General features: G+C 42.1%; 108 protein-coding genes, 2 tRNA genes, 4 pseudogenes, 1 riboswitch and 3 other annotated features (2 of these 118 running past the window's edge). Of the genes and pseudogenes, 98 read left to right on the top strand and 16 right to left on the bottom strand.

The genetic code is table 11. The features are described 5' to 3' along the window. Together ACFX4X_RS02520 and argH are read left to right on the top strand one after the other, a co-directional pair. Nucleotides 1-347, top strand: partial view of an argininosuccinate synthase gene (locus ACFX4X_RS02520; RefSeq protein WP_061464377.1) — the final stretch only. The gene continues 862 nt to the left of window position 1, outside the view; 347 of the gene's 1209 nt are visible here — the last part of the coding sequence; the start codon falls outside the window, past its left edge; its stop codon occupies nucleotides 345-347. Beyond that, on the top strand, nucleotides 344-1723 hold the full coding sequence (gene argH / locus ACFX4X_RS02515) for an argininosuccinate lyase (RefSeq protein WP_089361747.1): 1380 nt from the start codon (nucleotides 344-346) through the stop codon (nucleotides 1721-1723). Before ACFX4X_RS02520 ends, argH begins: the two co-directional genes overlap by 4 nt. A 47-nt stretch (nucleotides 1724-1770) precedes the next feature. Here argH and ACFX4X_RS02510 read toward each other — a convergent pair whose 3' ends face one another. After that, on the bottom strand, nucleotides 1771-2217 hold the full coding sequence (locus ACFX4X_RS02510; protein WP_377381403.1) for a universal stress protein: 447 nt from the start codon (nucleotides 2215-2217) through the stop codon (nucleotides 1771-1773). 541 nt (nucleotides 2218-2758) lie between these two features. On the opposite strand from ACFX4X_RS02510, the gene bamE reads away from it, so the two are divergent. Continuing rightward, nucleotides 2759-3007, top strand: coding sequence for an outer membrane protein assembly factor BamE domain-containing protein (gene bamE / locus ACFX4X_RS02505; protein WP_284470026.1), 249 nt, complete (start codon nucleotides 2759-2761; stop codon nucleotides 3005-3007). Nucleotides 3008-3095: 88 nt separating this feature from the next. Here bamE and ACFX4X_RS02500 read toward each other — a convergent pair whose 3' ends face one another. Continuing rightward, entirely contained in the window at nucleotides 3096-4193 is a 1098-nt protein-coding gene (locus ACFX4X_RS02500) for a M24 family metallopeptidase (RefSeq protein WP_089361745.1), read from the bottom strand. 116 nt (nucleotides 4194-4309) lie between these two features. On the opposite strand from ACFX4X_RS02500, the gene ACFX4X_RS02495 reads away from it, so the two are divergent. From ACFX4X_RS02495 to ACFX4X_RS02485, 3 genes are all read left to right on the top strand, one after another. Continuing rightward, nucleotides 4310-4990 carry a metal-dependent hydrolase gene (locus tag ACFX4X_RS02495; RefSeq protein ID WP_377381299.1) on the top strand — a complete coding sequence of 227 codons (681 nt, stop codon included), beginning with the start codon at nucleotides 4310-4312 and terminating at the stop codon, nucleotides 4988-4990. 217 nt (nucleotides 4991-5207) lie between these two features. Then, nucleotides 5208-5432 (top strand): hypothetical protein, encoded by a 225-nt coding sequence (locus ACFX4X_RS02490; protein WP_284470028.1) that lies wholly within the window; start codon nucleotides 5208-5210, stop codon nucleotides 5430-5432. A gap of 71 nt (nucleotides 5433-5503) precedes the next feature. Next, the gene (locus ACFX4X_RS02485; protein WP_061466161.1) at nucleotides 5504-6823 is read left to right on the top strand and encodes a DRTGG domain-containing protein; all 1320 of its coding nucleotides are present in this window, start codon (nucleotides 5504-5506) and stop codon (nucleotides 6821-6823) included. Nucleotides 6824-6855: 32 nt separating this feature from the next. Here ACFX4X_RS02485 and ACFX4X_RS02480 read toward each other — a convergent pair whose 3' ends face one another. Next, the gene (locus ACFX4X_RS02480) at nucleotides 6856-7158 is read right to left on the bottom strand and encodes a YtpI family protein (RefSeq protein WP_125160151.1); all 303 of its coding nucleotides are present in this window, start codon (nucleotides 7156-7158) and stop codon (nucleotides 6856-6858) included. A 171-nt stretch (nucleotides 7159-7329) separates the two neighbouring features. On the opposite strand from ACFX4X_RS02480, the gene ACFX4X_RS02475 reads away from it, so the two are divergent. Further along, a complete protein-coding gene (locus ACFX4X_RS02475; protein ID WP_061464370.1) occupies nucleotides 7330-8268 on the top strand; it encodes a DHH family phosphoesterase in 939 nt (312 codons plus the stop codon). A 100-nt stretch (nucleotides 8269-8368) separates the two neighbouring features. Here the strand turns inward: ACFX4X_RS02475 and ytrI are convergent, their stop codons facing one another. Continuing rightward, on the bottom strand, nucleotides 8369-8872 hold the full coding sequence (gene ytrI, locus ACFX4X_RS02470; RefSeq protein WP_089361740.1) for a sporulation membrane protein YtrI: 504 nt from the start codon (nucleotides 8870-8872) through the stop codon (nucleotides 8369-8371). Beyond that, on the bottom strand, nucleotides 8869-9204 hold the full coding sequence (gene ytrH, locus ACFX4X_RS02465) for a sporulation membrane protein YtrH (protein WP_061464368.1): 336 nt from the start codon (nucleotides 9202-9204) through the stop codon (nucleotides 8869-8871). Before ytrH ends, ytrI begins: the two co-directional genes overlap by 4 nt. 182 nt (nucleotides 9205-9386) lie before the next feature. Between ytrH and dnaE the strand changes: the two genes are divergently transcribed. From dnaE to aceA, 10 genes are all read left to right on the top strand, one after another. After that, on the top strand, nucleotides 9387-12746 hold the full coding sequence (gene dnaE / locus ACFX4X_RS02460; RefSeq protein ID WP_377381292.1) for a DNA polymerase III subunit alpha: 3360 nt from the start codon (nucleotides 9387-9389) through the stop codon (nucleotides 12744-12746). Between the two features lie 112 nt (nucleotides 12747-12858). Beyond that, nucleotides 12859-14100 carry an NADP-dependent malic enzyme gene (gene ystJ / locus ACFX4X_RS02455; RefSeq protein ID WP_284470031.1) on the top strand — a complete coding sequence of 414 codons (1242 nt, stop codon included), beginning with the start codon at nucleotides 12859-12861 and terminating at the stop codon, nucleotides 14098-14100. A 5-nt stretch (nucleotides 14101-14105) separates the two neighbouring features. Continuing rightward, nucleotides 14106-14735, top strand: coding sequence for a FadR/GntR family transcriptional regulator (locus ACFX4X_RS02450; protein ID WP_089361739.1), 630 nt, complete (start codon nucleotides 14106-14108; stop codon nucleotides 14733-14735). 90 nt (nucleotides 14736-14825) lie between these two features. Beyond that, nucleotides 14826-15689, top strand: coding sequence for an acetyl-CoA carboxylase, carboxyltransferase subunit beta (accD, locus tag ACFX4X_RS02445; protein ID WP_061464366.1), 864 nt, complete (start codon nucleotides 14826-14828; stop codon nucleotides 15687-15689). Continuing rightward, nucleotides 15686-16684, top strand: a complete 999-nt coding sequence (gene accA, locus ACFX4X_RS02440) for an acetyl-CoA carboxylase carboxyl transferase subunit alpha (protein WP_061464365.1) — start codon at nucleotides 15686-15688, stop codon at nucleotides 16682-16684. The genes accD and accA overlap by 4 nt, the downstream gene beginning before the upstream one ends. A gap of 279 nt (nucleotides 16685-16963) precedes the next feature. Then, nucleotides 16964-17923, top strand: a complete 960-nt coding sequence (gene pfkA, locus ACFX4X_RS02435; protein ID WP_061464364.1) for a 6-phosphofructokinase — start codon at nucleotides 16964-16966, stop codon at nucleotides 17921-17923. Nucleotides 17924-18041: 118 nt separating this feature from the next. Then, nucleotides 18042-19802 carry a pyruvate kinase gene (pyk, locus tag ACFX4X_RS02430; RefSeq protein WP_377381286.1) on the top strand — a complete coding sequence of 587 codons (1761 nt, stop codon included), beginning with the start codon at nucleotides 18042-18044 and terminating at the stop codon, nucleotides 19800-19802. Nucleotides 19803-19883: 81 nt separating this feature from the next. Then, nucleotides 19884-20276: an FxsA family protein gene (locus ACFX4X_RS02425; RefSeq protein WP_089361736.1), complete on the top strand. Its 393-nt coding sequence runs from the start codon at nucleotides 19884-19886 to the stop codon at nucleotides 20274-20276. A 400-nt stretch (nucleotides 20277-20676) separates the two neighbouring features. Further along, on the top strand, nucleotides 20677-22269 hold the full coding sequence (aceB, locus tag ACFX4X_RS02420) for a malate synthase A (RefSeq protein ID WP_377381282.1): 1593 nt from the start codon (nucleotides 20677-20679) through the stop codon (nucleotides 22267-22269). A gap of 38 nt (nucleotides 22270-22307) precedes the next feature. Beyond that, nucleotides 22308-23591, top strand: coding sequence for an isocitrate lyase (gene aceA, locus ACFX4X_RS02415; RefSeq protein ID WP_061464360.1), 1284 nt, complete (start codon nucleotides 22308-22310; stop codon nucleotides 23589-23591). 92 nt (nucleotides 23592-23683) lie between these two features. Here aceA and ytvI read toward each other — a convergent pair whose 3' ends face one another. Then, complete coding sequence (gene ytvI / locus ACFX4X_RS02410) at nucleotides 23684-24811, bottom strand: sporulation integral membrane protein YtvI (RefSeq protein ID WP_377381279.1); 1128 nt, start codon at nucleotides 24809-24811, stop codon at nucleotides 23684-23686. A 194-nt stretch (nucleotides 24812-25005) separates the two neighbouring features. Here ytvI and ACFX4X_RS02405 point away from each other — a divergent pair, with 194 nt between their 5' ends. From ACFX4X_RS02405 to ACFX4X_RS02345, 13 genes are all read left to right on the top strand, one after another. Further along, nucleotides 25006-25467, top strand: coding sequence for a DUF441 domain-containing protein (locus tag ACFX4X_RS02405; RefSeq protein ID WP_089361733.1), 462 nt, complete (start codon nucleotides 25006-25008; stop codon nucleotides 25465-25467). A 541-nt stretch (nucleotides 25468-26008) separates the two neighbouring features. Then, on the top strand, nucleotides 26009-27124 hold the full coding sequence (gene citZ / locus ACFX4X_RS02400) for a citrate synthase (protein ID WP_061464357.1): 1116 nt from the start codon (nucleotides 26009-26011) through the stop codon (nucleotides 27122-27124). 93 nt (nucleotides 27125-27217) lie between these two features. Continuing rightward, nucleotides 27218-28534, top strand: a complete 1317-nt coding sequence (icd, locus tag ACFX4X_RS02395) for an NADP-dependent isocitrate dehydrogenase (protein WP_284470036.1) — start codon at nucleotides 27218-27220, stop codon at nucleotides 28532-28534. A 123-nt stretch (nucleotides 28535-28657) separates the two neighbouring features. Further along, entirely contained in the window at nucleotides 28658-29593 is a 936-nt protein-coding gene (mdh, locus tag ACFX4X_RS02390; RefSeq protein ID WP_061464355.1) for a malate dehydrogenase, read from the top strand. A gap of 254 nt (nucleotides 29594-29847) precedes the next feature. Beyond that, the gene (locus tag ACFX4X_RS02385; protein WP_061464354.1) at nucleotides 29848-30567 is read left to right on the top strand and encodes a response regulator transcription factor; all 720 of its coding nucleotides are present in this window, start codon (nucleotides 29848-29850) and stop codon (nucleotides 30565-30567) included. Beyond that, nucleotides 30564-32342 (top strand): two-component system histidine kinase PnpS, encoded by a 1779-nt coding sequence (pnpS, locus tag ACFX4X_RS02380; RefSeq protein ID WP_377381274.1) that lies wholly within the window; start codon nucleotides 30564-30566, stop codon nucleotides 32340-32342. Before ACFX4X_RS02385 ends, pnpS begins: the two co-directional genes overlap by 4 nt. A gap of 255 nt (nucleotides 32343-32597) precedes the next feature. Beyond that, nucleotides 32598-33632, top strand: coding sequence for an FtsH protease activity modulator HflK (gene hflK / locus ACFX4X_RS02375; protein WP_377381399.1), 1035 nt, complete (start codon nucleotides 32598-32600; stop codon nucleotides 33630-33632). After that, nucleotides 33629-34561, top strand: a complete 933-nt coding sequence (gene hflC / locus ACFX4X_RS02370) for a protease modulator HflC (protein WP_377381271.1) — start codon at nucleotides 33629-33631, stop codon at nucleotides 34559-34561. The genes hflK and hflC overlap by 4 nt, the downstream gene beginning before the upstream one ends. A 128-nt stretch (nucleotides 34562-34689) precedes the next feature. Next, nucleotides 34690-37314 carry a DNA polymerase I gene (polA, locus tag ACFX4X_RS02365; RefSeq protein ID WP_284470039.1) on the top strand — a complete coding sequence of 875 codons (2625 nt, stop codon included), beginning with the start codon at nucleotides 34690-34692 and terminating at the stop codon, nucleotides 37312-37314. A 19-nt stretch (nucleotides 37315-37333) separates the two neighbouring features. After that, complete coding sequence (mutM, locus tag ACFX4X_RS02360) at nucleotides 37334-38164, top strand: DNA-formamidopyrimidine glycosylase (RefSeq protein WP_377381268.1); 831 nt, start codon at nucleotides 37334-37336, stop codon at nucleotides 38162-38164. Between the two features lie 80 nt (nucleotides 38165-38244). Continuing rightward, nucleotides 38245-38877, top strand: a complete 633-nt coding sequence (ytaF, locus tag ACFX4X_RS02355; RefSeq protein WP_061464349.1) for a sporulation membrane protein YtaF — start codon at nucleotides 38245-38247, stop codon at nucleotides 38875-38877. A gap of 24 nt (nucleotides 38878-38901) precedes the next feature. After that, nucleotides 38902-39501: a dephospho-CoA kinase gene (coaE, locus tag ACFX4X_RS02350; RefSeq protein WP_377381265.1), complete on the top strand. Its 600-nt coding sequence runs from the start codon at nucleotides 38902-38904 to the stop codon at nucleotides 39499-39501. A 158-nt stretch (nucleotides 39502-39659) separates the two neighbouring features. Then, entirely contained in the window at nucleotides 39660-40697 is a 1038-nt protein-coding gene (locus ACFX4X_RS02345; RefSeq protein ID WP_377381262.1) for a glyceraldehyde-3-phosphate dehydrogenase, read from the top strand. A gap of 194 nt (nucleotides 40698-40891) precedes the next feature. On the opposite strand, the pseudogene ACFX4X_RS02340 reads toward ACFX4X_RS02345, so the two are convergent. Next, nucleotides 40892-41093: pseudogene (locus tag ACFX4X_RS02340) on the bottom strand (IS5/IS1182 family transposase); the annotation flags it as partial. A gap of 534 nt (nucleotides 41094-41627) precedes the next feature. Here ACFX4X_RS02340 and speD point away from each other — a divergent pair. The 13 genes from speD (at nucleotide 41628) to ACFX4X_RS02275 (ending at nucleotide 51731) form a co-directional block, all read left to right on the top strand. Beyond that, entirely contained in the window at nucleotides 41628-42008 is a 381-nt protein-coding gene (gene speD / locus ACFX4X_RS02335; protein ID WP_034311443.1) for an adenosylmethionine decarboxylase, read from the top strand. Nucleotides 42009-42276: 268 nt separating this feature from the next. Further along, nucleotides 42277-42738, top strand: a complete 462-nt coding sequence (nrdR, locus tag ACFX4X_RS02330; RefSeq protein WP_034309080.1) for a transcriptional regulator NrdR — start codon at nucleotides 42277-42279, stop codon at nucleotides 42736-42738. A gap of 64 nt (nucleotides 42739-42802) precedes the next feature. Further along, the gene (locus tag ACFX4X_RS02325) at nucleotides 42803-44215 is read left to right on the top strand and encodes a replication initiation and membrane attachment family protein (RefSeq protein ID WP_377381259.1); all 1413 of its coding nucleotides are present in this window, start codon (nucleotides 42803-42805) and stop codon (nucleotides 44213-44215) included. After that, on the top strand, nucleotides 44202-45140 hold the full coding sequence (gene dnaI / locus ACFX4X_RS02320; protein WP_061464344.1) for a primosomal protein DnaI: 939 nt from the start codon (nucleotides 44202-44204) through the stop codon (nucleotides 45138-45140). Before ACFX4X_RS02325 ends, dnaI begins: the two co-directional genes overlap by 14 nt. A 121-nt stretch (nucleotides 45141-45261) precedes the next feature. Then, complete coding sequence (ytxC, locus tag ACFX4X_RS02315; protein ID WP_061464343.1) at nucleotides 45262-46098, top strand: sporulation protein YtxC; 837 nt, start codon at nucleotides 45262-45264, stop codon at nucleotides 46096-46098. Nucleotides 46099-46511: 413 nt separating this feature from the next. Beyond that, nucleotides 46512-48443, top strand: coding sequence for a threonine--tRNA ligase (thrS, locus tag ACFX4X_RS02310; RefSeq protein ID WP_061464342.1), 1932 nt, complete (start codon nucleotides 46512-46514; stop codon nucleotides 48441-48443). Between the two features lie 105 nt (nucleotides 48444-48548). After that, a complete protein-coding gene (locus ACFX4X_RS02305; protein ID WP_155727366.1) occupies nucleotides 48549-48719 on the top strand; it encodes a hypothetical protein in 171 nt (56 codons plus the stop codon). A gap of 51 nt (nucleotides 48720-48770) precedes the next feature. Next, nucleotides 48771-49265, top strand: a complete 495-nt coding sequence (locus ACFX4X_RS02300; RefSeq protein ID WP_377381254.1) for a GNAT family N-acetyltransferase — start codon at nucleotides 48771-48773, stop codon at nucleotides 49263-49265. A gap of 125 nt (nucleotides 49266-49390) precedes the next feature. After that, nucleotides 49391-49527 (top strand) — a sequence feature (ribosomal protein L20 leader region). Between the two features lie 98 nt (nucleotides 49528-49625). Beyond that, nucleotides 49626-50126, top strand: a complete 501-nt coding sequence (infC, locus tag ACFX4X_RS02295) for a translation initiation factor IF-3 (protein ID WP_057911473.1) — start codon at nucleotides 49626-49628, stop codon at nucleotides 50124-50126. A gap of 34 nt (nucleotides 50127-50160) precedes the next feature. Further along, nucleotides 50161-50361: a 50S ribosomal protein L35 gene (gene rpmI, locus ACFX4X_RS02290; RefSeq protein ID WP_034309070.1), complete on the top strand. Its 201-nt coding sequence runs from the start codon at nucleotides 50161-50163 to the stop codon at nucleotides 50359-50361. A gap of 35 nt (nucleotides 50362-50396) precedes the next feature. Next, entirely contained in the window at nucleotides 50397-50756 is a 360-nt protein-coding gene (rplT, locus tag ACFX4X_RS02285) for a 50S ribosomal protein L20 (RefSeq protein WP_034309067.1), read from the top strand. A gap of 69 nt (nucleotides 50757-50825) precedes the next feature. Further along, nucleotides 50826-51101, top strand: coding sequence for a DUF1294 domain-containing protein (locus tag ACFX4X_RS02280; RefSeq protein ID WP_377381251.1), 276 nt, complete (start codon nucleotides 50826-50828; stop codon nucleotides 51099-51101). A 60-nt stretch (nucleotides 51102-51161) separates the two neighbouring features. Beyond that, on the top strand, nucleotides 51162-51731 hold the full coding sequence (locus ACFX4X_RS02275; RefSeq protein ID WP_061464339.1) for a TVP38/TMEM64 family protein: 570 nt from the start codon (nucleotides 51162-51164) through the stop codon (nucleotides 51729-51731). A gap of 54 nt (nucleotides 51732-51785) precedes the next feature. Here the strand turns inward: ACFX4X_RS02275 and ACFX4X_RS02270 are convergent, their stop codons facing one another. After that, the gene (locus tag ACFX4X_RS02270) at nucleotides 51786-52163 is read right to left on the bottom strand and encodes a hypothetical protein (protein ID WP_061464338.1); all 378 of its coding nucleotides are present in this window, start codon (nucleotides 52161-52163) and stop codon (nucleotides 51786-51788) included. A gap of 109 nt (nucleotides 52164-52272) precedes the next feature. Between ACFX4X_RS02270 and ACFX4X_RS02265 the strand changes: the two genes are divergently transcribed. Beyond that, nucleotides 52273-52761: a dUTP diphosphatase gene (locus tag ACFX4X_RS02265; protein ID WP_061466158.1), complete on the top strand. Its 489-nt coding sequence runs from the start codon at nucleotides 52273-52275 to the stop codon at nucleotides 52759-52761. 64 nt (nucleotides 52762-52825) lie between these two features. Then, a complete protein-coding gene (locus ACFX4X_RS02260) occupies nucleotides 52826-53911 on the top strand; it encodes a M42 family metallopeptidase (RefSeq protein ID WP_377381247.1) in 1086 nt (361 codons plus the stop codon). A 60-nt stretch (nucleotides 53912-53971) separates the two neighbouring features. Here the strand turns inward: ACFX4X_RS02260 and ACFX4X_RS02255 are convergent, their stop codons facing one another. The 4 genes from ACFX4X_RS02255 to ACFX4X_RS02240 form a co-directional block, all read right to left on the bottom strand. Continuing rightward, nucleotides 53972-54676 (bottom strand): LutC/YkgG family protein, encoded by a 705-nt coding sequence (locus ACFX4X_RS02255; RefSeq protein ID WP_317776950.1) that lies wholly within the window; start codon nucleotides 54674-54676, stop codon nucleotides 53972-53974. Then, nucleotides 54670-56100, bottom strand: a complete 1431-nt coding sequence (locus ACFX4X_RS02250; protein ID WP_289319919.1) for a LutB/LldF family L-lactate oxidation iron-sulfur protein — start codon at nucleotides 56098-56100, stop codon at nucleotides 54670-54672. The genes ACFX4X_RS02255 and ACFX4X_RS02250 overlap by 7 nt, the downstream gene beginning before the upstream one ends. A gap of 22 nt (nucleotides 56101-56122) precedes the next feature. Next, nucleotides 56123-56839, bottom strand: coding sequence for a (Fe-S)-binding protein (locus tag ACFX4X_RS02245; RefSeq protein WP_125160119.1), 717 nt, complete (start codon nucleotides 56837-56839; stop codon nucleotides 56123-56125). Nucleotides 56840-57016: 177 nt separating this feature from the next. Then, entirely contained in the window at nucleotides 57017-57748 is a 732-nt protein-coding gene (locus ACFX4X_RS02240; protein WP_089361717.1) for a FadR/GntR family transcriptional regulator, read from the bottom strand. Nucleotides 57749-58001: 253 nt separating this feature from the next. Here ACFX4X_RS02240 and ACFX4X_RS02235 point away from each other — a divergent pair, with 253 nt between their 5' ends. From ACFX4X_RS02235 to ACFX4X_RS02205, 7 genes are all read left to right on the top strand, one after another. Then, nucleotides 58002-59693 (top strand): L-lactate permease, encoded by a 1692-nt coding sequence (locus ACFX4X_RS02235; protein ID WP_089361716.1) that lies wholly within the window; start codon nucleotides 58002-58004, stop codon nucleotides 59691-59693. Between the two features lie 67 nt (nucleotides 59694-59760). Beyond that, complete coding sequence (locus ACFX4X_RS02230; protein WP_377381243.1) at nucleotides 59761-60873, top strand: PucR family transcriptional regulator; 1113 nt, start codon at nucleotides 59761-59763, stop codon at nucleotides 60871-60873. Nucleotides 60874-60989: 116 nt separating this feature from the next. Further along, nucleotides 60990-62402 carry a glycolate oxidase subunit GlcD gene (gene glcD / locus ACFX4X_RS02225; protein WP_377381240.1) on the top strand — a complete coding sequence of 471 codons (1413 nt, stop codon included), beginning with the start codon at nucleotides 60990-60992 and terminating at the stop codon, nucleotides 62400-62402. Continuing rightward, a complete protein-coding gene (locus ACFX4X_RS02220; protein WP_377381238.1) occupies nucleotides 62399-63724 on the top strand; it encodes a (Fe-S)-binding protein in 1326 nt (441 codons plus the stop codon). Before glcD ends, ACFX4X_RS02220 begins: the two co-directional genes overlap by 4 nt. Nucleotides 63725-63980: 256 nt before the next feature. Then, nucleotides 63981-64910 (top strand): YsnF/AvaK domain-containing protein, encoded by a 930-nt coding sequence (locus ACFX4X_RS02215; RefSeq protein ID WP_377381235.1) that lies wholly within the window; start codon nucleotides 63981-63983, stop codon nucleotides 64908-64910. 182 nt (nucleotides 64911-65092) lie between these two features. Next, nucleotides 65093-65863 (top strand): general stress protein, encoded by a 771-nt coding sequence (locus tag ACFX4X_RS02210; RefSeq protein WP_377381232.1) that lies wholly within the window; start codon nucleotides 65093-65095, stop codon nucleotides 65861-65863. A 324-nt stretch (nucleotides 65864-66187) separates the two neighbouring features. Beyond that, nucleotides 66188-66571, top strand: coding sequence for a general stress protein (locus ACFX4X_RS02205; protein ID WP_089361711.1), 384 nt, complete (start codon nucleotides 66188-66190; stop codon nucleotides 66569-66571). Between the two features lie 16 nt (nucleotides 66572-66587). Here the strand turns inward: ACFX4X_RS02205 and sspI are convergent, their stop codons facing one another. After that, nucleotides 66588-66797: a small acid-soluble spore protein SspI gene (sspI, locus tag ACFX4X_RS02200; RefSeq protein ID WP_061464325.1), complete on the bottom strand. Its 210-nt coding sequence runs from the start codon at nucleotides 66795-66797 to the stop codon at nucleotides 66588-66590. Nucleotides 66798-66919: 122 nt separating this feature from the next. On the opposite strand from sspI, the gene ACFX4X_RS02195 reads away from it, so the two are divergent. From ACFX4X_RS02195 to pheT, 3 genes are all read left to right on the top strand, one after another. Next, complete coding sequence (locus ACFX4X_RS02195) at nucleotides 66920-67678, top strand: TrmH family RNA methyltransferase (protein WP_377381229.1); 759 nt, start codon at nucleotides 66920-66922, stop codon at nucleotides 67676-67678. Nucleotides 67679-67721: 43 nt separating this feature from the next. Next, nucleotides 67722-67961, top strand: a binding site (T-box leader). Nucleotides 67962-68019: 58 nt separating this feature from the next. After that, the gene (pheS, locus tag ACFX4X_RS02190; protein WP_061464323.1) at nucleotides 68020-69060 is read left to right on the top strand and encodes a phenylalanine--tRNA ligase subunit alpha; all 1041 of its coding nucleotides are present in this window, start codon (nucleotides 68020-68022) and stop codon (nucleotides 69058-69060) included. Nucleotides 69061-69088: 28 nt separating this feature from the next. Further along, nucleotides 69089-71503, top strand: a complete 2415-nt coding sequence (gene pheT, locus ACFX4X_RS02185; RefSeq protein WP_061464322.1) for a phenylalanine--tRNA ligase subunit beta — start codon at nucleotides 69089-69091, stop codon at nucleotides 71501-71503. 240 nt (nucleotides 71504-71743) lie between these two features. Here the strand turns inward: pheT and rnhC are convergent, their stop codons facing one another. Continuing rightward, entirely contained in the window at nucleotides 71744-72703 is a 960-nt protein-coding gene (gene rnhC, locus ACFX4X_RS02180) for a ribonuclease HIII (RefSeq protein ID WP_377381225.1), read from the bottom strand. A 172-nt stretch (nucleotides 72704-72875) separates the two neighbouring features. Here rnhC and zapA point away from each other — a divergent pair, with 172 nt between their 5' ends. The 14 genes from zapA to ACFX4X_RS02110 all read left to right on the top strand — a co-directional run bounded on the left by zapA (nucleotide 72876) and on the right by ACFX4X_RS02110 (nucleotide 88931). Then, the gene (gene zapA, locus ACFX4X_RS02175; RefSeq protein WP_048678967.1) at nucleotides 72876-73136 is read left to right on the top strand and encodes a cell division protein ZapA; all 261 of its coding nucleotides are present in this window, start codon (nucleotides 72876-72878) and stop codon (nucleotides 73134-73136) included. Between the two features lie 4 nt (nucleotides 73137-73140). After that, on the top strand, nucleotides 73141-73686 hold the full coding sequence (locus ACFX4X_RS02170) for a CvpA family protein (RefSeq protein ID WP_377381222.1): 546 nt from the start codon (nucleotides 73141-73143) through the stop codon (nucleotides 73684-73686). Between the two features lie 211 nt (nucleotides 73687-73897). Next, nucleotides 73898-75616, top strand: coding sequence for a DNA polymerase/3'-5' exonuclease PolX (gene polX / locus ACFX4X_RS02165; RefSeq protein ID WP_377381220.1), 1719 nt, complete (start codon nucleotides 73898-73900; stop codon nucleotides 75614-75616). Nucleotides 75617-75651: 35 nt separating this feature from the next. Next, on the top strand, nucleotides 75652-78006 hold the full coding sequence (locus tag ACFX4X_RS02160) for an endonuclease MutS2 (protein ID WP_377381218.1): 2355 nt from the start codon (nucleotides 75652-75654) through the stop codon (nucleotides 78004-78006). Between the two features lie 64 nt (nucleotides 78007-78070). Further along, a complete protein-coding gene (locus ACFX4X_RS02155) occupies nucleotides 78071-78478 on the top strand; it encodes a DUF350 domain-containing protein (RefSeq protein ID WP_061464317.1) in 408 nt (135 codons plus the stop codon). A 211-nt stretch (nucleotides 78479-78689) separates the two neighbouring features. Then, nucleotides 78690-79448 carry a GNAT family N-acetyltransferase gene (locus ACFX4X_RS02150; protein ID WP_284470058.1) on the top strand — a complete coding sequence of 253 codons (759 nt, stop codon included), beginning with the start codon at nucleotides 78690-78692 and terminating at the stop codon, nucleotides 79446-79448. A 194-nt stretch (nucleotides 79449-79642) separates the two neighbouring features. Further along, nucleotides 79643-81340 (top strand): long-chain-fatty-acid--CoA ligase, encoded by a 1698-nt coding sequence (locus tag ACFX4X_RS02145; RefSeq protein ID WP_377381214.1) that lies wholly within the window; start codon nucleotides 79643-79645, stop codon nucleotides 81338-81340. Nucleotides 81341-81539: 199 nt separating this feature from the next. Continuing rightward, nucleotides 81540-82127 (top strand): fatty acid metabolism transcriptional regulator FadR, encoded by a 588-nt coding sequence (locus ACFX4X_RS02140; protein WP_284470060.1) that lies wholly within the window; start codon nucleotides 81540-81542, stop codon nucleotides 82125-82127. A 124-nt stretch (nucleotides 82128-82251) separates the two neighbouring features. Next, complete coding sequence (locus tag ACFX4X_RS02135; RefSeq protein ID WP_377381211.1) at nucleotides 82252-83025, top strand: enoyl-CoA hydratase; 774 nt, start codon at nucleotides 82252-82254, stop codon at nucleotides 83023-83025. 128 nt (nucleotides 83026-83153) lie between these two features. Then, entirely contained in the window at nucleotides 83154-83927 is a 774-nt protein-coding gene (locus ACFX4X_RS02130; protein ID WP_125160098.1) for an electron transfer flavoprotein subunit beta/FixA family protein, read from the top strand. A 70-nt stretch (nucleotides 83928-83997) separates the two neighbouring features. Beyond that, nucleotides 83998-84975, top strand: a complete 978-nt coding sequence (locus ACFX4X_RS02125) for an electron transfer flavoprotein subunit alpha/FixB family protein (protein ID WP_377381209.1) — start codon at nucleotides 83998-84000, stop codon at nucleotides 84973-84975. Nucleotides 84976-85181: 206 nt separating this feature from the next. Beyond that, entirely contained in the window at nucleotides 85182-85496 is a 315-nt protein-coding gene (trxA, locus tag ACFX4X_RS02120) for a thioredoxin (RefSeq protein WP_061464310.1), read from the top strand. A gap of 102 nt (nucleotides 85497-85598) precedes the next feature. Further along, on the top strand, nucleotides 85599-87371 hold the full coding sequence (gene uvrC, locus ACFX4X_RS02115; protein ID WP_377381207.1) for an excinuclease ABC subunit UvrC: 1773 nt from the start codon (nucleotides 85599-85601) through the stop codon (nucleotides 87369-87371). A 61-nt stretch (nucleotides 87372-87432) separates the two neighbouring features. Then, nucleotides 87433-87609: riboswitch (Lysine riboswitch) on the top strand. Nucleotides 87610-87698: 89 nt separating this feature from the next. Then, nucleotides 87699-88931 carry an aspartate kinase gene (locus tag ACFX4X_RS02110; protein WP_061464308.1) on the top strand — a complete coding sequence of 411 codons (1233 nt, stop codon included), beginning with the start codon at nucleotides 87699-87701 and terminating at the stop codon, nucleotides 88929-88931. 63 nt (nucleotides 88932-88994) lie between these two features. Here the strand turns inward: ACFX4X_RS02110 and ACFX4X_RS02105 are convergent, their stop codons facing one another. Beyond that, entirely contained in the window at nucleotides 88995-89465 is a 471-nt protein-coding gene (locus ACFX4X_RS02105) for a YslB family protein (protein ID WP_061464307.1), read from the bottom strand. A gap of 384 nt (nucleotides 89466-89849) precedes the next feature. On the opposite strand from ACFX4X_RS02105, the gene ACFX4X_RS02100 reads away from it, so the two are divergent. The 23 genes and pseudogenes from ACFX4X_RS02100 (at nucleotide 89850) to ACFX4X_RS01990 (ending at nucleotide 109322) form a co-directional block, all read left to right on the top strand. Further along, complete coding sequence (locus ACFX4X_RS02100) at nucleotides 89850-90458, top strand: succinate dehydrogenase cytochrome b558 subunit (RefSeq protein ID WP_089361699.1); 609 nt, start codon at nucleotides 89850-89852, stop codon at nucleotides 90456-90458. Between the two features lie 70 nt (nucleotides 90459-90528). Continuing rightward, entirely contained in the window at nucleotides 90529-92280 is a 1752-nt protein-coding gene (gene sdhA / locus ACFX4X_RS02095) for a succinate dehydrogenase flavoprotein subunit (protein ID WP_089361698.1), read from the top strand. Nucleotides 92281-92297: 17 nt separating this feature from the next. After that, on the top strand, nucleotides 92298-93071 hold the full coding sequence (gene sdhB, locus ACFX4X_RS02090) for a succinate dehydrogenase iron-sulfur subunit (protein WP_061464304.1): 774 nt from the start codon (nucleotides 92298-92300) through the stop codon (nucleotides 93069-93071). A 355-nt stretch (nucleotides 93072-93426) separates the two neighbouring features. Beyond that, the gene (locus tag ACFX4X_RS02085; protein WP_377381203.1) at nucleotides 93427-93891 is read left to right on the top strand and encodes an acyl-CoA thioesterase; all 465 of its coding nucleotides are present in this window, start codon (nucleotides 93427-93429) and stop codon (nucleotides 93889-93891) included. A 122-nt stretch (nucleotides 93892-94013) separates the two neighbouring features. Beyond that, nucleotides 94014-94238, top strand: a complete 225-nt coding sequence (locus tag ACFX4X_RS02080) for a helix-turn-helix domain-containing protein (protein ID WP_028392149.1) — start codon at nucleotides 94014-94016, stop codon at nucleotides 94236-94238. Nucleotides 94239-94437: 199 nt separating this feature from the next. Further along, a complete protein-coding gene (locus ACFX4X_RS02075) occupies nucleotides 94438-94902 on the top strand; it encodes a MarR family winged helix-turn-helix transcriptional regulator (protein WP_284470067.1) in 465 nt (154 codons plus the stop codon). Nucleotides 94903-94912: 10 nt separating this feature from the next. Beyond that, nucleotides 94913-95716 (top strand): glutamate racemase, encoded by an 804-nt coding sequence (racE, locus tag ACFX4X_RS02070; RefSeq protein WP_061464301.1) that lies wholly within the window; start codon nucleotides 94913-94915, stop codon nucleotides 95714-95716. Nucleotides 95717-96061: 345 nt separating this feature from the next. Next, nucleotides 96062-97141: a GerMN domain-containing protein gene (locus tag ACFX4X_RS02065; protein ID WP_377381200.1), complete on the top strand. Its 1080-nt coding sequence runs from the start codon at nucleotides 96062-96064 to the stop codon at nucleotides 97139-97141. Nucleotides 97142-97340: 199 nt separating this feature from the next. Continuing rightward, on the top strand, nucleotides 97341-98423 hold the full coding sequence (locus tag ACFX4X_RS02060) for a GerAB/ArcD/ProY family transporter (RefSeq protein ID WP_377381198.1): 1083 nt from the start codon (nucleotides 97341-97343) through the stop codon (nucleotides 98421-98423). Next, on the top strand, nucleotides 98420-99895 hold the full coding sequence (locus ACFX4X_RS02055) for a spore germination protein (RefSeq protein ID WP_284470070.1): 1476 nt from the start codon (nucleotides 98420-98422) through the stop codon (nucleotides 99893-99895). Before ACFX4X_RS02060 ends, ACFX4X_RS02055 begins: the two co-directional genes overlap by 4 nt. After that, complete coding sequence (locus tag ACFX4X_RS02050) at nucleotides 99892-101013, top strand: Ger(x)C family spore germination protein (RefSeq protein ID WP_377381196.1); 1122 nt, start codon at nucleotides 99892-99894, stop codon at nucleotides 101011-101013. The genes ACFX4X_RS02055 and ACFX4X_RS02050 overlap by 4 nt, the downstream gene beginning before the upstream one ends. A gap of 215 nt (nucleotides 101014-101228) precedes the next feature. Continuing rightward, nucleotides 101229-101840: an XTP/dITP diphosphatase gene (locus ACFX4X_RS02045; RefSeq protein ID WP_061464296.1), complete on the top strand. Its 612-nt coding sequence runs from the start codon at nucleotides 101229-101231 to the stop codon at nucleotides 101838-101840. A gap of 2 nt (nucleotides 101841-101842) precedes the next feature. Next, nucleotides 101843-102355 (top strand): metallophosphoesterase family protein, encoded by a 513-nt coding sequence (locus ACFX4X_RS02040; RefSeq protein WP_284470072.1) that lies wholly within the window; start codon nucleotides 101843-101845, stop codon nucleotides 102353-102355. A 174-nt stretch (nucleotides 102356-102529) separates the two neighbouring features. Further along, nucleotides 102530-102603: transfer RNA gene (locus ACFX4X_RS02035), tRNA-Arg, on the top strand. A 670-nt stretch (nucleotides 102604-103273) separates the two neighbouring features. Next, a pseudogene (locus tag ACFX4X_RS02030) lies at nucleotides 103274-103372 on the top strand (recombinase family protein); the annotation flags it as partial. 367 nt (nucleotides 103373-103739) lie between these two features. Beyond that, nucleotides 103740-104813, top strand: coding sequence for a hypothetical protein (locus tag ACFX4X_RS02025; RefSeq protein ID WP_377381193.1), 1074 nt, complete (start codon nucleotides 103740-103742; stop codon nucleotides 104811-104813). A 584-nt stretch (nucleotides 104814-105397) separates the two neighbouring features. Next, a tRNA-Arg gene (locus tag ACFX4X_RS02020) sits at nucleotides 105398-105471 on the top strand. Nucleotides 105472-105696: 225 nt separating this feature from the next. After that, complete coding sequence (locus ACFX4X_RS02015; protein ID WP_061464291.1) at nucleotides 105697-105897, top strand: hypothetical protein; 201 nt, start codon at nucleotides 105697-105699, stop codon at nucleotides 105895-105897. Nucleotides 105898-106995: 1098 nt separating this feature from the next. Next, complete coding sequence (locus ACFX4X_RS02010) at nucleotides 106996-107751, top strand: DUF2087 domain-containing protein (RefSeq protein ID WP_061464290.1); 756 nt, start codon at nucleotides 106996-106998, stop codon at nucleotides 107749-107751. 18 nt (nucleotides 107752-107769) lie between these two features. Then, on the top strand, nucleotides 107770-108126 hold the full coding sequence (locus tag ACFX4X_RS02005) for a GIY-YIG nuclease family protein (protein ID WP_061464289.1): 357 nt from the start codon (nucleotides 107770-107772) through the stop codon (nucleotides 108124-108126). A 125-nt stretch (nucleotides 108127-108251) separates the two neighbouring features. Beyond that, nucleotides 108252-108498: pseudogene (locus ACFX4X_RS02000) on the top strand (2TM domain-containing protein). A gap of 181 nt (nucleotides 108499-108679) precedes the next feature. After that, nucleotides 108680-108853, top strand: coding sequence for a hypothetical protein (locus ACFX4X_RS01995; protein WP_167555994.1), 174 nt, complete (start codon nucleotides 108680-108682; stop codon nucleotides 108851-108853). A 109-nt stretch (nucleotides 108854-108962) separates the two neighbouring features. Continuing rightward, nucleotides 108963-109322, top strand: a complete 360-nt coding sequence (locus ACFX4X_RS01990; RefSeq protein ID WP_061464288.1) for a YidH family protein — start codon at nucleotides 108963-108965, stop codon at nucleotides 109320-109322. A 136-nt stretch (nucleotides 109323-109458) separates the two neighbouring features. Here the strand turns inward: ACFX4X_RS01990 and ACFX4X_RS01985 are convergent. After that, nucleotides 109459-109869 (bottom strand): annotated as a pseudogene (locus tag ACFX4X_RS01985) (transposase); the annotation flags it as partial. A gap of 649 nt (nucleotides 109870-110518) precedes the next feature. Between ACFX4X_RS01985 and ACFX4X_RS01980 the strand changes: the two are divergent. From ACFX4X_RS01980 to ilvC, 6 genes are all read left to right on the top strand, one after another. Further along, on the top strand, nucleotides 110519-110794 hold the full coding sequence (locus tag ACFX4X_RS01980; protein WP_089361687.1) for a GNAT family N-acetyltransferase: 276 nt from the start codon (nucleotides 110519-110521) through the stop codon (nucleotides 110792-110794). A 160-nt stretch (nucleotides 110795-110954) separates the two neighbouring features. Further along, on the top strand, nucleotides 110955-111149 hold the full coding sequence (locus tag ACFX4X_RS01975; RefSeq protein ID WP_284470077.1) for a M15 family metallopeptidase domain-containing protein: 195 nt from the start codon (nucleotides 110955-110957) through the stop codon (nucleotides 111147-111149). Between the two features lie 23 nt (nucleotides 111150-111172). Continuing rightward, nucleotides 111173-111298 carry a M15 family metallopeptidase domain-containing protein gene (locus tag ACFX4X_RS01970; RefSeq protein WP_284470078.1) on the top strand — a complete coding sequence of 42 codons (126 nt, stop codon included), beginning with the start codon at nucleotides 111173-111175 and terminating at the stop codon, nucleotides 111296-111298. A 469-nt stretch (nucleotides 111299-111767) separates the two neighbouring features. Further along, nucleotides 111768-112026: a binding site (T-box leader), on the top strand. A gap of 115 nt (nucleotides 112027-112141) precedes the next feature. Continuing rightward, nucleotides 112142-113857: an acetolactate synthase large subunit gene (ilvB, locus tag ACFX4X_RS01965; protein WP_317776880.1), complete on the top strand. Its 1716-nt coding sequence runs from the start codon at nucleotides 112142-112144 to the stop codon at nucleotides 113855-113857. 3 nt (nucleotides 113858-113860) lie between these two features. Further along, entirely contained in the window at nucleotides 113861-114373 is a 513-nt protein-coding gene (gene ilvN, locus ACFX4X_RS01960) for an acetolactate synthase small subunit (RefSeq protein WP_061464284.1), read from the top strand. A gap of 45 nt (nucleotides 114374-114418) precedes the next feature. After that, nucleotides 114419-115343, top strand: the 5' portion of a protein-coding gene (gene ilvC, locus ACFX4X_RS01955) for a ketol-acid reductoisomerase (RefSeq protein ID WP_061464283.1). Its footprint extends 104 nt past the window's final position; only the first 925 of its 1029 coding nucleotides appear in the window; it begins with the start codon at nucleotides 114419-114421; its stop codon lies off the right edge, out of view.

The raw sequence follows: 115343 nt of genomic DNA, 5'->3' as shown, positions 1-115343 counted from the left end.
AAGATATCACGCTTGTAAAAGAATTGGCTCACTTCAAACCCGTGATCGAGAAGAAAATGACTGAATTGATTTATGAAGGCCTTTGGTTCTCTCCGCTTCAAAAAGCATTGGCCGCTTTCCTTAAAGAAACACAAGTAAATGTAACGGGTACGGTCCGTGTGAAGCTTTTCAAAGGTCATGCGATTGTTGAAGGAAGAAAATCCGAGTACTCTCTATATGATGAAAAACTGGCTACTTATACAAAAGCGGACGAATTCGATCATGATGCAGCAGTTGGTTTCATTAAGTTATGGGGACTTCCAACGAAAGTGAACAGCATGGTCAATAACAAGAAGGTGACAGTGTGAGCAGCAAGCTTTGGGGAGGGAGATTCACCAAGTCTGCCGAAGAATGGGTAGATGAGTTTGGAGCTTCCATCTCCTTTGACCAGGAACTTGTCCTTGAAGATATTCAAGGCAGCTTAGCCCATGTAACCATGTTAAAGCAATGCAGCATTTTACCTGAAGAAGATGCGGACCAGATCATTGCAGGACTGAAAAGTTTACAGGAAAAAGCTGAAAAGGGTGAATTGACTTTTAAGGTTGAGATGGAGGATATCCATCTTAACCTGGAAAGTATGCTAATAAGCGAAATTGGTCCAGTGGGCGGAAAGCTTCATACAGGCAGAAGCCGTAATGACCAAGTTGCAACAGATCTTCATCTGTATATGCGGAACCAAACAAAAGTGATCCTGGAACTCATCAATGATCTGCAAAAAGCGATTTTGGGACAGGCCAAAAAAAATGTGGAAACACTAATTCCAGGTTATACACATTTACAGCGGGCACAGCCCATTTCATTTGCCCACCATTTAATGGCTTATTTTTGGATGCTTGAGCGTGATAAGCAGCGTTTCACCGAGAGCTTCAAAAGAATTAATGTTTCTCCATTGGGTGCTGGGGCGCTAGCTGGGACGACTTTCCCGATTGACCGTGCCCTCAGTGCCGAACTATTGGGGTTTGAGGGGATTTATGAAAACAGCCTTGATGCGGTAAGTGATCGTGACTTTGCCATTGAATTCATGAGCAACAGTGCGACGATGATGATGCATTTATCCCGTTTCAGCGAAGAAATCATTCTATGGTCAAGCCAGGAGTTCCAATTCGTTGAATTGGATGATGCGTTTTCAACGGGAAGCAGCATTATGCCGCAAAAGAAAAACCCTGATATGGCAGAATTGATTCGTGGTAAAACAGGAAGGGTTTATGGGAATTTAACGGGGTTATTGACTGTATTGAAAGGATTGCCGCTTGCTTATAATAAAGATATGCAAGAAGATAAAGAAGGCGTTTTCGATACGGTCAAGACCATTGTTGGTTCACTTAAAATATTTGCTGGCATGATTTCAACAATGAAAGTGAAAACGGACGTCATGGAAAAAGCAACAAGAAATGACTTCTCGAATGCGACGGAATTAGCTGATTACCTAGCTTCAAAGGGAATGCCTTTCCGTAAGGCACACGAGGTGGTCGGGAAACTTGTATTGTTCTGTGTCCAGAATGGCTGCTATTTAGTAGACCTAAGCATTGAACAATTCCAGGAAGCCTCCGATTTGTTTGGACATGATATTTACGATGCATTAAATCCTTACGAAGCCGTTAAACGCCGTAACAGTGCGGGCGGTACAGGTTTTGCCCAAGTGTTGCTGGCGATTGAAAAAGCGGAAAAACTGGTAAGTGAATAACAGTGAAAAAGCTCGTTCACCAATTTGGCGAATGAGCTTTTTTATGATCATCTTTTATCACTATTCGTACGAACGACAATTACATCACAGTTTGAACGTCGAACGATACCTTCCGACACGCTGCCGATCAGGAAACGTTCGACGGCATTAAGGCCTGTTGCACCGCACACAATTAAATCGATTGAATGTTTTTTGGCAATATCCCTTGGAATTTGAACTTTAGGAGAACCATATGCCACTTCTGTTTGGACTTTTGCAATCCCGGATGCAATGGCTTCCATTTTATACTTTTCCAATAGCTCATTGGCAAAGGTTTCAGAGTGTTCACGGATAGTCATATCATATGCTTCGATAGTAGGGAAATTCCTTGTGTCAACGATATGTGCAAGACATAGGGTCGCATCACTGAGTTTTGCTAAATAGATAGCCTTTTTTAAAGCCCACTCTGCTTCTTCCGAACCGTCCACTGCTACTAGAATATTTTTATAATCTATACTATTCAAGTGAATCTCCTCCTTCTATTTCATTCCTATTATACTATTATTTACCTGATTGTCTTATTTCAATTGTAACAAATTAGCGAATGTTTTAGCCAGTGCCCAAGAAATCGCAACATGAAACAATATGGGTTCTAGAAAAGTTGAACTTGTTATTGCGAATAAGAAGCTTTGCTTTAACCAAACCCCTTATGTCTTTTATTTACTTGATTTGTTTATTTATGGTAAGGCCGGGCGTGAGAGGGGAGTTTTTTCTTTGAGTGTTTCAAGAATATTAAACTATGCATTATATTTATACGTACTTTTGTATGCGTTGATCTATTTCTTTTTTATTTTATTCATTAATGTTGTACATGCTTCTATCAGTATAATGAGTAGATCAGCACTGCTGTTCCATTTGTTCTTTTGCTATTTTTTCAATGGATTTCATATACCGATTCACATAATAAAAGGAAAATTAAAATTAGATGTATTGCCATTTCAAGCCTTGGCTTTCTTCTGCTGCTTTATTGTGTGGTCATTTTAGGGGTAAATGAATATGAATCAAGGTTCACCACCGAAAGATGGTTACATGATGATGAAGGAAGAGCATGAATTGATAGGAAAGACAAAAGAAGAAGTGATTACGCTTTTAGGTTCTCCAACAGAAACGGAATATTTCAAAGAGGAAGATAATGTTTATTACCTTGGTGCCGAGAGGGGAATAATAAGTATAGATAGTGAATGGCTTGTCATTTGGTTTGACGGCAATGAACAAGCTGTTAAGTTTGAACTGCGGACCGATTAGTTGAAATGAAATTCGATTAATAGTTACCCCCGTCTTAAATGAGGACGGGGGTATCCGGGTTTCGTTACATTAAACGGTCAATGCATGATCATTTTATGATTTGCAGGCTCTTCGGATATTTGGTCAAAACCTCACAGCCGGTATCGGTGATTAATAGATCATCTTCAATCCTGACGCCTGCAACATTTGGAACATATATACCCGGTTCGATGGTATAAACCATTCCGGATTGAAGTTCAAGGGTATTCGTTTCGGTTAAGGATGGGTATTCATGGACGCTGATCCCAAGTCCGTGGCCGAGCCTGTGCGGGAAGAATTCACCGTATCCTTTATTCCTGATGATGTTTCTGGCAATCAGGTCAATCTCGGAACAGGATACACCCGGTTTACTGGCTGTAACGGCAGCTTCTTGTGCATTTAGTACCGTTTCATATATCTCTGCCTGTTTATCATTAATATCTCCGTAAGCAACAGTTCTAGTGATGTCAGAGCAGTACCCTTCATGAACGACCCCCAGGTCAAAGAGGACAAGATCGCCACGCTGAACCTTCGTATTCCCAGGTGTGCCATGTGGGGAAGCACCATTTTTACCGGTCAGGACCATTGTGGAGAATGACATTTGGCTTACTCCGGCCTTTTTCAGTTCGAATTCTATCGCTGCAAGGATTTCCATTTCCGTTTTACCTTCATGAATTTCGCTGACACCCACTTCGATCGCAAAGTCGGCAAGGCGGCATGCTTCACGGATTTTGACCATTTCCTCTTCCGACTTGATCATTCGCATCCTTTGGAGTTTTTCTTCTGCTGAAACGAGCTTTGGTGCTCCGAAGTGATGTTGGACCTTTTCATAGCGTTCTACATTCATATGCTCTTTTTCAATGGCCATTTTCTTTATGGTTAACCCGCGATTCACCACTGCTTGCTTAACTTTTTCCCATGGATTTTCAATGTCGGTATAACCAATGATATCCCCATTCCATCCAGCATGTTTAGCATCCGGAACTTCCATCTGCGGGCAGACCAGGAATGGGTCGGCATTTGCAAAAATGGCAAGTGCAAGCAGTCTTTCATGAGGATCACTAAAGAACCCGCTTAAATAGAAGATGCTTTCTGTGGATGTAAGTAATGCGGCTTCAACCTCATTGGCCTGAAGCCAATTTTGTAGTTCTGTCAAACGTTCATTCATGACGATACCTCCATTTATAAGATATAATTACCTTAGCAATATTTAAAAGTATAGTAAATGGGTAAGGCCTAATAAGGCTATTTAAAAATTAGTGGTATGGGAAGGGAGCATCAGAATTGAAAGTATCTTTTCATGGACATGCAGTTGTAAAAGTCGAAACGAATGGTCAAACGATTTTATTCGATCCGTTCATCAATGGAAATGAATTGACCGATTTGAAGGTAGAAGATGTGAAACCGGATGTGATCATCTTGACACATGGTCATAATGACCACGTTGGTGACACGGTCGAATTGGCCAAAAAGCATGATGCTCTTGTCATTGGCATTGCAGAAATTGCCGACTATCTTGGTGCTCAAGGGGTTAGGACTCACGGGATGAGCATCGGCGGAGCTTTCGAGTTCGAATTTGGAAAAGTGAAACTGACGCCTGCTTTCCATGGAACGGGATTCAATAACGGAGATGGGCAAATCATTTATTTAGGAATGCCTGCTGGCGTATTACTTATGATAGAAGGGAAAACGATCTATCATGCAGGGGATACAGCCGTATATTCCGATATGAAACTGATCGGGGAGCGACATCCGATTGACTTGGCATTTTTGCCAATCGGCGACAATTACACCATGGGGCCGGAAGATGCCGCACTTGCAGCGAAATTCCTTCAAGCCAAACAGGTCGTGCCGATTCATTACAATACTTTCCCTGTCATCAAACAGGATCCTAACAAATTCATTGACCTGCTTGAAGAGGAGAATGGACTGATCATGGAAGCCGGGGATGAAATTGAACTATAAAAGGAGCGGGAGCCACATGGCCTCCCGTTTTTGTTTGGGTCGTTCGGGAAGTATCAGGAGCGGATGGAGGATTGAAATGAAAGGAAATCCTTGTAGCATTGCCTTTTACGAATCTGGATTTTTATAGAGGTGTCGTAAAGTAAATCTCCTTCATTCAGCCAAGTCTTTTTTCCTTTCGCAGGCATAAAATGAATAGATGGTAAAAAGGGGGGATTGGATGAAACAGAGGTTATTTCTATGTTTGCTTTTATGCGGTGTGATGCTGTATTATGCCGTGCCGCGCTTGTCGTTGGAAAGTGGCGGTTTGGAGAGCCTGTTTGCCGGAACCTGGTTGTTGTTTGCCTTGTTGGCGGTAGCGGGGAACTTGACGGGAATACTATATTCTCCTAAAAAACAAAAGGTAAAACGCCTGCTGGAATACAAAAGGTTGCGCCAATACTAGTAGTTGTTTGATAAACTAGGCTCTTTGACCTTATAATGGAGAATAGGAATACCGTGAAAAGGGTGAAGCGCTTGGCTACAAAGCATGAACAAATATTAAAACATATCGATGGGCTCCCTGTTGGTGAAAAGATTTCCGTCCGTCAAATTGCGAAAGCATTGAATGTTAGTGAAGGTACGGCATATCGGGCAATTAAAGAGGCGGAGAACCAGGGCTACGTGAGCTCGATTGAGCGGGTAGGCACGATCCGTATCGAGAAAAAGAAAAAAGAGAATATTGAAAAGCTCACTTTTGCCGAGGTAGTTAATATTGTGGACGGACAAGTTCTGGGTGGAAAAACGGGACTTCATAAGACATTAAATAAATTCGTCATCGGGGCGATGAAGCTGGATGCCATGATGAGATATACAGGTGCAGGAAATCTGCTGATCGTCGGGAACCGTACCCAGGCCCATGAGCACGCGTTAAATGCGGGTGCAGCGGTGCTGATCACCGGGGGATTCGATACGGAAGAGCCCGTTAAAAGGTTGGCCGATGAATTGGAGATGCCAGTCATTTCTACAAGTTACGATACCTTTACCGTTGCAACGATGATCAATCGGGCAATCTATGACCAATTGATCAAAAAGGAAATATTGCTGGTGGAGGATATTTTGACGCCCGTACAGGAAACGACCTTTTTAACGGTTGGTGACCGGGTTCAGACTTGGCATGAACTGAATCAGGAATCAGGGCATAGCCGTTTCCCTGTTGTCGATTACAATATGAAGGTTCAAGGAATGGTCACATCAAAAGATATCATGGGTCAGGAAGAGTTGACGCTCATTGATAAGGTGATGACGAAAAACCCGATGACCGTAGGCGATAAAATGAGTGTAGCATCTTCTGCACATATGATGGTTTGGGAAGGCATTGAGTTAATCCCGGTCGTGAATGACAGTCATATCCTGAAGGGAATCGTGAGCAGGCAGGATGTACTGAAGGCACTGCAAATGAGTCAAAGGCAGCCACAGGTCGGCGAAACGATCGACGATACGATCACAAGTCAGCTTGTGATGACTTCGAATCGCGGCAAGGGTGAGGAAGTGTATAACTATGGCGTCACTCCGCAGATGACCAATTATCTTGGGACCATTTCAAGCGGTGTGTTTACGACATTGGTTACGGATTCAGCAAACCGGGCACTTCGAAGCTATAAGCGCGGTGACTTGGTCGTGGAAAATATGACGATTTATTTCATCAAGCCAGTTCAGATCGACAGCACGCTTGAAATCCATCCGCGTGTCCTTGATGTAGGACGTAAATTCGGAAAAGTGGATGTCGAGGTGTTTAACCAAGGCAAACTTGTCGGTAAGGCGATGTTAACCTGCCAATTGCTTGATCGATCATGATAAATAAATCAAAAAGGATAATCGATATTCGATTATCCTTTTTGATTTACGGCTTCTTCAATTGCATGCGGCAGGTAAAATCTATACATTTTATAGCCTCCCCAAACGCTGAATAGGCCAACGGAAATGAAAACGGCAGAAATGATATAAGTGGTGGTTGTGTGGAATAGAAAAAGCTGATTGATTCCGAATAGTGCGACAAACGCACCAAGGGCAATGGAAGACTTCCCTGAAATCCACTTTTTTTCCATCGGCATTTTGGTTCGGACCGATTTGATCTTATAAAACAAATAGACCCCTAGTGAAAGAACGATCAAGGTTACAAGAATAGGCATCGTTTAAAATTCCCCCAATTTAACATATGTACCTTTTTATTGTAGCGGGAAATGAAAGAGAATGCCACAGTAAACCAAGATGACACTTTCTATTTCCCCAATTTTTTGATTAAATGAAATATATAAAATCTTTATTAGGTTCGATAATACATAGTTTGAGGGGAGATCAATATGAAGGCTGAAATTTTAGCAGATATAAAGCGTTATGATACTATCATTCTCCATCGCCATGTCCGTCCAGATCCGGATGCTTATGGTTCACAGGGGGGATTGGCGGAAATCCTGAAGGCATCTTTCCCTGAAAAGCGGATTTATACGGTTGGGAAAGAAGAACCGTCACTGAATTATTTAAGAAGGCTCGATGTGATTTCTGATGAAACATATCAAGGTGCTTTGGTCATCGTTTGTGATACCGCCAATACCGACCGGATTTGTGATTCAAGGTATATGACGGGGGATAAACTGATTAAGATTGACCATCATCCTAATGAAGATCCATATGGGGATATGCGCTGGGTCGATACATCAGCAAGTTCTGCAAGTGAAATGATTTATGAATTTTACCAATTCGGTAAAGAAAAAGGCTTGAAGATGAGTGATGAAGCGGCACGCCTTCTATATGCAGGCATCGTTGGCGATACAGGTCGTTTCCTATTCCAAAGCACGACTGAAAAGACATTTGCCTATGCCAGTGAATTGATTCACTATTCGTTCTCCCGTCCGCAATTATATCAGGAGATGTATGATGTCAATGAAAGCATTGTCAGGTTGAATGGCTATGTTCTGCAGCATTTTGAGATCCTTCCATATGGCACGGGGAAAATGATCATCACAAAGGATATACTTGAAACATTCCATGCTTCGGCATCGGAGGCCTCTCAGCTCGTTTCCTCGCTAGGTTCGATTAAAAATGTTAAGACATGGGTCTTTTTCATTGAAGAGGATAAAGAAATCCGAGTCCGTTTCCGTTCCAAGGGTCCAATCATCAATACGATTGCCCGTAAATATAACGGCGGAGGCCATCCGTTTGCAGCAGGGGCTTCGATCCATTCTTGGGATGAAGTGGATAATATCCTTGCCGATTTGGAAGAGTTGAATAAAGCGAATTAGAAAACGATTTTTGGATTGAAATGACATGAAGACCAAATCAAAGTGATTTGGTCTTTTAGCTTTGCGGATATAATAAGGACTTTGTCGGAAAGCGGTTTTATCAAGAGCTCCTCTTTACTTTGATTTCAATGTTCATTTTCGTATAAAACATGATTTCCACGACTTCAAGGTCATAACGCTTTTTATTGATGGTCACGATTTTATTTTCGATTGATTTTTTCAAGAGCATCTTTCCATTATATACACTGACGACATCTTTGGCGAGAAGGGAGGAAAGGTCGTCCTCTATCACATCCTCCGCTTCCGCGACACTCAGCTGATCGAGACTGTATGTTTTTCCATTCGTAATCGTCACTTCGACCTCTTGAATCGTTAAGATCTCTTCGTTTTGCTGATTCAATTTTTTATAATCCTGCTCCCAGATCCCGATTTTTTCGTTCAAATCCTTGACTTCTTCTCTTTGGTCATGAATGATCCGTATCTGTGTTTCTTGCTGGACCCCATACATATAAAAGAAAATCACCCAGCTGATCAATCCGCCAAGTGCGGCCCCGGCAAAAAAACGCTGCCAGGTGGGTGCCCGGTGATAGGGAGGAATCCTCATGATGATATATGCTCCTGAGTGAACCAGTTGATGATCAGTGCTCCTGTCTGTGCTCCCCCAAGTGCAGATAGAATCAATAGTATCTGCTTGACTATATCCTTCGTTTCTCCGTGGAAAATGCCGCGTTCGAAATTATAGACCATATCAAAAGTACCCCCGATGGCAGCGACAATCGCCCATATACGCAGGCTGTCCGATAGCCGGAACACAGTCGTCATCGGAGCTTGTCCAGTAAAAAAAGCGGCGAGGCCCCCGATTAACGAGCCTCCAAGCAATACGCCAAGCGATATGAAAAAGCTGTTGATAAAGGCCGGAAAAAAGGCTTCATTCATATATCATCATCCTTTTTTGCTTGATATTCTTCTATTCTATTTATATGGGAAGTGCAGAGGTATTATGATAGTCGGCGAAAATCAGGGTGATAAATTGGATTGGTAATGAGAACATATTTTCTTTTTTTGAAATAAACACTATAATGAAAAGAAACATGCCTTACAAAGGTGGGAGAAAAAACGTGTATACTCATCTCCATATTCAGAGCGGATACAGCCTGCTGACAAGTACGGTGAAGATCACTGATCTTGTGGCCAAAGCGAAAGCGGATGGCTGTACAAGTCTTGCCTTAACCGATCGAAATGTTATGTACGGTTCGGTCTATTTTTATAAAGAATGTAAGAAACAGGGAATAAAGCCGATTGTCGGCCTTCTTGCAGATGTCCTCGATGAACAGGAATCGGCACATGGCCTTCTTTTATTGGCAAAAAATCTGCAAGGCTATCAAAACCTGCTAAAAATAAGCAGTGCCATAAAAACGAAATCCCCGTCAGGCATTCCAATGAACTGGCTTAAAGCCTACTCCGGGGGCTTGATAGCAATAACACCGGGTGCAGAGGGGAACATAGAAACGCTATTAAGAGAAGAAAATACTGAAGGAGCCAAACAGGCTGCAGGTCGATTTCTGCAAATTTTTGGCCATGATAACTTTTTTGTATCCATACAGAGACTTTCGATTGCGGACGAAGAGAAAGGTATCGAAGCTTTAAGTCAGTTGGCGAGAGAATTAGGGATAAAGATCGTTGCGACGAATCCGGTTTATTTTTTGAACGAAAGCGATGCACTCGCTCAGGAAGTCCTTCTGGCAATTGGAAATGGTGACAAGCTGTCGGATGAGACGCATACGGTTCTTGAATCCAATCAATTTTATTTGAAAAGCAGGGCTCAGATGGCAGAACTATTCCATGACAGGCCGGATGCACTCGAAAATTCACTACATATTGCCGCGCAATGCAATCTTGAAATTCCGTTTCATCGTTCACTGCTGCCTAAGTACCCCACTGAAGATGGAGTCACAGCCGAGGAGATGCTCGAAGTTGTCTGTTTCCAAGGGTTGCGGAAAAGATTTCCTGAGCCATCCATTCAATATGAAGAGCGCCTTCGATACGAATTGGATATAATTACCAAGATGAATTTCAGTGATTACTTTTTAATCGTTTGGGATTTCATGAAATTCGCTAAGGATCACCAAATCCTGACTGGTCCTGGAAGGGGATCGGCCGCCGGATCGATGGTCGCTTATGTGCTGTCGATAACGGATGTCGATCCAATCGAACATTCCTTGCTGTTCGAGCGTTTCCTGAATCCTGAACGTGTCTCGATGCCGGATATCGATATTGATTTTCCGGATAACCGCCGTGAAGAAGTGATTGCCTATGTCGCGAAGAAATATGGGGAACTTCATGTAGCACAAATCATTACATTCGGAACATTAGCTGCCAAGGCTGCTTTAAGGGACACAGGACGTGTTTTCGGCTTGAATTCAAAGGAACAGGAAGCGGTATCGAAAATGATTCCAGGCCGTCTGGGCATCACGCTTCCTGAAGCTTTCAAGGAATCGAAAAGGCTGAGGGAATTCGTTAATGAGAGTGAGATGAATCAAAAACTTTTTCAAACGGCGTTATTGCTTGAAGGGCTGCCTCGCCATGCTTCGACACATGCGGCAGGCGTCGTCATTAGCGACCAGGCACTGACCGAGCATATCCCGATTCAGGGAGGGCATGACGGCATCCATCTTACTCAATATCCAATGGACCTTCTTGAAGAACTGGGACTTCTTAAAATGGATTTTCTGGGGCTTCGCAATTTAACGCTCATCGAAAATATTTTAAAGAACATCCACAAGGGAACGGGGAAAAAACTGGACCTGTCGCATATCCCGATGGATGACCCCGAGACGTTAGCCCTTTTAGGGAGAGGTGAAACAACTGGAGTGTTTCAATTTGAATCGGATGGCATCCGAAAGGTTTTGATCAAGCTGAAACCGAACCGATTCGAGGATATTGTCGCGGTCAATGCCCTCTATCGTCCAGGTCCCATGGAAAACATACCGCTGTTCATCGAGCGAAAACATGGACTGGCTCCCATTGAGTACCTGCACCAGGATTTGAAGGATATCCTTGAGCCTACATACGGAGTCATTGTTTATCAAGAACAGATCATGCAAATTGCCTCTCGCCTCGCCGGATTTTCACTTGGGGAAGCTGACCTGCTCCGTCGTGCCGTTTCGAAGAAGAAAAAGGATGTGCTGGATCAGGAGCGGCAGCATTTTGTGAGCGGCTCTTTGAAACAAGGATATTCCGAAAAAACGGCAGATGAGATTTATTCCTTGATCGTCCGCTTCGCTAATTACGGATTCAACCGTAGCCATGCGGTTGCTTATAGTGTCATTGCTTATCAGCTGGGGTACTTGAAAACCCACCATCCGGAATATTTCATGGCAGCACTAATGACATCGGTAGTGGGGAATGATGAAAAGATTGCCCAATATATCCGTGAGGCAAAAAAGAAAGGGATGACGGTTCTGCCCCCTTCGATTAACCGGAGCGGATACCCGTTTTTACCGGAAAAGGAAGGGATCCGCTATAGTCTTGGAGCCATAAAAGGAATAGGCGGTACGGTTTTAAAAGAAATCTTTGCTGCAAGACGACAAAAGACGTTCGCTGATTTATTCGATTTCTGTTTGCGCGTTTCGGGGAAAATCGTAAATCGAAAAGTGTTGGAGGCGCTTGTGCATTCAGGTGCTTTTGATGAATTCGGTGAAGACCGGGCAACATTATTGGCGAGTTTGGACATAGCGATCAGCCATACGGAATTGGTAAATCCAGATGATGATCTATTCGATATGTTTTCGGATGGCGAGTTTTCACTCAAACCGAAATACAACCGGGTCGAGCCCATTCCTATCGAGCACAAACTCTCATTGGAGAAAAGCGCATTGGGGCTTTATCTATCGAATCATCCCGTGACCAGCTACAGGGAACTATTTCAGTACTTCGGCTGTTTGACCATAGACGAGGCTACCAATAAAAAGGAATCAAAAGTCTTACTTGGCGCATATATTACGTCGGTTAAAACCATAAGGACAAAAAAGGGCGATGTTATGGCCTTTTTGAGCGTCAGTGATGAAGAGGGGGACATTGAGGCGGTCGTTTTTCCCAATGTATATAAAAACCACTCTGCCGACTTGAATCATGGACAACTCGTTATGCTGCAGGGGACATTGGAAGAACGGGATGGAAAAACCCAGCTCCTGACCAGGAACGTATATCCGCTTGAAAAAGTGAAAAGGATGAAAGAGGAACAAAACGGAACGGTTTTCCTGAAAATTGAGGCTGGCAAGCAAACGAAGGACACACTGCAAAAAATAAAAAAAATTTTAATGCAGCATAGCGGCGAAACAAAGGTCATGCTTTTTTACGAGAGGGAAAACCGTTATGTACAGCTATCTTATTGGGATTGGGTCAATCCTACAGATAGTCTGATGCAGGCATTATTTGGTTTAGTCGGAAAAGGTAATGTGGTTTATAAGCGAGAATAACTGTTTTACAACTTAAGCAGTTATGTTATATTGAAAACAGGCCGCTGTGGTCTGACCACTAGATTTCAGCATATATGATATGGGTTACCCAATATGTTTTAGGAGTGAAAATATGTCATTAAGAGAAGAAGCTTTACATATGCATCGCATGAATCAAGGGAAATTAGAAACAGTTTCAAAAGTACCGGTTAGGAATGCAGAAGATTTAAGTCTTGCTTATTCTCCTGGTGTCGCAGAACCATGTAAAGAAATATACGATAAGCCAGAAACCGTTTATGACTATACAATGAAAGGGAACACTGTTGCTGTTATTTCTGATGGAACGGCTGTGTTGGGACTTGGAAACATCGGCCCTGAAGCTGCTTTGCCGGTTATGGAAGGAAAAGCCGTTTTATTTAAAAGTTTCGCTGGAGTGGACTCTTTTCCAATCTGTTTAAAAACGACGGATGTGGATAAAATTGTAGAGACAGTTAAATTACTCGAACCGACATTCGGAGGAGTTAACTTAGAGGACATTGCCGCACCAAATTGTTTTGAAATTGAAGAACGACTTAAGAAAGAAATGAATATCCCTGTTTTTCATGATGATCAGCACGGTACGGCCATTGTAACTGTTGCAGGTCTTGTAAATGCCTTGCGACTTGTGAATAAATCAATCTCAGAAATTAAAGTGGTAGCGAATGGAGCCGGGGCTGCGGGTATTGCTATCATTAAATTGCTTTATAGCTACGGAGTACGTGACATTATTATGTGTGACACGAAGGGCGCCATTTATGAGGGCCGTTCGTCAGGCATGAATGATATAAAAGAACAAGTGGCGAAAGTGACCAATCGTAATAAGATTTCAGGACCTTTGGAAGCGGTCATTCAAGACGCTGATGTATTTGTAGGCGTTTCTGCCGCAGGTGCGTTAACCAAAGAAATGGTTTCATTAATGAATAAGGATGCGATCATTTTCGCGATGGCTAATCCAAATCCGGAAATCATGCCGGAGGATGCGAAAGCAGCGGGTGCCAAGGTTGTTGGAACGGGCCGTTCGGATTTCCCGAATCAGGTCAATAATGTCCTTGCATTCCCGGGAATTTTCCGTGGTGCATTGGATGTACGTGCGACTCATATCAATGAAAAAATGAAGGTTGCTGCTGTAGAGGCCATTGCCAGTTTAATTGAGGAACATGAGTTGAACGAAGACTACGTTATCCCTGCTCCTTTTGATGAGAGGGTAGCGCCTGCAGTTGCGGCTGCTGTTGCCAAGGCAGCGATGGAAACGGGAGTGGCTAGAATTAATATGGATCCCGAGGCAATTAAAGAAAAAACAAGGAAATTAGCGATCATTGGAAAAAGTGAGGAATAATTAATTTGGCAGGTCGGACTTCTTCATCCAAAATTTATCTCGATGTCGTTGAGAGCCTACGTAGCATGATTGAAGCGGAAAGCCTCCTGCCGGGAGATAAAATCCCATCAGAACGGGAGTTATCGGATCGTTTTAATGTTGGTCGTTCCTCTGTACGGGAAGCATTGCGTGCCTTAGAGCTATTAGGATTAATAGAAACAAGGCGTGGTGAAGGAACGTTTATCAGGGATTTCCAGGAGCATAAGCTAGTCGAGCTTCTGGGAACCTTTTTTTTGCAAGATAAAAAAGTACAAGAAGATTTGGCTGAGACGAAAAGGCTGATTGAAATTGACTGTTTACGGATTGTCGCCTTTTTCGCTACAGCTGAGGATATCAAACGATTAATGGTCTGGGTCAAGACGGATGAGTTTCATGATGATGATTTCTTCTTAAGAATTGCCATATTGAATCGCAATCGATTGATGGAACGAATTTGGCGCATTGTCAACAGCTATGCTAGAACATCAGAGATGGTACAGGGTAATGTGAAAAAAGAAGATTATCTGGCACTTCTTACATATTTACTCGAACGGGATGAAGAAAAAGCCATCGAAACGTATCTTATTAGAATTAGAAATATGTCGAAGGACGAGTGACACCTTTTTACACGATACTACTTTAATTTCTGATATAGTTTGTACCAAGTATCAAATAATAGATAATTGGTGGTAAAGGGAGGATTAAGCTTGCTTAAAGAGCTATTTGCGAAGTCTAAGAAGAAATATGCAACGGTTCCTTTAGATCGGGAGAAACAAGATGTACCAGAAGGAATTATGACAAAATGCCCCGGCTGTAAAAAAATCATGTATACAAAAGAATTAGTGAAAAACAATAAAGTCTGTCTGCATTGCGGGTTCCATCATTCGATGTCTTCCCATGAGCGTATCGAATGTTTATTCGACGCCGGCAGTTTTAATGAATTTGATAAAGAAATGATTTCAGTTAACCCACTTGGATTTCCGGATTACTTGGATAAATTGGAAAAGGACAAAAAGAAGGCCAAGATTAATGAGGCCGTTGTTACAGGAGTAGGGAGCATCAATGGGTACCAAGTATCAACAGCCATCATGGATTCCAATTTCCGGATGGGAAGCATGGGCTCCGTTGTTGGTGAAAAAATCACCCGTGCCATTGAACGTGCAGGTGAATTGAAGATTCCGTTTATCATTTTTACGGCATCAGGCGGCGCTCGGATGCAGGAGGGTGTTTTAAGCTTGATGCAGATGGCAAAGACGAGTGCTGCACTCAAGATGTTCAGCAATGAAGGCGGGCTGATCATATCAATGATGACCCATCCTACCACAGGTGGGGTTTCGGCAAGTTTCGCGTCACTTGGTGATATTAATCTAGCCGAACCTGGAGCACTTATTGGTTTTGCGGGACGAAGAATCATTGAACAGACGATTCATGAAGAGCTTCCAGAAGACTTCCAAACATCTGAATTCTTGATGAAGCACGGCCAATTGGATGCGGTTGTCAAACGTACTGAAATGAAAGAAACTTTGACGACGATCCTTAAAATTCATGCCCCGGGTGGTGAATGGTTATGATTTACGAATTAGAGTTCGAGCGTCCCGTTACGGACCTGAGAAATAAGATTAAAGAGCTAAAGGCGATTACGAAGGATGCTGACGTAGACCTTACAGTAGAAATCGAAACGTTGGAAAAGCGTCTAGAGAAGCTGGAAGTGGATATTTATAACCATTTAAAACCGTGGGATCGCGTTCAGATTGCCCGTCATCCAGCCCGTCCGACGACGCTTGATTACATTCCGAGATTATTCAATGACTTCATAGAGTTTCATGGAGATCGTTATTATGGGGATGATGAAGCGATTGTGGCTGGAATCGCAGAGTTTGATGGACTTGCCGTGACTGTCATTGGACATCAAAGAGGTAAGGATACGAAGGAAAACATCCGCCGTAACTTTGGCATGCCCCATCCGGAAGGCTATCGAAAAGCTTTGCGTCTGATGAAACAGGCGGAAAAATTCAATCGTCCGATTATTTGTTTCATTGATACGAAGGGAGCTTTCCCGGGCAAAGCTGCTGAAGAGCGCGGACAAAGTGAAGCCATTGCGAAAAACCTTTTTGAAATGGCAGGGCTTAAGGTGCCGGTCATCAGCATTGTCATTGGTGAAGGTGGAAGCGGCGGTGCATTGGCACTTGGTGTTGGAGACCGAATTTTCATGCTTGAGAATTCAACATATTCGGTAATTTCTCCTGAAGGGGCTGCGGCATTGCTGTGGAAGGATGCTTCTCAGGCTAAGAGGGCTGCGGAATCGATGCAAATCACTGCTCCCGACTTAAACCGTTTAGGAGTCATCGATGAGATCATTCCTGAAGTGAGAGGCGGCGCCCACCGGGATGCAAATTTACAGGCAGAAGCCATCAAGGAAATCCTGAAACGTTCATTCAATGAACTTCTGCCATTGAATAGTGATGACCTTATTAACCAGCGTTACATGAAATTCAAGAAAATCGGTGAATATGAATTTGAAAAACAATCTGAGGGGAAACCTAAGGAAGTTGAACAGCATTCATAATACATTTTGCAAAAAGGAAAAACGTGCTGCCAAGGGCAACACGTTTTTTCAGCCTTTAATGGTGTGCATATGTATTCATTACCGAAACCTGTAAAGAATATGGTTTGTGTATAGTATGTAAACTTTTACACCATTTTACTTCAATTTCTGTAGAGAATCGGTTAGGCTTATTACATCAGGTGAGCATAAGTGTAACAGATACTGCTTATTGAAGCTTGAAAAAGGGTACAATGATATAATGAGCTTAAAATTGATTAGTGCTGTAGAGAGGTGACATTTATGAAAAGAATTGGTGTATTGACTAGTGGAGGAGATTCTCCAGGCATGAATGCGGCAGTCCGGGCGGTTGTCCGTAAAGCAATTTTTCATGAAATGGAGGTCTTCGGGATTTATTATGGATATCAGGGCCTTATAAATGGGAATATAAGGAAACTTGAGCTTGGGTCGGTCGGGGATATCATTCATCGAGGCGGCACAATGTTACATACGGCTCGCTGTCCGGAATTTAAGACAGAGGAAGGCCAGCTGAAAGCGATTGAACAACTGAATAAACTTGGCATCGAGGGCATTGTCATAATAGGTGGCGATGGTTCTTACCGCGGAGCGAAAGCTTTGACTGAAAGGGGCTTCCCTTGTATCGGAGTTCCTGGAACGATTGATAATGACATACCGGGTACGGACTTTACGATTGGTTTCGATACAGCCCTGAATACAGTAATCGACGCTATCGATAAGATTCGGGATACGGCAACTTCTCATGAAAGGACTTATGTGGTTGAAGTAATGGGAAGAAATGCCGGCGATATCGCGCTTTGGGCCGGCCTGGCTGGCGGAGCGGAAACGATCCTTTGTCCTGAATGCGAATATGATATGGAAGATCTGATTGGGAAGCTGAACCGCGGACATGACCGTGGGAAAAAGCATAGTATCATCATTGTAGCTGAAGGTGTTGGAAGTGCTGTTGATATTTCGAGGAAAATTGAGGCGAAAGCAGGATTTGAAACCCGTGTAACGGTTCTCGGCCATGTCCAGCGCGGAGGATCTCCTTCGGCAAATGACCGTGTATTGGCAAGTCGGCTTGGAGCCAAAGCTGTTGAATTGCTTCTTGAAGGCAAAGGGGGCAGGGCTGTTGGAATAGAACAAAATCGACTAGTTGATTATGATATCATCGAAGCCCTTGCTAAACCGCATACAATTGACAAGAAAATGTATGATTTATCTTCTGAGTTATCCATTTAAATCAGTATTGATCAATGATAATAATTGCAGGTATTTGAAAGAAGAGACTTATAACACTACGCCCCCTGTCATTTAAAAGGTGGGCAGGCGGCGATTTTTCCTTAAAGGAGGATGACACATGCGAAAAACCAAGATTGTTTGTACGATTGGCCCCGCAAGTGAAAGTATAGAAAAGCTGGTTCAATTAATAGAAGCGGGGATGAATGTAGCTCGGCTTAACTTTTCACATGGAAATCATGAAGAACATGCCGCTAGAATCCGCAATATCAGGGAAGCGGGTGAAAAAGCGGGTAAACAGGTTGCTATCCTGCTGGATACAAAAGGACCTGAAATACGGACAAATAATATGGAAAATGACTCCATAGAGCTGGTAGCCGGCAATGATGTCATTATTTCCATGAATGAAGTCCTGGGAACACCTGAAAAATTCTCCATTACCTATGAAGGGCTTCTGCATGATGTCCATCCAGGATCTAAAATCCTTTTGGATGATGGATTGATCGGTCTTGAAGTGTTGAAAATAGATGAGGTAAGAAAAGAAATCAGTACCAAAATATTGAATAGCGGTACACTTAAGAACAAAAAAGGCGTGAATGTTCCAGGTGTTTCGGTTAACCTGCCTGGCATAACGGAGAAAGATGAACAGGATATCCTTTTTGGAATCGAACAAGGTATCGACTTTGTTGCTGCCTCATTTGTACGCAGGGCTTCCGATGTACTTGAAGTGCGTGAATTATTGCAGCAGAATGGAGCTGAGCATATTCAAATCATCCCTAAAATTGAAAATCAAGAGGGTGTAGACCGGCTTGATGAAATCTTGGAAGTTTCAGATGGTTTGATGGTAGCCCGTGGCGACCTGGGAGTGGAAATTCCTGCAGAAGAAGTGCCATTAGTCCAAAAACAAATGATCAAAAAATGTAACAATGCCGGGAAACCGGTCATAACGGCTACACAAATGCTCGATTCGATGCAGCGTAACCCAAGGCCGACCCGTGCAGAAGCAAGTGACGTAGCCAATGCCATATTTGATGGAACGGATGCCATCATGCTTTCTGGTGAAACGGCTGCTGGAACCTACCCTGTCGAGGCTGTTCAAACGATGCATAACATTGCTTCACGTGCAGAAACTGCCCTTGATTATCGGGATATATTATCAGTCAGAAGCAAAGTGAACCGTCATAATGTCACGGATGCAATTGGTCAGTCCGTTGCCCACACGGCGCTTAATCTTAATGCCGGAGCAATCATCACCCCTACCGAAAGTGGCCATACGGCAAGGATGATTTCTAAATACCGCCCTAAAGCACCGATCATTGCCGTTACCTCCAATGATCATGTTTCAAGACGGCTTGCACTGGCTTGGGGAGTCTACCCACAGATCGGTCCCAAGGCGACGACTACCGATGAGATGCTTCAAACTGCTATTGATGAAAGCTTGCATTCCGGCTTAGTGTCCCATGGGGATTTAGTCGTCATAACAGCCGGTGTGCCAGTTGGTGAAACAGGTACGACTAACTTGATGAAAATTCATGTGTTAGGGGAGGTTCTTTTGAAGGCTCAAGGAATCGGCAGGAAATCTGCGAAAGGTGAAGTGGTTGTAGCTAAGAATGCCAAGGAAGCTTTGGAAAAAGTGACGGAAGGCTCTGTACTTGTTACAATTGGTTCTGACCGCGATATGATGCCAGCGATTGAAAAGTGTGCAGCATTGATAACGGAAGAAGGCGGTTTGACAAGCCATGCAGCTGTTGTAGGGGTCACATTGGGCATTCCGGTCATCGTTGGGGCGGAAAACGCGACCAAAGTTTTCACGGATGGGCAAAGAATAACGGTCGATGCAGGCCGTGGAGTCATTTATGATGGACATGCCAACGTTTTGTAAAACGAAATTTTGGCTGATTCCGTGCCAATGAGGTAAGATGGATGTACCGCACCAGAAATGGGCTGTGCAGGAGGAATGTAGATGAAATATTTTTTATTGTTTATCATTGCGATGCCGGTCATTGAAATCATTGTCCTATTGCTGTCAGGCAATATGATTGGTTTTTGGCCAACTGTGTTCCTGATTGTAGCCACAGGTTTAATCGGAGCCTATTTGGCTAAACGGCAAGGGATGGAAACATGGAAAAGGGCACAGGAACAGATTCGTTACGGAATGATGCCAGGAAATGAAATCATTGATGGAATCTGTATCTTTATTGGAGCTGCACTGTTGCTGTCCCCTGGGTTCATTTCGGATATCATGGGATTGCTCCTTGTATTTCCGCCAACCCGGAATCTCCTCAAACCGATTGTTATCCGGTTTATCATGAACAGGATGAATAAAGGGAAAGTCACCATCATTCGGCATAAATAATAAAAGGCTGCCTAAAAGCTCAAGCTTTTAGGCAGCCTTTTTGGTCTGGAAAAAAGAAGTCTTCAAAAGCAACCAAGGTTTTTTTTCATTGGCAGCCTTTATGGCATTTCACTAAAATTGGACAAAAACATAGGGAGATTAAATGTAATCCGTTTTGCCTGTTTCACCATTAAATGAAGAATTCGGAAGAAAGTGAAGCAATGTATAATAACAGAATTTTTTAACTATTATCCCGCGAAAACATGGATAAATCAGGTTTTTTCATGTGAGAAATTCTTTTTTTGGAAACTTTTTAGAAAAAAATGGTGACAAATTTATACAGTGTGTTATATAATACAAACAGGAAATAAAACAACTGTATTATAACATGAAAGAGTTGGAAAGGATGTGGAGAGGCAACATGATTACGGAAGCAAAAGGCTTACAAATTACGGGCAACATTAAGCCAGGATATGAACAAATACTTACAACGGAGGCTCTTCAATTCATCGAAAGAATTGAACGGCATTTCAGTGAAAGAAGGAGGGAACTTCTGAAACGGCGCAAAAGCGTACAGGAAGAGCTGAATCAAGGCAAGTTGCCTGATTTCCTTGAAGAAACGAAGCATATTCGTGAAAGTGATTGGACGATTGCGCCACTCCCGAATGACTTGCAGGACCGCAGGGTTGAAATAACTGGACCAGTTGATCGTAAGATGATCATTAATGCAATGAACTCAGGTGCCAATGTATTCATGGCTGATTTTGAAGACGCCAACTCACCCACTTGGGAGAATTGCGTGGATGGTCAATTGAATTTGCGCGATGCAATCCGCGGAACCATTTCATTTAAAAATCCAAATGGCAAAGTGTATGAATTGAATGAAAAAAGGGCTGTCCTAAAGGTAAGGCCACGCGGCTGGCATTTGGAGGAAAAACATGTCCTTTTGGATGGACAGCCAATATCAGCCAGCATTTTTGACTTTGGACTGTACTTTTACCACAACGCAAAAGCATTGGTCGAAAAACAAAGCGGTCCATACTTCTACTTACCAAAAATGGAAAGCCACCTAGAAGCAAGATTATGGAATGAAATATTCGTATATGCACAGAACGATCTAAGAATACCGCAAGGAACCATTAAGGCAACGGTCTTGATTGAAACGATACTTGCCGCATTCGAAATGGATGAAATTCTGTACGAGCTTAAAGAACATTCTGCAGGCCTGAACTGCGGCCGCTGGGACTATATCTTCAGTTTCCTGAAAAAGTTCCGTCACTCGGATGATGTTATCTTTCCTGACCGGCTGCAGGTGACGATGACCGTTCCGAATATGAGAGCGTATTCCTTATTGGCAATCAAAACATGCCACACTCGTAATGCTCCGGCAATTGGCGGGATGGCAGCGCAAATTCCAGTTAAAAATGACCCGATTAAGAATGATGAGGCTTTTGCGAAAGTCCGGGCAGATAAGGAACGCGAAGCAAGAGACGGCCATGATGGAACATGGGTTGCCCATCCAGGTATGGTAAGCATCGCAAAAGAGGTTTTTGACCTGCTTGTTCCAAAGCCGAATCAAATTTTCCGAAAACGAGAAGATGTCCTTGTAACAGCGCAAGAGTTGCTGGCTGTGCCCGAAGGAACGATCACGGAGGCAGGATTACGGACGAACATTAACGTCGGCATCCAATATATTGCCTCTTGGTTAAGCGGCAGGGGGGCGGCGCCCATTAATAACTTAATGGAAGATGCAGCAACGGCTGAAATTTCAAGAGCACAAGTCTGGCAATGGATCCGGCATCCAAAAGGCATCCTCGAAGATGGCAGGAAAATAACCGAAGAATTATTCCATCAGATTAAAGAGGAAGAAGTGGAGGTCATTAAATCGGAAGTAGGGGAAGAAGCTTTCAAGTCAGGAAAGTTTGAAGAGTCTACTAAACTATTCGAAGAATTGATTGAAGCGGATGACTTTGCAGATTTCTTAACCAATCCGGCATATGAACAATTATCTTAATATTAAAAATATTAAATATAAATTAGGAGGAAACTATAATGATGAATGAAAGAGCGCAACAATTACAACAAAACTGGGAAAATGACTCACGGTGGACTGGGATTAAACGTCCTTATACGGCGGACGAAGTTATTAAATTAAGAGGTTCCATCGATATTGAACAAACACTGGCACGCCGTGGTTCTGAGAAACTATGGAATCTATTAAATACAGAGGATTTCATCAATGCATTAGGAGCATTGACTGGTAACCAAGCAATGCAACAGGTGAAAGCTGGTTTAAAAGCAATCTACCTAAGCGGCTGGCAAGTTGCGGCAGATGCTAACATCGCAGGGCAAATGTACCCTGACCAAAGTTTATATCCAGCCAACTCCGTGCCGCAAGTGGTTAAACGCATTAATCAGACACTTCAGCGTGCAGACCAAATCAGCTTTGCCGAAGGAAAAGAGGATATCGATTGGTTCGCTCCAATCGTAGCGGATGCTGAAGCCGGCTTTGGCGGTTCCCTTAACGTCTTCGAATTAATGAAAGGCATGATCGAAGCTGGAGCGGCAGGCGTTCACTTTGAAGACCAGCTTTCTTCAGAGAAAAAATGTGGTCACCTAGGCGGTAAAGTTCTTCTGCCAACCCAAACGGCAGTACGTAATTTGGTTTCCGCCCGATTGGCAGCCGACGTAATGGGGACACCGACTATCTTAATTGCCCGTACGGATGCTGATGCTGCAGACTTGATCACCGATGATATCGATCCGGTCGATGCACCTTTCATCACTGGCGAAAGGACTCCGGAAGGGTTCTACCGCACCAACGCGGGCCTTGATCAAGCAATTGCACGCGGCCTTGCTTATGCACCGTATGCCGACCTTATCTGGTGTGAGACTTCTGAACCTAATCTAGCGGATGCTCGCCGCTTTGCCGAAGCGATCCATGCAGAGTTCCCGGGTAAACTCCTTGCTTACAATTGCTCCCCATCATTTAACTGGAAAGCTAAATTAAGTGATGAAGAAATTGCCAGCTACCAAGTTGAATTGGGTAAATTGGGTTATAAGTTCCAATTCGTTACCCTTGCTGGCTTCCACTCATTGAATCATAGCATGTTCAATCTTGCTCTTGGTTATAAAGACCGCGGTATGGCTGCATACTCAGAACTTCAACAAGCAGAGTTCGCCAGTGAACCCGACGGCTATACAGCAACACGCCATCAACGTGAAGTGGGAACTGGTTATTTTGATGAAGTGGCACAAGTCGTTTCTGGTGGAACATCATCCACAACAGCACTTGCAGGTTCTACTGAAACAGAACAATTCGAGACGTCAAAATAAAGGCTTGAAACCAAAAATCCGCCTCGTACCCGAGGCGGATTTTTATATGGAATGGGAGAATGCTATAAGATATAAAGATAAGCTGGATTACTTTATGTGGTTCTCTTTGTATCTTGCCCGATGATGAAAGACCATATGGCCTTAAAGACATTGGCACGCTGAATTGTATTGAATATGACAAGTACGACAGGTCCTGCAATCAGCCCAAGGAAACCGATCAATTTGAAGCCGATGAACAAGGCGATGAGAGTGGCGAGCGGATCCAAACCAATACTGGAAGAAAGAACTTTTGGCTCTATTAACTGGCGCTGGACAACAACGATTATGTACAGGACGGACAAACCGATTGCAAGACTTGTATTTCCGGCAATGAATTCAAAGATGATCCAAGGAATGAAAATCGTCCCTGTCCCTAAATAGGGAATGATATCGACCAGTCCGCATATCAGGGCAATGGTAATTGAATAATTCACCCTTAAGATGAGAAAGCCGATTAAAATCGTGACAGTCGTCAATGAAACAAGAGTGAATTGTGCACGGATAAAACCAAATAAAGCTCGTTTTAAGTCCCTGAATAAACGCTTGGCACCCGAAAAAATCTTATCAGGCAACACTTTTCCTGTCACAAGGCCAAAGGTATCCCAATCTTTACTGATGAAGAAAGTGCCCAGTAGGGTAAAAAGGAGTGCTGTTGCCGTAGTTGGAAACCATCCGATAATTGTGGGAATGTTCTTCAAGAACGCTTGAATGAAGCCGCTTACTCCGGTAGTGATGGATTCACCGATATTTTGGATATTCTTGAGGACTGTGTCTTGCTGTTCGATATCCAAATTATTGAACATGGCAGCTATTTGATTATATAAAGGGATGACGGTTGAAGTGATGTATGTTTCTATAAAGTCCACGATCGTTTCAATGTGTTGTGGTATGACTCCGGCAAGGTAATTGGTCCCTGAAATGATCTCGGTGACCAGTAAGGTGATTAGACCCGCAAATAAAAGGAAAATGAGCAAAAGGGAAATGAATACAGCCAATCCCCTTGGCAGTCTTCCTTTCTTTTCGAAAAAAGTGACCAGGGGGTTCATCAAGAAAGCGATTATCATGGCAATAATGAATGGGTATGTATACTTAGATAAATAAAACAAGGCAATTCCACCTAAAATTATTCCTCCGACGACCAGTAAAGAACGAATGAAACGATACATATATACTGGATTCAAGACATATCCTCCTTCTATCATAAAGTTTGTATTATAATTGTAACGATGATGGAAAAGAAAGGAAAGATTCTTTCGTCATTCTGCTTAACTTTTTCCCGTTAAAATACATAGCTCCATAAATCGGTCTCCTCTAAAGAAAGAGAGGAGTTTGTTATGTTAAAATAACAAAAAAGAAGAAAGAAGGTGAAGGGAGAATGATCAACGGTCCTGTCGTATTTTTAATTTTACTTGCAGCAATCGGTTGGTTTGGGAAAAATATGTCACTGATCATGGCTGCGGGTTTTCTTTTAAGCATGAAACTGATTGGCCTTGACGCTAAAGTGTTTCCATATTTAGAAGCCAAAGGAATCAACTTGGGCGTTACTATCATCACGATTTCCGTACTCATCCCAATAGCGAATGGGGCGATTGGTTTCAAGGAACTTGGGGACGCCATTAAATCCCCTTATGCCTGGATTGCGCTTGCATCCGGAATAGCGGTTGCACTCATAGCGAAAAATGGGATTACACTCCTGTCACATGATCCGCATATTACTGCGGCTCTTGTTTTTGGGACGATTCTTGCTGTCGCATTATTCAAAGGTGTAGCTGTCGGTCCGTTAATCGGGGCAGGAATTGCTTATTTATGCATGCAGATCTTTAATTTTTTTAAATGAAGCAAGTGGCGGAGGATAAAAGAGCTCGTCAACATTGGGAATGGGAATTTTCTATCTAATGTTTCATTTCTTCTGCTTTGCGACAAATTTTCAAAAAAAACGTGTTGGATTGCATAAAAAAAAGCAGGTGAATATGTTGCTAATTTTTCTAATGAAATAATAATTTTTTCACATTTTAAGTGCTTTTCATTCCCAAAAAAGTGTTTATTGTTTATAATAATCATGTAACTGCTCTGTTTTATTAAAAATGGGATTCAGAATATCATTGATATTTTTGAGGAACCTTAAAAAAAGATGTAGTTATTGAGCAAGCGCTCACTAGGAATAGCTACAAACATTATTTTTAGAATTTCGTATAAAAGATTATCGTACATTTTACTATTGTTGGGGGCATATTCCGTGAACGCTTCAATACAAGATGTATGTCTTCTGCTAAAAAATAGATGGTTGTATTCAGAATAGCTAATTTCCTTGGAAGCGCTATATTTATACGCAATGAGCAAGGGTATAGGGGAATATCTAGGAAAAGGAGAGATTTAGTATGACAGCAACAAAAGGTCTTGAAGGTGTGGTAGCAACAACTTCATCAGTAAGCTCCATTATCGATGACACATTAACGTATTCAGGTTATGACATCGACGATTTGGCTGTAAATGCAACATTCGAGGAAGTAATCTATCTTTTATGGCACGGAGCTCTTCCAAACAAAAGCCAACTAAAGGAATTAACTAAACAACTTGCTGAAAATGCTGCAATTCCAGCAGAAGTGGTTAATCATTTCAAAACATACCCAATCGATAAAGTACATCCAATGGGAGCTCTTCGCACAGCTGTATCTCTTCTTGGTCTTTATGATGAAGAAGCGGATGTAATGAATGAAGACGCTAACTATCGTAAAGCAATCCGCATCCAAGCAAAAATCCCTACATTGGTAACAACTTTCGCTCGCATCCGTCAAGGTAAAGAAGCGGTTGCACCACGTACAGATTTAAGCTTTGCTGCTAACTTCTTATATATGTTAAGTGGTAATGAACCAACGGCAATTGAAGAAGAGGCATTCAACAAAGCATTGGTCCTTCATGCTGACCATGAATTGAACGCTTCCACATTCACTGCACGCGTTTGTGTGGCTACATTATCCGATATCTATTCTGGCGTAACTTCTGCCATCGGCGCTTTAAAAGGCCCACTTCACGGCGGAGCTAACGAACAAGTCATGAAAATGCTTACTGAAATTGGTTCAGTTGATAACGTTGAGCCATATATCAATGAAAAATTAGCCAATAAAGAAAAAATCATGGGCTTTGGCCACCGTGTGTACCGTAAAGGTGATCCACGTGCTAAACACCTTAAAGAAATGTCCCAAAAACTTACTGAACTTACTGGACAACCGCAATATTATGATATGTCCATTAAAATTAATGAAATCGTAACTGGTCAAAAAAATCTTCCGCCAAACGTAGATTTCTATTCTGCTTCCGTATACCATAGTTTAGGTATCGAGCATGACCTATTTACACCAATCTTTGCAGTAAGCCGTGCTTCAGGCTGGATCGCTCATATCCTTGAGCAATATTCAAACAACCGCCTGATCCGTCCGCGTGCAGAGTATGTTGGACCAGGTATGCAAAAATATGTACCGATTGAAGAACGCTAATTAAAAGTTTTTCAAAAATTATTTTTTATTTCATCGATTTTGTAGTAAATTAATAGATGTGAGTAAAAAGGGTTAGTGGTCCTGCCTCGTTTAATGCCGGGCCATCTAACCTTTGAATTTGAATCGGAGGTAAGAGACATGACACAAAGCCAAAAAATCACAGTTACTAACGGTGCTCTTAACGTACCAAACAATCCAATCGTTCCTTATATTGAGGGAGACGGAATCGGTCCTGATATCTGGGCAGCAGCTTCTCGCGTTTTAGACGCAGCAGTTGAAAAAGCTTACAACGGCGAAAAGAAAATCGAATGGAAAGAAGTTTTAGCTGGACAAAAAGCATTTGACCAAACAGGCGAATGGCTTCCACAAGAAACTCTTGATGTCATTAACGAATATCTAATCGCTATTAAAGGACCTCTTACAACTCCAATCGGTGGCGGTATCCGCTCATTGAACGTTGCATTGCGTCAAGTATTGGACTTATTCGTATGTCTTCGTCCAGTACGTTACTTTGATGGTGTGCCTTCACCAGTTAAACGTCCGGAAGACACTGACATGGTCATCTTCCGTGAAAACACTGAAGACATCTATGCTGGTATCGAATATGCAAAAGGTTCTGACGAAGCTAAGAAATTAATCGAATTCCTACAAAATGAATTCGGTGTTAAAAACATTCGTTTCCCTGAAACTTCAGGTATCGGAATTAAACCGATTTCTGAAGAAGGAACAAAACGTCTTGTTCGCTCTGCACTTAACTATGCGATCAAAGAAGGCCGTAAATCATTAACGCTTGTTCATAAAGGTAACATCATGAAATTCACGGAAGGCGCATTTAAAACTTGGGGTTATGAAGTTGCAGAACAAGAATTCGCCGATAAAGTGTTCACATGGAACCAATATGACAAAATTAAAGATGCTGAAGGCACTGAAGCTGCTAACAAAGCACAATCTGCTGCTGAAGCTGAAGGCAAAATCATCGTTAAAGATTCCATTGCTGATATCTTCTTACAACAAATCCTGACTCGTCCTAAAGAGTTTGATGTTGTTGCAACAATGAACTTGAACGGAGATTACATTTCTGATGCATTAGCTGCACAAGTTGGCGGAATCGGTATCGCTCCAGGAGCAAACATCAACTACGAAACTGGACATGCCATTTTCGAAGCAACTCACGGAACGGCTCCTAAATATGCTGGTCTTGATAAAGTTAACCCATCTTCAGTACTTCTTTCAGGCGTTCTTTTACTTGAACACCTTGGATGGAACGAAGCTGCAGACAGCATCACAAAATCAGTGGAACAAACAATTGCTTCTAAAGTCGTTACATACGATTTTGCCCGCCTAATGGAAGGCGCAACAGAAGTTAAATGTTCTGAGTTCGCTGATGAGCTTATCAAAAACCTTAAATAATTTATAAATGCTTTCTGGAAAAGTACCTTAATGGGCTTCTTTTCCAGGGAGCTTTATATATATATGTGCATGAAAATGTTAAAAGTATTCCAAAATATTCACATATTTTAAGGAGGAATTAACATGTCTAAGCGTAAAAAAATCACAGTGGTAGGTGCCGGTTTCACTGGTGCTACAGCAGCATTCCTAGCAGCTCAAAAAGAACTTGGTGATATCGTTTTAGTTGATATTCCGCAAGCTGAAAACCCTACAAAAGGTAAAGCTCTTGATATGGCGGAAGCAGGACCTGTTCTTGGTTTCGACGCTAACATCATCGGTACATCCAACTATTCAGAAACAGCTGATTCCGACGTAGTGATCATCACTGCTGGAATTGCCCGTAAGCCCGGCATGAGCCGTGACGACTTAGTTCAAACTAACCAAAAAGTTATGAAATCAGTAACTAAAGAAGTGGTTAAATATTCCCCTAATACAACAATCATCGTTTTGACTAACCCTGTAGATGCAATGACTTACACTGTTTACAAAGAATCAGGTTTCCCTAAAGAACGCGTTATCGGACAATCGGGTGTTCTTGATACAGCTCGTTTCCGCACTTTCGTAGCTCAAGAATTAAACTTATCCGTTAAAGATGTAACTGGTTTCGTGCTTGGCGGACACGGTGACGATATGGTCCCTCTAGTCCGTTATTCTTATGCTGGCGGAATTCCTTTGGAGACATTGATCCCCCAAGATCGTTTAGAAGCAATCGTGGCTCGTACTCGTACAGGTGGCGGAGAAATCGTAAACCTTCTCGGAAACGGAAGCGCATATTATGCACCGGCTGCATCCCTTGTGGAAATGGCTGAAGCAATCCTTAAAGACCAACGTCGCGTTCTTCCATCCATCGCTTATCTTGAGGGCGAATACGGATTCGAAGGAATCTACCTTGGTGTGCCAACTGTACTAGGTGCAAACGGCATTGAACAAATCATCGAGCTTGAATTGACTGAAGGCGAAAAAGCGGCACTTTCAAAATCAGTTGAATCAGTTAAAGCGGTAATGCAAGTTCTTCAATAAGAGATGGTGAAAACAATCTCTTGATCAGACTGCCTGGAATATTGGAAGGGAAGGCCGAGGCCATCTTCCATCTCCGGGCAGTCTTTTTATCCGCTTTGGAACAAATCCGGGGGCGATAAGCCCCTGCTTAAGGTAGGAATAACTTTCAATACGTTTTTTTATGTGTAAATTTCATATAATATTCTTTATAATGGAATTGGATGAGTAGACTGAGAATTTGGTCTATGGGGTAATACATAATTCAGGGGGATCTAATGTCAAAGAAAATTCTCGTAGTGGATGATGAACAATCAATAGTTACCTTACTTCAGTACAATTTAGAACAAGCAGGCTATTCGGTGATCACTGCTTTGGATGGAGAACAAGGACTACAGGCTGCTGTGGACATACGCCCCGATTTAGTGGTATTGGATTTGATGCTGCCTAAAATGGATGGGCTTGAAGTATGTAAACAGCTTCGCCAGCAAAAAATCAATATACCGATCTTGATGCTGACTGCTAAGGACGATGAATTTGACAAAGTTCTGGGACTTGAACTTGGAGCGGATGATTATTTAACCAAACCATTTAGTCCGCGGGAGGTAGTAGCACGGATTAAAGCCATATTAAGGAGATCTCAGTTTCAATCGAACGGCAGTGAGTCAGGTAATGATCAGGAAGATGGTCTCTTGAAATTAGGGGAATTGAAAGTATTCCCGGATCGATACGAAGCATTCTTTGATGAACAGCAATTAGAATTAACTCCAAAAGAATTTGAATTACTTTTATACTTGGCGAAGAATAAAGGACGAGTATTGACTAGGGACCAACTGCTCAGTGCGGTATGGAATTATGATTTCGCGGGAGATTCCCGAATCGTCGATGTGCATATTAGCCATCTTCGTGAAAAAATAGAGAAGGATACAAAAAAACCTCTATATATCAAAACGATAAGGGGCTTGGGGTATAAGCTTGAGGAGCCTAAAAAAGAATGACGACCTATCGTAAAAAGCTCTTATATACCCTCATCACGCTGGTGATGGTCGTCCTGATGGCCGTGGGCTTTTTATTGGGGCATTTGTTCAAAAGTTATTATATTACAACTTTCAATGAGCGCATACAGAACGAAACATTCTTCATTTCTACATATATTCAAGAGCATGGGGGGATCGCGTCCTTTTTGGAAGAAGGGAAGACGGCAAAACTGACTCCCCTTTTAGATTCGAACTTAACGATTCTCTCTACGAGTGGGGAAATATTATACGATTCGACATCATCAAATGAAATACTTAAAAGCCATTCCAAGGTCCTTCGCAAAATAACTTTGGAAAAAGGGCTTAAGTATGGGGAAGGGTTTGAGGTGGTTGAAGGGGAGTCGGACCTCCATTTTTATTGGAAGACGGTCGAAAAGGATGGCGAGATTGAAGGTTTTGTCGTCCATAGCAATGAAATAGAGGCCATCGATCAAGTGAATAAACAAATGTGGCAAATATTGATCATTTGTTTAGGGGTTGCCTTGATCATCATTCTCATGCTCGCGAGTAAAATCACTTCATATTATATCCGTCCGATCGAGGAGGCGACGATGGCAGCCATCGAACTGGCAAAAGGGAATTATGGAACTCGGACATTCGGGAGGCAAACTGATGAAACCGGAATGCTGACAACTTCCTTGAACATATTGGCGAGGAATCTTCAGGAAACTGAAATAGCGAGGGAAATGAATCAGGATCGTTTGGAAGTACTTGTTGAAAATATCGGTAGTGGTGTCTTGCTCATAGACAGTAAAGGGTATACCACCTTAATCAACCGGGAATTCAAGAAAAGCTTCCATGTAAACTCCGCTACTTTTTTGTTTCAGGAATATTACTCGGTCATTAAAGATCAGGAAGTGATTGCCATAATCGAAGAGATCTTTCGGACGGAAAAAACGATAAAACGCCAGGTGAGGATACCGCTTGCAATAGAACGTAAGCATTTTGAGATTTACGGGGCTCCCATTATCGGGAATCATGATGAATGGAAGGGGATCCTCCTCATTTTCCATGATATCACCGAATTGAAAAGGCTCGAGCAAATGCGGAAGGATTTCGTGGCTAATGTGTCCCATGAATTGAGAACCCCGATCACTTCTATTAAAGGGTTTTCAGAAACATTGTTAGATGGGGCTTTAAAAGACGAAAAGACCTTAAAGCACTTTTTAACGATTATCTTGAAAGAAAGTGATCGGCTGCAAGAGCTCATTCAGGAGCTTCTGAATTTATCAAAAATGGAGCAGCAGGAATTCGTTTTGAACGCAGGTGTCGTGGATATTACGAAAGTCCTTGGTGAAATACAAGAGATGCTTATTGGGAAGCTGAAGGAAAAAGAAGTATCGCTTGAAATTAAAGCATCACAGGAACCTGCTTTCATTGAAGGGGAATCTGATAGGATCAAACAGGTTTTCATTAATTTGATAACGAACGCATTGACCTATACCCCAAATGGCGGGAGGGTCACCGTGAATATCATGGAGAATGAACAGACGGTTGATATTGCAGTTCAAGATAGCGGGATCGGCATCGAAGAAAAAGAACTGCCGAGAATCTTTGAACGGTTTTACAGGATCGATAAGGCAAGGAGCCGCGATTCAGGAGGAACTGGCATTGGACTGGCAATCGTCAAGCATATAATAGAAGTCCATAAAGGTAAAATCAACGTGGAAAGCACACCTGGAACCGGGACGACTTTTACAGTCACTTTAAATAAAAGCTTAAAAGGAAAGATGTAGCGGGTTTCGTGAATTTACATGTCCTTTACAATTTCTTAAAACGGACTTCATAATGCAGGGGTACAATGTTTGTACAACCCCTCATCCAAGGAGTTAAACATTGACAGAGACCCATAGTCTCTGTCTTTTAATTTTGTCTTATTCCCCGGGAACCATTCCTCTATCCTATTTTCTTAGGAAAATATTTGGTTTTCATGAAACTTTAGGCCCTTTCTTGCGTAAATAAGATATAACGGCAAAGAAGGGGTGATACATATCGTTACCTTAAAAAGGATATATACGATCATAGGACTTGTCTTTCTAATTTTAATTTTGGGTGTAGTTGCGATATCGACCTGGTACACGGTTGATGAATCCGATCAAGCTGTCATAATGACGTTTGGTAAGGTGGAGCAGACGATAACAGAACCAGGACTTCACTTTAAGCTGCCTTGGCCGATTCAATCGGTTGAAAAATTATCGAAAGAAACATTCAGCCTTAAGTTTGGATATAAGGAAGAGGATGGAAAGGTGAAGGATTACCCGAGTGAGACCAAGATGATTACGGGTGATGAAAATATTGTGCTAGCCGACCTAGTTGTTCAGTGGAAAATCACAGACCCTCCAAAATATCTATACAATGCAGATGATCCAGAGAAAATATTATATGATACGACTTCAGCTGCCTTACGGAGCATTATCGGCAGCACGAAAATAGATGATGCACTTACATCCGGTAAAGCGCAAATTGAAGCGGATGTATGGGGATTGCTGTCACAGCTAATGGAGAAATATGATGTCGGAATTTCGATATCTGCGGTTAAACTCCAGGATGTGGAGTTACCGAATGAAGAAGTCCGGAAGGCTTTTACCAATGTAACGGATGCCAGGGAAACGGCCAATACGAAAATAAACGAAGCGGATAAATATGAAAATAAACGGATGAATGAAGCGGAAGGGGAAAAAGACGCCATCATATCACAGGCCAATGGGGATAAAGCTGCCCGTACGGAAGCTGCCCGTGGGGATGTAGCGGTCTTTGAAAAATTACTAAGTGAGTATAAGGGCAATAAGGGGATTACGAAGGACCGTCTTGTTATTGAGACCCTTGAAGAAGTATTGCCGAATGCGGAGCTTTATATCATGAATGATGATGGAAACACAATGAAGTACTTGCCGCTTCGCTCGCTTGAAAAAGAGGAAACGAAAAAAATGCCTGCACCTGATGAATCCACTGCTCCAGAAGGAGAAACGGAAAAAGGGAATGCAACGGAAGAAAAAGCGGCGGGGGAAGGGGGCGCTAAACAATGAGTGGAAAAATAATAGATTTCTCTGAGTTGAAAAAAGGTGATTTTCATTGGAGAGGCTACGTGAAAATTGGCATTTTCCTCATTATTTTATTCGCGTTGCTGCTAATCATCTTCACCAATGTATATATCGTCAAAGAGGGCGAATATAAAGTCGTCCGTCAATTCGGTGAAGTGGTAAGAATTGATAAAACCCCGGGTTTGAAGGTAAAAGTGCCATTCATCCAGAGCGTCATGACCTTGCCGAAGTATCAGATGAGTTCTGATGTATCCGAGGCGGAAATCAATACGAAAGATAAAAAGCGGATGCTGATCGACAACTATGCAGTATGGAGAATAGAAGATCCGAAGAAATTGATTACAAATGCAAGGACGCTACAGAATGCCGAAACGAAAATGGAAGAGTTCATCTATTCGGCAGTTCGTTCAGAGCTGGGCCAGCTGAATTATGATGAAATCATTAATGATGAGAAGTCATCCAGGGGAAGTTTAAACGACCGCATAACAGAAAAAGTCAACGAACTGCTCCAAAAGGACAGTTATGGCATCAGCCTGACGGATGTCCGGATAAAGCGGACTGACCTGCCAGCCGAAAATGAATCATCCGTCTTCAAGAGGATGATTTCAGAGCGGGAATCGAAAGCGCAAGAGTACCTATCCAAAGGTGATGCGAAGAAAAATCGTATCATTGCGGATACTGATCGTAAAGTGAAAGAATTGCTCTCGACTGCAGAAGCTGATGCAGAAGTTATCAGGGCTGAAGGAGAAGGGGAAGCAGCGATAATCTATAATAAGTCGTTTTCCAAAGATCCCGAATTCTATAAACTATACCGGACTCTTGACTCCTACAAAAAAACGATTGGAGATCAAACGGTCATCGTTCTGCCGTCGGATTCCCCATATGCCAGCTTGTTAATGGGAAATACTAAATAATCGCCGTTGCCGTCATTTTTCTTTCCGCTTCTACTCATGGTAGAATAGAGAAAGAAAATGAACGGCTTTTTGCGTTTTTAAATAGAAGCTAAAACTACATAAACCTGTATGACTGGAGGAAGACGGAATTGGATAAAAAGTTAGTACTCATAGATGGAAATAGCATTGCATACCGTGCGTTTTTTGCACTTCCGCTCTTGAATAATGATAAAGGGGTACATACGAATTCCGTTTACGGATTCACCATGATGCTCAACCGCATTCTTGAAGAAGAAAAACCAACGCACATACTTGTTGCATTCGATGCGGGTAAAACGACATTCAGACATGCTTCATTTAAAGAATATAAAGGGGGACGCCAAAAAACGCCGCCTGAATTATCTGAGCAATTTCCTTTCATTCGTGAGCTGCTTGATTGTTTTCAAATAAAAAGGTATGAACTGGAGAACTATGAAGCCGATGATATTATCGGGACGCTATCTTTACAAGCTGAAAAAGATGGTTTTGAGGTGAAGGTCATTTCCGGTGATAAGGATTTAACACAATTATCCTCCCCTAGTACGACGGTTTCCATTACGAAAAAGGGGATTACTGAAATTGAGGAATACACTCCAAAGCATATACATGAAAAATACGGTCTATCCCCCTTTCAGATCATTGATTTAAAAGGGCTGATGGGAGATGCCTCCGACAATATTCCTGGCATACCGGGTGTTGGTGAAAAAACCGCCCTTAAGTTATTGCATCAATTTGAAACGGTGGAAAACCTCCTGCAGTCGATTGATGAGGTAAGCGGACAAAAATTGAAAGAGAAAATAGAGGAACATAAAGACCTGGCTCTATTAAGTAAAGAGCTGGCTACAATAACGAGGGAAGCGCCGCTTGAAGTTTCTGTAAACGAGACCGAGTACAGCGGCATGGATCAGGAACGAGTCATCTCATTCTATAAAGAGCTAGGCTTTTCGACTTTGCTCGATAAATTGGATGTAACGGAAAGTGTACCGCTTGAACAGGAAAAGATAGAGGTTCACACGGGTGAAATGTCAGAAGGAATGTTTGCAGATGAAAGTGCTTTATATGTTGAAACTTTAGAAGATAATTATCATCGTGCAGATATTATAGGGATAGCCATCAGTAATGAACAAGGTCATTTTTACTTCCATGGAGATGATGCTCTGAGTTCCGCGGCATTTAAAACCTGGGCAGAGGATGAAACAAAAAAGAAAACGGTTTTCGATGCGAAGCGTACGGTTGTTGCACTCCGTCATAGAGGCGTCGAAATAAAAGGCATCGATTTTGATGTGTTTTTGGCATCCTATATCCTAGATCCGGCAGAGTCAGTGGATGAAGTGGCCGAAATCACGAAAACACAAGGTACAATCCGTCTTGAGACAGATGATGTTTTTTATGGGAAAGGTGCAAAACGGAAGATTCCTGGGCAAGCTGAATTGAGCGAGCATATCGCCAGAAAATCGAAGGCAATCCTTTCTCTTAAAGAACCGATGATCAATAAACTGCAAGAGTTCGAGCAATATCATCTGTTAACGGAACTGGAGCTGCCTTTGTCGATCATCCTGGCTAATATGGAATGGCAGGGCATCAAGGTGGATATAGGCCGGCTGAAAAACATGGGGCAGGAATTAGCCATTCGCTTAAGAACCATTGAAGCACGAATTTTTGATTTGGCTGGAGAGGCTTTCAATATCAATTCACCTAAACAGCTTGGGGCCATCCTTTTTGAAAAGTTAGAGCTTCCGGTCATGAAGAAAACCAAAACAGGTTATTCCACTTCAGCCGATGTACTGGAAAAACTGGAGAGCCAGCATGATATCGTTAAGGAAATATTACTGTATCGCCAGCTTGGTAAGTTGCAATCCACATATATTGAAGGCTTGCTCAAAGTGGTCAATGCTAAAACGGACAAGGTGCACACCCGGTTCAACCAAGCATTGACCCAAACCGGCCGATTAAGTTCTACAGATCCCAACCTGCAGAACATCCCTATCAGACTGGAAGAAGGCAGGAAAATCAGGCAGGCCTTCATTCCTTCCGAAAAGGATTGGATCATTTTTGCTGCGGACTATTCGCAAATCGAGTTACGCGTGCTGGCGCATATCGCCAATGACAGCGGATTGGTGGAAGCATTCCAAGCCGGGATGGACATCCATACAAGGACAGCGATGGATGTGTTCCATGTAAAGGCGGAGGAAGTCACGTCGAACATGAGGCGCCAAGCAAAAGCCGTCAACTTCGGAATCGTTTATGGTATAAGTGACTACGGGCTATCGCAAAGTCTTGGCATCACGAGAAAAGAAGCTGGAGAGTTCATCGAGAAGTATTTAAGGAGCTTTCCTGGTGTTCAGGAATATATGGAAGAAAGTATACATGAGGCACGTCAAAAAGGGTATAGCACGACTTTGCTGCAAAGAAGGCGCTATATACCTGAGATTACAAGCAGGAATTTCAACATCAGGAGCTTTGCCGAACGGACAGCGATGAACACACCGATTCAAGGCAGTGCCGCGGATATCATCAAGCTTGCGATGATAAATATGAATAAGCGCCTGAAAAGTGAAGGGCTGAAAACGAGAATGCTTCTTCAGGTGCATGATGAATTGATTTTTGAAACTCCTCCCGAGGAACTCGAAATCCTTAAGGTGATCGTTCCGGAGGAAATGGAAAATGCCATTGAATTGAACGTGCCCCTTAAAGTGGATTATGCTTTCGGGCCAACATGGTTTGATGCCAAATAATAAAAGATAGGTGATTGTAATGCCAGAACTTCCAGAAGTGGAAACAGTCAAAAGAACGTTAGAGCAGCTCGTACTTGGAAAAGAGATCAAGGAAGTGTCCGTCTTTTGGCCAAAGATCATTAAAGCGCCTGAGCCTGTCGAACAGTTTCAGGATGCTTTAAGAGGGCAAACGATTCAGAGTATAGGTCGTCGGGGCAAGTTCCTCATTTTCACCTTGGATGATTATTCGATGGTTTCGCATTTAAGGATGGAGGGGAAATACGGGGTGCATCCAAAAGAAGAGCCATACGATAAGCATACACATGTGATCTTCACTTTCACGGATGGCAGTGAGCTTCGGTACAGGGATGTCCGGAAATTCGGAACGATGCACCTGTTTGCCAAAGGAGAAGAGTTTGAGCGGTTGCCGCTGCTGCATTTAGGACCTGAACCGTTATCTGAAGAATTTACTGTCGAGGGGCTAAGTGCGAAATTGGCCAAAACCAACAGGAAAATCAAGCCGGTTCTCCTTGATCAAACGGTTGTCGTTGGAATTGGGAATATATATGTGGACGAGTCATTATTCCGTTCCGGTATCCATCCGGAGAGAATAGCTTCTTCACTATCCTTGCAGGAAATCAAAAAGTTGCATGCGGAAATCATTGCAACATTGGGTGAAGCGGTGGAAAAGGGTGGGAGTACGATTCGTTCATACCTCAACTCTCAAGGGCAAATCGGCATGTTTCAGTTGGAACTGAATGTCTATGGACGAAAGGGTGAGGAATGCAAAACATGCGGCACGCCACTTGAAAAGCTGGTTGTTGCAGGACGCGGCACACATATTTGCCCGTTGTGCCAGCCGCTTATTTAACTAATGTTTTTTAAAAACACATCGGATGGGCTCCTACCATATACTAGGGTAGCAACGAGAAGGGAAGGAGTAATATTCCGATGTGGCTACAAATTATTTTTCTTGCTTTTGCAGTTAGTATTGACGGATTTGGCGTAGGTTTGACTTTTGGTATGCGGAAGATGAAAATCCCCTTAAAGTCAATAGCGGTCATTTCATTTTGTTCTGCTTTGAGTTTAGGCATAGCGATGGTCATCGGTCAATTCATCAGTCAGCTCATATCTATCGGGGCGGCTGAAAAAACCGGGGGCATCATCCTCATCTTTCTTGGTGCCTGGATGGTATACCAATACTTTAGGCCTGACAAAGATTTGAAAGATGATAGATATCATGAAAAGATCATCTTTAATTTTGAAATTAAATCACTTGGGGTAGCCATTAATATTTTACAAAAACCATTGAATGCCGATTTTGATAAATCAGGTACGATTACGGGTGTTGAAGCGCTTGTCTTGGGGTTTGCACTTTCACTGGATGCGTTCGGGGCTGGAGTCGGAGCAGCCATGATCGGGATTTCACCGATTATCCTCGCAGTATGCATCGCTGTTATGAGTTCAATTTTCATTTGGAGCGGACTGCAAAGCGGGAAATTGCTTTCGAATAATAAAGTTGTCCAGCATTTAACCTTTCTTCCAGGTGTACTATTAATTATAATCGGCTTATTCAAGTTATGATACATGGTTTAAAAGGGGGAGCATATGGGACAAATCATCGGAATCACTGGAGGCATCGCCAGCGGGAAAAGCAGTGTCAGCCTCTATTTACAGGAACTCGGATTCACGATTGTAGATGCAGATCTGGCTTCCCGTGCTGTCGTTGAGCCAGGTGAAGACGCCTATCATCAAGTTGTGGAGGCGTTTGGAGAAGATATCTTATTGGCGGATGGGAATATAGATCGCGTAAAGCTGGGGTCGATAATATTCCATGATCAGGAAAAGAGATTGCTATTGAATGGCATCGTTCACCCTGCCGTCAGGAATTGGATGCGCCTCAAAACGGAAGAGGCACTCGCTGCAGGGGAAGAAACGGTATTCATGGATATTCCGCTCTTATTTGAAAGTAAGCTGACATTCATGGTGGAAAAGACGCTTTTGATATATGTCGATGAACAAGTTCAATTGGAACGTTTAATGAACAGGAATGGTCTATCTGAGAAGGATGCGCTTGCCAGGATCCATTCTCAGATGCCCTTGGCTGATAAAAAGGCTTTAGCGGATGCCGTCATCGATAATAATGGGGACATTAAGGAAACGAAGAAGCAGGTGAAGGCCCTGCTTATCGAATGGCATGTCATATAGTTGTGATAAAAGGAAGAAATCTTCGGGTTTCTTCCTTTTGTGTTGAAAAAATAAAACAATCCGCATTTTTATTAGCACATTTCAATCTAATTATGTTATACTAATTACATGTGAGAGGTAATAAGTATAACATTAATATTTTCAGGAGGGTCCGAACAATGAATTCAAGAATAGCAATTAACGGATTTGGGAGAATTGGAAGAATGGTTTTCCGAAAGGCCATATTAGATGAGGGTTTGGACATTGTTGCCATTAATGCAAGCTATCCTGCTGAAACTTTAGCACACTTACTAAAGTATGATACGATACATGGTAAATTCGACGGTATCATTATAGCGGAAGATGATTCACTTGTAGTGAATGGCCGCCGAGTACAATTGATAAATAACCGCGATCCAAAGCTATTGCCTTGGAAAGAGATGAACATAGATATTGTAATTGAAGCTACTGGAAAATTCAATGATCGTTCTAAAGCGGCTCTTCATTTAGAGGCAGGGGCAAAAAGGGTGATTTTATCAGCACCAGGTAAAAATGAAGACGTTACCATTGTCATGGGCGTCAATCAGGAAGTTCTGGAAATTGACAAGCATTTTGTCATATCCAATGCATCTTGTACAACTAACTGTCTTGGACCGGTTGCAAAAGTGCTTGATGAGAAATTCGGCATTAACAATGGTTTAATGACAACGATACATTCTTATACAAATGATCAAAATAATATCGACAACCCGCACAAAGACTTAAGACGTGCTCGTGCCGCTGCGGAAAGCATCATTCCTACGACCACAGGAGCTGCAAAAGCGATCTCTTTGGTGTTGCCTCAATTAAAAGGCAAGCTTCACGGAATGGCGATACGCGTACCGACACCTAACGTGTCCCTAGTCGACCTTGTTGTGGATTTAAACTGTGATGTCACGATTGATGAAGTGAATCAAGCGTTCATCGACGCTTCAGAAAATGAACTTAAAGGAATCATGGAATTCACGATGGAACCTTTGGTTTCCAGTGATTTCAAAACTAATCCTCACTCTGCCATCATCGATGGTTTGACAACGATGATGATTGGTGACAGGAAAGTTAAAGTCCTGGCTTGGTATGATAATGAGTGGGGTTACTCCAACCGGGTAGTGGACCTTGTAAAATTAGTTGCATCCGAGTTGAAAAAAACCTCCGAAGTTGAATTATCAGTAAAATAATGAAAAAATCGAGCCTGCTAAATTTTTTAGCGGGCCCAGTTTGTAGACAAAAAGGTTTCGGAATGGTCACATTCCGAAACCTTTTTGATTTTTTATTGGATTTGAAGCAGTTAGAGAGAATAGTGACCCAGCGCATACCATGCTTTTCCTTTGCATCTGCGGAAACTCTCCTGGTTTTCCAACTTTCTGGAATTCACTGGTTCAACCAGAGGCTCTAAGATATGACGATCATGCGTATCGTCCCCAACAAAAATGCATTGAAGTTCGATGCTGCATGAAACGAATAGGCAAACTTGTTTTGTTCGTTCATCTTTCACATAGTAGCTACTCTTCAGGATTAGTTGAACTGTCCTTAATCCCCTTGTTCTCTGCCTTAAATAGACTATAGGTAAAAGGATTCTATCTTGAAACAAAGTTGATTGGAGCGGGTGTTCGAGGCTCCTTTCGGGAAAAGCGCGTCAAAGGGAGACCCCACAGGCGCAATGGCGGACCGCCCGCGGAAAGCGAGTGCCCCACGTTCCAATAAACGGCCAAATATTAAAAACATAAAAAACAGTAGACAAACTCAATTATTATCGAGTTTGTCTATCTGCTAAATTTTTTTAGCAGACTATTTTTAATTCATTGATCATCAATTTCTGGCTGCCTTATGGCGCTGAATAAACACACGAAAACAGAATTTGCCCCACATTGGGACCTCCCCCATATCTTTATTACATAAAAAGTTTATCTATCCAAAAATTCAATTTGGAGTTGCAAAAAAAATTTAAACCATATATACTATGAATCGTGAACTTCTTCAAAAGCGGTTTGCATGATGGCTACTTAAAGGGTTAGGACCTCTTTGGACTAACTTTCCCCCGTGGTAGTTATCAGACTTATTTTTTAATCATGGTAAGGGGGAAGCTTAATATGGAAACTGCTTACACTATGGAAACTATGGGTAGACATGTCATTTCTGAACTTTGGGGTTGTGACTTTGAGAAACTGAACAATATCGATTTGATTGAAAAGATTTTTGTTGATGCTGCTTTAAAATCAGGTGCAGAGGTACGAGAAGTTGCCTTTCACAAGTTTGCTCCACAAGGAGTTAGTGGGGTTGTCATCATTTCTGAATCACACTTAACGATTCACAGTTTTCCTGAACACGGCTATGCCAGCATTGATGTCTATACATGCGGTAACTTGGATCCGAATATTGCGGCAGATTATATTGCAGAAGCTTTGAATGCGCAAACACGCGAGAACATAGAATTACCACGTGGATTAGGTCCTGTACAAATGAAAAAAGCCAATATAAGTGCCCTATAAAAAACACGTATACACAGAGATGCCATGGGTGCATCTCTTTTTTAATGCAATGAATCCGATCTTGCTTCAATTTATAAGGGTACGTATCCCAGAGCACAAAGACTTTGATAACGGTGCTTCTAGTGCGTGATATAAAGTGCCTGCTGCTGGAAGTTACACTTTTTACTTGTACTGGCCGTTCCTTTTAATATAAGATTAAGATAGAAAAGTAATTCCTTGGGGAACATTTAGATAGGGGAGTCCTACATAAAATACGGAGCTGATAATGATGAAATGCCCATCATGTCAATATAACGGAACAAGAGTGCTCGATTCCAGGCCAGTCGATGAAAGTAAATCGATTCGACGACGCCGTGAATGTGAGGCATGTGGTTTTCGATTCACGACATTTGAAAAGGTGGAGGAAACACCGCTCATTGTAGTGAAAAAAGGCGGTACACGGGAAGAGTTCAGTCGTGATAAAATCCTGCGTGGCTTAATCAGGGCTTGCGAAAAACGTCCGGTTCCCTTGAAAGAACTAGAGCAAATTACCAGTTATGTAGAAAAAGAACTACGCAACCAGGGCATATCGGAAGTGAAAAGCGACAGTGTCGGCGAAATGGTGATGGACAAGCTGGCAGAAGTCGATGAGGTTGCCTATGTTAGATTCGCATCCGTCTATCGACAATTTAAAGATATCAATGTCTTTATCGATGAATTGAAAGATTTAATAAATAAAGAAAGAAAGTAGAGCTGAAGATTTACTTTGGCTCTTTTTTCACTACATCTTTTGAAAGGTTTGAATGGAGATGTCAATGCATTGGCAAGAATTGCTCCCAGCTGATCCATATTTGGTCTCATCTGCGGGGCTGCTTCATGATTATGATCGGAAAATACTTACCCGACTTTATCAACCTCTTATTGGACCTATCTGTATTAGCCTATATATGACGTTATGGAGTGAGCTGGAGGAAAACAGGCTATGGTCGGAAACCTCCTCACATTATCAATTAATGAATACAATCGGCCTTAAGTTAGGTGATATTTACGAAGCCCGGCTTTTACTTGAGGGAATCGGTTTGTTGAATGTATATAAGAAATCGAAAAATGAGACAAAGGAATTTATCTATGAGATAAATCCGCCGCTTTCCCCCCAACAGTTCTTCACGGATGGAATGCTGAATATCTATTTATACAAAAAGATCGGTAAAGCACAATTCAACCGGTTAAAGAGATTCTTTTGTGATGATCATATCTTAACGGATCAATATGAAGGTGTGACTAAATCTTTTGCGGAGGTATTCTCATCAGATCATTTGGACTCTTTATATGTAACGGATGAAGCAAAAAACGAATGGAACCCCATTCCTGATCAGCAATATATCGACCGGACGGATGGCGTCGAGCCTTCGGGATTTGACAACTTATTCGATTTTGAACTTTTATTAGCCGGGATGAAATCTTCGATCGTACCGAAAAAGGCCTTTACTCCGAAAATTAAAAGTACGATTGCCAAACTTGCTTTTTTATATGGCATTGATCCGCTTGAAATGCAAAAACTAGTAATGGATGCCGTTTCATTGGATGATGAGATCGATGAGGAAATGCTCAGGAAGGCGGCAAGGGACTGGTATCAGATCGAACGGCAGGCAGACATGCCTTCCCTGGTCAATCGGGTGCAGCCGATTCGTGAACGGACCCAAAAAGAAGAACCGAAAACACAGGAACAAGAGCTAATCCGGCATTTGGAGACGATATCCCCACGGGAGCGGCTAATGCAATTGTCCGGCGGCGCAGAGCCATCAAGCGGTGATTTGAAAGTGGTGGAGGGCGTGATGATCAACCAAAAGCTGAATCCTGGTGTCGTCAATGTCTTGATTGAATATGTCATGCTCAAAACGGATATGAAGTTCACGAAGGGCTATGTGGAAAAATTGGCAGGCCATTGGGCACGGCTGAAGGTCTCCACCGTCCTCGAGGCGATGGAACTAGCTAAAAATGAACACCGGAAATATCAGGACTGGGCTCAAGGGAGCAGGAATGCTGCGAAGGGCGGCCGGAAAAAGACGATACGGGAAGAAGTGGTTCCTGAGTGGCTTGAGAAAAAAGAAGAAGCACAGCAAGAGCAGAATGCGGATCAGCCCGAATTGAATGCCCAGAAACGTGAGCTTCAGGAAAAATGGAAGCAGTGGAAAGCAGGAGGTGAAATGAACGATGGAAAAGATTAATAGATCCCTGAATAAATTGGCCAATACAAACCAATTTCAACAGCGTTATGAAAAGCTGAAACAGGAGATTTTTGAAGATGAACAGGTGCGGTTATTTTTGAATGCCAACAGTTCGACGGTCACGGAAGACATGATCGAAAAAAACTTGGGGAAGCTTTATGAGTTCACTTCACAAAGCAATAAGTGCGATAAATGTCCAAGCTTGGACGGCTGCATCAATATGATGCAGGGGTATTATCCCAAATTGGTCGTTCAAGGGAAGGCCCTGAATCTGCATTATGAAATCTGCCCGCGGAAATTGGCAGAGGATGAAAAGCGGAAACGTGAAAAATTGATCCGCAGCCTTTACGTGCCGAAGGATATTTTAAAGGCGACCATTGATGACTTCACTCAAACGGATGATCAAAACAAACGCTTAGGTGTTTTAAGTAAAGCGATGTCGTTCATTATGGAGTATGAACCAGGCAAAAGGCAAAAAGGCTTATATATATATGGTAAATTCGGTGTTGGGAAAACGTATTTATTAGGTGCGATTGCCAATGAACTTGCAGAAAGGCAAATTTCCTCCCTTATTGTCTATGTACCTGACTACTTGAGGGAACTTAAGGGTTCGATAGGTGACAATACGGTCAATGAAAAAATTGAGATGGTGAAAACGGCACCGATCCTCATGCTGGATGATATTGGAGCGGAGTCCATGACAAGCTGGGGACGCGATGAGGTTTTTGGCCCGATTTTGCAATTTAGAATGCTGGAAAACCTTCCGACGTTTTTCACTTCGAATTTTGACATGAATGGCCTGGAGAATCACCTGACCTTTTCACAGCGTGGTGAAAAGGAAGAAGTGAAGGCGGCCAGGGTACTGGAAAGAATTCAATATTTAGCGGAGCCGGTCAAGCTTGATGGCGTGAATCGGAGAAGATGAAGAAAAGTGGTCTCTTAATGGAGGTCACTTTTTTCTTCTTACAAGGTCCATCCCACTTCTAAACACGTCCCCATCCCCATATACATGAAAAAAGAAGCAAGGGGGAAGGGGGGATGTCGTAGTGCAAATTTCGTTTCAAAACGATTCAGAGGCATTGAAATTACTGGATTTCGTTTCTGTCCATCCACTGGGGGCAGAATTTCAAGCATACATTCGATTTCTTCCGCAACAAGGCATGCATGTGGATATGACGGAGTCTTCAGGTGATAAGTGGCTAATTCTGCTTCGTGATGCATTTCATTCTTTTTTATTGGAAGAAAAGACGCTTCCTGTTCTGGAGCAAATAATAGTCGGTAAATTTTTTTATAGGGAACGGGAAGAAATTGAAGCCATCATTGAAATTGCATCATCAATCATCGAGGTGGAAAGAGCCAGGAATCAAGAGGAAGCATTCAGTACGGAGAAACGATTGATTGAGGAAGGACTTCAAAGCATCTTGGCTGGAAAGGTATCTTTTTCATTCGATTCTTTTACGACCTTCCGTTTAAAATCATTTCAGCAAACTTTGGAAAAGTATGTCGTCAAGGCGATTGATGAATATAAGCTAGAACAGGACTATCAAAATTTCATTGCCACTCTCCGTGATTGCCTTCATGGGCAGGAGTCGAAATTAAGAAAGCTTCACTTGGTCAACCGGGATGGTTTTCATTTCTATGATCAGAAATTCAGCAAACTCGACCGTCCAAAAATCAATAGTATGATCGACAGGAGGCTTCTTGCCAAAAGTTCACTTTTTCTCGATACGGTGATACTTGCCCCGCTTTTATCGATTGCTCCTGAAAACTTGTGCATCTATACCGATGACAAGGAAGAAGGGCTGATTCAGACCATTTCAAGGATTTTCGAAGAACGGGCGACCGTCCTGCCGCTTTCGTCCTTTTCAAATGCATTTGAATAATCTTTCTTCGTAAAAAGAAAATTAACCTTGATTTTCACTGTATAACAAATTATAATTTCCTACATACTATTAAAAAACTAAAAGTTATGATGAGGACAAGGGTATTCTAGTCGCCGATTATCAGAGAGGGGAGCCAACAGGCTGTAAGCTTCCTATTCGCATGGAACACTTACCACCTTTAAACTTCGGCTCGGAAAGCAGGCATTTTGCGAATATGAGCTGACGGGAAGCTGCCGTTACCAAGTTACAAGTGCCGTTTTGCCGTGAAAAGCAAGATGGAACGAGGGTGGAACCGCGGGTTAATGATATTTATTACTAAGCTCGTCCCTGTTTTATACAGGGGCGGGCTTTTTGTGTTGTAATGGAATCAAAAACCCTTAATTTGTTTGAACAATAAGAAGGAGTGAAACGGAATGTCTGAATTACTGAAAATATCTTTTCCTGACGGAGCTGTCAAGGAGTTTGCTAAAGGCACAACAACTGAAGAAATCGCTGCATCCATCAGTCCTGGTTTAAGGAAAAAATCCATTGCTGGAAAATTCAATGGTGAATTATATGATTTGAAACGCCCGATTGAACAAGACGGCACAATCGAAATCGTAACACAGGACGCAGCGGATGCTCTTGAAATATTGCGTCACAGTACAGCACACTTGATGGCACAAGCGATCAAACGTTTGTACAAAAATGCCAAATTCGGTGTAGGGCCAGTCATTGAGGGCGGTTTTTACTACGATATGGATCTGGAGGAATCATTGACTCCTGAAGACCTTCCATTGATTGAAAAAGAAATGAAGAAAATCGTCAACGAAAACTTGGAAATTTCCCGCATCGAAGTGAGTCGTGATGAGGCCATTTCCCGTTTTAAAGAAATAGGCGACGAGTATAAACTGGAGTTGATCGATGCGATTCCAGCCGATCAGCAAGTAACGCTCTATGAGCAAGGGGAATTCTTTGACCTTTGCCGTGGAATTCACGTTCCATCAACTGGAAAAATCAAAGAATTTAAGCTATTGAGCATCGCTGGTGCATACTGGAGAGGCGATAGCAAAAACAAAATGCTTCAGCGCATTTACGGAACGGCTTTCTATAAAAAAGAAGATTTAGCCGAACACCTGCGTTTCCTCGAAGAAGCGAAGGAACGTGACCACCGTAAAATCGGTAAAGAATTGAACTTGTTCATGAGCTCACAAAAAGTGGGACAAGGATTGCCGATGTGGTTGCCAAAAGGCGCGACCATCCGCCGGACAATCGAAAGGTATATCGTGGATAAGGAAGAACGCCTTGGTTACGACCATGTCTACACACCTGTAATGGGAAGCGTGGACCTTTATAAAACTTCTGGACACTGGGATCATTACCAGGACGGCATGTTCCCTGTCATGGAAATGGAAAACGAACAGCTTGTCCTGCGTCCGATGAACTGTCCGCATCACATGATGGTATATAAAAACAGTATCCACAGCTACCGCGAACTGCCAATCCGGATTGCCGAGCTTGGTTTGATGCACCGCTATGAAATGTCAGGTGCCCTTTCCGGCCTTCAACGTGTACGTGGGATGACATTGAATGACGCGCACATATTCGTCCGTCCAGATCAAATCAAAGAAGAGTTCAAGCGTGTTGTGAACCTGGTTCAGGAAGTATATAAAGATTTCGATATCAAGGATTATTCATTCCGTCTGTCATATCGCGATCCGCAGGATACAGAAAAATATTTCGATGATGATTCCATGTGGGAAAAAGCACAAAGCATGTTAAAAGGTGCTATGGATGAACTTGGTCTTGATTATTTTGAAGCGGAAGGTGAAGCGGCATTCTACGGTCCTAAGCTTGATGTCCAGGTTCGTACTGCCTTAGGGAAAGATGAAACGCTTTCCACTGTTCAGCTTGACTTCTTGCTCCCTGAACGTTTTGATCTTAATTATGTCGGTGAAGACGGCAAGCAGCACCGTCCGGTTGTAATCCACCGCGGGGTCGTTTCCACAATGGAACGTTTCGTCGCTTACTTGATCGAAGAATACAAGGGAGCATTCCCGACTTGGCTGGCACCTATCCAAGCACAAGTGATTCCGGTCTCACCTGAAGTGCACCTGGATTATGCGAAAGAAGTGCAGGAAAAACTTAAAGCGCAAGGCATTCGTGTCGACCTGGATACACGTGACGAGAAAATCGGTTATAAAATCCGTGAAGCACAAATGCAAAAAATCCCGTACATGCTGGTTGTTGGAGACAATGAAGCCAAAGAAGGCAGTGTGAATGTACGAAAATACGGTGAACAAAAATCGGAAACAATCGCTTTTGAAGATTTTGTTGCGGCGATTAAAGCGGAAGTAAGCCGTTAACAGCAAAAGGGGGGCACATATCGTTGTGTCCCTCTTTTTAATTAAGGCATGATAAAATGAAACCATCATGTGAATATATGTCCGGCAATGAAAAGGAGGGTCAGCATGAAAAAGAAATTTTCTTATCTATTTGGGCCAACATTCCTTGCCATCATCATCTTATTGTTATTGGATGGTTATCGGCAATATGCGATTGTCCCGGTCCTGATTTTTTGGATAGCTCTATATTCTTGGGACACCATTGAGAAAAGGAAAAAGGCGAAAGAAAACTCTTAACATTTGATGGTTCTATCCGTATGGCCTGTAAAAAAAGAGGGAGTGGAAGAGATGGAAATTCGAAAGGCTACGGGGCAAGATGCAGGGAAATTGGCAGCTCTGATCAATCATGTTGAAGATTCCGGGTTCATGTTGTACAACCCGGGGGAAAGAAAAGCAACGGAGAGTAAATTGGAGAGGCAAATCGAGCAAATTGAAAATAACCCCCGCTCCGTTTTCCTCGTTGCAGCAAGCGGCGGCGACTTGATAGGGTATCTCATCTTATTGGGCAATAATCTTAGCAGAACAAAGCATTCTGCCAAAATTGTTATCGGCATCTCCGAACAAGAGAGAGGAAAAGGAGTCGGTACGAAGCTGTTTCAAAAAATGGAGGAGCAAGCATTTGAATATGAAATCCGGCGCCTTGAATTGACCGTTATTGCCAACAATGAACCGGCACTTTCCCTTTATAAAAAGATGGGTTTTGAACTAGAAGGAACGAAACGGGACTCATTATTTTTCGATGAAAGCTATCATGACGAATACTATTTGTCTAAATTACTTTAAAAAACGTATTGTCAAATAACAGAATGTCTGATAATATTAATTTTGTTGTGAAAAACGTATAAAATAGCATTTGACAAGTCATCAGTGTTTATGATATATTTCTAAAGTGAATTGAATACGTGTTTGAGGAAAAGAAGAAGCACCCGCTTCTCACCTGGTTGACGCAAGCAATGCAGTTAACAGGTCATGATTTGATTATTTGGATCTTTCTGAATGAGTCTATCAGTGTGGGTGCAGCATGCATCCACACTTTTTTATTATGATTAAATCCTGTAAGCGAGTTGTGAGCGTGACCGAATTGATTCAAATATTCGTATTCGCCAATATCTTTGGAGGTGGCTAACTATTAGTAAAGACGCGATGGTAAACGAGGGCATCCGAGCCCGTGAAGTTCGTCTTATTGACCAAAACGGAGAACAACTTGGAATTAAAACGAAATTCGAAGCATTGGAAATTGCCGCTCGTGTAAATCTTGATCTAGTTTTAGTTGCTGCAAATGCAAAGCCTCCGGTAGCCCGGATCATGGACTACGGAAAACACCGCTTCGAGCAGCAAAAGAAAGACAAGGAAGCACGTAAAAATCAAAAGGTCATCAGTCTTAAAGAGGTTCGTTTGAGCCCGACGATTGAAGAACATGATTTCAATACGAAGCTTCGCAACGGTATTAAATTCCTTGAAAAAGGCGATAAGGTAAAAGCTTCTATCCGATTCAAAGGACGTGCCATTACACATAAGGAAATTGGTCAACGTGTACTCGTTCGTTTTTCTGAAGCATGTAAAGAAGTGGCTACAATCGAGCAACATCCAAAAATGGACGGACGCAGCATGTTCATTATCTTAGCACCAAAAGCTGAAAAGTAATTGTAAAGTAATTTGTAATGAGGAGGAATACCTTATGCCTAAAATGAAAACTCACCGCGGATCTGCTAAACGTTTCAAAAAGACTGGATCCGGCAAACTTAAGCGTTCTAACGCTTACACAAGCCATTTATTTGCTAACAAATCTACTAAGCAAAAGCGTAAGCTTCGCAAAGCTAGCCTTGTAAGCAAAGGTGACTTCAAACGTATTCGTCATATGCTAGACAATATTAAATAAGTTCGATTTATCGAGTTAAATAGGAGGGAAATAACATGCCACGTGTAAAAGGCGGTACTGTTACTCGCAAACGTCGTAAAAAGGTAATAAAATTAGCTAAAGGTTACTATGGCGCGAAACATATTCTTTTCAAAGTAGCTAACCAACAAGTAATGAAGTCAGGAAACTATGCTTTCCGTGACCGTCGTCAGAAAAAACGTGATTTCCGCAAACTTTGGATCACTCGTATCAACGCTGCAGCACGCATCAACGGTCTTTCTTACAGCCGTTTAATGCATGGTCTAAAGCTTGCTGGTATCGAAGTGAACCGCAAAATGCTTGCAGATCTTGCTGTTGCTGACGAACAAGCTTTTGCTCAATTAGCAACTGCTGCTAAACAACAATTAGACAAATAAGTCTCACTGATATCAGCCACTCTCTTTTCAAGAGGGTGGCTTTTTACATAGTTAAAGGAGGAGATGAGGATGCAAGTAGCATGGTTCATTGTAGCTTATGTGATCATCACGAACATCATCGGTTTTGCCATAATGGGAGTAGACAAAAGGAAAGCGCGTAATCGGGAATACCGGATCAGCGAAAAGACACTTTGGTTTTGGGCGGTTATAGGTGGAGGAACAGGGTCATTTCTGGGGATGAAGCATTTCCGCCATAAGACGAAGCATGCCGCTTTCAAGTGGGGCCTGCCGATATTGATGATTATTCAAATGGGCTTATTGATTAAGATATTCATACAATGGTAATATGTAGCCCGTATGATGTATATGCTTGTAGAAGCAGCAAAGAGTAGCTGGAGGGAGAGCATGAATGATAAACTGACACTTGTGATGAGCTACGTTCAATCAGGCAGCGTGTTTGCACCGTTGATATTTATCACTTTTCATCTATTAAGGCAATTTTTATTCATTCCCGTCATTGTAGTTTGCATGTCCGGCGGAGTTTTATTCGGGGCAGCTTTAGGAACCATATATTCCGTAATCGGTTTGACGTTGTCCAGTATGGCCTTTTATTTCGTGATCGGCAAATTTCCGAAAACAAAGGATAAGCTGCTGCGCCTTAAGAATAAGCTGTTTGGAAACCGAAAGCTAAACAGCCGGCAAATTGCAGTACTGAGACTAATACCATTCATACATTTTTATCTTTTGTCGCTTTGCTTATTGGAATCCAATAAAGGATTGAAAAACTATTTTTATCTATCCTTCATGACTAATATCCCCGTAGCCTTCGTATACACGGTTTTTGGCCACTATATTGCAGATTTCAGTCCGACTCTGATCGTCATTATTTTATTATCATTGACCTTATTGCTATATTTATTGAGGGAGAAGCAGACGGTCGTACCATGGAAGGAATTTTTCCGTTCACATGATTAATATGGAGCCTTGAGTTCGTTTCTCAAGGCTCTTCATAACGCGCGGTATTTTTCACTATTCCAAAAATTCCTTAACTGGGCTTTTCCAATCAATGACGGCATCCGGATATTGTTTTTTTATGGCTGCCTCGATTTTTAAAAAGTCATTTCGCTTCAAGCCTTTCAGGCCTGCCACTTTTTTCGGCCATATGAAGATGGAGATGACTTCAAAGGAGCGTTCCGTCGTACCTAAATACTTTTCCCCTTCAAACATCACCCCGTTGTATGTCAGTAAAAAATTCTTTCGTATATTGGCTGTATCATCGAGCAAAAAGAATTTTTTCTGTTCATGTGCCAGCTCTAATTTTCTTTTCGGATTAAATAGGTATTTGATGACTGTATATATTAAGAAGATGATGAGAGCCAAAATAATGAACCGCATGATCAATACCATGGAGCTACCTCCCTAAACAGAGTGATTCCCTTCATTTACGTATGGGTTTTTAATAAGTTTCATTTATTTGATATAATTTAAAGGAAGACGATAGAAAGTAGTGATGATAATGAACATAGGTAAATTATTGGACATGCAGGCGGCTTTAGATGAGCATATACAATCCAAGCATGATTTGGGTGCTGAAGACTTGGTGGAACGTAAGATACTTGCCCTTTTAGTGGAGCTTGGCGAGCTGGCTAATGAAACGAGATGTTTTAAATTCTGGAGTCTAAAAGGCCCCTCTGATAAAGAAACGATTTTAGCTGAATATGTGGATGGCATTCATTTCATTTTGTCACTCGGGATCGAACGGGGATTCGTGCCGGAAGTCCCATCTTCCCTCAAGGTGCAGCATAGGGATTTGACAGCTCAATTTACTGCCATTTACGGCTACATCAGTGAATTTCGCACGCAATTGACAGAGTCATCTTTCCAAAAGGTTTTTGCTGAGTATTTGCATTTAGGGGAGTTGCTTGGATTTTCGGCAGTGGATGTGGAAAAAGCATATGTAAGTAAAAATGAAGTGAACTATGAACGGCAAAAGCAAGGCTACTGATTGTTAATGCAATCGATTTTATGTATAATTATTCTTATAATGTAATTAATAGGGAGGTAAAAGCATGGTTCAATTAGATGAAACGTTAAGAATGCTGCGGGATTTAACGGATGCTAAGGGCATTGCAGGAAATGAAAGTGAAGTAAGAAAAGTGATGACCGAATACATAACACCATTTGCTGATGAAATATCGACAGATGGCCTGGGAAGTTTGATTGCGAAGAAAACGGGAGATGCAAACGGTCCGAAAATCGTTGTTACGGGGCATATGGACGAAGTCGGTTTCATGATTACCCAAATTGATGATAAAGGATTTTTGCGTTTTCAGCCGGTAGGAGGCTGGTGGTCACAGGTCATGCTGGCCCAACGCGTGACGATCGTTACAAGTAAAGGTGATGTAACTGGCATTATCGGTTCCAAGCCGCCACATATCCTGTCAGCGGAGGCGAGGAAAAAGCCGATTGATATTAAGGATATGTTTATTGATATTGGTGCAACAAGCAAAGAAGAAGTTAGCGAATGGGGTGTGAAGCCAGGGGATATGGTTGTGCCATATTTTGAATTCACGGTCATGAATAATGAAAAGATGCTGCTTGCCAAAGCCTGGGACAATCGAATTGGCTGTGCAATTGCCATTGATGTGCTTAAACAGCTGAAAGATTGCGACCATCCTAATGTAATTTATGGAATTGGTGCGGTGCAAGAAGAGGTCGGCCTGCGTGGTTCTAAAACATCCACATTCAAAATTCAGCCGGATATCGGTTTTGCCGTCGATGTCGGCATAGCTGGTGATACACCGGGGGTATCCGATAAAGAAGCGATGAGTAAGATGGGTGAAGGTCCGCAAATCGTCATCTATGATTCGTCGATGGTGGCGCATAAGGGATTACGCGATTTCGTCACCGACACGGCTGATGAAATGAATATTCCTTATCAATATGAATCGATTCCGGGTGGTGGGACGGATGCCGGCTCCATCCATTTGACGGCAAATGGAGTACCTGCTCTGGCGATCACGATTGCCACACGCTACATTCATTCACACGCAGCAATGCTTCACAGGGATGATTATGAGAATGCCGTTAAGCTCATTGTCGAAGTGATCAAACGCCTGGACCGTGAAGCGGTAGATCGGATCATTTACGAGTAAGAGAGTGAAATATGAAAATGGAGAGGGCCTAATTAGGTCCTCTCCATTTTTTCCTCATTTCTATTTATCTTCGACGATTATATAGACCGCTTTGATTGGCCCATGGACGCCGACGACAAGATCCATTTCGATATCGGCGGAATTGCTCGGTCCTGTTATGAAATTAATGCAGGAAGGAACGATTTCGCCCCGGGTTACTTTCGAACGAATGGCCGCCGCAGCCTGGGTCATTCGCGGAACGATAGTGCTTTTTGGAATGATGGAAACATGGCAGGAAGGAAGGAAGCTGATGGAACGGCCGTGGTCCTTGTCGCTGAACAAGACGACGGTCGCTGATTCAGCTAGTGTCATTTCACTGAATGTGATTCCAATGTTAGCACTCTCGGCTTTCTCGATATTTTCTTTCCCTGCTTGGTGATCCCATACATGGACATCTTTTTCCTTTAAGATATCCTCTAACTTATAGGCAGAAAATCGATCGTCCTTAGGGATGATCAAGGGGCCATTTCCAAGTTCCTCGATCACCTGTTTTAAACACTGCATCACTTGCTTGGAGTCGGTAAGGTGAAACTGAGTATGTACCCGTTTACATTGCTCCTCCAATTCCGCGACAAGATCATTTGGTGTCGCATGTTTCAAAACTTCTTTTTGGGGGGCATGCTTCCATACGGGAACGGAAATGCCTTCCGTAATAGGAGCCCTTCCCAGGTTTTTGGCTATATTGTTTAAAAATGTCCCTTCATTGTGGATGGTTCCATTCATGATGGTTTCCCTCCTGTTTCCCGATTTTTGAACCAGTCCCGAAAGCTCTCTTTCCCTGGAGCAGGGAACTCGCGGCTTTCTGTCCAAGTTTTGAGTGGTCCCGGTCCTTTTGAGATGATATCCCCAGTTTTAAAAGGAGACATCGCTGATGGGGCCATTTTGGAACCGAACTTATAAAGCATAGGCGAGGCCGCACCGATTCCAAAAGCCTTCATGGCCATCTTTTCTGTAAATGGAGCCATTTTTTCCTTTTCAACGATGACTTCACGATGCTTCCTCAGTAAATCGTGGAGAGGGATCTTTACCGGGCAGGCATCAGTACAGGCAGCACAAAGAGTTGAGGCATACGGCAGCTCCTTGAAATCATCATACCCTCCGAGCAAGGGTGAAAGCACAGCACCGATTGGTCCAGGATATATTGAACCATATGAATGGCCGCCAACCTGGCGATAGACCGGGCATACATTTATACAGGCAGCACAGCGAATGCATTGAAGAACGGATTGAAATTCAGTTCCTAAAATGGAGGACCGTCCATTATCTACGATCACAAGGTGGAATTCCTCAGGTCCGTCTACATCGCCTTCATCACGCGGACCGGTAAGTGTGGTGATGTAACTGGTCAATCTTTGACCGACAGCGCTTCTTGTCAATAAACTGACAAGGACTTCGAATTCATCGAATGTAGGCACAAGCCGTTCCATTCCCATCACGGTGATTTGCGTTTTTGGAAGGGCAGTGACCAAATCGGCGTTTCCTTCATTCGTCACCAAACCGATCGAGCCCGATTCCGCAATCGCAAAGTTGCAGCCGGTAATTCCCACATCGGCGTTTAAGAAATCTTTCCGGAGAATGCCCCGGACATGGGCGGTTAGCTCTTCCGGTTTTTCGGTTTGCGTATACGCAAGCTTCTCTTTAAAAACATCTCTTATCTGTTCTTTATTTTTATGGAGAGCAGGTGCCACGATATGGGAAGGGGGATCATGATCATCCACTTGTAAAATGTATTCACCAAGGTCCGTTTCAACGACATCGAGGCCAACTGCTTCCAAAGTTGCATTCAAATTGATCTCTTCCGTGACCATCGATTTGGATTTCACGACTTTTTTGGCATTCTTCTTTACAATGACATCTTTGATATAGCCGCTTGCTTCCTCAGCCGTTTCAGCGAAGAAGACATGACCGCCCCTTTTCGAAACGTTTTCTGCAAGCTGGTGCAAATAGAAATCAAGGTTGCTGAGCACATGCTGCCGGATTTCTTCCCCAAGGGAACGCCAATCCTCCCAACTTCCCAATTCATCAACGGCCATCAGCCGCCGTCCGTGTAATCGTTCTTGGGCACTCGAAACGGCCAAACGCATAAAATCATTATGTATTCCTTCATCCACCCGGTCTTTAAACTTGGCAGAGCTGGTTTTCATAGCCATCGTCTTTCCCTCCTCGCTTTCTTTAAATACTATTCAGGACTTCCGCAATATGGAGCACTTTCACCGGTTGCCCCTTCCTTTGGATCCGTCCACCGATATTCATCAAACATCCTGCATCCCCACCTATTAAAATATCTGCCCCGGTATCTTCAATATTGCAGACTTTTTCCTCAACCATTTGCCCGGAAATGTCACCCATCTTAACTGAAAAGGTTCCCCCGAATCCGCAGCAATTTTGAGCATCTGGCAGAGGTGTCATTTCCAGTCCCTTAACATGGCTTAACAAAATGAAAGGTGCCTCCTTAACCTTAAGCAGCCGTGTCATATGGCATGAAGTATGATAAGTGGCCTTTCCCTTAAGGGTCGCCCCGACATCGGTCACTTTTAAGACATCCACGATGAATTGGGTCAATTCATATGTTTTATCCGCTAATGAGGCGGCTTTCTTTTCCCATTCGGCATCGCCTTTGAAAAGGACCGGATACTCTTTGAACATCGCTGCACAGGAACCGGAAGGGGTTACGATATATTCAGCATCGGCAAACGTTTTAATCATCTTCTTCATAGCTTCCTTCGAATCTTTCGTATACCCGCTATTATATGCCGGCTGTCCACAGCATATCTGGGATTCCGGGAAATCGATCTCACAGCCTAATCTCTCGAGTAGCTCCACTGTTGCCTTACCGACATTGGATTGAAATAAATCAACTAAACATGTTGCAAAGAGAGTAACTTTCAATCTGAACTCCTCCTTTTTCGAATAGGTTAACAGGTCATCTGATGACTGAAAAATAGAAAAAGGAAATGGTTAAGAGAATAAACCAATTTCCAATATTTAAATGTAGTAATCGTTTTCAAAGTAATATATCAATTTTATCTTTGTTTGTATAGAGTATTTTTGAAATTTATAAGAAGATCAACTATTCTTTTGCTGTTTTTTTTGGATGACCCGGTTCAGTGATTCCTCGACGCTTTGAAGGTGAAACAGCATGGCATTGCGGGCTCCAGCTTCATCTTGTGCCACGATTGCATCATAGATCCGCGCATGCTGCTGATAAAGCTGCTTAAGTGTCATCTCTTCGGAATAAAGCGCAACCCGACGGATATCACGCATCTTTTCCGTCATTAATTCTGAAACGTGGTTCATCAATGTAATCAGCAGCTCATTTTGTGAAGCGTTTGCCACTGCAACATGGAAGGCAATATCCGCTTTATCACTAAGTTCTTCATCGTCGGATACCTGTTCCATATCAAAAAGCCTTTCCTTGAGTTCGATAAGGTCTTCTTCCGATCTTTTCTTCGCTGCCACTTCTGCCGTCCCAGACTCAAGGATTTTTCTAACTTCCAGCAAATGCTTGATATTATCTTGATCCATCAAAAGGGCAGCAGACAAGGGATGGTTCATGATGGTAGGGTCGAAGGTTTTAACGAATGTCCCTTCCCCTTGTTTTATTTCAATGAGACCCATTGAATTTAATGCACTTAATGCTTCACGGATGGCCGGACGCCCGACTTGGAAATTTTCCGCAAGCTGCTGAATGGAATCCAATTGTTCACCTGGTTTCAGATTACCAGACCGAATCATTTCATAAAGTTCATCGCTGACTTCTTCATAAATTTTTTTCGGCTTTATTTTTTTATACACCAAGTAGTAGCACCTCTATTTTCTATGAGTTTCTCTGGTTAATATTATATAACACAAATGATCTTGCACACTTCCAGAAGGTTAAAAATTAGCAAAAAATAAAAAAAATCTTGATTTTATATTTTTAATCATTTAATTTTAATGAATACTCATCAAGTCATCAGATGACTTTGAATATTCGCATATGTAAGGGGTTTCAACTCGCGGTTGATTTCTGAAAATTTTAAAAAATCTATAGAGAATGGAGTCGAAATGAATGACATGGACACAAAACTTTACGCCGATCACCGATAATTTAGTTTTATCATCTATTGCCGCACTCATCCCAATTCTTTACTTTTTCTGGGCACTTACCATCAAACGGATGAAAGGCTACTTTGCTGGTATAACGACGTTGCTTGTAGCTCTTGCAGTGGCAGTATTGATATATGGAATGCCTGCAGGAAAAGCAGTGATGTCTGCTTCACAAGGAGCGGTATATGGGCTGCTCCCAATCGGATGGATAATCATCACTTCAGTATTTTTGTACAAAATGACTGTTAGAAGCGGACAATTCAATATTATTCGCTCTTCGGTGCTTTCGCTTACCGAAGACCGCCGCCTTCAGGCTTTATTGGTGGCATTTTCTTTCGGGGCCTTTTTGGAAGGTGCCGCAGGGTTTGGAGCACCTGTCGCCATTTCAGCCGCGCTTTTGGTTGGTCTCGGTTTTAACCCGCTATATGCAGCAGGGCTTTGTTTAATTGCGAACACCGCTCCGGTAGCATTCGGGGCGGTTGGCATACCGATCATCGCCATGGAAGGCCCAACTGGCATAGCTGCCATGGAAATTTCAAAAATGGTCGGCCGTCAATTGCCATTCCTTTCGGCTTTCATCCCGCTTTATCTCATTTTGATAATGACAGGGTGGAAAAGGTCGCTCGAAGTCTTGCCAGCCATTTTGGTTTCCGGATTTTCCTTTGCCATCACCCAGTACTTAAGTTCAAATTTCCTTGGGCCTGAATTACCGGACATCCTTTCTGCGTTAGTGTCACTATTTGCATTAGCGATCTTCCTTAAATTCTGGAAACCTAAAACGATCTTTCGCTTTGCATCCGAGGAAACGGCAGCAGCTGTCGAACAATTGGACGACACAGCCGAAGCGGAAACAAAGTACACGAAATGGCAGATATTCCATGCTTGGTCACCGTTCCTTCTGTTAACGGCTTTCATCACGATTTGGGGGATGAACCCAATTAAGCCGGCGCTCTCAGGGCATTATGAAGGCACCAATGTGTTGCTTGGCGGAATCAATGAAATCGGGAAACTATTAACCTTCCAAATCGAAGTGCCAGGTCTGCATAATGAAATAATAGGAAACAATGGACTGCCAATCGCCGCTTTTTATAAAATAGAACTGCTTGGAGCAGCCGGGACCGCCATTTTGCTGGCTGCCATCGTTACGAAGTTCATAGCACAAATGTCAGCAAAAGATTTTTCGAGCACCTTTGCCGAAGCGATGAATGAGTTGGCGAAACCGATTTTGATGATTTCTTCCGTTGTGGCTTTTGCCTACGTAACGAATGCTTCAGGCATGTCGACTACACTCGGGATGACCCTGGCAAAATCGGGGGATTTGTTTCCGTTCTTTGCCCCGGTTCTAGGCTGGCTGGGTGTGTTCATTACCGGGTCGGATACATCAGCCAATCTCTTATTTGGCAGTCTTCAGAAAGTCACCGCTCTTAAAGTGGGGATGGAACCGGTCCTGGCGCTTGCGGCAAACTCATCCGGAGGGGTCACCGGAAAGATGATTTCACCCCAATCGATAGCGATTGCTTGTGCTGCCGTTGGATTGGCGGGCAGGGAATCTGAATTATTGAGATTCACGCTCAAGCATAGTTTATTCTTATTACTGCTTATTTGTGTGATCACCTTCTTGCAAAATGGCGTCCTTTCCTGGATGATTCCATAAGTATGAGGCTCCCTTTTGGGAGCCTCGAAATATTTTCCAAGCTCATTCAAAAAAAGGAGGAAATCTAATGCAATTGGCAGCAGTGGCAGAAAAATTGGTTCATGAGGTCCGGAAGCTGATTGATGAGGAAATCATCATTATTGATCATGCTGGCACGATTATCGCAAGCACCGATAGCAGCCGTATTGGATCTTACCATGAAGGAGCCATCCACGCTTTCAACAATCGTGAAAAATTGATCATCAATAAACAGGATGAACGAAGTTGGAAAGGGGTGAAAGCAGGAATAAATCTACCCATTTTCTTCAACCAGGAAGCCGTTTGTGTAATTGGAATTACGGGAGACCCCAAACATGTTTCCCCCTATGCAGAACTTTTAAAAAAGATGACGGAGATGTTCATTCAGGAAAGCTATCACATCGAACAAGTAGAATCCCAATCACGGCTGATGGAATTCTTTGTATTTGAATGGCATCAGCTGCAGCTGTTCAATGAGCCATTCCTTCAGAAGGCTAAGTTGCTTGGGGTCGATGTTCATGCAGACCGAATCATCACCCTAGGTGAATTTAAGACTGAAAAAATCATCGAACCCCAAGTGTGGAAAACGCTTCAGATATACATAGGTCAGCAGCATCCCAAGGACATCGTTGTCCGTTGGGGGAGGAATCAATTCGTCATTCTTTCAATAGCCGATTTTATCGGTTCAAAAATCCAACAATTAAAGAAATTAAGTAAACTGCAAAGAAAACTGGAAGAGAGTTCGGGTTATAAAGTGTGTGCAGGGGTTAGTTCGCGTACACCGGGATCCGCATTCAGACAAGCATTTTTTAAAGCGGAACGTTCCTTGAAAATTGCGTTTCCTTCATCGGGAATTATATTTGACGAGGACTTGAAGCTTGAGATCCTGCTTGATGAAGTTACGACTGAAACAAGACAGGAATATTTATCACGGACGATACAGGATTTGCTTCCTAATGAGGAGCTGCTTAAAACCCTTTCCATGTATTTTGCATGTGATCTATCTTTGAAAGAAACCGCTGCAGCCCTACATATCCATATCAATACCCTCCATTACAGGCTCAAACGCATAGAGGATTTGACCCAACTCAATCCTAGGAAGCTAGCCGATTTAGTCATTATGTATCTATCCTTAAGAGTATTGGATAAACATCCAAATTAATTCTATGTAAATCTGTAAATTCTATATGTTCATACATAGAAGGTTGAATGTTTTTTTTCTTATACTTAAATCATATAAAAATATTGAATTCCATTTTATTTATGAGGGGGATATACATGTTAACAAAGCAGGTTAAGCATCTACTTCTTGCCATCGTTGGCCAGGAAAATTACGATGACTCGAAAGTGGAATGCCTTGTCTATTCATATGATGCAACGCCAGGGTTTCAAGCGATGCCGGATGCTGTCATTAAACCGGGCTGCACAGCTGAAGTCGCAGCCATCGTCAAAGTTTGCAACGAATACAGTGTTCCAATCATCCCACGCGGATCTGGGACGAATTTGAGCGGAGGCACCTGCCCGACAGAGGGGGGTCTTGTCCTATTGTTCAATCGGATGAATTCATTACTTGAAATAGATGGAGAAAACCTAACGGCAACCGTACAACCTGGGCTCATCACATTGGACTTGATTTCTGCAGTTGAAGAGAGGGGCTTGTTTTATCCGCCCGATCCAAGCTCGATGAAAATCTCCACGATTGGCGGCAACATTAATGAGAACTCTGGTGGACTGCGAGGGTTAAAGTACGGAGTCACCCGTGATTATGTCATAGGGCTTGAAGTGGTCCTTCCGAATGGGGACATCATTCGAACAGGGGGCAAGCTTGCCAAAGATGTAGCTGGATATGATTTAACGAAGCTTTTTGTTGGCTCAGAGGGGACCTTGGGCATCGTTACGGAAGCGATCTTAAAGCTGATCCCAATACCGGAAACGACAAAGACCATGCTTGCCTTATATCAAGATCTGGATGCTGCAGCCGAGTCAGTGGCCAAGATCATTTCCAATAAAATCATTCCTGTTACATTGGAATTTCTTGATCGGCCGACTTTGATCGTGGTTGAAGACTTCGCGAAAATCGGTTTGCCCACCAATGTGGAAGCCGTCCTGCTGATTGAACAGGATGGTCCGCCTGAAGTGGTGGAACGTGATATGAAAAGGATGGCCGATATCTGTCTAGAGGAAAAGGCGGTTTCCGTGGAAATTGCCGAAACGGAATCTGACGCTGTTGCCTTGAAGACCGCAAGACGGACAGCCCTTTCCGCACTGGCACGCCTCAAGCCGACGACCATTTTGGAAGATGCTACCGTTCCCCGGTCGGAAATTGCCAAAATGGTTAGAGCGATTAATGAAATTGCCAGCAAGCATAACGTGAACATTTGCACTTTCGGTCATGCTGGGGATGGGAACCTGCATCCAACGTGTATTACCGACGCTCGTGATCATGATGAAATGGAGAGAGTGGAGCAAGCTTTTGCCGACATTTTTGCCGTGGCTATCGACCTTGGCGGGACGATCACCGGTGAACATGGTGTGGGAGCGATGAAGGCACCTTATCTGGAATGGAAGCTGAAGAAAGAAGGGATTGCCGCCATGAGAGTAATTAAACAAGCTTTCGATCCCAATAACATCATGAATCCCGGTAAAGTATTTGCCAAGGAAAGCAGGAAAAGGGTGGTGGTATCTTCATGACGACGGCTCAGGAAAGGGAGACCATTGCCATTCAATTCGCGGAAAAAATGGATGAAGATGAATTGTTGAATTGCATGCGCTGCGGCTTTTGCTTACCCCATTGTCCGACATACATTGAATCGGGGTTGAAGGAATCCCATTCACCAAGGGGCCGGATTGCAATTATGAAAGCGGTGGCGGATGGTGTGATTGGGCCGGATAGGGGTGTAGAGCGTTCTTTGAGTCTTTGCCTCGGCTGTAGGGCTTGTGAGCCTGTCTGTCCATCTGGTGTGGAATATGGACATCTTCTTGAAGAAGCAAGGGATATCATCCATCAGAATAAAAAACACAGTCTCCCTGTAAAAACGATTCGCAAGGCCGTTTTTAGTGGATTATTCCCGCATCAGGAGCGAATGCAAGCCATGACGGGATTGCTTGGCTTCTATCAGAGATCAGGCCTGCAATACCTGGCTCGTAAAATGGGGGTCCTAAATATGCTCCCAGATAATTTGGCAACCATGGAAAAGGTGCTGCCAAAAGTCCCGAAAAAATCAGCGATGAAAAATAGGCCAACTGAGCTGCCTGCAATCGGAACTGCACTCAAAAAGGTGGCTTTCTTTTCCGGCTGTTTGATGGATACGATGTTTTTGGAAACGAACAAGGCCACACTAAAGCTTCTTCAGCTGGCTGGCTGTGAAATCGTGATTCCGAAATCACAGGCCTGTTGCGGGGCGCTGCATGGGCACAGTGGTGAAAAAGAAGGGGCAAAGCAACTGGCCAAGCGTAATATTGAAGCTTTTGAAACGGACGAAGTGGATTATATTATTACGAATGCCGGCGGCTGTGGAGCTTTTCTCATAGATTATGATCATTTGCTCCAAGATGAACCGGAATGGCATGACCGGGCAATCGCATTTAAAAATAAGCTGAAAGATATCAGCGAGATCCTTGTTGATTTGCGTTTTCAGGAAAAAGTTCGACTGAAACTGCCAGATCAATCAGTAACTTTTCAGGATTCCTGTCACTTACGGAATGTGATGAATACCTCTTTGGCTCCGCGAATTCTCCTTCAATCGATAGAAGGAATCGATTTCAGGGAAATGAAGGATGCGGATCGCTGCTGCGGCTCGGCAGGGATTTATAATATTGTTGAATCAGAGATGTCCATGAATATTCTCGACTCTAAAATGGTGCACGCTAAATCGACAAAAGCCGATATTGTTGTCACGGCAAACCCTGGCTGTCTGTTACAAATGCAATTGGGGATCGAGAGGGAAAATTTGGGGGCATGTACGAAAGCGGTCCATATTGTGGACCTGCTTATGGAGGCAGTTGATCTATAATAGAAGAAAAAAGCTTTCAAAGTGGTATATGAAAATAGTGACATGGCAGAATTTGGTTAAACATTACATTTTAAAAAATGGGGAAACCCTTGTAAAACCTGGATTTCATTTGGAAAAATGTTCTGTGCTGAGAACAAAATGTAAATGATATAACATAAATGAAATATTGATTTCTCGTTTACTTAGGTATATGGCGGGTAGAGTTTATATATAGCATCCACTAAACCAGTCAACAAAACCTAAGGAGGAATATTAAATGAATAAAACAGTATATGGAGTATATGAATCAAATGCAGAAGTGATCCAAGCAATCAATGTACTAAAGGCCAAGGGGTTTGAAGGTGACGATATTACGGTCGTCGCAGACAAGGCAGAAACATTGGATTTTACGAACCATCAACGCGAAACTGATGTTCATACAATGACGAATGTTCCTAACGACGAATCATTTATGGACAAGGTGGCACGCTTCTTCATGCCGGAAGATACGGCAGACCTTTCAACAAGATTGGCTAACGCAGGTCTTTCGAATAGTGAAGCGGCTGAACATGTCTTTGATGTAGAAAACGGAAAAGTCCTGGTTCTTGTCGATGAAAGTGAAGGCCACCTTGGAACGGCAAGGGATAAATTCACGACTGGAACAACGGACACTGCCCGTACAAGGCTGGATACAAACTCTGCCAACCCTCTTTACAACGGTACCGAAAAAGCCGATGCATTAAATAAAGAAGATGTATATGGAGTGAACGGGCAAGGCCGTGAATTGCCTGAAGATGAAAGGACGCTTCGACTCAGGGAAGAACAGCTGAACATTGACAAAGAAAGAGTTCAGACAGGCGAAGTGGTCATTAATAAAGAAATCAATGAACAGCATAAAACGTTTAATGTCCCTGTTGAACACGAAGAATTGACAGTCGAGCATAGATCAGTTTCAGGACGTGAAGCGAATCAGGAAACTGGAAGCATTGGAGATGGGGAAACATTACGTATCCCCGTTGTTGAAGAAAAACTGGAAGTTTCGAAAAAACCGGTTGTCACAGATGAAATCGTCATCAAGAAACATGCCGTACAAGAAACGGAACAAGTTCAGGATACCCTTAAAAAGGAAGATATCCAGCTTGATAGTACAGATGAATCGATCGTAAATGAAAAAAAGGCAACTGAACGAAAAATCGACCGCTTCTAAGAGTTAAGGAAAGGGCCTGCAGTTTTTAAACTGCAGGTTTCTTTTTGATTTTAAAGCCTGGCTAAAGGTTCGAACTTGGGGGAGGCAAACCTTTGAATGAGCCATTTTTTGTTTAAATAACGCCCATCAGGGTATAAATACAAATAAGAAGGAAGATCGGAATGATCAGAGGAGGAAGATGCATGGAAAAAACATTATATGGTGTTTTTAATACGGAAAAAGAAGTAATCCAGGCTATACAATCCCTCCAGGAAAAAGGGGTTCATGAAAGTGAAATAACTGTAATGGCTGATAAGAAAGAAGATTTGGATTTTTTCAATGCGGATGTGGATGTCGTTACGAACTCTAATGAGGATTCCTTCATTGATAAGATGAAGCACTTTTTCCTGAACGAGGGTTCAGAAGATATAAGGAACCGATTAGGTGACTTAGGGCTTTCCGATAGTGAAGCCACCGCTTATATAAATGAAGTGGAGGCCGGAAAATTCCTGATTCTTTTAGATGAATCGAAAACCGTATCACAACGAGATGGCGTAACTTTAAAAGGCATGAAGGATGCGGACGGATTATCTGAAGTGAATCCGCTTAAAACAGGGGTGGTGAACAATCCGGACCCGAACCTTTTTCCTGAAACAACAGCGAATGCCTATCAAACAAGGGAAGTAGAAGCACAGCCAGGAAGAAGCGAGGAACTCCACGGCAATTCTGCTAACATCTTTGTAAAGGAAGAGTTTGATATGAAGCAAGCCCAAGAAAGGGAAATCAGTGGGAACTCCATCAGAAAATATAAGGAGCAAAAGCCAGGGGATCATTTAGGGAAATTAGCAAGCGACCCCAATGCAGACGGTAAAAAAGCTTTGGATGCTCAAGGAGCACTGGATCGGACCGGGCAGCAGGAGAAAGGCTTGATGGATGAATACATCAAAAATCGAATTAACACAGATAATCTGTAAGACCCGAAATAACAGCCTGCGCAAGGCTGTTATTTCAGTTTGAAGACAAAAGGGGTTCTATCTAAATTTCAAAACAAAGTTGATTGGAACGGGTGTGTGAGACTCCTGCGGGAAAAGCGAGTGCCTGGAGGCAACGTTCAAATTGTTTACAGCCTTCACAAGGCTGCAATTTTTTAGGATTGCGAAAAAACCCTTTAGGCAAGGGGTTTCCTCGTTCATTAGTTAGGAATCCCCAATGGACTATTTGCTTGTTTATTGATAAAGCCGCAAGGTATAATGACATAGGAATTTTATTTTAAGTAGAGTAACAGGAGGGGGAGAAACATGGAAAAAAACGTATATGGTGTTTTTGACTCTAATCCGGAACTACTTGCTGCAATTCAGGACTTAAAAGCTAAAGGCGTGACTGGCAACCAAATGACAGTAGCAGCTGATATAAAAAACGATGTGCAGCTTGGAAATGAACATACGGATATACTGATCATCGCCAATCAGGATAAGGAGGACACTTTTTTTTTGAGAATCTTCCACTACTTCACAGATGAAGGATCTGGAGATTTACGCAGCTTTTTCACGAAATACGGCTACTCTTTTGCTGAGACAAAAACGATGCTTGAAGAAGTGAGCGGAAAAAAGTTCATCTTGCTGCTTGATGAGGAAGTCTCCATCGAAGAACTGAAAGCCGGCAAAGCGAAATCAAAAAAATAACAGCCTTTGAAGGCTGTTATTTTTTTAATCCTGCTTCAAGGGCAGTGATCATTTCCTGTTTTTCCTGTTCAGATGAATTTTGCCAGATGACCTCGAATAATACTCCCAATCCAGGAAGCATTTTTTCCTCACCATTCTGTATTGCATCGACAATCGTGTCTTCTAGCTGATCTTGCGAATTTCCAGATACATTTTGGATGATCGCATTACGTAGGTTTAAATTCACAATTATTCCTCCTCTAACACATAATGACTGACATTAATAGCATTTCACAAACTGGCATGCAATATGTATGTGAATTGCGTTATAATAGGAAAATCAGTGTGAAGTTAAAGGAGCGTTTACCCTTGAAATATATTGAATCCATAAAAAACCCGCAAGTGAAGCAATGGAAAAAGCTATTGACGAAAAAAGAACGCGATAAAACAGGCAAATATTTAGTCGAGGGTTTTCACCTAGTTGAAGAAGCCTTAAAAGAAGAAATCGTCCTGGAAGTGATCGTAAATGAAGAAACTGAAATGCCTGGCCATTTTAAGCTGGAAGGAACAGAAGTCATTTATGTGAAAAGTGATATTATGAAAGCGATTTGCGATACCGAAGCCCCACAGGGAATTGCAGCGGTTTGTGAACAGAAATTAACGAACATGACGTCCATTAATCCGGATAAACTATTGTTGATCGATGCCGTACAAGATCCGGGGAATATTGGAACGATGATCAGGACAGCGGATGCGGCAGGAATCGATGCGGTCATTCTTGGAGAAGGATGTGCCGACTTGTATAATCCCAAAGTGGTCCGTTCGACGCAAGGGAGCCTATTCCATATGCCTGTCATTAAAGGGAACCTTTCAGAGATCATCGATGAGCTGAAGCAAATCGGCACACCTGTTTATGGCACGGCATTGGAAGGCGCATCCCCATTTGAAGAAGTGGAAAAGTCTTCTCGTTTTGCCCTGCTGGTCGGCAATGAAGGTCAAGGAGTGTCTAAGGAATTACTAAATAAAACGACTAAAAACCTTTATATCCCCATCTACGGAAAAAGCGAATCACTGAATGTGGGGATCGCTGCCGGGATTTTAATGTACCATTTACGAAAATCGATTTGAAACGGCCGTGGAATTATAATATAATAAAACAGAATTTTATATTGAAACAACGATGACAAAGAGTAGTAGCTTAAGTTATCCATATCCAGGGAAAAAATGCCTTGACTGAAAGCATTTTTATGGCACCTTAAGGGAATTCACCTTTCGAGTTGGCATTGGGAAGACAGATTGTCCGAAAAATGTTCCGGTGAAGAGCCGTTATTTTTAATGAAGTGAGTGCAGAAGTTTATTTGTTCGTGCACTAATAAGGGTGGTACCGCGATACATAGACCTCGTCCCTTTAGGGATTGGGTTTTTTTTGTGTTCATTTTTACAACAGGAAAATAAAGGAGGAAGACATGATGCAGGAACGTTTACTAGAACTGCAGGAAGAAGCGTTGCAAAAAGTTGCCGCCGCTTCCGAATTAAAAGAACTGAATGAAGTCCGTGTTGCTTATTTAGGGAAAAAAGGGCCAATCACTGAGGTATTGCGCGGCATGGGTAAATTATCAGCCGAAGAACGTCCGAAGATTGGGGCACTAGCCAATGATGTTCGGGAAGCGATTGCAACAAAGATCGAGGAGAAACAAAAAGCACTTGAAACTGCGGCAATCAATGCAAAGCTGGCAACTGAAACGATTGACGTCACACTCCCAGGACGTCCGGTTAACAAGGGGAATCTTCACCCATTAACACGTGTCGTGGAAGAAATCGAAGACTTATTCATCGGAATGGGTTATACCGTTGCAGAAGGTCCCGAAGTTGAAAGCGACTACTACAACTTCGAGGCACTTAACTTGCCAAAAAGCCATCCGGCACGTGATATGCAGGACTCATTCTATATCACGGATGAAATCCTGATGCGTACGCACACTTCACCTGTTCAAGCTAGAACGATGGAAAAACATAAAGGTCAAGGTCCTGTTAAAATCATCTGCCCAGGAAAAGTATATCGCCGTGATAACGATGATGCGACACACTCCCATCAATTCCAGCAAATTGAGGGCTTGGTCATCGATGAGAACATCAGCATGAGCGACCTGAAAGGGACGCTTGATGTATTTGCGAAAAAAGTATTTGGGCAAGACCGTGAAATCCGACTTCGTCCAAGTTTCTTCCCATTTACGGAGCCTTCTGTCGAAGTGGATATTTCTTGTAAAATCTGTGGTGGTAAAGGCTGCAGCGTTTGTAAACAAACAGGCTGGATCGAAGTGCTTGGCGGCGGGATCGTTCATCCGAACGTCCTTGAAATGGCTGGCTTCGATTCCAAGAAATACTCGGGATTCGCATTTGGAATTGGCGTGGAACGGATTGCCATGTTGAAATACGGTGTGGATGATATCCGTCACTTCTATACGAATGATGTCCGATTCTTAAAACAATTCAACCATCACGAAGCATAAATTTTTATTTTAAAAAGGAGGACCTACCATGTTTGTGTCATATAAATGGTTACAAGATTATGTTGACCTTTCAGGCATCAATGCGACGGAACTAGCTGACAAAATCACGAAAAGCGGCATTGAGGTTGAAGGGGTAGAAAAGAAGAGTGAAGGGCTTAAAGGAGTCGTCATCGGGCATGTCATTGAACGTGAACAGCATCCAAATGCGGATAAATTGAATAAATGCCAAGTTGATATCGGTGCCGAAAATCCCGTTCAGATCATCTGTGGAGCACCGAATGTCGATAAAGGCCAAAAAGTCGCAGTCGCTACCGTTGGCGCAGTCCTTCCAGGTAATTTCAAAATCAAAAAAGCGAAACTTCGCGGAGAAGAATCGCACGGGATGATTTGCTCGCTTCAAGAATTGGGCTTCGAATCCAAGCTTGTGTCAAAGGACTATGCAACAGGTATCTTCGTCTTCCCTAATGATGTGGAAGTAGGGAAAGATGCATTGGAAGAACTTGGTTTAAGTGATGAAGTGCTGGAACTTGGGCTGACTCCAAATCGTTCTGACGCATTGAGTATGCTTGGTGTTGCATACGAAGTGGGTGCCATCCTAGGCCGGGAAGTGAAATGGCCGGTTGTCGAGAAAGAAGAGGCAGCTGAAAAAGCATCTGATAATATCAGTGTCAAAGTGGAAGCGAAAGAAGATAACCCGATATACATTGCTAAAATCATCAAAGATGTTAAGGTCGGCCCCTCACCGCTTTGGATGCAGACTCGGTTAATGTCTGCAGGTATCCGACCTCATAATAATGTGGTCGATATCACGAACTACATTTTACTTGAATATGGTCAACCGCTACATGCCTTTGATTATGACCGCTTTGGTTCAAAGGAAATCGTCATCCGCAGAGCGAAGGATGCTGAAAAAATCGTAACATTGGATGAAGCGGAACGGACTTTGACGCCTGACCATTTAGTGATCACAAATGGCAGCGAGCCTGTTGCGATTGCTGGTGTGATGGGCGGAGCGGATTCCGAAGTGAAAAATGATACAACGAACATCATTATTGAAAGTGCATATTTTGCAGGTACAGTAGTTCGTAAAGCTTCAAAAGACCACGGCTTGCGCAGTGAAGCAAGTGCCCGTTTTGAAAAAGGCGTCGATCCGGCCCGTGTTCGTGAAGCTGGAGAACGTGCCGCACAGTTGATTGCACAATATGCTGGCGGAACAGTCTTACAAGGAACGGCTGAAGTTGACGAATTGACAATGGAACCAGCGGTCATTAGCATCACACTGGAAAAAATCAACACACTTCTTGGAACAAGCATGAGCGTAACTGAAGTGGAGTCGATCTTCAAACGCCTGCAATTCGGCGTGGAACTTGACAATGAAACGTTCACAATCACTGTCCCTACGCGCCGTGGCGATATTACGATTGAAGCTGATTTAGTTGAAGAGGCTGCACGTTTATACGGATATGATAACATTCCAGCTACGCTGCCGATCGGTTCTGCTACTCCAGGCCAATTGACTGACTATCAAATTAAACGGCGGAAAGCACGTCGTACCCTTGAAGGCGCAGGCCTTTATCAAGCGGTGACCTATTCACTTACAAGCCAAGAAAAAGCGTCCCAATTCGCATTGGAAGCAAGAGAATCCATTCGTTTAGCAATGCCGATGAGTGAAGAACGAAGCCAATTGCGTTTGAGCATCGTACCTCAATTGCTGGAAGTCGTGAAATATAACAATGCCCGCCAAATTGATTCACTGGCACTGTATGAAATCGGTTCGGTATTCTTTAAGCAGGACGAACAAGAACTGCCTGAAGAAAAAGAACATATTGCTGGAGCCATCACTGGCCTATGGGAGTCGCATCTATGGCAAGGTGAAAAAAAACCAGTGGATTTCTTTGTAGCCAAAGGCGTGATCGAAGCATTATTCGATACACTGGGATTAGCTGATCAAATCAGTTATCGCCAAGCGGAAATTAACGACATGCATCCAGGACGGACAGCAGAAGTACTGTTGAATGGTGATGTGATTGGCTTTATCGGCCAAGTGCACCCAACTGTCCAAAAAGACTTGGATATTAAAGAAACATACATTTTCGAACTTTCCTTAAAAGCATTGGCCGAAGCCGAAGTCGCGCCGATTGCATACCAAACCATTCCGCGCTATCCATCAACTACACGCGATATCGCGCTCGTTGTGGATCAAGCTACGAAAGCCGGGGACATTCAGAATATTATTGAAGAAGCCGGTGGCAAACTGCTGAAAGAAGTAAGCATCTTCGACTTATACGAAGGTGAAAGAATGGAGGAAGGCAAGAAATCCATTGCCTACTCACTGAAATACTTCGACCCGGAACGGACGCTAACGGACGAAGATATTACAAAAGCACATGAAAAAGTGCTTGAAGCCGTTAAAGAAAAAGCTGGCGCAGAACTTAGAGGATAAAACCAAAAAGACAGCTCCCTGAATCTTGGGAAGCTGTCTTTTTATGAACTCACGAGTAAAGCGTGTAAATTCACGAGTAAAGTGTGTGAACTCACGAGTAAATGGTGTAAATTCACGAGTAAAGCGTGTGAACTCGAGTAAATGGTGTAAATTCACGAGTAAAGCGTGTGAACTCACGAGTAAAGCGTGTGAATTCACGAGTAAAACGTGTTTTTCATCAATAAAAAAGCGGCTGTTCCCTTACTTATGGTATTTTTGTTGATATAATCGCTTCGCTTTTTCTGTATTGGCGAAGTGGATTTTCGTGAATTCGTTCAATGAATCGATTCCCTTTTCATGAATCAATCTTGCAGCTGCTTCATCGACTGCAAAGCCGGCACCTTTAGGGATTTTGAATCCGGCTTTTTCACTCAGCAAATCAAAGTGTTTGACGAATGCATATCGGGCCAGGATGGAAGCGGCTGCCACTCCTAGGTGTATGCCTTCCGCTTTTGTGCATAAATAGGTGGCATTAGCTTGAAATAGTTCTTGGCCTTTTAGGTAATTGAAAAATACATCTGGTTGAGCGAATTGATCAATAAGGACCGCTTCCGCTTGTTCCGGGTGCATTTTTTGCATGAGATGCTTGATTGCTTGGTTATGGAGGAGGGCCTTCATTTTTCCTTGTGACATTCCCTTTGCCTGCAGCGTATTATATTTCGGGTTGTCGCATGTGAGCAGACTGAATGGCACAACATCCTTAATCTGTTTGGCAATTTCGATAATCTGTGGATCTTTCAGGTTTTTGGAATCCTGGACACCAAGTTCCTTCAATAGGGCGAGTTGCTCCTTTTTTGCATATACGGCTACAACGGTGATCGGGCCGAAATAATCTCCTGTTCCTACTTCATCGGAACCAATCACTGACATGGTTCCGATATTTGCAGGTGGTGAATATCGATGAACGTTGACTGATGAGGATGATGCCGATTTTTTCTTTGGAGCGGCAGCGGTGGTACCTTGTTGCCATTTTACCGCTTCTATTTCGGCATTCTTACCTTGAAAGAGTACTTTGCCGGATTTATAGGCGGTCACCGTACATAACGGCGGTTTGGCGGAAAAGATGCTCCCTGGCGGCAGTTTGGCGGCTAAGGATGAAGAATAATGGGATTTCATCACCTTTATTTGTTCAGGGCTGATAAGTAAAACAACATGGGACATAATGGGTAAACTCCTAACATCATTTTATTTTTCAGGTAATTTTCATCCTAGAGTCGTTTTCATCTGACAAATTATTGCAGTTTTTATGCGAGAAATGACGCTGTACTATCTTTCGTGACGAAAAACTTCATGATATGATAGAATTAGGATTGTTTAGATTGGGGGCATCATTTTGTCAGACGATAAACGAAATAAAACAACAGTTGATATATACGGTCAACCATACACAATCGTCGGTACAGAAAGCGCAAGTCATATGCGCCTGGTCGCTTCGATGGTTGACGAAAAAATGAGAGAGATCAGGATGAAAAATCCATATTTGGATACAAGTAAGCTAGCGGTACTAACGGCCGTGAATACCATCCACGAATATATTAAATTAAAAGATGAACTAGACCAGCTTCAACTGGAATTAAAGAGAGAGAAGGACTGAGTACATGCTTGATTTAGCAATTCTGGCCATTCTTTTAATCGGTTTATTAATCGGTTTAAAGCGTGGCTTCATTTTACAAATGGTTCATATGACAGGGTTTATAGTAGCCTTCATCGTCGCATATGTATTTTACGGAGATCTTGCTCCCAATTTGAAATTGTGGATCCCGTTTCCAACGATGAGTGATTCCTCGACCCTTAATATGTTTTTCGATACAGTCGGGCTTGAAACGGCGTATTACAATGCGATTGCCTTTGCGATCATTTTCTTTGCTGCCAAGATTCTTTGGCAAATGATAGGATCTATGCTCAATTTCATTACCCATCTTCCGATTTTAAAACAGCTGAATCGCTGGGGTGGAGGGATATTGGGTTTTCTCGAAGTCTATCTTATCATGTTTATTATATTATATATAGCTGCCATGCTGCCAATGGATTCCATCCAGAAACTATTAACGGAATCTTTTCTGGCAGAAACGATCGTGAAACATACGCCGTTCCTGTCCGAGCAAGTGAAAGACCTTTGGTTTAATGAATTAAAACAATCTTAATGTCAATATACGAGGGCCTGCCTCCCTTTCTCAAAGTCCTAGATTCCTATACTTTGAACGGGGGAGGCCCCTTTTTATGTAGTTGAATGTTATCTCCCTCCAATTTGGTTCGAAAGTTAAGAATCGGCCTGCTTGTACTTTACCTCCAAGAAAGGTATCTTTAAGAAAGTAAACATGGGACACCCTACTAATTTTTTCGGCGGTGAATTAAATGACAATTAATAAAAAAGATATCATTAAATTATTAGAAAAAATCGCAATATATATGGAATTAAAAGGAGAGAACCCGTTCAAGGTTTCAGCTTTCCGAAAGGCAGCAGGCGCCTTGGAAACGGATGATCGGAGCCTTACTGCTATCGAAGACTTTACCGCTTTAAATGGAATCGGGAAAGGAACGGCATCTGTCATCGAAGAGTATATAAATGAGGGGAAATCGACCGTACTTGAAGAGCTGCAGGAGCAGGTGCCGAAAGGGTTGATTCCGCTCTTGCAGCTTCAGGGTTTGGGCGGGAAGAAAATTGCCAAACTTCATAAAGAGCTGCATGTCAATGATGTGAATGATCTTAAAATCGCCTGTGAAGAGGGCAGGGTCGCGGCGCTTGCCGGTTTCGGCAAAAAAACGGAAGAGAAGATCCTGTCTGCAATTGCCGAGGCAGGTTCAAGGCCTGAACGGCTGCCCCTTGCCTTCATGAGGCCGATTGCGGATGTTATTGAAACGGCCCTAGCGAACATGGAAGGCATCATACGATCATCCAGAGCCGGCAGCATCCGGCGTATGAGGGAAACGATCAAGGACCTCGATTTCATCATCTCGACAGATCATCCCGATGAAGTCAAGAATCAACTGCTTGCTTTAACGGGCATAAAACAAGTGATTGCAGCCGGTGATACAAAAGTATCGGTCGTGCTTGATTATGAATATGATATTTCTGTCGATTTCCGAATTGTGAAGGATAAGGAATTCATCACGACGCTCCATCATTTTACCGGTTCGAAAGATCACAATGTGCGGATGCGCCAGCTGGCTAAAGATCGCGGAGAGAAAATCAGCGAATATGGTGTGGAGGTGGTTGAAACCGGTGATGTATTGACGTTTGAAACGGAAGAACAATTTTATAATCATTTTGGCCTTCCATTCATTCCCCCAGAGCTGCGTGAAGACGGAACGGAAGTGGAGCAATATGATGCTAAGGAATCTCTCATATCTATAGAGGCCATCAAAGGTGACCTGCACATGCATACCACATGGAGTGATGGGGCTCATGCGATTGAAGAAATGATTGAAGCATGCCGTGCAAAAGGTTATCGCTATATGGCCATCACCGATCATTCGCAATATTTGAAAGTGGCGAATGGCTTGACCGTGGAGCGTTTACGTGAACAAAAACGAATCATCCATGAACTGAATGAAAAATATGATGACTTTACCGTTCTTTCAGGGATTGAAATGGATATACTCCCTGATGGGACACTTGATTATGACGATGAACTGCTTGCGGAGCTGGATTTGGTGATCGCATCGATTCACTCAAGCTTTTCACAGCCTAGGGAAACGATCATGGAGCGCTTAAAAACGGCTCTGAATAATCCGCATGTCGATATCATCGCCCACCCAACGGGAAGGATTATCGGCAGACGCACCGGATATGATGTTGATATAGAGATGCTGATCGAACTGGCACGCGAGACGAATACCGCATTGGAATTGAATGCGAATCCGAACCGATTGGATTTGGCGCCTCCCCATCTGCGCAAGGCACAGGAAGCAGGCGTTCCGATCGTGATCAATACGGATGCCCACAGCATCGACATGCTTGAACATATGCCTGTTGGGGTCTCATCAGCCAAAAAAGGCTGGATTAAAGAATCAACGGTTCTTAATGCAAGGGATACGGATGGATTATTGGCGTTTTTAAAGAGAAATGATTAACTATTTGCCCATAAATAAGGAGGAGCTTTAACTCCATGCATAATAAAGCTTTAAAGACATTGGAATTTCATAAAATAAAAGAACAATTAATCTCACACGCATCCTCTTCCATAGGAAAAGAGAAGGCACAGCAATTGATGCCTTCCACTGATTTTGAAGAGGTGTCGAGATGGCAGGAAGAAACAGATGAGTCAGCCAAGATCGTCCGGCTGAAAGGTAACTTGCCGTTGGGCGGGATTTTTGATATCCGTCCACATGCAAAAAGGGCACAGATTGGCGGAATGCTCTCGCCGATAGAATTGATGGAACTTGCAAGTACGATTCGTGCCGGCAGGATCCTCAGCCGTTTCTTCGATGAACTCGCAGAGCAGGAAATTGATGTTCCGCTTTTAGCGGAATATATCGATTCCCTTCATCCATTGATTGATTTGCAACAGGAAATTACGTATGCAGTAAGTGAACATGGCGAAGTGATGGATTCTGCCAGCGATAAGCTTCGTACCCTAAGAAACCAGATTCGGACGAACGAAAGCCGTGTCAGGGAAAAACTAGAAAGCATGATCCGTTCTTCCAACGCATCAAAAATGTTATCGGATGCCATCATCACCATCAGGAATGACCGTTTTGTGATCCCGGTAAAACAGGAATACCGCAGTGTGTATGGAGGGATCATTCATGATCAATCCTCATCTGGGCAGACGCTGTTCATTGAACCGCAAGCTATCGTTCAACTGAATAATGTCCTGCAGGAAACCCGAGTGAAGGAAACACAGGAAATAGAACGGATATTGGTCGAATTATCGGAAAAAGTCGGTGCGTTCACCCCAGAATTGCTTCATAATGTCAAAGTGCTTGCACAAATCGATTTCCTTGTCGCCAAGGCAAAGTATGCAAAAGCGATAAAAGGATCCAAACCGATTCTGAATAATGAGGGACGCGTGAAATTATTCAAAGCGAAACATCCGCTCATTCCGAGTGATGTTGTCGTGGCCAATGACATTTTCCTTGGTGATGAATTTACGACAATCGTCATCACTGGACCCAATACAGGAGGTAAAACGGTTACACTGAAAACAATTGGCCTCTGTACCTTAATGGCCCAGTCCGGTCTGCAAATCCCTGCGCTGGATGGTTCCGAAACGGCTGTGTTTTCCTCTGTTTATGCCGATATTGGCGACGAACAGTCGATTGAACAAAGCTTAAGTACATTCTCTTCGCATATGGTCAATATTGTCGATATCCTAAAGAATGTCGATTATGACAGCCTTGTTTTATTCGATGAGCTTGGTGCGGGAACCGACCCTCAGGAAGGTGCCGCTTTAGCCATTTCCATTTTGGATGAAGTGTATAAGCGCGGAGCACGTGTGATTGCAACGACACATTACCCAGAATTAAAAGCGTACGGATATGATCGGGAAGGCGTCATTAATGCAAGCGTAGAATTTAATGTGGAAACCTTAAGTCCTACCTATAAACTTTTGATCGGTGTACCGGGACGGAGTAATGCATTTGAAATTTCCAAGCGCCTTGGTTTGGAAGAAAGCGTGATAAGCAGCGCCCGCAGCCATATTGGTGAGGATACGAATAAAGTTGAGAATATGATAGCCTCCCTTGAAGACAGCCGCAAGAAGGCTGAAGAAGAGGAACGGGAAGCAGCGGATCACCTGAAACAGGCTGAAGTTCTTCATAAAGACCTTCAAAAGCAAATTGGTGAATATCATGAAGAACGGGATGCCATGGTCGAAAAGGCTGCAAAAGAGGCAGCGGCAATCGTTGAAAATGCGCAAAAAGAAGCGGAAGCGATTATTGCCGATTTGCGTAAACTGCGTCTGGAAAAGCATGCCGATGTTAAAGAGCATGAACTGATCGATGCAAAAAAACGGCTTGAAAACGCGACGCCAAAATTGAAAAAAACATCAAATAAAGCGGCGAGGCCGCTGGATAAAAGCTTGAAGCCTGGAGATGAAGTGAAGGTCGTAAGCTTTGGTCAAAAAGGTCACTTGATCGAGAAGGTCTCAAGTAATGAATGGCAGGTTCAGATCGGTATCATGAAGATGAAGGTGAAGGAGTCTGACCTAGAATTCATCAAGGCAACGAAAGTAAAAGAAATAAAACCGCTTACCACGATAAAAGGACGGGATTATCACGTTAGCGTGGAACTTGACCTGCGTGGCGAACGCTTTGAAAATGCAATATCAAGAGTGGAAAAGTACGTTGATGATGCTCTTTTGGCCGGTTATTCGAGTGTCTCCATCATTCATGGTAAAGGAACGGGGGCTCTCCGGTCCGGTGTTCAGGAATACTTGAAAAATCACCGCTCCGTCAAAAGGATTCGCTTCGGTGAAGCCGGTGAAGGCGGAACAGGTGTTACGGTGGTGGAATTTAAATAAAGGAAAGTGGCCATTCCGGCTACTGCAAAAGCCGGGTGGCTAGTTACCATTCGGGAGTTGGACCATGGAGAACATGTGGGAAAATGAATATGTATATATAGCTGCTCGATACAGTGTCGTTATTCTGTGCATGATTGTTTTTTTAGCCATTTTTGAACTTGTCACAAAGTACAAGAACTGGGAGGAAATCAAACAGGGAAACCTTTCTGTCGCGATGGCAACTGGCGGTAAAATATTTGGGATCGCCTATGTATTCCAACAGTCCATCCTCCATCAGAATTCGCTTCTTACCATGATTGGCTGGGGCGTATACGGATTTGTCCTTCTGTTGATCGGTTATTTCATTTTTGAATTTATGACTCCTCGATTTAAAATAGATGAAGAGATACAAAAAGATAATCGGGCAGTTGGATTCCTATCGATGATCATTTCAATCGCATTATCTTTTGTCATCGGCGCCGGAATTTCTTAATGCCCTTCATGAGAGGGAGAAAACTGTGGAGAAGCTTGCAAAAGTCTTAATTGTTTGTTGCGGAATCTTTTTTCTGTTAGGAATCATTTATATGATATTCTTCAATTGAAGCGGCCATTGTGCCGCTTCTTTTATTTGAATTCTATTAAAAAAAAGGGGGGCGTGTATAATGATAATGGTCAAATAGACTTTTCGGAAGAGGAGGAAGAACATGAATCGCTCCAAATTGATGCAAAAGATTGAAGAACTATCGATGAACGCTTTACCAGCCCTGCAAACGCATATCTATGATGGCTGGGTTATCCGATTTGCGGATGGATATACGAAACGGGCGAATTCTATCAATCCCATCTATTTATCGAATGAAAATGTGAAAAAGAAAATATTGAATTGTGAACAATTGTATTTTGCAAGAAATGATAAGGCCGTGTACAAAATCACTCCACAGGCTAAGCCTATCATCTTGGATAGTGTACTGGAAGAGTCCGGGTATGTCCTTGAAGGTACAACAAGTGTCCAGGTATTGAATTTGGTAGAAACAGGATCACCGAATGAAACCAATGTCATGAAGTATGAACATTTACACGATGACTGGTTTCACCATTTCTGCCTGCTAAGTAATGTTAATGATCATGATCAAACCACCCTAAAAAAGATGTTAAGGAATATCATTCCAAAAACATGCTTTATGTTGTTGACTGATGAGAGTGGAACCGTGTCAGCAAGTGGAATGGGTGTTTTGGAAGACGATTACATAGGCCTGTACAATATCATTACCCATGAAAACTTTCGAAACCAAGGCTATGGTGCAAAACTCATTCGTAATCTATTGCATTGGGGTAAAGAAAATGGGGCAAAAAATGCCTATCTTCAGGTAGTAGAAACAAATGCGCCTGCTTCTTGCTTGTACGGAAAATTGGGATTTGAAGAGAAATATAAATATTGGTATAGAATTAAAACTAAGGAGTAAAACACTCCTTTTTTTGTTTCTCATTTTTAGTGTTTTATCCAATATTCCCTCTTGGCAGGTACAAGTCATAATGACTGCTCCACCACTCATTAACAGCTTTTATGCTTATTTTTCTGAATTTCAGCAATTGTAAGAAAATCCCGGTTGTATTATAATGATAAAGAGTATTGGGAATATTCAGAAGGAGGGGGCAAATGAGCAATAAGCCATGGCAAGCTATTTATCCGGAACAGATACCAGCTGTTTTGTCGTACGAAGATAAACCTCTTTATTCTTTTTTGAAGGAATCAGCCGAAGAATTCGCTGATAAAGTATCGATTCATTTCCAGGGAAAAGAATTAACTTTCCAAGAAGTGTATGAATCTGCGTTAAAGTTCGCAGCCTATTTAAGAAGTATCGGTCTTCAAAAAGGAGATCGCGTTGCCGTCATGCTTCCTAATTGCCCTCAGGGTGTCATAAGCTTTTTTGGAATATTGATGGCCGGCGGAGTCGTGGTTCAAACGAATCCAACCTATACCGAACGTGAACTAGAGTATCAAATGAAAGATTCCGGAGCGAAAATAATTTTAGCGATGGATATTTTATTTCCCCGTGTCGCTGCCGTCGCTTCAAGAACGGATATAGAAGATATAATTGTAACCGCTATCAAAGAATATTTGCCTTTCCCGAAAAATCTTATCTATCCTTTTATTCAAAAAAAGCAATACGGCATCGTCGTCAATGTGGAGCATTCGGGCAATCATCATTTATTTTCCGAAATCATGAAACGAAAGATCCCCGAAGATGTCACCGAGCCTATCGATGTGAATAATGACCTTGCCCTCTTGCAATATACAGGGGGGACAACAGGCTTTCCTAAAGGTGTCATGCTTACCCATAAGAACTTGCTGTCAAATACGAAAATGTGCAATGCCTGGCTTTATAAAAATAAGCGCGGTGAGGAAAGGGTCCTTGCGATTCTGCCATTCTTCCATGTGTACGGTATGACGACAGTCTTGGTTCTTTCCGTCATGGAGGGGAACACCATGATCATCATGCCAAAGTTTGACGTTGAAGCAACGCTTAAAACCATCCAAAAACAGAAACCGACCATGTTTCCAGGAGCGCCAACGATGTATATTGGCCTATTGAACCATCCGGATATCGCTAAATATGACCTTTCTTCCATCAATGCCTGTATAAGCGGTTCTGCACCATTGCCTTTAGAGGTCCAAGAGCAGTTTGAGAAAATTACCGGCGGGAAGCTGGTTGAAGGTTTTGGACTGTCTGAAACCTCCCCGGTGACCCATGCTAATTTCATCTGGGATCAGCCGCGTGTAAAAGGAAGCATTGGATTGCCATGGCCAGATACCGACTCGGTGATTCTATCCCTGGAAACCGGTGAAGAGCTTCCTCCGAATGAAATTGGTGAGATTGCCATAAAAGGACCACAGGTAATGCAAGGTTACTGGAACCGCCCGGATGAAACGGAAAGCACTTTTAAAAATGGCTGGCTGCTAACGGGCGATCTGGGTTACATGGATGAGCAGGGGTTCTTTTATGTAGTCGAGAGGAAAAAAGATACAATCATTGCAGGCGGCTTCAATATATATCCACGTGAAGTGGAAGAGGTTCTATACGAGCATGAGGCCATACAGGAGGTAGTCGTGGCTGGTATCCCTGACCCATATCGCGGTGAAACCGTCAAAGCCTATGTCGTACTGAAAAAAAATGCCAAGGCCACTGAAGAAGAACTGAATGATTTTGCAAGAAAGAACCTGGCTTCCTATAAGGTGCCGCGCAGCTATGAATTCAGGGAAGAACTTCCTAAAACGACGATAGGAAAGATATTGAGAAGAGTCCTTATCGAAGAAGAGAAGAAAAAAATATCCGAGGATAGAAAAGAAGCTTAAACAAGCATCCACCTTTAGACGGAGCAGCGGAGTGAAGCTCCGTGTTTTCGGAACGGCTGGACAACCTATGGGTGGGGGCTGTACAATGAGCATGTGGAATGTCAGGACTATTAGAAGTTTTTCCTTGACAGTAAAGGGTCGTCATTTTATGATGGAAATATGAATGATGATTCATTCATTTTCTGAAAGGGGACATCCAGTGAAACGCAACAGACCAAAGTATAATCAAATTATTGATGCGGCCGTTATCGTCATTGCCCAAAACGGTTATTATCAAGCCCAAGTATCCAAAATCGCCAAGCAGGCAGGCGTAGCGGATGGCACCATTTATCTTTATTTTAAAAATAAAGAAGATATCCTAATATCATTATTCCATGAAAAGATGGGCTATTTTGTGGAACAGATCGAAGAAGAACTAAAAGGAAAGTCCACAGCTTCGGAAAAACTGCAAGTGCTCATCCAAAAACATTTTCAAAACCTTTCAGAAGACGTGAATTTAGCAATTGTCACTCAGTTGGAATTAAGACAGTCTAATAAAGAATTACGCCTAAGAATTAATGATGTGTTAAGAGGGTATTTACATTTAATCGATCAGATCATTATAGAAGGAAAAGAGAACGGCGAATTTCTGCCTGATTTAAATAATTTACTTGCAAGGCAGATGATTTTTGGAACGATCGACGAAACAGTGACGACTTGGGTCATGAATGAGCAAAAGTATTCGCTCCCAGACCTTGCAACAGACGTTCACCGCCTTCTAATTGGCGGCTGTGGCTTGAAAAGTTAACGATTTAAATAGAGGGTGGCTAGCCATCCTCGAAAGAATCGGTTAATTCTGCTTCCAGCTTTATCGGGAAGTGATACATATTGAATTATCAAAAAAGTTTGACTACATGCCTGGAGGGATAGATATGGAATACCTTAAGCTTTCTGTCGAAAATCATGTGGCATTTATAACGATTGATCATGCACCCGCAAATGCTCTTTCATCGGCAATCATCGGGGAGCTTTCACAGGCCTTCGATCAAATGGAGCAGGACGAATCCGTACGGGTTGTCGTTCTTCATGGTGAAGGAAGGTTTTTCTCTGCAGGAGCAGACATTAAAGAGTTTACAGAAGTGAAAAATGGTAAAGCTTTCGAGAAATTGACCAAGAATGGTCAAGCTGCATTTGAGAAAATTGAATCTTTTCCAAAACCGGTCATTGCAGCCATTCATGGAGCGGCGCTTGGCGGAGGATTGGAGCTGGCTATGTCCTGTCACATCCGTTTGGTAACCGAAAGGGCAAAACTAGGTTTGCCTGAGCTCCAGTTGGGCTTAATCCCCGGGTTTGCCGGCTCCCAACGCCTTCCTCGATATGTCGGTATGGCAAAGGCCGCGGAAATGCTGTTTACAAGTGAACCGATTACAGGTATCCAAGCTGTGCAATGCGGATTGGCAAATCATTCCTTCACGGATGAAGAACTGATTCCAAAAGCGAAGGAACTAGCCAATAAAATTGCGAGGAAAAGCCCACTGGCTTTAAAGGCGGCTATAGAATTATTAAATTATTCCAAACACGATTCCTACTATAAAGGTGTGGAGAGGGAGGCAGTCCTCTTTTGCCAAGCTTTCGATACGGCTGATGCACAAGAAGGAATTGGCGCTTTTATTGAAAAAAGGGAAGCTGTATTCAAAGGGAAATGATGTTTCCGGTCAGATAAATAACTATTTTTAAATATTATGCAGGATTTTGGTGAAACCTGAAGAATACAATAATATATATCAATAAAATTCATAATCTTCAAAACTCAAATCATTCGGGAGGTATTATCTTGAACATTTATGTGCTGCTGAAAAGAACATTTGATACAGAAGAAAAAATTACACTATCCAATGGGAAAATTAATGAGGATGGAGCAGAATTCATCATTAATCCATACGATGAGTATGCTGTTGAAGAAGCAATTCAAGTGCGTGATGCACAGGGCGGCGAAGTAACGGTTATTTCTGTCGGAACCGAAGAGGCTGAAAAGCAATTACGCACAGCGCTTGCAATGGGGGCTGACAAAGCCGTATTGATAAATATAGAAGACGACATAGAAAATGGCGACCAATTCACGACTGCCAAAATTATAGGCGAATACTTAAAAGGTAAAAATGCCGATTTAATCATTGCGGGGAACGTTGCAATCGATGGCGGTTCCGGTCAGGTGGGGCCGCGTGTTGCCGAGATATTGGAAATTCCTTATATTACAACAATCACTAAGCTTGATATCGCAAATGGAAATGTAAGCGTTATCCGTGATGTTGAAGGGGACTCTGAAACGATCGAAGCGTCCCTTCCATTGTTAGTGACAGCTCAGCAAGGTCTAAATGAGCCACGTTATCCTTCTTTGCCAGGAATCATGAAAGCGAAGAAGAAGCCGCTTGAAGAATTGGAATTGGATGACCTGGATTTGGAAGAAGAAGATGTTGAAGCAAAAACAAAAACGATTGAAATCTATCTTCCTGCTAAAAAAGAAGCTGGTAAAGTATTGAACGGCGAAATCGGAGATCAAGTTAGCGAACTTGCTCAATTATTACGCAGCGAAGCAAAAGTGATTTAATCGAAACGGTCCTTTTCAAAACAACAACACACGACAAATAGATAAAATAGAGCACAGGAGGTTTTTATAAATGGCTAGAAAGTTTCTTGTATTGGGCGAAGTTCGCGACGGTTCACTAAGAAATGTATCATTTGAAGCTATCGGTGCGGCTAAACTTGCTGCAGATGGCGGGGAAGTCGTAGGTGTTTTAGTTGGTGACAGTGTTAAAAATTTCGGTGATGAATTGATCCAGTATGGTGCGGACCGGGTTATTGCTGTAGAAAATGATCAATTGAAACAATATACTTCAGATGGTTATGCTCAAGGCTTGCTTGCAGTCATCGAGCAGGAAAAGCCAGAAGGGATTTTCTTTGGGCATACGGCCTTAGGAAAAGACCTTGCACCTAAATTGGCTGGAAAACTTGAATCAGGATTGATCTCCGATGTTACATCCATTGAAGAAGAAGGCGGAAATATCGTTTTCACTCGCCCGATATATTCTGGTAAAGCATTTGAAAGGAAAATTGTTACAGATGGCGTGATATTCGCGACAATCCGTCCGAACAATATTGAACCATTAGCGAAAGATGAGTCACGCTCTGGTGAGGTAACTACATTAAGTGTGGATATTAAGGATTTACGGACAATCATTAAAGATGTTGTTAGAAAAGCTAGTGAAGGGGTCGACCTTTCAGAAGCAAAAGTAATCATCGCAGGCGGCCGTGGCGTGAAAAGTGAAGATGGTTTTGAACCATTAAAAGAACTGGCACAAGTTCTTGGCGGAGCGGTAGGTGCTTCCCGCGGTGCATGTGATGCGGACTATTGCGATTACTCTTTGCAAATCGGGCAAACGGGTAAGGTCGTTACACCTGACCTTTATATCGCCTGCGGGATTTCTGGAGCGATCCAGCATTTAGCTGGGATGTCCAACTCCAAGGTTATCGTTGCCATCAACAAAGACCCGGAAGCCAATATATTCAATATAGCTGATTATGGAATTGTCGGGGACCTTTTCGAAGTCGTCCCATTACTGACTGAAGAATTCAAAAAACTAAAAGTTAACGCTTAATAGAAAAAAATGAAGGGGCAAGACATTTGGCAAAAGCCGATACATGTCTGGCCCCTTCATTTTTTGGTGTTATTCGGCAAGGCTTGAGCCTGCATATTTACTCTTTTTTTGGACATCCTACCACTGAAGCAAAATATTGGCGTCGATTCTAGCAACGATGGTATACTGTCTTTAGTTATTTGAGTAAATTTGAGGAGGAAATATATATGGCTATTGTAAATGCAACTGACCAAACTTTCACTACAGATACTAACGAAGGTGTAGTTCTTGTCGATTTTTGGGCTCCATGGTGCGGACCTTGTAAAATGATTGCTCCTGTTCTTCAAGAGCTTGATACTGAAATTGGCGATACAGCGAAAATCGTAAAAGTGGATGTAGATGAAAACCAAGAAACAGCTGGGAAATTCGGTGTGATGAGCATCCCGACACTAATCGTCCTTAAAGACGGTGAAGTGGTGGATAAAGTGGTTGGTTTCCAACCTAAAGAAGCACTTGCTGAACTTATTGCAAAACACGCGTAATAGCAAGATAGCTAAAAAAAGCTTCAAGTCTACGGACTTGAAGCTTTTTTCGCTATCTTGATATATAATAATTGTAAAATGGGAGAACAGGAGGCTGAATGCATGAACCAACAAATAAAGAATAAACTTGCCCTTCTTCCCGATCAACCTGGTTGTTATTTAATGAAAGATCGTCAGGGAACAATCATATATGTAGGCAAAGCGAAAGTGTTGAAAAATCGTGTCCGTTCTTATTTCACGGGATCTCATGATGGAAAAACCTTGCGGCTGGTGAGTGAGATAGAGGATTTCGAATACATCGTAACCTCTTCCAATATCGAGGCTCTCATTTTAGAGTTGAACTTAATCAAAAAACATGATCCAAAATATAATGTCATGCTTAAGGATGATAAGACGTATCCTTTCATCAAGCTGACGGCGGAACGGCATCCACGTCTAATTATTACGCGTAAAGTCAAAAAAGATAAAGGGAAATATTTCGGTCCATATCCGAATGCTTTTGCAGCCAACGAAACGAAAAAATTGCTCGATCGCATCTATCCCCTTAGAAAATGCAATACCTTACCGGATCGCGTGTGTCTTTATTATCACCTTGGCCAGTGTCTGGCCCCATGTGTATATGATGTTGAGGAACAGGAATATAAAAAAATGGTGGATGATATCAACCGGTTCTTGAATGGCGGACATACTGAGATAAAAAAAGAACTGACTGAAAAAATGCTAGAGGCATCAGAGGAGCTCGATTTCGAGAGGGCCAAGGAGTATCGTGACAAAATTGCCCACATCGATATTACGATGGAGAAGCAGAAAATGATGACGACCGATTTCATCGACAGGGATGTATTTGGGTTTGCCTATGATAAAGGCTGGATGTGCGTTCAGGTATTTTTTGTCCGACAGGGTAAATTGATCGAAAGGGATGTTTCACTTTTTCCTGTCTATGATGAACCGGAACAGGAACTTCTTACATTCCTCGGTCAGTTTTACGAGATTACCAACCACTTTAAACCAAAGGAAATCCTGCTGCCTGAGTCAGTGGATGCCGAAATGGCCGAAGGTCTGCTAGGTGTCAAAACGATTCACCCGAAACGGGGATCGAAAAAAGACATGCTTAAATTGGCGAATGAAAATGCCTCCATCGCCCTTAAGGAAAAATTTTCATTGATTGAACGGGATGAAGAAAGAACGATCAATGCGGTGGAAAACCTCGGGAACCAATTAGGGATCTACACCCCGCATCGAATTGAAGCTTTCGACAACTCGAATATCCAGGGAAGTGACCCTGTTTCCGCATTAGTCGTGTTCATTGATGGGAAACCGGAAAAAAGGGAGTACCGTAAATATAAGATCAAAACGGTCCAGGGACCTGATGATTATGAATCGATGCGTGAAGTGGTCAGAAGAAGGTATTCACGAGTATTGAAAGAAGGGCTGCCGCTTCCGGACTTAATCATCATTGATGGAGGAAAGGGACATGTGGAAGCTGTAAGGGATATTTTGGAGAATGAATTAGGCCTTGATATACCACTTTCAGGTCTCATTAAGGATGAAAAGCATAGGACTTCACAATTAATGATTGGAAATCCGCTTGAACTCGTACCTCTTGATTCACGGAGCCAGGAATTTTATCTATTGCAAAGAATTCAGGATGAGGTGCATCGGTTCGCGATTACGTTTCATCGCCAGCTACGCGGGAAAAACGCGGTTCACTCCCAGCTTGATGATATTCCGGGAGTCGGGGAAAAGCGGAGGAAGCAATTATTAAGGCATTTTGGGTCATTGAAGAAAATCAAAGAGGCCACGGCCGAGGAAATCATGGAAGCTGGCATGCCAAAAGGGGTAGCAGAGGGAATCGTTAGAAAATTACAAGAATAATCTTGCTGCAGGCAATTCTCTATGCTATGATAAGAAGGAATTTTTAACTAGACAACTTAAAAGTGCTGATAGAGGTGCGGAATTCAAGAGTAAAAACCTGGAGAAGTATGAGCTTCCATGAAAGGTTTTGAAAGGGGATGACGCCGAAGGAAGACAAGACTCATACCTTGTTTTTCTGGTCTGACATTTAATAAATGGCGGATTGTCAGGGTTTATGCCCTGGAGAGCTATCTCACTGTGTTTACAGTATTGGATATGTGATCACAGCAATGAGATATTTCTCATTGCTTTTTTTATTGCCTAAAAAGGTAGAGAGGGTGCATTAGGATGGCATTAATCGTTCAAAAGTTCGGCGGGACATCCGTCGGAAGCGTAGAAAAAATTAAAAATGTTGCCAATCGAGTAATCGAGGAAGTGAAGAATGGAAATGAGGTAGTCGTCGTTGTTTCAGCTATGGGGAAAACCACGGATCAATTGGTTTCCATGGCCCGGGATATTTCCGGAACACCGAGCAAGAGGGAAATGGATATGCTATTGACTACGGGGGAACAGGTCACGATATCCCTGTTAACGATGGCATTGATTGAAGAGGGACATGAAGCCATTTCGTACACTGGCTGGCAGGCTGGCATGCAAACGGAATCCGTTCATGGGAATGCCCGGATTTTAAACATCGATGCCACGAGGATTCAAGCTCAGCTCCAGGAGAAGAAAATTGTGGTCGTTGCCGGTTTCCAGGGGAACGATGCAAATGGGGAAATCACGACCTTAGGACGAGGCGGTTCCGATACGACGGCAGTTGCCATCGCTGCAGCGCTGAATGCGGATAGATGCGATATTTATACGGATGTAACGGGTGTTTTCACTACGGATCCACGCTACATAAAAGCCGCGCGTAAACTCCAATCCATTTCTTATGATGAGATGCTGGAACTTGCCAACCTAGGGGCGGGCGTCCTTCATCCAAGGGCTGTAGAATATGCAAAAAATTATCAAATTCCGCTTGTAGTCCGTTCGAGCATGGAGAGAGAATCAGGAACGATCATTGAGGAGGAAGCAACTATGGAAGAAAACTTAATTGTACGCGGCATTGCTTTTGAAGACAGTATTACAAGGGTCACAATATATGGATTGCCCCAATCACTTGGTGCATTATCCACAATTTTCACGACACTTGCGAAAAACCGGATTAATGTGGACATCATCATTCAAAGCATGACAGCCGAGGATACGACCAATCTATCATTTTCCACAAAAAGTGAAGATACGCAAGCGGCCTTGATCGTACTGGAAAACAATAAGGAACAATTGTCATTCGACCGAGTCGAAACGGAGGGCGGATTGGCCAAGGTGTCCATCGTCGGATCTGGTATGGTTTCCAATCCAGGAGTGGCTGCCGAGATGTTTGAAGTGATGGCCAATACAGGCATCCAAGTGAAAATGGTCAGCACATCTGAAATTAAAGTCTCGACTGTCGTCAATGAAAAGGAAATGGTGAAGGCGGTCGAATCTCTTCATGAAGCATTTAAACTTGGGCAGCATGCAAATGTGCTAGCTTGAGAGTAAGGAGTCCAATAAAAAACAGACTTCCGGTAAAAAGGGTAAGTCTGTTTTAAGGGCTCATTAGATTTGATCTCTGGGATCCCATTGAATGGTGAATATCACTTTTTTTGCGCGGCGTTTGATTTCTTCCGTTGATTCGCTTAGGAACTTTTTTTGCAGTGTAAACTGCTCGGCAAGGAAACCGGCTTCAAGTTGGAAGTGACAGTCAGGATGTAAATCCATACGGCGGCTGATTATTTCACCCGTCAGTGATAATTCCATCTGGTTTTTCGTATACTTCATGATTTCCAGGGTGCCCCATCCCGCGCTCTGGAAAAATTCAATAACTTCTTGATCGCCATTTAATGGGAATTTACGTGCTAACTGTTTACCTGCCCAATAGAGGATTTGATTAGAGTCTTTTCCGAGAATATCGTTCAATAGAACTTCTCTGATTAATTCGTATCCGAAAGCTGGAACTTGGAATTCTTCAGTTTGAATTTCCTCAGCTGGAATCTCTTCTTCTATCGCAGCAGCAATATTTTTTTTCATAGTTTATCGCCTCTTTCTGTTAATCTATTATAAACGTTTTTCTTTTGCAAATTATACTGTTTTTTATTTATTTAAATAACAATTGGGAAAAAATGATAAATTATACCGAGATATTAATAGTTTAATTAGTAATTTCTCCAAAATATCTTCTTGATGAATAAAAAATAGACAATTTAATCCAATAAAATCTATTCTGAAAAAGAGAATTCTTGTATCCGTTTTCTTGACGCACATAGAAGTCAGGAGTAAAATGGACATGTCACATAATTGTAAACGGAAGTATAGGGGAGTTTTCTGACTCTATACTTTATTTTCACGCGGAGATAAAAGGTAGCCACCAGTTTATCTTTGCATGATTTTTCACAAATTAAGGGGGGGCACTTAGTGGCAAAAAATCGTGAGTTTGGGAATCGTAGACTTCATTCACTACTTGGAGTTATTCCGATCGGGCTGTTCTTGTTGGAGCATTTAGTTACCAACTATATGGCAACAAAGGGACCGGAATCATTTAATTCAGCAGCACATTTCTTAGAAAGCATACCGTTTCGTTATTTCCTGGAAATCTTCATCATTTTCTTACCTTTGATTTATCATGCTGTTTACGGGATTTATATCGCGTTCACGGCTAAAAATAATTTAGGTAGATTTGGGTTTTTCCGAAATTGGATGTTCTTTTTACAACGTCTAAGCGGAATCATTACGTTGATTTTCCTTGTTTGGCATGTATGGTCAACTAGGATCCAAGTAGCTATGGGTACAGAGGTTGACTTTGACATGATGGCAGAGATTTTCTCTAATCCATTTATGATTGCATTTTATTTAGTTGGGGTCATTTCGACAATTTTCCACTTCTCAAATGGATTATGGTCATTTGCAGTGAGCTGGGGTCTGACAATTTCACCTAAATCACAAAAAATCATGACTTACGTTACTTTGATCATTTTCGTTCTTCTTTCTTATGTTGGAGTAAGTGCAATTTTCGCTTTCGTATAAGAAGATGGGGTTCATTTATAATTGTTAGGAAAAACATAGCTTTGCTAATGGAAATAAGGGAGTGACAGAATTGGGTAAAGGTAAAATTATTATCGTAGGTGGAGGTCTAGCTGGGTTAATGGCTACGATCAAAGCAGCAGAGCTGGGACAACAGGTTGATTTATTTTCTTTAGTACCTGTTAAACGCTCTCACTCAGTTTGTGCCCAAGGCGGAATCAATGGGGCAGTAAATACAAAAGGTGAAGGGGATTCTCCATTTATCCACTTTGACGATACAGTTTATGGCGGAGACTTCTTGGCTAACCAACCGCCGGTTAAAGCGATGTGCGATGCAGCACCGTCAATCATCCATATGTTTGACCGTATGGGCGTTATGTTCAACCGTACTCCTGAAGGTCTTCTTGATTTCCGTCGTTTCGGTGGTACTCAACATAGCCGTACAGCATTCGCTGGTGCAACGACTGGTCAGCAATTACTTTACGCATTGGACGAGCAGGTTCGCCGTTATGAAGTTGAAGGCCTCGTAACGAAATATGAAGGCTGGGAATTCCTTGGAGCCGTTATCGATGATGATCAAACGGCACGCGGTATCGTAGCTCAAAACCTGACTTCAATGGAAATCAAATCATTCCCTGGCGACGCAGTCATCATGGCGAGCGGCGGCCCTGGAATCATTTTCGGTAAATCGACTAACTCAATGATCAATACAGGCTCAGCAGCCTCCATCGTTTATCAACAAGGTGTAAATTATGCAAATGGTGAGTTCATTCAAATTCACCCAACAGCAATCCCTGGAGATGACAAACTTCGTCTAATGAGTGAATCCGCTCGTGGTGAAGGTGGACGTATCTGGACATATAAAGACGGAAAACCTTGGTATTTCCTTGAAGAAAAATACCCTGCTTACGGTAATCTAGTACCTCGTGATATCGCGACTCGTGAAATTTTCGACGTATGTATGAACATGAAGCTTGGTATTAATGGAGAAAACATGGTTTACCTGGATCTATCTCATAAAGATCCTAAATTACTTGATATTAAACTTGGCGGAATCATTGAAATCTACGAGAAATTCATGGGTGAAGACCCTCGTAAAGTTCCAATGAAAATTTTCCCTGCCGTTCACTATTCTATGGGCGGACTTTGGGTTGATTATGACCAAATGACTAACATTAAAGGTTTATTCGCTGCAGGTGAGTGTGACTACTCTCAACATGGCGGTAACCGTCTTGGTGCGAACTCACTTCTTTCTGCAATTTTTGGTGGTTCAGTCGCTGGACCGAATGCCGTTAAATATATTGAAGGCCTTGATAAAACTTCAGAATCCATTCCTGCTTCATTGTTTGAAGGCTACGAAAAACAACAACAGGAAAAATGGAATGATGTCATGTCTCTTGATGGTAACGAAAATGCATACGTCCTGCACAAAGAACTTGGTGAGTGGATGACACAGCATGTTACTGTAGTTCGTTACAATGACAAGCTGAAAGAAACGGATAACAAGATTCTTGAGTTGATGGAACGTTACAAGAAAATTAACATCAATGACACGGCAAAATGGAGTAACCAAGGAGCTGCATTCACTAGACAGCTGCAAAACATGATGCAATTGGCTCGTGTAATCACAATTGGTGCGTTAAACCGTGATGAAAGCCGCGGAGCACATTACAAACCTGATTTCCCAGAACGTAATGATGATGAATTCATGAAAACGACAATGGCAACATTCAAAGGCTTAGATCAAGCACCTGAATTCCATTATGAAGATATTGATGTATCACTGATCGCACCGCGTAAACGTGATTACACTACGAAACATTAAAGAGGGGGAGCAAAAAAATGGTTGAAACTAAATCTGAGACTAAAACAGTCCGTTTTATAATCACTCGTCAAGATACACCGGATTCAGCTCCTTATGATGAGGAATTTGAATTAGCGTACCGTCCGAATATGAATGTAATTTCCGCTCTTATGGAAATTCGTCGTAATCCGGTAACTGTACAAGGCAAGCACACTACAGCAATCGCATGGGATATGAACTGTCTTGAAGAAGTATGTGGTGCTTGTTCAATGGTTATCAATGGTAAACCAAGACAATCATGTACAGCTCTTATCGATCAATTGGAACAGCCGGTTCGTCTTGCTCCAATGCGTACCTTCCCTGTTGTTCGTGACCTTCAAGTCGATCGCAGCCGTATGTTCGACTCATTGAAAAAGGTAAAAGCATGGATTCCAATCGATGGAACGTACAATCTTGGACCAGGACCGCGTATGCCAGAAAAGAAACGTCAATGGGCATATGAATTGTCTAAATGCATGACTTGCGGTGTTTGTTTGGAAGCTTGTCCGAACGTAAACAGCAATTCAGACTTCATGGGACCACAACCATTATCACAAGTTCGTTTATTCAATGCACATCCAACTGGTGCAATGAATAAAGCTGAACGTTTAAATACAATCATGTCCGATGGAGGACTTGCAAACTGCGGTAACTCACAAAACTGTGTGCAGTCTTGCCCTAAAGGCATTCCATTAACGACTTCGATTGCAGCATTGAACCGTGATACTGCCATTCAACAATTCCGTAACTTCTTTGGAAGCGACGAAGTTTAATAATGAAAATGAAAGAACCTGTATCTATGGATATGGGTTCTTTTTTTCTCTTTGTTTTTACATTTGGGTGAATTCAATACTTGAACGATAGGGACCGGAAGCCAAATCCATAAAAGATGATAGCTTTGCAAGCCCTCTGAAAAAGCTAAGATCGAAGTGTGAATGGATTTGTGGAATTGGAGGAGGAAATCGGCCACACCCATTGACATCGGCCTCCTGCAAAGGATACTCGTTATGATTAGTGACGTGAGCAATAATCAAAATAAACAGCTTTCAATAGAAAACCCTTTTCATTATCGTTGTTTTCTTATAAAATGAGTGAATAGTCATTCATATTCGAAAGGGAGTGCACAAGTTGAACAGAATATCATATATCGATAATATAACCGAGTGGATCAATGATTTTTCCTTTAAACATGAGATTAAGGTTCGCTTTTCGGAAACGGATATGTTTAGGCACTTGAATAACACGATTCCTTTTACTTATTTTGAAGAAGCGCGGATTGAGTATTTCCAGAGCATGGGCTTTATGAAGGATTGGACCTCGGCTGAAGGTGATGAGATACCGGTTGTTGCAGATCTACAATGTGATTACCTGAAGCAGGTGTTTTTCAATGATCAATTGACAATTCATGTGAAAGCTGACCATATCGGAAAATCTTCTGTAGATATACATTATATGGGAAGCAAACACGATGGTTCAATTTGTTTCACGGGCAGGGGAACGATTGTCCAGGTCTCCAAAGCCACCGGAAAGCCGATACCTTGGACAGAAGAGATGAAGCGGTCGTTGTTGCATACAGAGCTTGAACATACCTAAAAATATTTCGATTTAGACAAGTAAAAGAGTCACTCCCTTGCCCCGGCCAGCATACTATATCTTGACTAAATAGACACCCACTCCGGGTTTTATGCTGGTGAAGGCAAGGAGGGTAACATTACTTGAAGGAGAACGAATTCACTCATAAGCCACTACTCACCAAAAGAGAAAAAGAAGTATTTGAGTTACTAGTACAAGACAAAACAACAAAAGAAATCGCAGGTGAATTGTTTATTAGCGAAAAAACAGTTCGAAACCATATTTCGAATGCGATGCAGAAGCTTGGAGTCAAAGGACGTTCGCAGGCAGTCATAGAACTCCTTCGTATGGGGGAACTTAAGCTTTAATGTGTTGACTCTTAATAAAGACTTATAAATATTTCTCTCCCGTCTAGTTGGCAGCATATAAGGAAGGCCAAAACAATTTGGTTGTTTTGACTTCTTTGGATGCTGCTTATTTTTATGAAGGGGGTTTCATTATGGATTCCGGACAATCAATCTTGAAAATCATTTCACTTTCATCCAAAATGGTAGTATGATAAGTTTCATGAAGTGGGGAGCTGTGTGTATGGATGAAGAGAAGCAGGTTGCTTATGTAGCCGATATTGAGAGGGAATTGCGCTATGTATCGTCATGGATTAAGCAAAGGGGACGGGAAATTCTCAATGATTATAAAATTACCATTCCTCAATTCCTGGCTTTGCAATGGCTTTTTGAAGCAGGCGACATGACGATTGGCGAATTGTCCACGAAGATGTTTCTCGCCTTCAGCACAACGACGGATCTGATTGACCGCATGGAGAAACATCAGCTTGTTAAGCGTGTCAAAGATGAAAAGGACCGGCGTGTGGTTCGTATTCACCTTCTTGACGAAGGGGAACGGATTATCGAAGAAGTGATTAATAAACGGCAGCAGTACTTGAGTGGCGTGTTAGTCAATTTCAACGAATCTGACATCGTGTCCCTCCGAGGGATTCTAGCAAAACTACATCAAGAAATGAAAGAAAAATGAGGCGAGTTTTTTGAAACAACCGATAGGCATCATTGATTCAGGGGTAGGCGGCTTGACAGTAGCTAAAGAAGTCATGCGTCAGCTTCCAAATGAAAATATAATTTACTTAGGTGATACAGCAAGATGCCCTTATGGGCCGAGGACCAAAAAAGATGTCCAAACCTTCACATGGCAAATGACGAGGTTCCTGATGAAGAAGGATATAAAAATGCTGATCATCGCTTGCAATACGGCGACTGCAGCTGTACTGGATGAAATCAGGGCAATACTTCCGATTCCTGTATTGGGTGTCATCCATCCTGGGGCAAGGGCGGCATTGAAAGTTTCTGATTCCTTGCATATTGGCGTTATTGGTACGGAAGGCACGGTAAAAAGCAAAGCTTATGACGACGCACTTGCTTCCATCAATTCCGATGTGAAAGTAGATAGTTTAGCATGCCCGAAATTTGTCCCAATCGTGGAAAGCGGGGAGTTTCAAGGGGGTATCGTCAATAGGGTCGTGGCACAAACCTTGAACCCGCTGAAGAAAACAAAGATCGACACATTGATTCTTGGCTGTACCCATTATCCACTGCTGGGGCCTGTAATCTCTTCCTATATGGGGGATGAAGTACAAGTCATTTCCTCTGGGGAAGAGACGGCCCGTGAGGCAAGTGTCATTTTGGATTATTATAAATTAATCAATAAAAGCAAGCTCCGTCCGGTTCATCGCTTTTATACTACCGGTTCAAGAGATATGTTTGGTTCTATCGCATCGAGCTGGCTCGGTATTCATACCGATACAATCGAAACAATTAAAATTGATCACCTATAAGGCTTCCATTTGGAAGTCTTTTTTTCGTGAAGCGGAAAAATGAAAAAGCATACCGTTTTGTATATAGCTACAAACCTTGATGGATATAACGCCAGAAAAGAATGAAGCATAAGTAGGATTGAAGAGACAGAAGGGGAAGCGGACAATGGATACGATGATTATGGGAAATAAGGCATATTAACAGATTCATCCACTGGCAGAAGGCCCGAAATCCCGTAGAAGGCTTACGAACATGCAGCAGTACGGGCAAATTGCCCAGCTCGATTATCAGAGAGGAAAATAATTGGTCTATTTTCCCTTAGGGCTCGTATAAATAGGAGTACAAACTGTCCTAGGAGTGATTTTATGTCCAATAAATCAAAAGTAACAATGGCTGTGACCATTCTGGCATCTTCTTTTTGGCTTTCAGGATGCGGATTATTTGGCGGTGAAGAGAAAAAGGAAATTGATCCACCAAAGGATATTTCATTAGTCGATGATGAATCTTCATTAAAAGAAAAGAATGATGAAGAAAAGCCTACAACAGATGGAGAAAAAGGCGCTGGTGCTGTTGAATCGAAAACAGTGAAGACAGAGTTATATTTAATTGATAAAAGTGGGTATGTGGTTCCACAGACATTGGAACTTCCTAAATCGGAAGCCGTCGCCAAACAGGCGCTTGATTACCTTGTCGATAACGGTCCAGTCACGGATAAACTTCCGAATGGGTTCAGGGCCGTCATTCCTGCCGATACCCAAATAAGCGTAAACATTAAAGATGGAGTAGCTGTAGCGGACTTTTCGCCGGAGTTCAAAAACTATCAAAAAGAGGATGAACTTAAAATCCTTCAAGCCATTACATGGACCCTGACGCAATTCGACTCGGTCGATAAAATCCAAATGAGAATAAATGGGGAAGATATTTCCGAAATGCCGGTCAATGGCACACCGATAGATGAGAATATCTCAAGATCTTCAGGAATCAATATCGATACGAGTGACGTGGTCGACATTTCGAATTCCAAAGCACTGACCGTTTATTATGTAGGCGGTGACGAGGAGTACTCCTATTATGTTCCGGTAACACGCCGGATCAGCGAAACGGTGTCTGATAATGTAACAGCTGCCGTCCAAGAGTTAACGAAGAGTCCTTCGGGTTCTAACTTGCAAACGGGGTTCATGAGTGATGTAGCTTTACTTGACAAACCTAAAGTGGCAGAAGGTAAGGTCAGCCTAAACTTCAATGAAAATATCCTTGGAAGTTTTAAAGAGAAAAAGGTGTCACAAGAAGTCCTTGATGCCTTGGTCCTTTCTTTAACTGAACAGAAAGGAATTGAAAGCGTTGAAGTACAAGTGCAGGGCAGCGCCGATATTCTTAATGAGGAAGGTAAGAAACTATCTGAACCAGTGGTCCGTCCAGAGAAAGTCAACACAGGTAGCTTTTAAATATATGTAGAAATAAAACAATGAGGCAGCTTGCAGCTGCCTCTTATTTTTTTGCCTCCGCCATTGAATGACCACGCTGTTAGAGAGTGAAAACTAATACCCCTGCCAGGCAATTTCTCGTATCGTGAGAAAGTTTTTACATAAATAAATTTTAAAAAGGGGAAATTACTTTTAATGATGCAATCAATGGGAGGATAGTATGGATCAAAAGGTCATTCAGGCTGTACACATCTATGTTTTAATCATTATGAATACAGGATTCATGGTACATGTACTGCTCCTTCCCAGTATCTTGACCGCCTCTCAACGCGATGCATGGATAAGTGTCATAATAAGTGTTGTTCCTTGTATCGTTTGGACCCTATTTATTTTTTATATTTATAAAAAACTAGATAAAGAAGATATAATCGCTTTTCTAAAAAAATGGTCTACCCCTTTTGTTACCTATATTTTCACTATAGCATTGGGGTTGTACTTTATATTTAACGCCTTCATTACCGTCAAATTTACAGTGATTTGGGCAAAAGCTAATTATACTCATGACATACCAAACATCGTAGTCGTTAGCCTATTCACTTTTATTTGTATTTTTGCAACTTATAAAGGAATACGCACCATAAGCACTTTGGCTCTCCTGTTTCTACCGTTCGTCACTTTTTTTGGGATATTTGTGGGGCTGGGGAATATGAGTAATAAGAATTACGAATTATTGTTCCCGATATTTGAAAGCGGGTATCGCAATACTCTAAATGGTATTTTGTATACGAGTGCAGGATATTTAGAAATTATCGTTTTTTTATTTTTGACTCCTTACCTGAAAGATAAGCTAAAAGCCAAGTGGCTTTTATTAGTTAGTGTAATTTTAATCATGCTTACGTTAGGACCCCTCATGGGAGCGATTGCAGAATTTGGTTCTGTGGAAGCAGTGAAAATGAGGAATCCAGCTTATGAACAGTGGAAGTTATTAAGGTTTGGCTATTATATTACTCGACTCGATTTCCTGTCCATTTTCCAATGGCTTTCAGGTGCCATGATTCGAATAAGTTTATGTTTATTTATAGGATATAAATTAATCTCAAATTCAAAACATCAGAAGTGGATACTGCTTTCCCTATATTCATTAATTGTTATTGGAACGCTAATCCATTGGGATGCTACTTCGTTTTTTTATTTTATATACAAATATTTCTTTCCAATAGGCAGTCTATTTCTTTTAAGTGCGGCAATTATACTGTTATTTCTTGTTTTTAAAAAGGGGAAAGGAAAAGGTGAAACATTATGAAGAAGGGAAAATTGAATGGAACTCCTTCTTACATTGACCAAATCCAAAAATGGTTCGAACATTCCTCTGATGTTGTTTTAAGAACAAAAACTTTTGATAATGAAGGTCGTTATTTGTTGGGATTTTTATATGCGCCAAACTTAGTGGATATGCCATTCATCAATGAAGTGATTCTGCCTACAATATCTAAAGCGGTTCAAGAAAACGGCGAATTAACAATTGATCAATTAAGCAATATCATGGAGATCAATACGCTTAAAAAGGGCTCCGATTTAAAAGAGGGTGTAGAAAGCATTCTTTTTTCAGGAGACCTGATCATTATTAATGAATATTCCAATGAAATTTACCATACCCCATTAGCCAATTCCCCTAAGCGCAGTCCGGAAGAATCCAATATAGAATCTTCCATTCGGGGACCTAGGGATGGATTTGTTGAGAATATATCGGATAACATGTCTTTAATTCGCCAAAGGTTAAAAACGGCATCACTTAAATGTATAGAATATACAATCGGGAAAAGAAGTAAAACTAAAATATTGCTGCTATATATTGATGACATTATCAATCCCTCGATTCTTTTGGATATTAAAAAACGATTGGATTCATTAAAGGCTGATATCATAGTCAGCAGTTACCAAGTTGAAGAACTCTTATATGATAATCAATTTTCCATCTTCCCCTTAATGGAGTATATCGGTCGACCGGACTATGTTGTTGAATCCTTGAATCAAGGGCGCTTTGCCATTCTCGTAGACGGGAATCCCACAGGCTTGATCGGACCAACCAGTATTAATCAGTTACTTTATTCTGCTGATGACGCACATGCAAGCTTTTTTTACATTAGTTTTATTCGCATCATTCGTGTAGTTGCCTTATTTGTAACGGTTACGTTACCGGGATTTTTTATAGCTTTGGTTTCCTATCAATTCGATCAAATTCCCTTTTCGCTTCTTGCGACGATTTCAATCACGAGACAGGGCTTACCCATACCTGCTTCTTTGGAGGCATTCATGATGATCATATTGTTCGAACTATTTAAGGAAGCTGGTCTGCGCCTGCCGAAAGCTGTAGGTCCGACCGTTTCTGTATTGGGTGGATTGATTATAGGGGATGCAGCGATTCGGGCAGGGCTCACTTCACCCTCCATGCTAGTTGTAATAGCTGTTACAGTTCTCTCAAGCTATACCATAATCAATCAGAATATCGCTGGGAATATCGTTCTTATAAGGTTATTCATATTTGCATGTTCAGCATTCCTAGGCTTGTTTGGATTCTTCATGGGAATATTTCTTATCTTGATTGTTGTGGTTTCCTTGGAAAGTTTCGGACAGCCTTTTGTGAATCCATTTTCCAAACCAAATAAATCGGACATGTTAAAAGTCTTATTCAAGCTTCCGTATGGGATGTTAAGGCAGCGGAATCAAGCTCTACAATCCAGTGATAATGAACCGCAAAAGGAGTCGGACAAATGAGAAAGCTAATTGCAGTCATGGTAATTGGCTGTCAACTTTTATTGACGACAGGCTGTTGGGGAATGAAGGAAATTCAAGCTCAAACATATGGATCCGCTCTAGGGATCGATTATAAAGAGGGTGAATTCATCTTATACTTTCAAGCATTGAATTTTGCGGATATAGCAAAACAAGAGGGGGCCACAGCCTTACAAGAAAAAACTGGTGTTGTCATTGGGAAAGGTAAAGGGGAAAGTATCGAAGAAGCATTTACTGAATTAGAACAAAATGCAGCATTGCCACTTTATATCGGGCATGTTAACTCCTTCATTTTAAGTGAGGATGTAATCAATAAGAAAATGAAGGATTTCATTGAATATGTAGGGAAAGAGCCCTTATTGCGATACAATTCATGGCTGTTTGTTACAAACGAGGATATTAAAAAGGTGTTTGACAGTGATAGTTTCTTTAATCTTCCTAACTTATTCACGATCATTCAAAGGCCAGAGACCGTTATTAATGAAAACTATTTCATTTCCCCGTTAAAATTCAGTGAACTGGTTTCGAAATTTTATCAACCGGTTGGTTCCATTTTAATTCCCTCTTTAGTAATAAATGAGCATCATTACTCAGAGGGCGGGAAGGAAAAGAAGATACCAACGTTGAATGGCGGCTATGTTTTATCAAAACAACAATATAAAGGGTTCGTAAGTAAACAAGATTTGATCGGTTTAAAATGGGTTGAAAATAAGGCGACAGTCATGTTTTTTTCCCTGAATAAACAAAAGGTAAGCGTTGAAATCATGGACCCCAAAACAAACATCAAAGTATTGGAACAACAAAAGGAACCCTTATATGATTTAGAAGTTAAAGCAAATGGAATATTGAAACAAAATCTGGACAACTTGGATATGGAAAAAATCGAAAAAAAGGTAGAAATAAAAATCAAGCAAGATATTTTGAAGACATTGGAGACGGGGGGGGAAATCAATACAGACCTTTTTAACATAAGTGAAAAGGCATACAGATACCATGTCAATAAGTGGGATAATAAAATTATTAATTCCTTTGATAAGACTTCAATAAATAACATAAAAGTTAATATCCATCTTGAACATAGTGAAAATTACAAACGTTAGTTTATAAGTTTCAGGTTATTGCAGATGAGGGAGTTGTGTTAGACTTAACTTATCTGGAAAATTCAGCGGCTGTTGTTGATCATGATAGGCAGCGCTGAATCCGTCCGTTGGCACTGGAGAAGAAGCGTCTTTTACATATGAAGAATGACAGCAAATTCTTTCTCTGCCCCAAAAGAGCTCCCGTGCCGATAAAATGAAAAAGGGTGAAATGAAAAATGAAGACAGTAATCATTGCAACGAAAAATAAAGGGAAAGCCAAGGAGTTCGAAAGCTTATTTTCCGCTAAAGGTTATGAAGTCAAAACACTTCTCGATGTACCGGATGCCCCGGATGTGGAGGAAACAGGCACGACCTTTGAAGAAAATGCGATCCTGAAGGCAGAGGCCATTGCCCATCAGCTAGGCCACTTTGTCATCGCTGATGATTCCGGATTGATTGTAGATGCATTGGAGGGCCGTCCAGGCGTATATTCTGCGCGCTATGCTGGAGAGGCCAAGCGTGATGAAGCAAACACGGAAAAAGTCCTCCGCGAACTGGAAGGCGTGCCAAAAGAGGCTAGGACGGCGAGGTTCTATTGCGCCTTGGCACTAGCGTCGCCCAACCAGGAAACGATTACGGTATCGGGAACGATGGAAGGCTTGATCACGGAACAGCCCTCAGGAACGAATGGATTTGGTTATGATCCCATCTTTTTTGTAGAGGAACAGGGCAAAACAAACGCTGAATTGACAAAAGAGGAAAAAAACCAAATCAGCCACCGTGCCAACGCATTGAGGGCCCTAGATGAAAAACTTGATCTATTTCTAAAAAGGGAAGAAGGAATGTGACGATGAAAGTGCTAATAATGAGTGACAGTCATGGCTTAACTCATGAAATCAGCATGATTGCCGACCGTCATAAACAAGAGGTCGCCGCCATGATCCATTGCGGTGATTCAGAGTTGGAGAGAAATGACCCTCACATGTCGGAGTTTTTGGCCGTTGGCGGGAATTGCGACTATGATTCGGCATATCCGGATGATATTGTGGAGAATATCTCAGGCAAGCGTTTCTTCGTAACGCATGGACACCTCTATAACATAAATATGACCTTGATGAATTTAGCGTATAAAAGTGAAGAGGCTGAAGCGGATATTATTTGTTTTGGTCATTCCCACGCTGCAGGTTCCGAATTGATTGACGGCAAGCTCTTCATCAACCCGGGAAGCATACGCCAGCCGCGGGGACGAAAAGAGAAGACCTATGCCATTTTGGAGATTGGAAATGACCAACTTGAAATCATCTATTATGACCTTGAAGGAAAAATCGTTGAGGATCTAAGAAATGCTTATCAAATGGAATGACTTCATGTATAATGAACAGGAAGCGTTTTTCCCCGCTTCCTGGTTCTTAAAAAAAGAAAAAAACTTTTTTTTGAAAAACCGTTGACTTCCTTTTGGTATCCTACTATAATAAGAAGTGTCCTAAGGGAACAGTTAAGGTAATACATAAGTTTTACCGCAACTTATATCATAAACGTCTCAGTAGCTCAGCTGGATAGAGCAACGCCCTTCTAAGGCGTCGGTCGGGAGTTCGAATCTCTCCTGGGACACTAACTAAGCGGTTATAAAGCCCGCTACGACAACCTTCTATATCGTTTAGTGAAACGGTCAGTATAACGGTTATGTAAGAAATTACACCGTATATCGACTTACATTACTAACGATATAGGAGGTTTTTTCGTATGACCAAAAGAAAAGGTATGTTAGATGTAAATGTTGATCTAAAAAATTTATTGGTGGATTTACCTGTTTCTACTTCAACCCCGAATTAAGACCTAAACCAACAGTTGGATATCCTGCGAATCATAATGATTCTTTTTCCATTTCACAGGCTCTAGAGGTCATTACAAGGCAAATGAAGGTAAGTGGCAATAGAAGTCGCACAATTAGCGATTATGTTCTCCATGTAAAGCATTTTCAAAGTGTAACAAATGTACAATATGTAGGTGAGATTACAGCTAACAGCATTTATCAATGGTTGGACAGTATGAATGTTAGCAATCAAACCAAAATTACAATATGCTATTGCATTAGTATTATTTGATGCAGGGTTGAAGAAAGGAAAAAACAGTCATTAACTAATGACTGTTTTTTTCTGCATATTTAATTTTAATGAAAGTTCATTGTTAACACATGGTCGTATTTTACAACATTTAACAATTAAAGATTTTTTCAAAAGTTACACCTAATGTGGCTATGGTGGCGACAAAGCTAGACCAACTTGCTCGGTTCTTCCTGCAGACTGTGCTTGCTGTTGCAAAGATGGAAAGGAATCTCATAATAGAACGCACACAGGAAGGTAAAGTACTTGCGAAGCAACGTGAGATGACGGGAATAAGAAATGAACACTTATTCGTAGAGAATATGAACAAGAAGCAAAGAGCCAAGGTTAAGGAAATACTGACTGTCGGTAATCATTGCTTACTTCATTTGTCGTGAAGGAAAGAGATGAAATCAAGAAAAGACAAGCCGAGGGCAGCGCAGTAGCAAAGAAGAAAGAGTCGTCCAGCCTTAGCATGCGAAGGACTGGGAGAAGTATTACGAGCAGTAAAGTAAAAGAGATACAGCGGGGCAGGTCATGGAATCATTGGGTATGTCTCAGGCAATTCTACTACATCGAGAATTTGGTGATCTAATTGATACATAATACAATCAATGATAACTAAGCAATAGGAGGAAAACAGGAGTGTATAGATTAGATGCAGTCAATAATAGATTAGAAGAAATCCAAGAAACTACTTTCACCGAAAATGATTTGAAAGAGCGGCAACACATCGAAGAGTGGATACGTAAAAGCCCAGATGTATTAGGTGAAGACCTACTGATAATTGCCCATGAATACGATAAATTTGAAGTGAATGAACGGCTAGACCTTCTAGCGATCGATAAAGAAGGTAATTTAGTGATCATTGAAGTGAAAAGAGACGCAACGGGTAGCAATGCCGACTTCCAAGCTCTGAAATATGCTTCATATTGTGCAAGACTAAGTCCAAATGATATTCTGGAGACTTACGAAGAATATGTAAAGGTGAATTCTGCAGTAACTAATGCTAAGGATGAACTGATGGAATTTTTAGAAGTGGAGATCGAAGAGGAATTAAACAGCATCCTTAACAATAGCCAACGGATTATCATAGTTGGAAAAGATATTGATAAGAGAATTCTTTCCGTTTGCACATGGTTGTATGAGAATAGCATTGATATAAAATGTGTAACGATTAAACCTTATAAGTTGGAGGATCAGATCATCTTAGACACAAATCAAATTATTCCACCATATAAGCTTGAGGACTATTATATTAATAAGAAGACTGCAGCTAAAGAACGAAAAATTAGCATAGATCAAGATGTATCAACCTTTTTGCAGGAAATTTCAAACTTCGTAAATACGAAAACGGAATATACGGCTCGCTATGGTGGCAAAAGAGATTACTTTGTCGGACATCAGTTTTTGAACATTCCGTGGAAGTTTGTTTTTGTTTATAAGAAAGACCAAACAGCCTCCGTATTTATTGAGTCTTATAAAAAAGAGGGAACAGACTTAATTCGATCCATTGCTTCTAATCACCTTGAAGAATTAAGAGTGTTATTAGGATGCGAAGTGGAATTAATTAGAGGCTCAAGAAACACAGATCTTTATAAGTTAGTTGCTAAGTTAAACTTCTTTGAGCATCAGTCCTTTGATGAATGTGTCAGTCAGTATACAAACACTTTTGTGAAGTATCAACAGTTCTTAAAAGCCAAAGTTCGTCATTCTTGAAATAAATGGTAGTTGGTGAAATTTAACTGTTTATTTGATGGCTCAAATGTTAAGTCATCACGAGAGACACGTTCTTCACCTTTTTTGTCCCGTGCAGTGGATTTGTTAAGATAACATCAAAGTTAGAACTTCTTGAACAATCTATTTTGTCTAAAGCTTTCCAAGGAGAACTTGGAACAAATGACCCAAGTGAAGAAAATGCTATTGATATTTTAAAAGAATTGCTACAGAACAAGCTAAATAATTGTAAGAAGGCATCCATCTAAATAGTGGATGTTTTTTTATTGTATCAATAGAGAAAGTTGTTTCTAAAGTAGGAGTGCGAGTGTCATTGTATTGGATTAATACTTGAATGATGTAATATACTAGCTAAGCTAACAATGATGTCATTGAGCCTATATAGGTGTTTCATAGGAATGCTTGCCAAATGGTTTGAGTATTTGTTAGTCGTAATTCTAACCCACCTCAAAATATAATATTACTAGTATTGCAATGAGTATTATACTAAGTTATAATAAAAATCACGATTACGGTCTAAGTTCGAAAAGTGACCGTTATACTGAACTGAAGAAAAACAGCGATACGTCTCAGTAGCTCAGCTGGATAGAGCAACGCCCTTCTAAGGCGTCGGTCGGGAGTTCGAATCTCTCCTGGGACACTAACAGAAAAAAGCCAAAACCTTCTAAAGGTTTTGGTTTTTTTACTTTTTCTGAGCTGTTTTAGGTTACCGAGGGAATATGAAATGAACGTAGAAAGAATGCATTTCCTTTTGCATCCATTGAATTAATATTGGTTGTATGCAGAAAAGAAGTTTTTTATTTCGTATTTATCGCAGGTGGATGATCTTTTATGTCGAACTTGTTATGAATAAGGAGATGTTTAAATGAATAAAGATAGATTATTCAAGTTCATTCAAACTTCCACTCGGGGCAATTTCTTTTCAGTCGAAATATCCGAAGATGGAACTAAGGTAGTCCAATTAGCCAAGGAGCTAGAAAAAGAGGGAAGAATCAAGTTGAGGGAATGCTCGCGAAAAGAACAAGGTGTTTATCTGGAAGGAATACTTAAGTTTGTGCCAAGCTAATACTTAATAAGCTTTAACAAAGGACTTATACTACGAATTTCATATGCCCCATAGAAAAAAGGATCCAATCATGGATGCTTCAAACTGCAGACAAACTCGATGAAAATTGAGTTTGTCTGCAGTTTTTTTGGGTTTGTACAATTTGAACGTTACCTCAAGGCACTCGCTTTCCGCGGGCGGTCCGCCCTTGGCGCCTTTGTGCCTGCGGGGTCTCCCCTGAGCGCGCTTTTCTAAGCAGAAGTCTCGCACACCCGTTCCAAAGAAGGCCCCTTGTGTCTACAAACTGAAGCATGATGCTTTTTTTTTATATTTATCAAGTTCTATTTAAGGTTTGGAGCTTTTATCATCTTCTTCACTTAGTTGATTTGTACTTGATTGGGTTTGTAAAAGTATTTCATAATCGTATAACGTAATTCTGGCAGTGATGCCTTGAATTGTTCCGATAAATGATGAAATGCCAAATGGTTATGGTTTGGTTTGAAGAAACAATCTGTTCGTGTTCATCTTTCAATGATATATCCTCCTCTAAAAGCTTTATCGCTCTTATACAGCATATTATTTAGATAGGCTCTTTTCGTAAAGATTGTTGTTTTTAAAACGAAACTATTTAAGGTTGATTGGAGCGGAAGTGCGAGACTCCTGCGGGAGCAGCGGGACAGGTGAGACCCCACAGGCGTTTACGCCGAGGAGGCTCACCGCCCGCCCCGCGGAAAGCGAGCATCTGGAGGGGAATCAACCACAACTCACTACCTGGTAAATAGCAACAAAGTATGTGAAAACAGCCTTTAGATAAGATAGATGAAGGCTATATTTCGACATTTACGCTCCACCATTATTAATTGCATTATAGCGGAATAGTACCAGGGGGATCATTAACTTGATTGAATGGTGAAAGGTCCATCTCCCGGCTCCCTGAAATTTTGTTCACTACCCTGCCACCCTCGTTTTATGAATCCCTTCCGACTTTCAAGAATGCTGGTATAATCCGTATATCCTTTGGTGCAATTATAAAAAAAACCGTAAAAACATTGACATAATTCAAACAAATTAATATTATGTTTAGTATATTATAAACTTTATGAGGAAGTGTTTGGTTTTATGAAGGACGCTGAAATGTTTTGGAGCGCATCCCAAGATGAGCTTAAACAAGGGTATATCGAAGAAGGGAGCCAGTATATTTGTTTACTGTGCGGACTTGCAATTGAAAAGGGAATAGTATATCCGGAAGATGGGGTTCTTTATGAAGCTGAGAGGTATATGCGGATTCATATTGAGCGTGCACATCGTTCCGTTTTTGAATACTTGATTGATCTGGATAAAAAACTTACAGGTCTTACGGACCACCAAAATCGCCTTCTTCGCCTTTTTTACCAGGGGAAGAATGATGCTGAGGTTCAGGAGGAAATGGGGATTGGAAGTTCTTCCACAATTCGTAACCATCGCTTTGTGTTGAAAGAGAAAGAGCGGCAGGCTAAGTTGTTTTTAGCCATGATGGAACTTTTGAAAGATAAAGATGAATATGCGCCGGCGTTCATCCCCCTTCATCAAAAAGCAAGGATGGTCGATGATCGTTATAACGTTACCGAGGATGAAAAGATTACTGTGCTGAAAAAGTATTTCCCTAAAGGCAGTCAGGGTGGATTAAAGTCTTTCCCGCCAAAAGAAAAACAAAGGCTAATCATTCTCCTGGAAATTACGAAGCGTTTTGAAAATGAGCGAAAATACGAAGAAAAAGAAATCAATCAAATATTGGGTGCCGTTTATCATGATCATGTTTTATTGAGAAGATATTTAATAGAATATGGATTCTTGGATAGGATGCCTGATGGAAGCCAGTATTGGCTGAAAAAATGATGACTGGAGGCAAGGAAGATGGATCGTAAAAAAGAATTGAAGCAATTATATAAAGAAACGAAGGTTGAAGCGGGTGTATACCAAATAAGAAATACGGTAAATAATAAAATCTTTATCGGCAGCACCAGAAATTTAAAGACGTTGAAGGGTAAACAATTTGAATTGGAAATGGGAACGAACACCAATAAAGTGCTGCAAGGTGAATGGAATCAATATGGGAAAGAAGCTTTTTCTTTTGAGATACTGGAGGTATTGAAGCCGAAAGAAACAGGATTTTTCGATGCAAAACGCGAATTGAAAAAACTTGAAGAAGTGTGGATGGAAAAAATACAGCCATATGAGGAACGGGGATACAATAAAGCGAAATCCAACTGACTTATCTCTCCGAATTCCTGGTTCTCGATTTAGCGTTAACACATCTCGTCTCATAATTTAAATTAGATGAATTACGTATTATAGCTGATGGTAATATTTAGTGTTTACGATTAGGTGGTGCTGGGATGGAGAATGGAGATGGATATTTAAGAGCAAAAAAAAGGGTGGAAAACCTTAAGGCATTTTCATTCATTTAACGGTGTCACCTATTGTCGGATCCTGGTTATTGGGGGTTCCTTTATCCATTTGGAGGGTGGAGGATTGGAGTTCTGGTGCATGGCATAGCAATCTTTGCACATGGGAGCTTTACGTCTTTAGTGGGAAGATAGAAAGATAAAAGAATACATGGAAAAGGATAAAAAGGACAGCTGAAAATGGGATATTCAAAATAGGGAGTCATTATGGCTCTTTTTTTCGTGGGAAGATAATTATGATATCTCACTTGTTGTTGGTTTTTAAATGGTTTAAGCTATTAGTGAGGGGTCCTGTTTGTAAAACTTAGGGGGAACCCTTGAAGGACCTTCTCTAAATACATCATTTTTAGGAGTTGCGAATGAAAAAAATAGGATGGACCATAACGGGGATAGGGACAATCATTGCACTGGGTGCCTTGCTTTATCCTTTGGATGTTATTGATAAAACACAATGTATATATTTATTGCTTGGCGGCGCAGGCCTAATGTTTGTCGGGTCTATGTTCAGGGCCATGTCGTTCCTTAAGAGATGACTGATAATGAGAGGCCCGAGTCCTGAAGGCGGCGGATTAAGATGTGTTACGAGTCTTTCACATCAGTTACATAAGAATTGATTCAAAAATGTTCAATTAAGGTGATGACATGGAGAAAAATCAATTGAAATATGCTCAGCAGCATCTGGCTAATGAACGCACCTTTTTGGCGTGGATAAGAACGGTGATTGCGATAGTGGGGGTTGGCTTTCTCACGACGAGCCTGCATTTTACGATTGGTGTGCATCGGGATGCCCGAATAGACTTGATCAGTATCATACTGGGGATGTTTGCATGTGCATTGGGCCTTGTGATTACGGTGCTGGCGACGTTCGGTTATCTGCAGAAGAAGCGGCAAATCAATGAAGGGACGTTTCGGCCCTCGAGTGCGCACGTAATTCTCATCGCTGTTTTTATGGTCATATTGTTATCGATCATTATTTTATATTTTCTGTCCATAAAAGTATAACGCTCTGCCCTATCCTATATAGGGCAGTCGGTTTGTCGACAAAAGGGGTTCGGAATGTATTAATTCCGAACCCCTTTTGATATTTCTTGGAATTTTTCTCAAGATTAAGAGCTTAGGTCTCTACGAGCCCACTATGTTAGGCCATTTTTGGACCTTGCCATGTCCAATTGGCCATCTTCTTTACATTCATGGCAGCGAAAGTAAGCATCGCCTGCATCGACAATTTTTTAAGTCCCCTTAAAGCAGTCCAACGCATCCCATGCTTTTCTTTTGCATCTGCGAATACACGCTCAATCGTTTCCTTGCGTTTCGCATAGATAGGTTTTACATCTTGATGATGACGCAGGTGATCTGCTTCTTCCATATTTTCTTGCCAGATATGGCGCGTCACCACTTTTTGATGGTCTTTGCTTTCTGTACACTGTGATAAAAATGAACATGTCTTACAAATGTGTTTGGGAGATTTGTACTCACGATATCCCTCTTTATTTGTTGTTGAGTACTTTAAAATTTTAAAACAAAAAAGACTGCAGGCAAAAGGGTTATATCTAATTGTTAAAACAAAGTTGATTGGAACGGAAGGGACGAGACTCCTGCGGGAAAAGCGCGTCCAAGGGAGACCCCACAGGCGCAAAGGCGCCGAGGAGGCTCCCCGGACCGCCCGCGGAAAGCGAGTGCCCTACGTTCTAATCAACGTTCGAATTTTTAAAACCCTCAAAAAAAACTGTAGACAAACTCGATTTTCATCGAGTTTGTCTACAGTCTGTCTGCCCTATCCTATAAAGGGCAGTTTTTTAGTTTCTGCTATTTACTTATTCTAACACCATCATGGAAAGATTCCTTCCATTTATTAGTTGCAATAAAAAAACAGAAGCTTGAAAAACTTTGAATTACATTATGGTTGTGCAAGAGTAAGAAAAACCTTGTTAAAAGATTTCATGCAGTACGAACACCTCAGTTTCAGTGAATTCTAGGCTTTACGGGAAATATATCTTCGGAAAATCGTCTCGGAGTTAGCTGGAAAATCAATCATGATTTCCAAGTCATGTCATTTACCTACCTTGGATCATTTTTTATCATCCCTCTTTTATTTGTAAGTAAACTTCACATAGCAATAATTTGAGTAAGCTTTAAATATTTGGTTAATTTCCATTTTGTGAGATATGATAAAAAGGAATTAAAAGGAGGTCATCGAGATGGTGGATATCAAAAAAGGTGAAAGTTCTTTTTTTGTCGAAGAATCTGGCGAGAAACTGGCAGAAATCACATTTTTTAAATCAGGTGATGATGAAATCACAGTTGATCATACCGTAGTTTCTGACAAGCTTCGCGGGCAAAAGGTAGGAAATGCCCTTGTCGAAAAGGTAATAGGATTCGCCCGTGAGGAAAAACTTAGAATTGTTCCAGTATGTTCGTTCGTTCAAAAACAGTTTGAAAAAAATGCAGAATACGAGGATGTTTTGGCTAAATGAACCAGGGGGCTGGACACTTGGGTTGGATTATATCCTCCTGTGTTCAGCCCTTTTGCATGATGGGAAATCCAGCACCCCTTCCATTTCTTCTGGTCATATATTTAGATAATGCGCCTTGCCGTCTGCGGCAAGGCGCATTAAATATAGGGGAGGCGCCAGAATGGCTATCAAATTACAAACCTTGTTGAATCGCGCAAAGGGGAACACGGGAAGTAAAATGGACCCGGTCGTGAACGAGTCGATACTTGAAGTGGTTAAATTAGCTTATGAAGCGGGGATATTTGTTCAAATCACGGCTGGTTACCGATGTTTCTTTATGAATAAGGCAGAACGAATAAATCAAAGCCGATCGTGACATATGCCAGAGCGGGCCAACCCTTGCATAACTATGGACTTGCTGTAGATTTTATCATTGTTAGTGATGACGGCGAGCGGGCATTGTGGACAGAGGAAGAAAAGTGGACAAGAGTACCAGCCATGGCAAAATCCCTGGTATTTGTTTAGGGGGGATTTTGAATCGTTCCGGGATTTTCCGCATCTTGGGATGTCGGGCGGTTTATCTACGAGAGATCTTCAAAAGGGATTTAGGCCAAGTATTTATCAAGAGTTGCGTTAACGCCCCTTTTCATAAAGGAGATTGACAGTTAGAAATGAAGCCAAAAGGAATAATGGGTGATTCCGCATATGAGTGGGTAATGGAAATACATGGATGCGTAATTGGAGTTTCTGATGAATAAGTTTTTTATAAATTTAAAATTCTAACTCTGAAATCTAACATTTTTAAAAATTAATAATTGAAATAACTTATTTATAGAATGTGGTCATGATAGGTATGTAAGCGTATACAACAAAACTCGCAATTTAGAATTATCAAAAAATTCTCAAAAACCTGTTGACTACTACATGAAATACACGTAAGATAATCACAAATACAAGACATCAAACATAAGCGTTTCGAAAAATATGAATAATGCGAAAAACATTGAAGAGGATAAGTAGTCTTTTAAAAAGGCAGTCACAGAGAGCCGGGTAGCTGAGAGCCGGTATTGTCCCAAAAGATGAACTCACCTTGGAGTTTCAGCTTGAACGTCAGACTAGTAGGGCTGAACGGGTGCGTACCAGTACCCGTTACCAAAACAGAGAATAGTGTAGACTATTCAAAGTGCGCATGGAGTTTCATGCGAAAAAGGGTGGTACCGTGGAGTGGCTCATCAAGCCTTTTCACCCCTTTAACTTGCCGAGTGCAAGTACATTTGGGGTGAAAAGGCTTTTTTGTATGCCTTAAAAGCTGAAAATTCTGAATCTTGGGAAATTATTTTATAGGAAAGTGAAGGGGGTATTAACGAAATGACACAAAAATCAGTGGTCGCTGATCGGAACGGTGGAAAGACACATTATAGTGGTGCCGAATTTCTGCTGAATGCATTGAAAAAGGAAAATGTTGAAGTCATCTTTGGATATCCGGGTGGTTCCGTATTGCCGATTTATGACAAGCTTTACAGTTCAGAGCTTTTTCATATTTTGACAAGACACGAACAAGGTGCGATCCATGCAGCGGAAGGATACGCCAGGATAACCGGCAAGCCGGGGGTGGTCATAGTCACATCCGGTCCAGGGGCGACGAACATTGTCACTGGTTTGGCTGATGCAATGATCGACTCATTGCCGCTTGTGGTTATTTCGGGTCAGGTCGCTACCAGCGTAATTGGTTCAGATGCATTCCAGGAAGCGGATGTACTGGGGATCACTACACCGATTACAAAACATAATTACCAGGTAAGAAAGCCGGAAGACCTCCCGCGCATTATAAAAGAAGCTTTTTATATCGCTTCAAGCGGCAGGCCTGGCCCAGTATTAATTGATATACCTAAAGATATGGCCATTTTAGAAGGTGCATACACGGATGAGGAGCCAGAAATGGATCTCCCTGGTTATCAGCCGACGACCAAGCCGAATTACTTACAGATCAGAAAGCTTGTTGAAGCCGTAAGTGGAGCGAAAAGACCGGTCATTCTTGCAGGGGCAGGCGTCCTGCATGCGAAGGCATCTCACCTATTAAAGGACTATGTCGAGCAGCAAGGCATTCCCGTCGTCCACACTTTATTGGGTCTTGGAGGTTTTCCGGCGGAACACCCCCTCTTTATCGGAATGGGTGGTATGCATGGCTGTTTTGCAGCAAACATGGCGTTATCGAAATGTGACCTATTAATCAATATCGGTGCCAGGTTCGATGATCGATTGACTGGAAATCTAGCGAAGTTCGCACAGCATGCAACGGTGGCCCATATCGATATTGATCCAGCGGAAATCGGTAAAAATGTACCGACGAAAATTCCAGTTGTCGGAAGTGCTAAGGAAGCACTGACGGAGTTAATCGCACAAAATGGCAAGAAGCCGGAAATTGAAAAATGGACCACACAGCTGACTGCATGGAATGAAGAGTTCCCATTGCGTTATACACATGAAGAAGGTGTGCTGAAACCACAGCGGGTCATCCAGATGCTTCATGAAAAAACGAAAGGGGAGGCCATTGTTACGACGGATGTTGGACAGCATCAAATGTGGGCAGCGCAATACTATCCGTTTAACAAACCGAATTCATGGGTCACTTCCGGTGGACTCGGAACGATGGGCTTTGGCTTACCTTCGGCTCTCGGAGCACAACTGGCGAATCCGAAAGCGACGGTGCTTTCCATATCGGGAGATGGCGGTTTCCAGATGTGCCTGCAAGAACTATCGGTCATTGCCGAAATGAATCTGCCGATCAAAATCATCATTGTCAATAACGGGGCACTCGGGATGGTAAGGCAGTGGCAGGAACTCTTTCATGATAACCGTTTCTCACACAGTATTTTTCAATCGCATCCGGACTTTGTGAAATTAGCCGATGCTTATGGAATTCCGGGTTACAAGGTGACGACGGAGGAAGAAGCCAGCAACTGCCTGGATGTAGCGTTAGCGACAGATGGTCCGGTATTAATCGATTTCCGTGTAAAGCAAAAAGAAAATGTCTTTCCGATGGTAGCACAAGGAAAAGGGCTTGATGAAATGGAAGGAGTTTAATCAATGAAAGGAATTCTAAGCCTCACCGTGAACAACCGGCCAGGCGTCCTGAATCGGATTACGAATCTGTTCACGAAAAGAAATTATAACATTGAAAGCATGGCTGTCGGCCCATCCGAGCAGGAAGGCATTTCAAGGATGACCTTCGTGGTCGATGTTGATGACGAAACAGTCGTTGAACAGATCACCAAGCAATTAAACAAGCAGATCGAAGTATTGAAAGTATATGATATTACGAATCAATCCATTGTGGCGAGGGAACTTGCACTCATCAAAATATTGGTGACAACACATACCCGAGCTGAGATTTATTCAGTCATCGAACCCTTCCGTGCATCAGTAATTGATGTCAGTAAAGATAGCGTGACCGTCCAAATCACTGGGGAATCGGATAAAATCGAAGCCTTCATCGAACTGATCAAGCCATATGGCATCAAGGAATTGGCAAGGACAGGGACAGCCGCCATCCCGCGTGGAATGCAAATAGCACACGCCAAGAGCGCAACAATTGTATAAAAAAAACAAAAACAATAATGAAAAGAAAAGGGAGATGTAATTATTATGGCAAAAGTATATTATAACGCAGAAGCAAACGAGAATTTTTTCAACAATAAAAAGGTAGCGGTCATCGGATATGGTTCACAAGGACACGCACACGCACAAAACCTACGTGACAGTGGTGTAGAAGTAATCATCGGAATCAGGAAAGGTAAATCCTTCGATAAAGCGGTGGAAGACGGGTTCAATGTTTACACAGTTAAAGAAGCCGCTGAACAGGCAGACGTAATCATGAACCTTTTACCTGATGAAACTCAGCCGAAAGTATACCAAGAAGAAATCAAACCGGTATTGCGCGCAGGTCAAGCGTTAATGTTCGCACACGGATTCAACGTCCATTTCAATCAAATCGTTCCTCCGGCAGATGTGGATGTATTATTAGTCGCTCCAAAAGGTCCGGGACATCTTGTTCGCCGTACATATGAACAAGGTGCAGGGGTGCCGGCATTGTTCGCCATCTATCAAAATGTTACGGGTGAAGCAAGAGAATTGGCACTTGCGTACGCTCGGGGAATCGGTTCTTTAAGAGCTGGCGGTTTGGAAACTACTTTCCAGGAAGAAACGGAAACGGATCTATTTGGAGAACAGGCCGTACTTTGCGGCGGATTGACTTCCCTTGTGAAAGCTGGTTTCGAAACCTTGACAGAAGCTGGATACCAGCCGGAAGTGGCATATTTCGAGTGTTTACATGAACTTAAATTAATCATCGACCTTATGTATGAGGGTGGAATGGAAAACATGCGCTATTCCATTTCTGACACAGCTCAATGGGGAGATTTCGTTTCTGGACCACGCGTTGTGACGGAAACTACGAAAGAGGCCATGAAAGCGATCTTGAAAGACATCCAAGACGGTGAGTTCGCTAAAGGATGGATCTTGGAAAACCAAGCGAACCGTCCAGTCTTCAATGCTATCAATAATCGTGAAA

The sequence above is a fragment of the Peribacillus sp. YIM B13481 genome (genome assembly GCF_042787985.1).
Taxonomy (GTDB): Bacteria; Bacillota; Bacilli; order Bacillales; family DSM-1321; genus Peribacillus; species Peribacillus simplex_A.
Note: the sequence above shows the minus strand (reverse complement) of the source record. Positions and strands in the feature narration are given on the sequence as shown.

What these genes read in the sequence shown, in the direction of transcription:
- bamE (WP_284470026.1), top strand. Translation starts at nt 2,759, where the DNA reads ATGAATCAAGGTTCACCACCGAAAGATGGTTACATGATGATGAAGGAA.
- ACFX4X_RS02500 (WP_089361745.1), bottom strand. Translation starts at nt 4,193, where the DNA reads ATGAATGAACGTTTGACAGAACTACAAAATTGGCTTCAGGCCAATGAG.
- ACFX4X_RS02490 (WP_284470028.1), top strand. Translation starts at nt 5,208, where the DNA reads ATGAAACAGAGGTTATTTCTATGTTTGCTTTTATGCGGTGTGATGCTG.
- ACFX4X_RS02480 (WP_125160151.1), bottom strand. Translation starts at nt 7,158, where the DNA reads ATGCCTATTCTTGTAACCTTGATCGTTCTTTCACTAGGGGTCTATTTG.
- ACFX4X_RS02475 (WP_061464370.1), top strand. Translation starts at nt 7,330, where the DNA reads ATGAAGGCTGAAATTTTAGCAGATATAAAGCGTTATGATACTATCATT.
- ytrI (WP_089361740.1), bottom strand. Translation starts at nt 8,872, where the DNA reads ATGAGGATTCCTCCCTATCACCGGGCACCCACCTGGCAGCGTTTTTTT.
- ytrH (WP_061464368.1), bottom strand. Translation starts at nt 9,204, where the DNA reads ATGAATGAAGCCTTTTTTCCGGCCTTTATCAACAGCTTTTTCATATCG.
- ystJ (WP_284470031.1), top strand. Translation starts at nt 12,859, where the DNA reads ATGTCATTAAGAGAAGAAGCTTTACATATGCATCGCATGAATCAAGGG.
- accA (WP_061464365.1), top strand. Translation starts at nt 15,686, where the DNA reads ATGATTTACGAATTAGAGTTCGAGCGTCCCGTTACGGACCTGAGAAAT.
- pfkA (WP_061464364.1), top strand. Translation starts at nt 16,964, where the DNA reads ATGAAAAGAATTGGTGTATTGACTAGTGGAGGAGATTCTCCAGGCATG.
- pyk (WP_377381286.1), top strand. Translation starts at nt 18,042, where the DNA reads ATGCGAAAAACCAAGATTGTTTGTACGATTGGCCCCGCAAGTGAAAGT.
- ACFX4X_RS02425 (WP_089361736.1), top strand. Translation starts at nt 19,884, where the DNA reads ATGAAATATTTTTTATTGTTTATCATTGCGATGCCGGTCATTGAAATC.
- aceB (WP_377381282.1), top strand. Translation starts at nt 20,677, where the DNA reads ATGATTACGGAAGCAAAAGGCTTACAAATTACGGGCAACATTAAGCCA.
- aceA (WP_061464360.1), top strand. Translation starts at nt 22,308, where the DNA reads ATGATGAATGAAAGAGCGCAACAATTACAACAAAACTGGGAAAATGAC.
- ACFX4X_RS02405 (WP_089361733.1), top strand. Translation starts at nt 25,006, where the DNA reads ATGATCAACGGTCCTGTCGTATTTTTAATTTTACTTGCAGCAATCGGT.
- citZ (WP_061464357.1), top strand. Translation starts at nt 26,009, where the DNA reads ATGACAGCAACAAAAGGTCTTGAAGGTGTGGTAGCAACAACTTCATCA.
- icd (WP_284470036.1), top strand. Translation starts at nt 27,218, where the DNA reads ATGCCGGGCCATCTAACCTTTGAATTTGAATCGGAGGTAAGAGACATG.
- mdh (WP_061464355.1), top strand. Translation starts at nt 28,658, where the DNA reads ATGTCTAAGCGTAAAAAAATCACAGTGGTAGGTGCCGGTTTCACTGGT.
- ACFX4X_RS02385 (WP_061464354.1), top strand. Translation starts at nt 29,848, where the DNA reads ATGTCAAAGAAAATTCTCGTAGTGGATGATGAACAATCAATAGTTACC.
- pnpS (WP_377381274.1), top strand. Translation starts at nt 30,564, where the DNA reads ATGACGACCTATCGTAAAAAGCTCTTATATACCCTCATCACGCTGGTG.
- hflC (WP_377381271.1), top strand. Translation starts at nt 33,629, where the DNA reads ATGAGTGGAAAAATAATAGATTTCTCTGAGTTGAAAAAAGGTGATTTT.
- mutM (WP_377381268.1), top strand. Translation starts at nt 37,334, where the DNA reads ATGCCAGAACTTCCAGAAGTGGAAACAGTCAAAAGAACGTTAGAGCAG.
- ytaF (WP_061464349.1), top strand. Translation starts at nt 38,245, where the DNA reads ATGTGGCTACAAATTATTTTTCTTGCTTTTGCAGTTAGTATTGACGGA.
- coaE (WP_377381265.1), top strand. Translation starts at nt 38,902, where the DNA reads ATGGGACAAATCATCGGAATCACTGGAGGCATCGCCAGCGGGAAAAGC.
- ACFX4X_RS02345 (WP_377381262.1), top strand. Translation starts at nt 39,660, where the DNA reads ATGAATTCAAGAATAGCAATTAACGGATTTGGGAGAATTGGAAGAATG.
- speD (WP_034311443.1), top strand. Translation starts at nt 41,628, where the DNA reads ATGGAAACTATGGGTAGACATGTCATTTCTGAACTTTGGGGTTGTGAC.
- nrdR (WP_034309080.1), top strand. Translation starts at nt 42,277, where the DNA reads ATGAAATGCCCATCATGTCAATATAACGGAACAAGAGTGCTCGATTCC.
- ACFX4X_RS02325 (WP_377381259.1), top strand. Translation starts at nt 42,803, where the DNA reads ATGCATTGGCAAGAATTGCTCCCAGCTGATCCATATTTGGTCTCATCT.
- dnaI (WP_061464344.1), top strand. Translation starts at nt 44,202, where the DNA reads ATGGAAAAGATTAATAGATCCCTGAATAAATTGGCCAATACAAACCAA.
- thrS (WP_061464342.1), top strand. Translation starts at nt 46,512, where the DNA reads ATGTCTGAATTACTGAAAATATCTTTTCCTGACGGAGCTGTCAAGGAG.
- ACFX4X_RS02305 (WP_155727366.1), top strand. Translation starts at nt 48,549, where the DNA reads ATGAAAAAGAAATTTTCTTATCTATTTGGGCCAACATTCCTTGCCATC.
- ACFX4X_RS02300 (WP_377381254.1), top strand. Translation starts at nt 48,771, where the DNA reads ATGGAAATTCGAAAGGCTACGGGGCAAGATGCAGGGAAATTGGCAGCT.
- infC (WP_057911473.1), top strand. Translation starts at nt 49,626, where the DNA reads ATGGTAAACGAGGGCATCCGAGCCCGTGAAGTTCGTCTTATTGACCAA.
- rpmI (WP_034309070.1), top strand. Translation starts at nt 50,161, where the DNA reads ATGCCTAAAATGAAAACTCACCGCGGATCTGCTAAACGTTTCAAAAAG.
- rplT (WP_034309067.1), top strand. Translation starts at nt 50,397, where the DNA reads ATGCCACGTGTAAAAGGCGGTACTGTTACTCGCAAACGTCGTAAAAAG.
- ACFX4X_RS02280 (WP_377381251.1), top strand. Translation starts at nt 50,826, where the DNA reads ATGCAAGTAGCATGGTTCATTGTAGCTTATGTGATCATCACGAACATC.
- ACFX4X_RS02275 (WP_061464339.1), top strand. Translation starts at nt 51,162, where the DNA reads ATGAATGATAAACTGACACTTGTGATGAGCTACGTTCAATCAGGCAGC.
- ACFX4X_RS02270 (WP_061464338.1), bottom strand. Translation starts at nt 52,163, where the DNA reads ATGGTATTGATCATGCGGTTCATTATTTTGGCTCTCATCATCTTCTTA.
- ACFX4X_RS02265 (WP_061466158.1), top strand. Translation starts at nt 52,273, where the DNA reads ATGAACATAGGTAAATTATTGGACATGCAGGCGGCTTTAGATGAGCAT.
- ACFX4X_RS02260 (WP_377381247.1), top strand. Translation starts at nt 52,826, where the DNA reads ATGGTTCAATTAGATGAAACGTTAAGAATGCTGCGGGATTTAACGGAT.
- ACFX4X_RS02250 (WP_289319919.1), bottom strand. Translation starts at nt 56,100, where the DNA reads ATGGCTATGAAAACCAGCTCTGCCAAGTTTAAAGACCGGGTGGATGAA.
- ACFX4X_RS02235 (WP_089361716.1), top strand. Translation starts at nt 58,002, where the DNA reads ATGACATGGACACAAAACTTTACGCCGATCACCGATAATTTAGTTTTA.
- ACFX4X_RS02230 (WP_377381243.1), top strand. Translation starts at nt 59,761, where the DNA reads ATGCAATTGGCAGCAGTGGCAGAAAAATTGGTTCATGAGGTCCGGAAG.
- glcD (WP_377381240.1), top strand. Translation starts at nt 60,990, where the DNA reads ATGTTAACAAAGCAGGTTAAGCATCTACTTCTTGCCATCGTTGGCCAG.
- ACFX4X_RS02220 (WP_377381238.1), top strand. Translation starts at nt 62,399, where the DNA reads ATGACGACGGCTCAGGAAAGGGAGACCATTGCCATTCAATTCGCGGAA.
- ACFX4X_RS02215 (WP_377381235.1), top strand. Translation starts at nt 63,981, where the DNA reads ATGAATAAAACAGTATATGGAGTATATGAATCAAATGCAGAAGTGATC.
- ACFX4X_RS02210 (WP_377381232.1), top strand. Translation starts at nt 65,093, where the DNA reads ATGGAAAAAACATTATATGGTGTTTTTAATACGGAAAAAGAAGTAATC.
- ACFX4X_RS02205 (WP_089361711.1), top strand. Translation starts at nt 66,188, where the DNA reads ATGGAAAAAAACGTATATGGTGTTTTTGACTCTAATCCGGAACTACTT.
- pheS (WP_061464323.1), top strand. Translation starts at nt 68,020, where the DNA reads ATGCAGGAACGTTTACTAGAACTGCAGGAAGAAGCGTTGCAAAAAGTT.
- pheT (WP_061464322.1), top strand. Translation starts at nt 69,089, where the DNA reads ATGTTTGTGTCATATAAATGGTTACAAGATTATGTTGACCTTTCAGGC.
- rnhC (WP_377381225.1), bottom strand. Translation starts at nt 72,703, where the DNA reads ATGTCCCATGTTGTTTTACTTATCAGCCCTGAACAAATAAAGGTGATG.
- ACFX4X_RS02170 (WP_377381222.1), top strand. Translation starts at nt 73,141, where the DNA reads ATGCTTGATTTAGCAATTCTGGCCATTCTTTTAATCGGTTTATTAATC.
- polX (WP_377381220.1), top strand. Translation starts at nt 73,898, where the DNA reads ATGACAATTAATAAAAAAGATATCATTAAATTATTAGAAAAAATCGCA.
- ACFX4X_RS02160 (WP_377381218.1), top strand. Translation starts at nt 75,652, where the DNA reads ATGCATAATAAAGCTTTAAAGACATTGGAATTTCATAAAATAAAAGAA.
- ACFX4X_RS02155 (WP_061464317.1), top strand. Translation starts at nt 78,071, where the DNA reads ATGGAGAACATGTGGGAAAATGAATATGTATATATAGCTGCTCGATAC.
- ACFX4X_RS02150 (WP_284470058.1), top strand. Translation starts at nt 78,690, where the DNA reads ATGAATCGCTCCAAATTGATGCAAAAGATTGAAGAACTATCGATGAAC.
- ACFX4X_RS02145 (WP_377381214.1), top strand. Translation starts at nt 79,643, where the DNA reads ATGAGCAATAAGCCATGGCAAGCTATTTATCCGGAACAGATACCAGCT.
- ACFX4X_RS02135 (WP_377381211.1), top strand. Translation starts at nt 82,252, where the DNA reads ATGGAATACCTTAAGCTTTCTGTCGAAAATCATGTGGCATTTATAACG.
- ACFX4X_RS02125 (WP_377381209.1), top strand. Translation starts at nt 83,998, where the DNA reads ATGGCTAGAAAGTTTCTTGTATTGGGCGAAGTTCGCGACGGTTCACTA.
- trxA (WP_061464310.1), top strand. Translation starts at nt 85,182, where the DNA reads ATGGCTATTGTAAATGCAACTGACCAAACTTTCACTACAGATACTAAC.
- uvrC (WP_377381207.1), top strand. Translation starts at nt 85,599, where the DNA reads ATGAACCAACAAATAAAGAATAAACTTGCCCTTCTTCCCGATCAACCT.
- ACFX4X_RS02110 (WP_061464308.1), top strand. Translation starts at nt 87,699, where the DNA reads ATGGCATTAATCGTTCAAAAGTTCGGCGGGACATCCGTCGGAAGCGTA.
- ACFX4X_RS02105 (WP_061464307.1), bottom strand. Translation starts at nt 89,465, where the DNA reads ATGAAAAAAAATATTGCTGCTGCGATAGAAGAAGAGATTCCAGCTGAG.
- sdhB (WP_061464304.1), top strand. Translation starts at nt 92,298, where the DNA reads ATGGTTGAAACTAAATCTGAGACTAAAACAGTCCGTTTTATAATCACT.
- ACFX4X_RS02075 (WP_284470067.1), top strand. Translation starts at nt 94,438, where the DNA reads ATGAAGTGGGGAGCTGTGTGTATGGATGAAGAGAAGCAGGTTGCTTAT.
- ACFX4X_RS02065 (WP_377381200.1), top strand. Translation starts at nt 96,062, where the DNA reads ATGTCCAATAAATCAAAAGTAACAATGGCTGTGACCATTCTGGCATCT.
- ACFX4X_RS02060 (WP_377381198.1), top strand. Translation starts at nt 97,341, where the DNA reads ATGGATCAAAAGGTCATTCAGGCTGTACACATCTATGTTTTAATCATT.
- ACFX4X_RS02055 (WP_284470070.1), top strand. Translation starts at nt 98,420, where the DNA reads ATGAAGAAGGGAAAATTGAATGGAACTCCTTCTTACATTGACCAAATC.
- ACFX4X_RS02050 (WP_377381196.1), top strand. Translation starts at nt 99,892, where the DNA reads ATGAGAAAGCTAATTGCAGTCATGGTAATTGGCTGTCAACTTTTATTG.
- ACFX4X_RS02045 (WP_061464296.1), top strand. Translation starts at nt 101,229, where the DNA reads ATGAAGACAGTAATCATTGCAACGAAAAATAAAGGGAAAGCCAAGGAG.
- ACFX4X_RS02040 (WP_284470072.1), top strand. Translation starts at nt 101,843, where the DNA reads ATGAAAGTGCTAATAATGAGTGACAGTCATGGCTTAACTCATGAAATC.
- ACFX4X_RS02015 (WP_061464291.1), top strand. Translation starts at nt 105,697, where the DNA reads ATGAATAAAGATAGATTATTCAAGTTCATTCAAACTTCCACTCGGGGC.
- ACFX4X_RS02010 (WP_061464290.1), top strand. Translation starts at nt 106,996, where the DNA reads ATGAAGGACGCTGAAATGTTTTGGAGCGCATCCCAAGATGAGCTTAAA.
- ACFX4X_RS02005 (WP_061464289.1), top strand. Translation starts at nt 107,770, where the DNA reads ATGGATCGTAAAAAAGAATTGAAGCAATTATATAAAGAAACGAAGGTT.
- ACFX4X_RS01995 (WP_167555994.1), top strand. Translation starts at nt 108,680, where the DNA reads ATGAAAAAAATAGGATGGACCATAACGGGGATAGGGACAATCATTGCA.
- ACFX4X_RS01990 (WP_061464288.1), top strand. Translation starts at nt 108,963, where the DNA reads ATGGAGAAAAATCAATTGAAATATGCTCAGCAGCATCTGGCTAATGAA.
- ACFX4X_RS01980 (WP_089361687.1), top strand. Translation starts at nt 110,519, where the DNA reads ATGGTGGATATCAAAAAAGGTGAAAGTTCTTTTTTTGTCGAAGAATCT.
- ACFX4X_RS01975 (WP_284470077.1), top strand. Translation starts at nt 110,955, where the DNA reads ATGGCTATCAAATTACAAACCTTGTTGAATCGCGCAAAGGGGAACACG.
- ilvB (WP_317776880.1), top strand. Translation starts at nt 112,142, where the DNA reads ATGACACAAAAATCAGTGGTCGCTGATCGGAACGGTGGAAAGACACAT.
- ilvN (WP_061464284.1), top strand. Translation starts at nt 113,861, where the DNA reads ATGAAAGGAATTCTAAGCCTCACCGTGAACAACCGGCCAGGCGTCCTG.